We start from the raw sequence: 109,013 nt of genomic DNA on the forward strand, positions 1-109,013 counted from the left end.
TAGTACTCCACCGGCAGCAGATCGGCCTGGCGCGCATCCAGCCAGCGCTTGGCTGCGCTGCTCTGGCACTTCGGACAGTGCCGGTTGCGGCACGAGTTGTATGAAACCTGATCCAGGCCACACCCGTCGCAGCGCAGGACATGGCCACCCAGTGCCGCTGTGCGGCACTGGGTGATGGCCGACATCACCTTGAGCTGCGCCAGGCTCAGGTGGCCGCGCTGGGCCTCACGCCAGGCGGGTCCATGGGCACGGAAGATGTCGGCGACCTCCAGGGCGGGTCGCGCCTGCACGATGGCGTACCACTACAGGGCTGGCGGCTGCGGTGCAGGTTCGGGCGCTGGTTCGCCTGCGGGCTTGGCGGACGTGTGATCCAGAGGGCTGATGACCCGGCGCAGCAGGTCGGTGGCCACGGCAGCGTACAGGGTCGTGGTGTCCAGCCGCTTGTGCCCGAGCAGCACCTGGATGACGCGGATATCGACCTTCTGCTCCAGCAGATGGGTGGCAAAGGCATGGCGCAGGCCGTGCGGCGTGATGCGCTTGTCGATGTCGGCCGTGGCGGCGGCCAGGTGTACGGCGCGGTTGAGCTGGCGCGCGGTCACGTGATCGGTGGGGTCCAGGCCCGGGAACAGCCAACCACCGTGCCGGATCTTGCCCTGGGCATGGCCCAGTCTCCACCAGGCGCGCAGCCGCTCCAGCAGCACGGGGCTGAGCATGGCGTAGCGATCCTTGCGGCCTTTGCCCTGCTCCACGCGCAGGGTCATGCGCTCACCATCGATGTCGCCGACCTTGAGCGAGACGACCTCGCTGACGCGCAGGCCCGCGCCGTAGGCCACCGACATGGCGGCCTGGTGCTTGAGGTTGGGCGCGGCGGCGATCAGGCGACCGACTTCCTCGGGGCTCAGGATCACGGGCAGCTTGCGAGGCACAGCCACATGCGTCATCTTGAGCATGAGCTCGGGCCGGCCCAGCGTGATGTCGAAGAAGAACTTCAGCCCGGTGATGGTGGCGTTGATGGTGACCGGGCCGGTGCCGGTGTCCACCAGGTGCAACTGGAAGCGGCGCAGATCCTCGGCGGTGGCGGTGTGCGGCGAGCGGCCGAGGAAGGTGGCGAGCTTGCGCACGGCGCGGATGTAACCCTCCTGCGTGTGCTCTGCGAACTGGCGCATGCGCATGTCGTCGAGCATGCGTTGGCGCAGCGGCGAGACGGCCGCGGATGGGGTCGGGGTGGAAACGTCCATGATCCTGCTCCTGTCGGTGACCGAGGCGGATTGCCTCGACCGCCAACATCGCAGAATCACAGGCGCAACGAAGGCCACCAACGTAGCCGGAGCGCCTACCGCGCGAGCGGTTTAGTCCCCTGGCCGACACCCGCCCGTCGTAGGCTTCACACGAACAACGTTTCGATGCGCGCATCTGACGGCCCCCTTCAGGCGCTCGGTTCGTCTCCCGCACCAAGGGACCGCGGCTCCCCGCGACGGCCCAAGTAGGGCAACGCGAACAAATACAGCCCCGTCAACAGCAGCAGCCCCAAGGGGAGCAGCGGCGCGTAGGTCACCCAGGGTGGGGGCTCGCCCTGCCCTTGTGCGCGGACGACGAAGTTGGCGATGACCGTCGCCGTAAAGGCCATGGAGACCCAGCGGTGGGTCCGGCGAAACCAGGCACTGCCGTTCATTTCGAGCCCTCCGCCGCCTGGATCATCTTCCAGCCGTTGCCCGCCGGGTCGCGGAAACCGGCGTCGATGCTGCCAAAGCGTTCCACCGGCTCCTGCGTGAATTCCACGCCCAGGGCCTGCAACTGCCCGTAGGTGGCCCGGCAGTCGGCCACGGTCAAGACCAGCGGCGGCATCGCGCCCTTGGCCACCATGGCGCGCAGCGTCTGCGCCGTCGCCTCGTCGTGCATGGGCGGCCCCGGTGTGAACAGGCCAAGCTGGAACGACGGCTGCTGCGGGTGCTGCACCGTCAGCCAGCGGTAGGCGCCATTGCGCACGTCGGTGTGCACGCGAAAACCGAGCTTGCCGACGTAGAACTCCAGCGCTTCGTCTTGGTCGTTCACGTACAAGCCCACCACATTGATACCTTGGCTCATCACATCTCCTTGGTTGAATCCTTGAGGGATGGCCGGTTTGTACCCTTCGCGGCGCGGCGCCGCTTCTCCGAAACTGCTGTGGTGAGGTCTGGCCGCTGCGCGGCTTTCAGCACGCAGGCGGGCACGCGGTCGAGGGGCCCCGCCGCGGCCCTGGCCTGCAGGCGCAGGGCGCTCGGGCTCTGGCCGGTGATGTCGCGGAAGATCCGCCCGAAGGTGCCCAGGCTCTCCCAGCCGGTGGCGAAGGCGATCTCGATGATGGGCAGCTCGGTGTCGCGCAGCAGCGTGGTGGCCTGCTCGATGCGCCGCGTCAACAGGTAGCGGTGCGGCGGGATGCCGAAGGCCTGCTTGAACGAGCGCGCGAAATGGGCTTCGGAAACACCGCTCACCTCGGCCAGCCGCTTCACGGGCCAGGCTTCGTGCGACGCCGCATCCATGCGGTCTTTCGCACGCAGCAGGCGCCGCAGCAGGGCCGGGTCTTGCAAGCCACCCGCTTCCGGCGATGCGATGGGCGATGCGTCAGGGGCTCGGCGGGGCGGCATGCAAGGCAAGGGGGTCGACGGTGGTCCCTTCGCCTTACCGCACCGCCCCAAACCGCTGCTCCATCTCGCGCCGCATGGCCTTGCGCACCTCGGCCGCGGCGTGGCGGCGGCGTTCGTCGGGGGAGAAGGGGCGCAGGGGGGCCACGGGGACGGGTTTGCCGGTGTCGTCCACCGCCACCATGGTGAAGAAGCAGCTGTTGACGTGGCGCTTGGCCTGGGTGCGGATGTTTTCCGCGATCACCTTGATGCCCACTTCCATGGAGGAGCTGCCGGTGTGGTTGACGGAGGCGAGGAAGGTGACGAGTTCGCCCACGTGGATGGGTTGGCGGAACATGACCTGGTCCACGCTGAGGGTGACGACGTAGCTGCCGGCGTAGCGGCTGGCGCAGGCGTAGGCCACCTGGTCGAGCAGTTTGAGGATGGTGCCGCCGTGCACGTTGCCGGAGAAGTTGGCGGTGTCGGGGGTCATCAGCACCGTCATGCTGAGCTGGTGAGCGGGCAGTTCCATGGGGTCTTCGCGGAGGTGTGGGTTGAACGGGCGGCCGCGGTGCGCGGGCGCGAGCAGCCGCGATGGTGCCACGCAGCGCAAGGGCCCGCCAGCGGGCGGGCCATGAGGCCGGCCGTGGCAGGCTCGGCACGGGCCACGGGCCCAACCCCTCTCAGGCGCTCAGACCCCGGCGGTCTGCCAGCCTTGCCAGAGCGTCCACACCCCGCCCACCACCAGCAGCCAGCCCAGGCTCTGCCCGGCCAGCACCTGGGCGCGCCCGCTGCCGCGCAGCCAGGCTTTGACGCGCACGCCGCCCAGCGCCACGGCGCCGTACACGCCGATCTGGGTGGCCGCGATGATGGCACCCAGGGCCACGGCCTGCACGGCCAGCGGGCCGTAGGCCGGGTGCACGAACTGCGGGAACACGGCGACCATGAAGAGGTAGGCCTTGGGGTTGAGCAGGCAGGTGAGCAGGCCGCGCCGGAAGGTGGCGGCGAGCGGGCGCGAGGCCTGCGCGCTCACCTCGCCCAGCGCGGCGGCGCCGCGCACAAGCTGCCAGCCGATCCAGGCGAGGTAGAGCGCGCCGGCGATGAGCATGGCGTTGAACAGCTGGGGCAGCGCCTGCAGGGCCAGGCCCACGCCGAGGCTGGCCATGGCGGTATGCACCACGCCGCCGGCGACCACGCCCGTGAGCGCAGCCAGGCCGCCTTTGAGGCCGTCCACCAGCGAGCTGCCGAGCACGAAGGCCATGTCGAGCCCGGGCAGCGCGATGATGCCGAACACGAGCAGAAAGAAGAGCCAGAGGTGGGCGGTGTGGGCGAGGGGGAAGCTGAGCCAGTCCATGGAGGGTATGGGGTGAAAGTTGCGATGGGCAGAGCTTGCCTGCCATAACATGCCATGTTGTGTCATGTATTAATCACGTCCACCCCTGCCGCGCTTCGCGCGACCCCCTCAAGGGGGCATCACCAGAGGCCCGGCAAAGCCGGTTCCTCGGTGATCGCTGGGATAGGGCGCTTCATGCGTTGTGCATGTCACTCCGGAGCCATGGGAAATTGAGATGAAAGCGAGCCGCCTGCTGTCGATCCTGATGCTGCTGCAGGCGCATGGCCGGCAGACGGCGCCCGCGCTGGCACGCGCGCTGGAGGTGTCGGTGCGCACGATCCTTCGCGACATTGACCAGCTCTCGGCGGCGGGCGTGCCGCTGTGGGGCGAGCGCGGGCGCCAGGGCGGGTTTCAGCTGCGCGAGGGCTGGAGCACACAGCTCACGGGGCTGACGGAGCCGGAGTCGCAGGCGCTGCTGCTGGCCGGGCTGCCGGGCGCGGCGACGGACCTGGGCCTGGGCGCGGCGGCGGCTTCGGCGCGGCTGAAGATGGTGGCGAGCCTGCCGGCCGAATGGCGCGAGCAGGCCGACCGCGTGGGCGCGCGCCTGCACATCGACCCGGTGGACTGGTACCGCGCGCAGGAGACGCCAGCGCATCTGCGCGAGGTGGCCGAGGCGGTGTGGAACGCGCGGCGCGTGGCCGTGCGCTACGAGAGCTGGCGCGGCCAGGCCGAGCGCGAGCTGGAGCCGCTGGGCCTGGTGCTGAAGGCGGGCACCTGGTACATGGCGGCGCGTGCGACGGGGCAGGACGCCGTGCGCACCTACCGGCTCGGCGCCGTGAAGACACTGCGCACGCTGCCCACGAAATTCCGCCGGCCCAAGGCGTTCGACCTCGCGGCCTACTGGCAGGCCTCGGCCGCCCGCTTCGAGGCCGAGTTGCGCACGCTGCAGGCGCGGGTGGCCGTGTCGCCGCGCGCCCTGGGCTGGCTGCACAACGAGCGCATTCCCTTTGCGCCCGACGCGGCGCCGGGCGCTGAGCCGAACCGCGTGGGCTGGACGACGGTGCTCATGCCCATCGAGTCCGTCGAACACGGCGCGCGCCGCTTGCTGTCTTACGGGGCCGAGGTGGAGGTGATCGCGCCGCCCGCGCTGCGGCAGCGGCTGCTCGACGAGCTGGCGGCCACCCGGGCGCGTTACCCTGACGGCGTGTGATGCCGGGTCAGTTCGCCCGCGGTTGCGCCAGGAAGAAGCGCAGCATTTCGGCCGAGGCGTTGGGGCCGGCGCTGTCGGTGTAACTGCCGGCCGCGTCGCCGCCAGACCAGGCGTGGCCCGCGCCGTGCAGCGTCCAGACTTCCACGCGCGGCTGGCCGCTGGCGTCGCTGTGCACGGTGCGGGTGTAGCCGCGACCATCGGGCGCCACGCCTTGCTCGGTGTGGCTGCGCAGGCCGGCCTGGCTCGCCGCTGTGTGGGCGGCGTGGGCACCCAGGGCCTGCTGCTCGATGTGTTCGGCGTTGCTGAGCTTCACGGTGCGGTCGTGGTCGCCGTGAAAGACGATGGTGGGCACGGCCTGCGTGGTCTGGCGGCGCGGGTCGTCTGCGGTGCCGGGAAAGTGGGGCCTGCCCATCACGCTGTGGCCTTTCATGGCGGACAGGGCCGACGAGATGTCGTGCGCGGCGGCGTAGGGCAGGCCCGAGTGGGCGCCCACGGCGGCGAACAGCTCGGGGTAGGTTTCCCCCAGGATCACGGCCATGGCCGCACCGGCCGAGAGACCCGCGACGAAAACGCGCCGAGCGTCCACCGGCTGCTCGGCCACCACGGCCTGCACCATGTCGGCGATCAGCTCGGCCTCGCCACCTTCGCGCGCCTGGCTTTCGGCGCGAAACCAGTTCCAGCAGCGCGAGGCGTTGGCGGCCACGGCCTGCTCGGGGTAGAGCACGAGAAAGCCGTGCTGGTCGGCCAGGCGGTTCATCTGCGTGCCGGCGGCAAAGTCGTCGGCCGACTGGGTGCAGCCGTGCAGCATGACCACCAGCGGCATGGCTTTGGCCTTGGCCTTAGCGACCTGCGGGGGCAGGTAGAGCTTGTAGGCGCGGGTGCCCACGGCGGCGCTGAAGTTGCCGGCGAGGAACTGGCCTTCGGCGGTTTCAGCGGCTTCGACCGTGTGGTCCGGCTCATTGGGAGGGGCCGGCTCGGCGGCGGGCCGCTTGGCGGCCGGGGCCGTGGTTTCGGGCGGCGTGGCCACCTCGCGCGCCACCACGTCGATGGTGTCGGCGTCAGCGGGCGGGCGCCTGGCGGGCGCTGCGCCGGACGGCTGTGCCCCGCCACCCAGGCCCGCCGACGACAGGGCCTTGCGGATCGTCTCGGTCACGCCGCGCATGGGGCCGCTGCCGGTGTTCAGCCCGGCGGCCTTGAGCGCGCGCTCGATGGTGTCTTGGATGTTCATGGCAATGGCACTCGGGATGGGGGTGAGGTGGGCGGGCGGTGAGGTGCGTTGTTTCAAATCGGGAGGGTTCTTTCAGCAAGCGTGGGCATGGGCGGGCGCCTGCGGGTGGGTGGATGTGGTTGAAGAAAAGGCGGCGTCAGAGCATGCGGCCGGCCAGCGCCTGCCGCACGGCGGCACTGGCGTGGAAAGCGCCCAGCACCGACACGGAAGCGATGGCCGCCAGGGCCAGTTCGGGCGACACGTCGTCGGCGATGCGCGCCAACCCGACCACCTGGATGTTCAGCTGCTGCCCGGCGGCCACGGCGCGTTCCAGATCGGTGCGGCTCAGGTGCTGCAGACCCAGCATGAGCATGCGGCGTGCCACCGTCTGGCGCAGCGTGTCCGCGTGCGAGGCGAGCAAGTTGCGCACGGCGGTACGGATCAGGTCGGAGCGGTTGGAATAAAAGCCCTCCTGCACCAGCAAGTCCACCTGCCCGAGGTCCACCACACCGAGGTTGATGGTCATCTTCTCGGTCTCGCCGACCCGGGCTCTGGGGTCGGTCAGTTTGTTCTCGGCCATCTTGGCACCATCCTTATGGATTCCATATGGATGGTATTGAAGCACGTTTGGGGATAAGGCGGGGATCTTTCGGATCGGCGGTCTGGGGTTCGCGGGACTGTTCAGCACGAAACCTCCGACCTATCATCCGCCTGCTTTAGCACCCTTCTTTCACCATCAAGGAGCAGACATGGCAGGCAGCTACGAATTGGGTTCCAACGACAAAGGGCAGTTCTCATTTGTCCTGAAAGCGGGCAACGGGGAGGTGATCCTGCGCAGCGAGCAGTACGCCACCAAGGCCTCGGCGGAGGGTGGCATCCAGTCGGTGCAGGCCAACTGTGGCGACGACGCGCGCTACGAGCGCAAGGACGCGTCCGACGGGCGCTGCTACTTCAACCTCAAGGCCGCCAACCACCAGGTGATCGGCACGAGCCAGATGTACAAGGCGGCGGCGGGCCGCGATGCGGGCATCGAGTCGGTGAAGACCAATGGCAAGACGACGACGGTGAAGGTGGTCTGAGCGGCTGAGGGCTTCAGCGCTTCTGCAAAAAAGCGACCCTCGGGTCGCTTTTTTTCGGCCGCTCACATCACGCGGTAGACCCTGCCGGTCTGCGCGCCTTCCACGCTGCGCTGGTAGGCCAGGCCCACGCGTTGCGACGACACGGTTTCGAAGCCGGGAAAGAACGGGCCGTAGGTGGGCAGCGATTCGGTCAGCAGCGTCGGGCTGACGGCGTTGATGCGGATGCCGCGCGGCAGCTCGATCGCCGCGGCGGCCACAAAACCTTCGATCGCCGCGTTCACCGCCGTGGCGTTGGCGCCGTTGCGGATCGGCTCGATCGCCAGCACGCCGCTGGTCAACGTGATGGAGCCGCCATCGTTCAGGTAGCGGTGGCCGGCCAGGGCCAGTTGCACCTGGCCGAGCAGCTTGTCCTGCAGGCCGAGTTTGAACTGCTCGGCGGTCATCTCGGTCAGCGGGCCGAAGTGCAGGTTGCCGGCGGTGCTGATGATGGCGTCGACGGGGCCCACCGCTTCCAGCAAGGCCACCAGGCTGTCCGGTTGTGACAGATCGGCGCGGTGCTGGCCGCTGCTGCGCCCGGCGCTGACGATTTCGTGGCGCGAACCCAGGGCCTGCACCGCGGCTTGTCCGATGGTGCCGCCGGCACCGATGAGAAGAATCTTCATGGCTGTTTCCTGTTCAGTGGAAGTTGAGAAGCCGCCATTGTTTGCCTAACACTTTATGGCATAAAGTAGCAAACTCTTCTCACACTACAAACCATTGGTTAGGAATACGCATGGACAAGCTGCGCAGCATGGAGGTGATGGTGGCCGTGGTCGACGCGGGCAGTTTCGCGGCTGCAGCGAGCCGGCTGGAGATCTCGGCGGTGATGGTGGGCAAGCACATCCAGCAGCTGGAAGCCCACCTGGGCGCCCGCTTGCTCCAGCGCAGCACGCGCCGCCACAGCCTCACCGAAGTGGGCGCGGCGTTCTACGAAGACTGCAAGCGCGTGCTGGAGCAGGTGCGCTGGGCCGAGTCGGCGGTGGAGCGCAGCCGCGCAGCGCCCCAGGGGCTGTTGCGTGTGAGCGCGCCGGTCACGCTGGGCAGCCACACCATCGCGCCGCTGGTGGCGCAGTTTCTGTTGCGCTATCCAAAGGTGCGTGTGGACCTGCAGCTGACCGACGGCGTGGCCGATCTGGCCGGCGAGGGGATTGACGCTGCCGTGCGCATCGGCCGCGTCGCCGACGAAAGCCTGGTCGCCCGGCCGCTGCGGCCCTACCGCATGATGATCGCCGCCGCGCCGGCTTACTTGCAGCGCCATGGCAGCCCGCAGAGCGCCGCCGATCTGGCGCGGCATGTCTGCCTGAGCCATTCGGTCTGGCAGCGCCGCACCGAGTGGACGCTGCACGAAGGCTCACAGTCGTACCAGTGGCCCGAGCAGGCCCGCCTGACCTGCAACCACGGCGACGGCCTGCGCCGCGCCGCCCTGGCCGGGCTCGGCCTGGTGATGCAACCCGAGGTGCTGCTGGCCGACGACCTGGCCAGCGGCCAGCTGGTGGCAGTGCTGCAGCACTGCTCGCCGCCGGCCCGGCCGGTGCACCTGGTGTACGCGTCCGACCGCCGCCAGTTGCCCAAGCTGAGCCGTTTCGTGACCCACGTGCTGCGCGCGATCGGGCTGCCGCCGCGTTGACGCCCCGGTGCGCGTGCCCTGCGATTCAGGGCCCGAGGGCAGCGAGCTCGCCACACAGCCGCGCCTGCACCGCCACCATGCCGCGGTAGGCCACCACGGCCTCGCTCATTGAGGCCAGCGCTTCGGCCAGCTGCGTGGCGCGCCCGGGCTCGACGCCCAAGGCCTCGGTGAGCGGGCACACCATCACGCGGATGAAGAACACGCCGCGCCGCAGCGCGGGCAGCGGCAGCGTGGTCTGGCGCTCGACGCGGAAGAACACCTGGTCGATCAGGCGGCCCGACGCGCCCGATGCGTCGGCCTGCGCCACCGCGTCTTCCCAGCGCGTGCGGCGGGTCTCGGGGTGCTGGGCCAGATCGCCGTTGGGGGTGAGCAGCCAGACGTGGCGCAGCATGCTGGCCTGGCGAAAGGCCATGTCGATGATGGCCTGGCCGCCGGCCTGCAGCAGCGCGTTGTCGGCGACCGGCGCGTGGATGGCGGCGAAGTCCAGATGGATCTTTTCGGCGGGCGCCCAGTTGGAGGGGAAGCACACCGAGAGGAAGCGCGTTCGCATGCCTTCGCGGTCGTCGTGCAGGATCACGAAGTCTTCCTGCAGGCCCTGCGCCAATGCGTCGGCCTCGGGTGCGATCGCGACGCCGGTCTGCCGCTCGTAGGCCTCAGCGATGGCCTGCAACACGGCCGGGTCGGCCTCGCCGATCTGGCTACGTGCGCGGTGCTGCTGCAGCGACACTCGTTTGTGTTCGGCGTAGGCGGCGGCCTGCGGATCACGCACGAACAGCGGTGGCGCTGCCTCGGGCGCGCCGTGCACCGTGGTCAGGCGCGCGAGACCCGGGCGCATGCGAAACGGGCTGCTCACGGCCCAGGGGACTTGGGTGGCGGGGGTCTGGACGTTCATGAAGTCATTGTGCAAGGCCCCCTGTTCCGCCTTCAGGCCAGACACGACGACTTCCGCAGAACCACGGCCTGCGCGGTGCTGCACCAGTTGGTAACAATTATTGCTTATATCCACATACGATTTAAGGTTATCCAAAGCCGCGGGACCTAGCTTCATTTCACGCAATACGCGTGAAACCAAAGAGAAGGAGAAATCATGAAAGTGACGCAATGGCCCCGAAGTCGGGTGTTGCACACCGGCTTGATCGCCCTGACCGCTGCTTGCGCCCTGGTGGCCTGCGGTGGTGCGACCGACTCGGACAGCAACGCGGGGCTGACCCGCTCTAAAACCGCCCGCACCGATCCCGCTTCCCCCGGCCTTGAAACCCAGGCCAACACCAACAGCGGGACCGCTCTGACCACCACCGAAACCTCCACCGATGTGGCCGACTTGGCATCGCCGCAGGGATTGAGCAAAGACTCGTCGGGCGGCCGCATCGTGCAGCCGAAGAACACCGAAGGGCGCCTTCTTGCTTCCAATTGTTTCCAGTGCCACGGCACGATGGGCAGCGGCGGTTTCGAAAACATCCGCGGTGGGGAGGCTGAAGAGGTGCTGGAGTACATGACCAAGACAGCGAGCCGCGACATCATGGCCGCGCACGCGCAAGGCTACACCACGGCGCAGCTCCAGAAAATCATCACCTACCTCCAACAGTGAACGGAATCACCATGAAAAACAATCCAATCGAAACTGGGCTGTCTCGTCGCCAATGGGTGGGGCTTGCGGCGGGTGGGCTGGCCACAGGGCTGCTGCCGTTTGCGGGCTGGGCCGACAGTGGTGTCACCTCCCTGCGGTCCGTCAAGGGCCGGAAACCCGTCACGGTCGCCAGCGAGCTGGCGACGACCGGCATCTCGGGTCAGCGGGTGGTGGTGGTCGGTGGCGGCATGGCCGGCATGACCGTGGCCAAGTACCTCCGCCTGTGGGGCGGCAGCGGCCTGCAGGTCACGCTGGTGGAGCCCGACGCGCTCTACACCTCCAGCATCATGAGCAACCTGGTGCTCAACGGCAGCCGCAACATTTCAACGCTGCAGTTCACGCGCGACGCGCTGACCACCCGCTACGGCGTGGTCCGCAAGGCGGGCAGCGTGGTGGCGATCGACCGCAACACACGAACCGTCACGCTGTCGGACCAGTCGACGCTGATGTATGACCGCCTGGTGCTCGCGCCCGGGGTCAGCTTCGACGACGCCTACGGCCTGACGCAGGCCGACTACGAGGCGCGCACCCCTCACGCCTGGCGGGCCGGTGCCCAGACCACGCTGTTGCGGCAACAGGTTGTCGCCATGCGCGACAAGGACGTTTTCGTGATGACGATCCCGAAGGCGCCCTACCGCTGCCCACCCGGCCCTTACGAGCGCGCCTGCGTGGTGGCAGATCACCTGAAGACCACCCAGCGCGCGGGATGCCAGGTGATCGTGCTCGACGAAAACCCGTCGATCCAGGCCGAGCGGCACACCTTCGAAACGGCCTTTGGCCAAACCCACGCGGGCGTGATCCGCTACGTTCCCGGTGTCACCGGGATCACCATCGACCCCATGACCAAGGTGGTGTCCTACGTGGACGCCCTGGGGGTGAGTCAGGTAATTCAGGCCAGGGTGGTCAACCCCATCGTGCCGCACCGAGCCACCGGCAGCGAGGCGGGCGGGTGGCTGGCGCAGGCGGGCCTGAACAACGGCACCGCAGGTCGCTGGGCCAATGTCAATGTCCTGAGCTATGAGTCGACGGCGGCGGGCGCGGTCGGCATCCACGTGATCGGCGATGCGTCCAGCTGCGGCATGCCCAAGGCTGGACACGTGGCGAACCAGGAGGCCAAGATCTGCGCCGATGCCATCGTGCGACTGATGACCGGCGGCCAGCCAGACCCACAGCCAGTGGCGAACTCGGCCTGTTATTCGCCGATCACCGCGAAAACCGCCTCGTGGTTGACCGCCGTGTACCAGTACGACAGCGCCGACGGCAAGATGAAGATTGCTTCCAATGGCGGCCAGTTGCTGATCAATGGCGTACCGGCCGTGCCCACCGAGGCCGCAACGGTCAGCCAGGACAACTTCAAGGACATGGGCACCTGGTTCACCACCTTGATGCGGGACACGGCGGCCTGAACGGCCGGTTCCGACAGTCCCCCGGCCACGCTGCCCCGTCTCTGGCGGAGCAGCTTTTTTATTGCCTGGATCACACCGCCGCGAGCAGCTTCTGCACCAACGGGTGCTGCACCTTGCGCGCGGTGCCGATGGCGAAGAAGTGTTCCTGCACGCCTTCGCAGGGCGCGAACCATGTCAGGCCGTGGCCCTGCGAGAGCTGCTCGCGCATGCGTTCGGGCGCGGGGAACACGCCCATGCCCGAGGCGCCGAAGGTGGCCAGCAGGGCGCTGTCTTCGAACTCGCCCACCAGGTGGGGCACCACGCCCTGCTGCTCGAACCAGTGGTCGATGCGCAGGCGCACCGAGGCGTGCGAGCTGGGCAGCAGCACCGGCACCTCGGCCAAGCTGTGCGGGAAGTTGTGGCGGGCCTGGGCCAGCCAGGCCTTGGGCGCGTACCAGCCCAGGGGCGAAGAGCCCATGGCGTGGCTGTAGAGCTTGAGGTTGGGGTTGGCGGGCGCGGGCCGGTCGGACAGCACCACGTCGAGCCGGTGCAGGGCGAGGTCGGCCAGCAGGTCGTCGAAGTCGTCTTCGTGGCACACCAGGCGCAGGCGCGGCTCTTCGAGCGCCGGGGCGAGCAGTTCGCGCACGGCCAGCTTGGCCAGGCCGTCGGAGATGCCGACCACGAGGCGCACGCTGCTCTGGCTGGTGGCGTCGCGCACGGCGGCGGGCAACTGTTCGCCGAGCTGGAAGATCTGCTCGGCCACCTGCAGCGCGGCGTGGCCGGCCTCGGTGAGGGCCAGGCCGCGCCCGGCCGGCTTGAACAGCGCGTGGCCCAGCGACTGCTCCAGCAGCTTGACCTGTGCGCTGATGGTCTGCACCGCCATGCCCAACCGGTCGGCGGCGTGGGACATGCCGCCCTCCTTGGCCGTGACCCAGAAGTAATACAGGTGCTTGTAGTTCAGGTCCTGACTCATGGTTCGTTGTTGACTGAATGATTGTTCGTTATTGTCTGCTTTTTAGGAAGCGAGTGCAGCCCTATCTTCGAGGCTCCCTGTTCACCTCTGGAGAACCCTCATGGAACGCACGACACGCCACCCTTCCCTGCCCGCCCGCCCCTCGCTCGCCCTGGACCGCCCGCAGGTGGCCCGGGTGCTGCGCAACACCTACGCCCTGCTCTCGCTCACGCTGCTGTTCAGCGCGGGCGTGGCCGCGCTGGCGGTGGCCGGCAACTGGCCTGCGCCCGGGCTGGTGATCACGCTGGCGGGCTACTTCGGCCTGCTGTTCGCGGTGCACAAGCTGCAGAACAGCGGCTGGGCGCTGCCCGCCGTGTTCGCGCTCACCGGCTTTATGGGCTACACGCTCGGCCCGCTGCTGACGCACACGCTGGCCCTGCCCGGCGGCGCCGGCACCATCGTGGCCGCGCTCGGCGCCACCGGTGCCACCTTCGTGGCGCTGTCGGCCTATGTGCTGACGACACGGCGTGACTTCAGCTTCATGGGCGGCTTCCTGTTCGCCGGCCTGGTGATTGCGCTGGTACTGGCCGTGGGCGCGTACTTCTTCCAGATGCCGGCGCTGGCGATGGCGGTGTCGGGCCTGGTGGCGCTGCTGTCGGTGGGTCTGATCCTGTTCGAGACCAGCCGCATCGTCAGCGGCGGTGAGACCAACTACGTGCTGGCCACCGTGGGCCTGTTCGTCTCGGCCTTCAACCTGTTCACCAGCCTGCTGAGCCTCATGGGCATCGGCGGGAACGATTGAGCCCGGCAGGACTCCCTTTCAACAGGCACACGCACATATATATAGATAGAGCGCGCCCCATGCAGACCTACCGCACGAACAGCCCGCAGGCCGCGGCCCGCCTGGTGGCGATGGCCCTGGTGGCCGATGGCCAGTACGCCATGAGCGAGCTGCAGGCGCTGGCCCGGCTCGACGCACCGCGCCAACTGGGGCTCAGCGCCGAGGCGTTCCAGGCCGTGATTCAGCGCTTCTGCCAGGACCTGTTGCAGGCCAGCGGCGGCGTCTGGACCGGCGTGGTGGACGACGCAACGCGGGCGCAGCTCATGGCGGAGGTCACCGATCCGGCCCTGCAGGACCAGATCGTGCAGCAGTGCGAGGCGCTGATGCTGGCCGACGGCCATCTGGCCGGTGGTGAGATCGCGCTGATCGACGCGTTCAGCGCCCGTTGGCGCCGGCCGGTGCGGCTGTGATCGCGGTCTGGAACTTGAGCGGTTTTCAGCCGCGTGCGAAGAACAACGCGCTCATCACCAGCCCCACGGCGATCACGCCCACGCGCACCCAGTGCGCCGGCAGCCGCCGCGACCAGCGCGCGCCCACGTAGCCGCCCGCCGTGGCGGCCACCATCATGAGCAGGCCTTCTTTCCAGGCGATGGCGCCGGCCAGCACGAAGGCCGCCACGGACAGCCAGGACAGCACCAGCGAGTTGAGGTTCTTGAGCGCGTTGACGACGTTCAACCGCGACTCGCCGGCCACGGTGTAGAGCGCCATGAGCAGGATGCCCAGGCCGCCGTTGAAATAGCCACCGTAGATGGCCACGCCCAGCAACGCGGGCTCGCGCCAGCGCGCCAGGCCCTGGCCTTCGTGCGAGGCCAAGGCGGCGCGCCGGGCGATGGCGGGGCCGGCCGCGAACAGCACGGTGGCGAACAGCAGCAGCCAGGGCACGATGCCGGCAAACAGCTTGGCCGGCGTGACCAGCAGCAACAGCGCACCAGCCACGCCGCCCGCAGCCGAAATCAGCATCTCACGCCGCAGGCGCCGTGCTGGCAGCGCGCGCAGCTCGGGCCGGAAGCCCAGCGTGCTGCCCAGGTAGCCGGGGCTGACCGCGAGCGCGCTGGTGGCATTGGCCACGATGGGCGGCACGCCGGTGAACACCAGCGCGGGAAACGTGAGGAAACTGCCGCCACCGGCGATGGCGTTGAGCACGCCGGCGGCAAACGCGGCGGCGGCCAGCAGGGGCAAAGCGGTGAGAAAGTCCATGCGCCGATTATTCCGGCCCGCCCACGCTCGATTGCCTTCATGGCGGGCAAAACTGTTCGACGGGTAGCCACGCGACGCGACCGGTGCAAGCGCTTTCTGGAGCGCAATGCCCAAACCCAGAACGCCGCGGAACTGGCTTCGCCAGGCCGCAGGCGTTGCCCCCTTGAGGGGGTCGCGCGCAGCGCGGCGGGGGTGGGGCTACCGTGCGCGGCCCAGCTTGTGCTGCAGGCGGTCGAGCACCTCGCTCACCGCCTGCGACGAACCGCCCGCACCGGCGGCCAGTTCCTGCTCCGCCAGCGACAGGTTGAGCCGCACGAAGGTGCTGTCCAGTGCGTGGCGGGTGGCCAGCAGCTGCTGCGCGATCTTGGCGCAGTCGGCGCCCTCTTCCAGCAGCTTCTGCAGGCCGCGCACCTGGCCCTCGGCCCGGCGCAGCCGGTGCATCAGTTCGGCCTTGCGCTCGCTGGGGAGCGGCTGGGGGCCGGGGGTGGCGGCGGCGTCGCTCATGGTCTCGCGTGTTCGGCCGCTCAGGCCGACGCGGGAATGATGTTGGCCACCGGTTCGGGCGCCAGCAGCGAGCCTTCGCGCAGGCCGCGCACGGTGGCGAAGCTGAGCCAGAGCACGGTCATGGTGGTAGACGCGAGCAGCAGCACGCCGGCGTTCTGCAGCACGCCGTGCCAGACGCTGTCGGGCTGCAGCTCGGCCAGGCGCAGGGTGAGCGTGGTGAAGGCGGCGAACGGGAACGACAGCGCCCAGAACGGCACCGCGAAGGGCTGACCGGCGATGCGGCGCACGACCGGCAGCAGCCACAGCACGAAGAACAGCGCCACGCCCCAGAGCGCCTGCACCGCCGCCACCGGCGCCTGCATCTGGACCAACACCAGGCCGATCACCGCGGGCGGCGCGATGGTGATGAACCAGGCCGGCAGCACACGCTCGGGCAGCGGGCTGTGGGCGAGGCGCCGGACCAGCACCAGGGTCAGCACCACCGGCCAGAAGAACACGCCGATGCCCATCTGCGCGGCCGACCAGCCGTCAATGCCCAGCGGCAGACCCGCCAGCGGCGCGACGACATTGCCCACCACCGGGATCAGCAGTACCGGCGTGACCGACGGCCACAGCCCCGTGTTGCCCGGGCCCTGGCCGGGCTGGGCTGCGGCGGCCGGCGAGATCCAGCGGCTCAGCACCCACAGCGTGGCCCAGAGCTGGGTGAGGCTGCCCGCCCACCAGAGCACGCGCCAGAGCGGGGCCAGGCCGCCCTCGGCGCCCCCCAGCGCCACGCCCACGGTGGCCAGCAGCAGCAGCGACACCGGGAACGCGGCCACGAAGGCGTGGCGCACCGGGTGCTTGAGGTCTTCGGCGAGCGCAGCGGGGTAGCGCGAGATGCGCAGCAGCGAAGCCACCAGCAACACCAGGAACACCAGCAGCGCGAGCGCGCCGATCACCAGCGCGACGCCGCTGGCCATGTCGCCCAGCACGCCGTGCGCGCGGTGCCAGGCCAGCGCCAGGCCGCACAGGCCCATGACCAGTGCGAACCAGCCGGGCATGAGGAATTTCAAGGGGGTGGGGCTGGACATGGCGCTGACTTTCAGGGGTTCAGTGGGTGGTCAATTGCATTTGCCGCCGGAGCATGAGCCGTTGCCCTCGGGCACACCCAGCTTCTTGAACAGGATACCGGGCGGGCAGAAGCCGGTGATGCCGGACTGGAACAGGTTGAAACCGGCGAAGGCGGTCAGCGCGAGGAACCACTCGCTGACAAAAATCGGGCTGCCAGCGTAGCCCAGGGCCAGCGACAACATGACAAAAAAACCGGCCATGACGCGGATGTAACGTTCAACAGTCATTTCAAACTCCTAAAAAGACACAAGGGGGGAACCAAAAATCAGGCCGCGGGTGCTTCGTACTTTTTCCGGTACACCGCGTAGTACAGGACGGGGATCACGACCAGGGTCAGCATCGTCGACACCGCGATGCCGAAGATCAGCGACACGGCCAGGCCGTTGAAGATCGGGTCGTCGAGGATGAAGAAGGCGCCCATCATGGCGGCCAGGCCGGTCAGCGCGATGGGCTGCGCGCGCACCGCGGCGGACTGCACCACGGCCTCGGCAAAGGGCACGCCGCGCTGGGTTTCCAGCTCGATGAAGTCCACCAGCAGGATGGAGTTGCGCACGATGATGCCGGCCAGCGCGATCATGCCGATCATGCTGGTGGCGGTGTACTGCGCGTTCAGCAGCGCGTGGCCCGGCATCACGCCGATGATGGTCAGCGGGATCGGCGCCATGATGATCAGCGGCGTGAGGTAGCTCTTGAACTGCGCCACCACCAGCAGGTAGATCAGGATCAGGCCCACGCCGTAGGCGGCGCCCATGTCGCGGAAAGTCTCGTAGGTGATCTGCCACTCGCCGTCCCATTTCACCGCGTACTGGCGGTACGGGTCCTTGGGCTGGCTGATCCAGTACTCGCCCATCTCGCCGGTGTTGGGCAGCGCGGCTTTGTCCATGGACGAGCGGATGCCGAACAGGCCGTAGAGCGGCGAGTCCAGCGAGCCGGCCATGTCGCCGAACACGTAGGTCACGGGCAGCATGTCCTTGGTGTAGCGCGGCTGGTCGATCACGCCGCGTTCCACCGTGACCAGTTCGGACAGCGGCACCATGGCGCCGTTGGCCGCCTTCAGGGGCAGGGCGAGCAACGCATCCAGGCCGATCTGCTGGTCCAGCGGCAGCTGCAGCCGCACCGGCACGGCGAACTTGGCGTGGCCGTCGTGCAGGTAGGCGGCGTCCGAACCGGACAGCGCGGCGTAGACGGTCTGCGCGATCACCTGCACCGGAATACCGAGCGATTCGGCACGCTGGCGCTGGATGCGCAGGAAGGCGCGCGGTGCGTGTTCCTTGAGCGAGGTGTCCACGCCCACGATGTCGGGCGTGTTTTTGTAGGCCTGGGCCACGCGCTGCGCGAGTTCGGCGCGGCCGGCCTGGTCGGGGCCATAGACCTCGGCCACGATGGGCGACATCACCGGCGGGCCGGGCGGCACTTCCACCACTTTCACGCGGGCGCCGTGGGCGGCCGCGATCTGCTCCAGCGCGGGCCGGTGGCGCTGCGCGATGGCGTGGCTCTGCTCGCTGCGGGCGTGCGCGTCGATCAGGTTGACCTGCAGGTCGCCGCCTTCGGCTTCGGCGCGCAGGTAGTACTGGCGCACCAGGCCGTTGAAGGTGATGGGGCTGGCGGTGCCGGCGTAGCCCTGCACGTTGGCGACTTCGGGCTGTGCGGCGAGGTAGGCCGTCATGTCCTGCAGCGCGGCGGTGGTGCCTTCAAGCGGCGTGCCGGCGGGCATGTCGACCACCACCTGGTACTCGCTCTTGTTGTCGAAGGGCAGCATCTTCAGCACCACGCCCACGAAGGAGTTGGGCACCAGCGCCAGGCTCACCGAGAGCAGCAGCGCGCCAGCGATGCCGGCCGCCAGCAGCCAGCGCTTTTTCGGGCTCTGCAGCAGCGGCGTGAGGATGCGCGTGAACGTGCTTTGCAGCGTGCGCGTGATCTTGCCCGGGCCGTGGGCGGCGTGGCCCTCACCGGTCTTGGTGAGCTTGAGCGCGAGCCAGGGCGTGACGGTGAAGGCGATGGCCAGCGAGATCGCCATGCCCATGCTGGCGTTGATCGGGATGGGGCTCATGTACGGGCCCATCAGGCCGGTCACGAAGGCCATGGGCAGCAGGGCCGCGATGACGGTGAAGGTGGCGAGGATGGTGGGACCGCCCACTTCGTCGACCGCGCGCGGGATGATCACCGTGAGCGGCACGTCGGGCGTGAGCATGCGGTGGCGGTGGATGTTTTCCACCACCACGATGGCGTCGTCCACCAGGATGCCGATGGAGAAGATCAGCGCGAACAGCGAGACGCGGTTGAGCGTGAAGCCCCAGGCCCAGCTGGCGAACAGCGTGGCCGTGAGCGTGAGGATCACGGCCGCGCCGACGATCACCGCCTCGCGCCGGCCCAGCGCCAGCCCCACCAGGATGATCACGCTGCCGGTGGCAAAGATCAGCTTCTGGATCAACTTGTTGGCCTTGGCTGCGGCGGTCTCGCCGTAGTCGCGCGTGATGGCGACTTCCACGTCGTCCGGGATCACGGTGTTCTTCAGGTTGTCCAGCCGCTCGCGCACGCCAGCGGCCACGTCCACCGCGTTTTCACCGGGCTTCTTGGTGACGGTGATGGTGACGGCCGGGTGGTTCTGGCCTTGTTGTCCGGCGTGGGCCGCGTCGGCGGCGCCGGGCGTGAACCACACGTAGCGCTGCGGCAGCTGGGCGCCGGCTTCCACGCGCGCCACTTCGCGCAGATAGATGGGTCGCCCGTTGGAGACACCGACCACGATGTCGCCCACGTCTTTCGCGTTCTGCAGGAATTCGCCGGTTTCCACCGACAGCATGCCGGGCTCGCCCGCCGCAGGGCTGGGGTTGACCACCGAACCCGAGGGCATGGCCTGATTGGCCGAGGCAATCGCGCCCTGCAGCGCCTGCACGCTCACGCCGCGCTCACGCAGCTTGGCGGGCTCCAGCCACACATGCACCGCGCGGCCCGGGCCGCCGATGGTGACCACCTCGCGTGTGCCGGGCACGCGCTTGAGCTCGGTCTCGACCGCGTGCGCCACCCGCTCCAGGTCCATCGCGCTCTGAGCGTCTTTGGTCCACAGCGTGGCGGCGAGCACCGGCACGTCGTCGATGCCCTTGGGCTTGACGATGGGCGTGAGCACACCCAGGCCCTGGGGCAGCCAGTCCTGGTTCGCGTTGAGCACGTCGTACAGGCGCACCAGCGCCTCGGTGCGGGGCACACCCACCTTGAACTGCACCGTGAGCACCGCGACGCCGGGGCGCGCCACCGAGTAGCTGTGTTCGATGCCCTGGATCTGCGAGAGCACGTGTTCGGCCGGCGCCGCGACCATCTTCTCCACGTCGGCGCTCGACGCGCCGGGGAAAGGAATGATCACGTTGGCCATGGTCACGTTGATCTGCGGCTCTTCCTCGCGCGGCGTGACCAGCACGGCGAACAGGCCCAGCAGCAGCGCGACCAGCGCCAGCAGTGGCGTGATGGCGTTGGACTGGAAGGCCCGCGCCACCGAGCCGGAGAAGCCGAGCTTCTCGACAGTAGAGAGTTCTTGAGAGGAGTTCATGTCAAAGGTCCAGAACGCAACGATGGCCCGTGCGCCATCCGGCACGCGCCGCGCAACCGGCTTCGCCGGGGCGCTGGCGCGGTCCCCCCTTCGGGGGGGGAAGACGCGAAGCGGCGCAGGGGGGTCATTCCGGCCTCGCGGCAGGCTGAGCGCCTGAAAGTCCGGCGCGCACCGGATCCAGCGCCACGCGGTCGCCGGCCTTGAGTCCCGCGAGCACCTCCACCCCGTCGCCGTGCGAAGCCCCCGTGCGCACCGCGCGCAGCGCAAAACCAGCGGGCTGGCCTTCGCCGCGGGTGGCGACCACGTAGACCCCGGTGAGTTCACCGCGGCGCAGCAGCGCCGACTCGGGCACCAGCAGGCGCTGGCTGCCCGGCTGGCCCTGGCCACCCACGAAGCGCACCCGCACCTGGCGGCCGGGCGCCTGGTTCGCGCCGTCGGCCGCGCTCAGGTCGAGCCGCCATTCCACGGTCTGCGACACCGGGTCGGCGGCCGGCAGGCTGGTCTTGGCGGCGGGCAGCACCCACTGCCCACTGCCGGGCAGCTGCACCTCGATGCGTTGCGACTGCAGGGCCAGCGCCTGCTGCGAGGCGGGCACGTGCACCACGGCGCGGATCGGCTGCGGCGCGTAGACCGTGAGCACCGGGGTTCCGGGCATCGCCAGCGCACCGGCCTCGGCGTGCGTCTGCAGCACCCAGCCGTCGTAGGGCGCGGTCAGGCGCGTGAAGCCCTGGGCCACGCTGGCCTGGGTCTGGCCGGCGCGGGCGGCTGCGGCGGCGGCCTGGGCCGCCTTGTACTGGGCCTGCGCCGTGTCCAGCGCGGCCTGGGCCAGGAAGCCCTGGGCGCGCAGATCGCGCGAACGCTCGTAGGCCGCCTTGGCGTTGGCCAGGTTCGCATCGGCCTGGGCGAAACCCGCCAGCGCCTGGGCCACACCGGCCTGGGTGGCGCGGTCGTCGATCACGGCCAGCACCTGGCCGGCCTTCACCGGGTCGCCGGCTTTCACCGACAGCGTGGCGATGCGGCCCGAGGCCTGGGCCGAGAGCACGCTCTGGCGCACCGCCTGCAGGTGGCCGTCGAGCAGCAGGCCGGCGTCCACCGCCTGGGCGCCCACCACCACGACCGGCACCTGCGGGCCGGCAAGGGCCGGGGCCTCGCCCGCCGCACGCACACCCGCCGCGCTCAGCAGGGCAGCACCCGCCACCAGGCTGAGCGAGAGCGCGCCCCAGACGATGCGGCGCTGCGCAGGCCGCCAGCGCGCCAGGGTCGGCGCGACGGCGTTGAGGGGCGGAAACAGGGGGCGCGTGGAACGGGCAGGCATGGTTTTCTCCTATACGGCCCGCAGTATACACACATACCCCCAGGGGTACAAGCGAAGGCCCATGGAACGAGAGTACGCCTCGCGCCGCCGGTTCGCGTTGATTTTTCTGGTTTTTGGTTTTTTTTGGCTGACGCCCGCCCTCACCCCAGCCCGCTCCCAGGGGGAGAGGGGGTGATGACCAGCGGTTCAGAAGGGAGAGACAGCGGAGGCGGAGTCGCGCGACCCCGCATCACCTCAGCTGGAGGTCAATTCAGAGGGCAAAGGGCACCCGGGCCGCCACCGCGCACAGCAGCTCGTACGAGATCGTGCCCGCCGCGGCGGCCACCTCGTCCACCGGCAGCGCCGCGCCCGTGGCCGAGACGCCCCACAGCACCACCTCGGCCCCGATGCCGCACGGCACACCGGCCACGTCCAGCGGCGACAGGTCCACCGCGAGCATGTCCATGCTGACGCGGCCCAGCACCCGGGTGCGCACCCCCGCCACCAGCACCGGCGTGCCGGTGGGCGCGTGGCGCGGGTAGCCGTCGGCGTAACCGCAGGCCACCACACCCACCCGCATAGGGGCTTCGGCGGCGAAGGCCGAGCCGTAGCCCACGGTGTCGCCCGGCTGCAGCAGCTGCGTGCCGATGATCCGGCTCGACAGCGTCATGGTCGGCAACAGGTTCCAGCCGGCGGCGGTGTGCTCGGGGTGGTCGGGCGCGCCGCCGTAGAGCGCGATGCCTTCGCGCACCCAGTCGGCCGCCAGCGTGGTCACGCCGTCGCCGCGCAGGGGCGAGCGGGCGTGGCGCAGGATCGCCGCGCTGTTGCACAGCGTGCGCTCACCCGGCAGGTCGGCGGTGGCGGCCTCGAACGCGGCCACCTGGTGCGCGATGCCGCGCGGGCCGTCGGCGTCGCTGAAGTGGGTCATGAGCGAGATTTCTTCCACCTGGGGCAGCGCGTTGAGCCGGGCCCAGGCGGCGCGGAAGGCGCCGGGCGCAAAGCCCAGGCGGTTCATGCCGCTGTTGAGTTTGAGGAAGACGCGGTGCGGCACCTGCGTCTTGTGCGCCGCCAGCCAGTCGATCTGCTCGTTGCAATGCACCGCGTGCCACAGGTGCAGGCGCGAGCACAGCTCCAGGTCGCGCGGCTCGAACACGCCTTCGAGCAGCAGGATGGGGCCGCGCCAGTCCAGCGCGCGCAGGCGCTCGGCCTCGGCCAGGTCCAGCAGGGCAAAACCGTCGGCGCTGCGCAGGGCCTCGAACACGCGCTCGATGCCGTGGCCATAGGCGTTGGCCTTGACCACCGCCCAGACACGGGCGTCTGGCGCGCGCTCGCGGGCCTGGTTCAGGTTGTGGCGCAGGGCCTCGGGGTGGACGGTGGCGAGGATGGGACGGGGCATGGTGCGGAGAACGGATGAGGACAGCGACGACTGTCGCACAAACCGGCCCGCCAGCCAGCGACACGCACCGCGATTCATGCGCCTGCAGCGCAGCTACTACAAGCAGCCAACCCAGGTCATCACCGCAAGACACGCGCCCGAAGCGCGTGCCTTTCCCAGCACACACCGAGGAACCGGCTCTGCCGGGCCAAGGGTGTGGTCCCCTTGGGGGAAGCCGCACAGCGGCGCAGGGGGGGGACCCTATACCGCCTCCAGGCTCACGTACACCAGGGTCTGGTTGAGCAGCTGGTAGGCGATCTCGCCGAAGGTCATGGGCCCGGTGAGCGGGCCGGTGCGCTGCCCCTCCAGGTTCGCGTGCAGGTAGTTGAGGATGCAGTTGCAACTCCAGCCGGCGGCGCGTGCGTCGGCCGGCAGGCCCTGGCCGAAGGCCCGGGCGGCGTCGGGCACGGGCTGGGCCAGCCGGTACTCCACGTCGTCGAACACTGGCGCGTAGAAGTCCACCTGCCCATGGGCCGCGTCCACGCCCTTGAAGGACACGTTGACCAGGGCGCCCGAGTAGTCGGCCACCAGGGGCAGGCGGGTGTCGATGGCGCGCTCGCCCAGGTACTGGGCAAAGTCGCACAACTGGCCGTTGACGTAGGCCTCGCGCGCCGAAAAGCCGGTGGAGGGGAAGCGGATCGTGTCGCCCGGCCCGGGCTGGAACAGGTTGACGATGTCGATGCGCGGGTACACGTTCCCGGGCAGCGGCAGGTGCAGGGCCAGCGCCTGGTCGCTGCGGAATTCCAGCGTCTGGCCATTCGCCACCACAGGCGCGGCGCTGCCCAGATCGTCGAGGTGCACGCCGGCGATCCAGCCCACCAGGGGCTTGAGGTACATGTCTTCGTAGCCCGGCGCCTGGCGCGCGTACAGCGAATGCACGCCGGAGAACGCCGGAATGATCAGCACGCTCAGACCGTGCGCGGGCGCGTCCAGTGCGACCCGATCCAGGTTGTCTTCGCCGTACCAGCGCAGCGTGGGCGCGGCGTCCAGCACCGGCAGCTCGCTCACGAACAGCTTCTGGCGCGAGCTCTCGCCGCCGTCCTGCCCCATGAAATAGGGAATGCTGCCGGCGATCCAGTTGCCGCGCGGCAGCTGGCGCAGCAGGGCCTCGTCGGCGGCCAGGCACAGGAAGGCGCCGCTGCGGATCGCCTGCGTGGCCTGCTCCAGGCTCATCAACACGCCGCTGCCGGCCGGCACGGTGCTGGAAGATGGGGGGGTGATCATGGGGCTCCTCAGCCTTGGCGCAGTTGCGCGAGTTCGTGGGTGAGCACGCGTTCGTTCTTCACGAAATAGCGGTGCAGTTCGCGCAGCTTGAGCAGGCGGACTTCTTCGTCGTTGATGAGTTCGAGCTGGGAGCGCACGCGGGTGAGCATGAGCTTGAGGCTGAGCACCCGGATGTCCAGCCCCATCTCGGCGTTGAGCAGACGCATCCAGACCGGGTCGGTCAGGTCGGGCACGTTCGGGTGCCCGGGCTCGTCGGCCCAGGGCGCGCGGGGTGCCGCCGCCGGCGACGCGGCCACCGGTGCCTCGGCGACCCCGCTGGGCCGGCCGCTGTCGATGGCGTAGCGGTAGCGCCAGACGTCCTGCAGGCTCAGGTCCATCAGCGTGCACACCGACTGCAGCGACACGCCCTGGTTGAACATGGCGAACACGCGCTGCGACAGCGCGCGCGTGAAGGGCATGCCCGGCTCGCCCAGCCACTCCAGGCCGGGGTGGTGCTGCCCCGGCGGCAGCGCGACGTGCAGATGGCACTGGATCGGCCCGATGGACAGGTGGCGCCAGGATCCGGTCAGCGTGGAGGCCGCCGGCTTGCGCTCGCGCCCGAACCAGCCGCGCTCCACCTCGGGCGCCACCCAGACGTCGCAGCGCCGCTTGCGCGGGTCGAACTGGTATTCGCGCACCTCCCAGGGGCGCTCGATCAACAGCAGTTGCCGCAGCAGCGCCTTGTCGATACTGATCATGGGGTTTGTCTCCTCGGTTGTTTGAGTTGGGGTGAGGCCATCCGGGTGTGACACAAACACCCCGGACGCGGCCGGGACCGCAATTGCCGTTCCACGTCCTGCAGCGGGCCGCCGCGGACCCCTGAAGCGGCGGCCCTCCGTGACGCTGTTCACGCCCGGCCCCCGAATGCGCGGGCGCTCCCGGGGTCGGCCCGGCCCGGGGTCGCCCGGCCGGGCACCGGGCCCCGGGCTGGCCCTGCGTTGCAGGGGAACAGCTGCGCCAAACTGGCACAAGCGAAGCGCCCCAGCGGGTACATCGCGGGGCTCAAACGGGGCCGCGCAAGGCCCCGAGCAGTACACACTTGGTATTACAAGCTGTCACATTTGGCGTGCTATAACCAATGCCTCGTTGGAGACCAGAGGTCGCTCGCTCACCCACCCCCACGGCGCCCAGCCTGGGCCGTCACGCCGCACAAGACCACAACAATCCATGAAGCGCGGCTTCTACACCATCATGACGGCGCAGTTCTTCAGCTCCCTGGCTGACAACGCGCTGTTCGTGGCCGCCATCGAACTGCTGCGCAACCGGCATGCGCCCGAGTGGCAGAGCGCGGCTCTGGTGCCGCTGTTCGCGCTGTTCTATGTGGTGCTGGCCCCGTTCGTGGGGGCCTTCGCCGACGCGCGACCCAAGGGCCAGGTCATGTTCATCAGCAACGCCATCAAGGTGGCGGGCTGCCTGCTGATGCTGGTGGGTGTGCACCCACTGCTGGCCTATACCCTGGTGGGCCTGGGGGCCGCCGGCTATTCCCCCGCGAAGTACGGCATCCTCACCGAGCTGCTGCCGCCCTCGCAGCTGGTCAAGGCCAACGGCTGGATCGAGGGCCTGACCATCGCCTCCATCATCCTGGGCGTGCTGCTCGGCGGCCAGCTGGTGGCGCCCTGGGTGTCCTCGCGCCTGCTCGCGATCGATCTGCCGGGCCTGCACACCGGCATCCACCACCCGGCCGAGGCGGCCATCGGCGCGCTCATGGTGGTCTACGCGCTGGCGGCCTGGTTCAACACCCGGATTCCGCTGACCGGCGTGACGCCACGCGCCATGCCGCGCAACCCGCTGGCCCTGCTGCCCGACTTCTGGCGCTGCAACAGCCGGCTCTGGCGCGACCACCTGGGCCAGATCTCGCTGTCCACCACCACCCTGTTCTGGGGCGTCTCGGGCAACCTGCGCTACATCGTGCTGGCCTGGGCCGGCGCTGCGCTGGGCTACAGCACCACCCAGGCGTCCAGCCTGGTGGGCGTGGTGGCACTGGGCACGGCTGTGGGCGCGGTGGTGGCGTCGATGCGCATGCGGCTGGACCAGGCCACGCGGGTGATGCCGCTGGGCATCGCCATGGGGGTGCTGGTGATCCTGATGAACTTCATCGACAACGTCTGGGTGGCCGCGCCCTTCCTGGTGCTGCTGGGCGGCCTCGGCGGTTTCCTGGTGGTGCCGATGAACGCCCTGCTGCAGCACCGGGGCCACAACCTGATGGGCGCGGGCCGCTCGATCGCGGTGCAGAACTTCAACGAACAGGCCTGCATCCTGATCCTGGGCGCGCTCTACAGCTTCTCCACCGCGGCCGGCCTCTCGGCCTTCGCGGCCATCACCATCTTCGGCCTGGTGGTGGCCGGCTTCATGTGGGTGATCATGAAGTGGCACCAGCACAACCTGCGCCACCACCCCCACGAGCTGGAACGCCTGATGGAAATCGCCCGCCGCGACGACCTGCACGGCTAAGCGGCACGGGCCGCCGGGCTCAGAGGCTGGGAGTTTTTCGGGCGTGTCCGAGCAACGCGCCACAACGCGCCCGATCAAGGCGCAAAGCACAGCCATAGCTCGGGCTATGGCGCGCATTTGCAACGCGGAGCGGGTGCGTTTTGGCGTGGTGAGCGGGCATGAGCGAAAGACTCTCAGCCTCTCAGAACCCGATGTTGGTCGGCTGGAAGTCTTTCATGCTCACCAGCCGGTGCCGGGCCAGCACCTTGTACAGATCGGCCTCGTTCACCGCACGGGGCAGATAGGCGTCGCTGCCGGCCAGGCCCGCCTTGATGCGGTCCATGCTGCCCGCCGTGGGCGCGAACATGATCACCACCGGGCTCTGTCCATCGGCCAGCTTGCGCTGCTTGGCGCCCCGGCAGATCTGGTAGGCGTCGGGCTGGCCGTTGAGGCGGTCGATCACCACCACCCGGTAGGTGTTGGCCTGCAGCAGGGCCAGCGCCTGGGGCGCCTCGCGCGACCAGTCGATCGTGAGCCCGTATTTCTTGAAGCGCTTGTGCAGGATGCGGCCTTCGACCAGGCTTTCGGCCACCAGCAGCAGGTCGTTGCGCGGCAGCTCGGGCAGCGCCGCCGGGGTCTTGCCACGGGTGGACTTCGACGCTCGCGCCGTTGCCGCGCGGGGCGCCGAGGACGCCCCGGGCAGCTCTTCCAGGCCGCCGAAGTCGGACAGACCCATCACGCCGGGGCGGGCCGCCCGCGCCGATTCCGCGGCCGTCGGTGCGGCGGGCCGCCGCACCATGACGCGGGTCGGAGGGAACTCGGTGGCGTCCAGGCGGCGGGCCGCCGGTGCCCGGGCCGCGGCGTCGCCGATGCGCACGCCCACCAGGGCGTCGAGCAGGCCCAGCACCGACACCAGCTTGACCGGCTTGCGCTGCAGCGGCCAGCCGGTGCCACCGTCGCTGTGCCCCACCAGCAGCACCTGGCCCGGCAATCGGGCCTGGCGCACCAAGTGCAGGGCCTGCATGTTGTCGGCGTTGACGATCAGCAGCTGCGCGTCCGCCACGTCGGCCTGCACCCGGTACTCGGGCGGGCGCCGCGCCGCGAGCCGGAAAAACGATTCGAAGGTGGTGGACTCGCTGTCCGTGAAACCCACCAGAGCCACTGAGTAACTATTGGCCATGAAGCACCCGAAAACGCATACCTAGGAATTAGATTTTTTGAGGAGTATGCCGGTTTTGGTGAGCCCCCCGGGGTAGTGGAAACGTCATCCCTCGCCAGCGTGACCGATTTCCCCTGTGCGTGGCGGGCCTGCACGATCTGCCATAGTGAAGCCCTTCTTACAGGAGTGCCCACATGTCCAGCATCTACGACTTTGAAGCCCGGTCCATCGACGGCGAGCTGGTTCCGCTGCAACAGTTCAGGGGCAAGCCGCTGCTGATCGTCAACACCGCCAGCGCCTGCGGTTTCACGCCGCAATTCGGCGGCCTGGAACAACTGCACCAGGCTTACGGCCCGCGTGGCCTGGTGGTGCTGGGCTTCCCGTGCAACCAGTTTGGCCAGCAGGACCCCGGCAGCGACGAGGAGATCGCCACCTTCTGCCAGCGCAATTTCGGCGTCACCTTTCCCATGATGAGCAAGATCGACGTCAACGGCCCCGAGGCCCATCCGCTCTACCAGTGGCTCAGCGCCGAGGCGCCCGGCCTGCTGGGCAGCAAGGCCATCAAGTGGAACTTCACCAAGTTCCTGGTGGGCAAGGACGGGCGCGTGCTCAAGCGCTACGCCCCGCAGGACGCGCCGCAGAAGCTGGCCTCGGACATCGAAGCGGCCCTGCTCTGACCCCGCCGCGCAGCCAGGCGCCGCCCGCGCCCTGAGCCTGCCGCGCGCCCCTTTTCAAGCCTCCGGATCCCGTGCGCCCAGCGCGCCGGGAGGGGCAATCCTGCGCGCCAACCACACCGCGAACCCGTCAAGCATTAAAGCTTTATTAAAACACTAGGGATTACAGGCAAAACAACAACGAATTGTTACAGAAACTTAAATTTCCCACAACCTGGCGAAACACCATGATATTTTCCCAATTGCAACCGTTTGTTTTGAGCTTTTCTCCACCACCAGCCCGATTTCCCGCACCGGCCGCGCGCCCCGGTGCATGGCTGGACACCGGAGCCGCCTGAAGCGGCCACGCCACCGCCCCGAGGGTCTGGTGGCCCCGCGCGGGGTCGACGCCTCCCCAGGAGAGCCCAGAAGAGCCGGTCAAAGGCATTGAGGTGGTCCCACCAGACCACCGGTACCCAGGTTGGGACCCGTGTCGCGATCCCCCGTTGCAGGCCCCATCGACAACCACAGCGCAACCGTTCCATGCGACACAGCCGTCTTCTGTCCACCAACGCCACGTCCCAGCTGGGCCCCCAGTTCGCCGTGTTGCGTCTGCGCTCCTGGCCCGATCTGCGCCACGTCTCGGACCGCCTGACCCCCGACGTGATCCGCATCTGCGCCCTGCTGGCGATCCGGCCCACGGGCGCGCCCCTGATCCACCGCCTGCTGGACATGCCGCGCGAACGTGCCCAGCACGTCGTGGACATGCTCTACCTCCACGGGCATCTGAGCGACGGCGCCCCGGCTGCCCCCCTGGAAAAGAAGGAAGAAGCCCCGGCCATCGCGGCGCCCGGGGTCCAAGCGCCCAAAGAGGTTCCCCCTTCGGTGACCGGTTTTCTGGATCGTTTCCGGAAAAAGCTGCTGCCCGCCGGAGCGCACTGAGGTGGAGTGCTCCGTTCTGTTCATGGGCCCGGTGGGCGCCGGCAAGAGCATGGCCGTGCAGACCCTGTCGGACATCGACGTGCTCGACACGGACGAGCGCGCCACCGACGAGACCGCCGCGTACAAACAGAACACCACCGTCTGCATGGATGCCGGGGTGCTGGAGCTGGGTTCCGGCGACAAGGTGCGGCTGATCGGCGCGCCCGGCCAGGACCGCTTCGACTTCATGTGGGACATCCTGCTGCAACAGGCCCGCGCGGTCATCCTGTTGCTGGACCACAGCCGGGTGAGCCGGCTGGAAGACCTCGACCATTTCATGGACCGCCTGGGCGAGCGTCTGGTGGGTCGCAAGCTGCCCCTGGCCGTCGGCATCACGCATGTCGAACTGCTCCCGGAGCTGTCGCTGGGCATCTACCGCCGTCGCCTGCGGGAACGCGAAGACAGCTTCCCGGCCTGCGTGGTGCCGGTGCTCCCGGTCGACGCCCGCGAAAAAAAGGACATGCAGACACTGGTGCTCACCGTGGCGGCCATGCTCGAAATGATGCACCGCTATGGTTAATGTGTCCCTGCGTCTGCGCGGATTCGGTCTGGCCTACGACGACCGCGTGGTCTTGCGCGGCATCGACCTGGATGTGCCCGCGCAAGGCTGCACCGTGCTGCTCGGGCCGGCCGGCACAGGCAAGTCGTCGCTGCTGCGCACCCTGGCCGGGTACAACGACAACAACCCCAGCCTGCGTGTCTGGGGCCAGCTGCAGTACCAGGGTGCCGCCCGCACCCCCGACCACCAGCCGGCGCTGGTGGTGCAGAAGGCCCAGTTGCTGGTGTCCACGGTGCTGGACAACCTGCTGAGCGGCCTGCCCGACCGCTCCCGGCTGACGCGCGCGCAGCAACTGGACCGTTTGCGACAGATAACCGGGGAGTTGCACCAGGCGTGGATCATGGACCGCCTGCACACCTCGGTCCTGGACCTGAGCCTGCCGCAGCAGCGGGTGATCGCCATCCTGCGCGAGTTCCTGGGCCGGCCGGCCCTGCTGATGCTCGACGAGCCCACCACCGGCCTGAGCGACGACGAGGCCGACGGCCTGGCGGACTTCATCGAAGACATCGGCCGCCAGCAGGCCATGCTGCTGGTGCTGCACCACCTGCGGCTGACCCGCCGGCTGGCCCAGCATGTGGTGCTCATCGCGAGCGGCCGGACCCAGGAAAGTGCACCCACCGAGCGCTTCTTCGACCAGCCGCAGAGCGAGGCCGCCTGCCAGTTCATCCGCACCGGTTCCTGCCCGGAGTTTTCGCCTGCGCAGGAGGCGGATGCCCTTCCCGATGAACCCGCGGCGCCACCCCGGACCCCCTGCCTCTCCACGCTGGTCAGCGCGGCGAGCGGCCCACGCGGGTTCGCCTGGCTGCTGCCCGGGCGACTGGCGGGCACGCCATGGCCGGGCCTGATCCGGGAGACCGAAGACGATCTGGGCGCGCTGCGCCACGTGGGCGTCACCCGGCTGGTGAGCCTGACCGAGCAGGCGTTTCCAGAGGCGCTGGCCGCGCGCTTCGGCCTCCAGTGCGCCAGCCTGCCCATCGCCGACATGCAGGCGCCCACCCTGGCCCGCGCGGCCGCCCTGTGCAACGACATCGACCACTGGCTGCGGGCGGGCGAGGTGGTTGCCCTGCACTGCAAGGCCGGCCTGGGCCGCACGGGCACCCTGCTGGCCGCCTATTGGCTCTGGCAGGGCAATGGCCAACGCAGCGCGCTGGAGAGCATCGACCGCATCCGCCGGCTGGACGCCGCCATGATCCAGGCCCCCTCACAGACCGCATTCCTGTCTGGCTTCGCCGACTTCCTCAGCCGGCGACCGTATCCCCCCCTCACGACCTTGGGTAATGGTCGATTCCACAAAAACGATTCCCCTGAAAGGAAATTCCCTCATGAACAAACTTGACGACACCCTGCAACGCGCCATGACCGGCATCCCCGAATGCCTGGCCGCTGGCATGGTGGACCTCGCCTCCGGCATGGTGCTGAGCATCAAGACCGTCGACTCCCACCCCTCCGAGGTGTTCGACATGCTGGCCGCGGCCACGTCCGACCTCTTCCAGGGCCCCAACGTCGTGGCCATCGAGAAGGTGTTCAAGAAGTCGCGCGGCCTGCCCGAGAGCGTGGACCACCACTACTTCCAGGAAATCATCGTCAACAGCGAGAACCTCATCCACGTGTTCCTGCGCAGCAAGCGCCAGCAACAGGTGGTCTGTTTCGTCTGCCGCAAGGGTGCCAACCTGGGCATGGTGCTGACCAAGGCGCGCTCGGCCATGCCGGCCGTCGAAGCCGCGCTCTGATCGGGTCAGGACGGCCCATGAACACCCTGTTGACCCAAGACGCCCTGGCCAGTCGGGCTCGGGGCGTCCTGCGCAGCCTCCACGCCGGCCTCGCCGAGGTGGAGGCCTCGGCGGTGGTAACCCGCGACGGCTTCACCATCGCCTCGCTGCTGTCCACGGGCACCGACCCGGACCGCTTCGGTGCCATGTGCGCATCGCTGCTGGCGCTGGCGGCCCGTGCCAGCAGGGAAGTGGACCGCGGCAATCTGCGCCAGATCATTCTGGACGGCCAGCAAGGCCCGCTGTTGCTGACCCACGGGGGCGACTCGGCCGTGCTGGCCGTGGCCGCCACCCCCCGCGCCAACCTCGGGCGCCTGATTCTCGAGACCCGCCGGGTGGCGACCGATCTGGCGACCCTCTGGGCGCAGGCCTGAGTCCGCTATGAACCCGATCCAGTACCAGGGGCAGTCCCTTCGCTGCCGAGAAGACGAAAGCCTGCTGGACGCCTTCGTGCGCACCGGCGTGGCGATCGACTTCTCGTGCAAGAGCGGCGTCTGCCGCCGCTGCCTTGTCAAGGTGCTGGACGGGGCGGCGCCGGCCGAGGCCGCCCGCTCGCTGCCCACCCATCTTCAGTCGGCAGGCTATGTGCTGGCCTGCCAGTGCAAGCCCTCCGGCCCCCTGAGCCTGGCGCCCAAGTCGCCCGCGGACATGCTGACGCAGTGCATGCTGGTGCGGCGCGAGCACCGGCCCGACGGCAGCTCCGTGCTCGGTTTCGAGGCCGCCACCGAACTGGCCTTCACCGTGGGTCAATCGGCCCAGCTGTTCGACGGCCCGTTCTCTTCCCCGGTCACCGTCCGCCTGACCGGGCGGGACGAGGCCCAGGGACTGATCCAGGCCGAGGTGGCGCACGATGTGCTGCCCCAGGCCGCGTTTTCCGATGACGCGCTATTCGGCGCCGACTTCCAGCTGCGCGGACCGTTCCCGCTGGAGCCCGAAGACGAGGCCCTGTTGCCCGAACCCGATCTGGCGCTGTGGCAGCTGCTGGAGCACGGCCGGCTGGTGCGGCGGGTGCTGGAGGCCTTCTACCAGAAGGTGTACGCCGACCCCCTGCTCCAGCCCTTCTTCGAGCGGGTCTCGATGGAGCGGGTCATCGGCAAACAGTATTCTTTCCTCATGCAGTGCATGACGGGCGACAACGTCTACATCGGCGAGCGCCCGAAAAATGCCCACCACTGGATGGTCATTCCCGACACGCTGTTCGAACACCGCCAGCGCCTGATGGCCCAGGCGCAGCGCGAACAGGGCCTGACGCCGGAGCAGATGGCCGGCTGGAGCCGCTTTGAGGAACACTTCCGCGCCGACATCGTCAAGCACGCGCCCTGGCCCAGGCGCATGGGCGATCAGATCATCGAAACCGAGCGCTACGACAGCGTCACCCTGGACGAGGGCACCGTCTGCGACCACTGCGGCGCCGAGATCGCCGCGGGCAGCACCGTGCGTTTCCACCTCCGGCTCGGGCAGGTCGGCTGCCCGAGCTGCGAGCGCGGCTGAACCGCTTTCACCCATGCCCCTCAGCGCCCGGCGACACCGATGAACCCGCCCGCCCGCCACCTGCACGTCCGGCCCCAGGGCATCACCGAGTGGATGACGCTGGCGCCCGATGCGCGGCGGCCGGATCAGCGCCTGTTCCGGGCCCTGTTGCGGCAGTCTCACGACACCACGGTGGTGGACGTGGGGCGGCTGAGCCAGAGCAGCGGCCTGTCGCGCAGCGAGGTGGCGCGCTCGTTGTTCGGCCTGCATCGGCTCGGCAGCATCCACGTGTCCGTCGACGCACCAGCGGTGCCCCACGCAACGGGCCACCCGGCCGCGGACATCCACCAGCAGTTGCAACGGCTCTGCGGCGACACGGCCGGCGCGGCCGTGCTGGCCGACCCCGATGGCCTGTGCCTGACGAGCCATGGCGTGGCGCACGAGCACGCCCAGGGCCTGGCCGCCGGGTTCGCGCACTTTCGCCATGCCATGGTCCGGGCCATGCCGCTCTACATCGGACGCCGGCCCTGCCGGCTGCACATCACCTCTTCGGCGCTGGTCGCCCACGAGGCCCTCGTGGGCCTGGTGCGAAGCCTGCACACGCTGCTGGCGGACTAGGATGAAACACCCCCCGCGCCGCTTCGCGTCACCCCCCTCAAGGGGGGCGGCACTGGCCGTCCGGCAAAGCCGGCCCGGCGGTGCCTCTGGGTGGCGTTGTTTCATGCGTCGCGGGTGGCGCTCCGGCGCCGTGGAAAACTGACATGCCCGAGATCCAGGACATCCTTGACCAGATCACCGAATGCCCCGGCAACGCCGGCGCGGTGCTGGCCACCGCCGATGGCCTGCTCATGGCGTCCGCGGGCGCCTTGCACGGCGACGTGGCCGCCGCCGCCGCCGCAAGCCTGGCGCTGGCAGGGCAAGAGGCGCTGGCGGCACTGGGGGAGCGACCCTGGGCCGAGCAGTTGATCTGGTCCGACACCCAGGTCTGGTACCAGACCCAGTTGCGCGGCACCCACGTGCTGCTGCTGGTGAGCGACGACCACGGCCACGCCGGCGCGCTGCGCTGGACCGCGCGGCGCATGGCGCAGCAGCTGGAGCCCAGCCTGCTTCAGCTGTGACGCCGCCGCGCTATGGATGCTCGGCCTGGTACTGCCGCAGCAGGTCGGCCAGCGTCTTGCCCGGCTCGTCCGCGTAGCGGCGCGGCAGCGGACGCACGCTCTGGATGCGGTCGGCGCGAAAGCTGCGAAAGGCCTGCCGGGTTTCGCACCAGGCCGCCAGCGTCCACACCTTGCCCCAGAAGAAGCAGCCCAGCGGCCACACGGCGCGGGTGCTGGGCTGCTCGTTCACGTCGCGGTAGTCGAGCTCCAGCACCGTGCGCGTCTGCGCGGCCTCGCGCAGCACCTGCAGCACCCGGGCCACGCCGGGTTTGAGCCCCAGCGGTGGCACCAGCAGCGGCATCTTCTCCACCTCGGTGCGCACCACCCCGGGCAGCACCGACAGCACGCGCGACATGGCGTCGCCCGCGGCCAGCGCCAGCGCCGGGTCCAGCCACTGCTGCGCGATGCGCGTGGCCACGGCCAGCGCACGGGCCTCGTCGGCTGTGAACATGAGCGGTGGCAGATCGAAACCGCGCCCGAACCGGTAACCCACGCCGGCCTCGCCCTCGATGGGCACACCCTGCGCCTGCAGGTCGGCCACGTCGCGGTACACGGTGCGCGGCGACACCTCCAGCCGCCCGGCGAGCCAGGCGGCGGTGGACAGGCGCCGGCCACGGATCAGCTGCACCAGGGCAAAGAGGCGGTCGGCGCGTCGCATGCGGCTCAGCCCAGGCCGGGCGTGGGCCGCAGACGCGCGCGCTCTTCGGCAGAGAGCACCGTGGGCTCGGCCACCGGCGCCCCGGAGGCGGTGAAAAACGGCGTGTCTTTGTAGCGCCCCGACAGCCGGCTGCCCAGCACCATGCCCAGGATGCGCAGCACCGCGCCGGCCATGCCGAAGGCCCGGGGCTTGGGCTCGCCGATCGCGCTCGCGGTGTTGGCGCTCGCGCGCACCGGGCCGAACGCGGCCTCCAGCGGCGCGCTGTCCAGGCACTGCGCCAGCAGGCCGGTGAACGGCATGGCGCGGCTGCTCATGGTGTTGCCCACCGGGGTGCGGCAACACGCGGCGTACCAGCGCAACATGCCTTGGTCGGACAGGCGCATCACCGCCAGCTGCGCCGCGCCCTGGGTGATCCGGATACGGTGCGGCGCGAGCTGCACCACGTCCGAACCGCCTTGCGCGTCGAGCACCTGGTCGGGCGAGCCCAGAAACCGCGCAAAGGCCTGGCAGTCCTGGCAATAACACCGCATGCGGTTGCTGAGGCCGCTCAGTTCGACCTGGCCTTGCAGCGCGCCGCAGCGGCAGCGCAGGGGATGGACGACAGGGGGCATGGGGGCTCCGGGAGTGACGGGTGGCGCTTATTGTGCGGTGGCCTTGAAGCCCCCGGGAGCGTAGCCGCGCCCGCGCAGCGCGTGCTCGGCGCTGGCAACCGCGATCCAGTGGCGGGGCTTGTGCTCATGAGGACCGATACCGTTTTTATTCACAGCGGTATCCGTTTTCATGGTGCCGGAGCGCCACCCCTTCGCATGCAACGGTGCAGCCCAGGGCACCGCCGGGCCGGCTTTGCCGGACGGCCAGTGCCGCCCCCTTTGAGGGGGTCGCGCGCAGCGCGGCGGGGGTGGGCCATGTCATGCCAGGGCATGCAGGCCGACGCGGTTGCCTTCGCTGTCGATGATGTGGGCGAAGACCCCCATGCCGTCGGGCAGCGTCACCTTGGGCTGGGCGATGCTGCCGCCAGCGGCGGGCACCCGCGCCAGCCAGGCGTCGATCGAGGGCGCGGCGTTCAGGTACACCAGGGTGCCGCTCGCGGCGGGCTTGAAGTCCGGGTGTTTCATCAGGGCGCCTTTGACGTCCTGTTCGCCGCCCACGTCAAAAACCCCCAGCTCCTCGCCCGGCCCGCCAAAGGCTTCGCGGCGCAGTGCGCGGCCGGTGAGGGTGGCGTAAAAGCGCAGGGCGCGGTCCATGTCGGACACGGGAATTTCAAACCAGTTCAGGGCATGTGCCATGGCAATCTCCAGAGGGGTTGTTGAACAAGCCCCGCATTCTGTGGACCCCCTGCTGACAGCGCTGTGTCAGCAGGCTGTCATGCCCGGTTGAAAGCGGCTGCCAGCCTCTCAGATCCAGCGCAGCAACCAGCCCGCCACCAGCGGCAGCGCCACCGCGCTGAACAACGCCGTGAGTCCCATGGCCAGACCGGCGAAAGCGCCCGTTTCTTCGCTCACCAGAAAGGCCCGCGCGGTGCCGATGCCGTGTGCCGCGGTGCCCAGCGCGAAGCCCCGCACCGACGGGTCCTGGATGCGCAGCGCGTCCAGCACATGGCGCGCGCTGGCCGCGCCCAGCACGCCGGTGCACACCACCAGCACGGCCGTCAGCGTGGGCAGGCCGCCGATCTTTTCCGAGATGCCCATGGCCACCGGCGCGGTGACCGACTTCGGCGCCAGCGAGGCGATGGTGGCTTTGCTCGCACCGAGCGCCCAGCCCACACCGATGGCGGTGGCCGTGGCGGCCAGCGTGCCCACCACCAGCGCCCCCGCCATGGGCAGCCACAGGCGCTTGACCCGCGCGAGTTGTTCGAACAGCGGCACGGCCAGCGCCACCGTGGCCGGCCCGAGCAGGAAGTGCACGAACTGCGCGCCTTCAAAGTAGGTGGCGTAGGGCGTGGATGTGGCCCACAGCAAGGCGCCCAGCACGATCACCGAGGTCGCCACCGGATTGGCCAGCGGATGAAAGCCGCTGCGCCGGTACAGCAGGAACGCGCCCTGGTACACCAGCAGCGTCACCGTGAGCCCCAGCAGCGGTGTGGCCGAGAGGTACACCCAGACATCGGCCAGCCGCCCCGCCGCCACGCTGGCGAGCGGCAGGCCTTCGTTCACGGAGCCTCCTGGCGGGAGCGCGGTGGCGCCGTGCGCTTCATCAGCCAGGCCATGGTGAGCGCCGCGCTGGCCAGGCCCACCAGCGTGCTGAGCACCAGGGCCACGCCGATGGCCAGCACCTCGTCGCCCAGGCGCTGCAGGTGCAGCATGACGCCCACGCCCGCGGGCACGAACAGCAGCGAGAGGTGTTGCAGCAGGGTCTGTGCGGTGGGCTTCAGGCCCGTGAGCAGCGCAGGCCGCGCCACCAGCGCGAGCAGCAGCAGGGCCATGCCCACCACCGGCCCGGGCACCGGCACCGCCAGCGCGCGCACCAGCGCCTCGCCGAGCAACTGGAACACGAGCAGGGTGGCGAACGCGGGGATCATCCGTGGATCAGAGCAGCTCTTTCGGGATGTTGCCGCCGTTGGCCGCGATGTGGCCCAGCACGTTCTTGTGCAGCCACATGTTCATCTGGGCGGAGTCGGCCATCTTGTCGTCGGGGCAGTAGAGCTCCTTGGCCAGTTCCTTGCGCGCGGCCAGGCTGCTGTCCAGGCCCAGCAGCTTGAGCAGGTCGACGATGGAGGTCTTCCAGTTGAGCTTTTCCGGGTGGTGGGCGGCCTTCTCCGTCAGCAGGGCGACCACGTCCACCATGGCAATGGGGTTGACCACCGGCTCGGCCGGCGCGGACGCTGCCACCGGGGCGGGTGCGGCGGCGGGCGCCGGTGCAGCGGCGGCAGGCGGCGGGGTGATGACGGGTGCTGCGGCCGCTTCTTTCATGCCCAGCTTTTCCAGAATGTTGCTGAAGAATCCCATGATCAATCCTTTGATGGCGTCGTGAACAGAAGGCGCTGTACCGGACGCCGACGGCAACGCGCCCCCAGCTTATAGGCTGCGCGTCCCACCGGCATGACACCCCGGTGAATATTCACGCGCCGCAGCGGCGCCCAGGCGTGCGAAAGTGCCGCCCGGTGTCAGGCCAGCGCGTCGTCCAGCAGCTCGACCCAGTGCCTCACCGGCGTGGCCGTGCCGCTCTGCAGGTGGGTGATGCAGCCGATGTTGGCGCTGGCGATCACCGCCGGTTGCAGCTCGCCGAGGTGGCCGAGCTTGCGGTCGCGCAGCTGGTAGGACAGCGTGGGGTTGAGCACCGAATACGTGCCGGCCGAGCCGCAGCACAGGTGGGCCTCGTTCCTCGCCACCTGCACCGTGAAGCCCAGCGCGGCCAGGTGCTGCTCGACACCGCCCTTCAACTGCTGGCCGTGCTGCAGCGTGCAGGGCGGGTGAAAGGCGATCAGCTTCTGCGCGTCGGGCTGTTGCGCCAGCTTCGGCCGCAACACTGGCACCAGCGCGGGCAGCAGTTCGCTCAGGTCCCGGGTGAGCGCGCTGATGCGCGCGGCCTTGTCCGCGTAGGCCGGGTCGTCGGCCAGGATGTGGCCATATTCCTTGACCGTGACGCCGCAGCCCGAGGCGTTCATGACGATCGCTTCCACACCACGCTCGATGTGCGGCCACCAGGCGTCGATGTTGGCGCGCATCTGGGCTTTGCCGCCGTCCTGGTCGTTCAGGTGGAACTTCACCGCGCCACAGCAGCCCGCCTCGGGCGCGACCACGGTCTGGATGCCGGCGGCGTCGAGCACGCGCGCGGTCGCCGTGTTGATGTTGGGCATCATCGCCGGCTGCACACAGCCCGCCAGCATGAGCACCCGGCGCGCGTGCGTCTGCGTCGGCCAGCGTCCGGCGTCCTGCTTGGCGGGTACCTTGTTTTTCAGTGAGGCGGGCAACAGCTCGCGCACCAGCTGGCCGAGCTTCATGGCCGGGCCGAAGGCGGGCGAGGTCAGGCCCTCTTTCAGCAGCCAGCGCACCGCCGTTTCGCCCGCCGGGCGCGGCACTTTTTCGTCCACGATCTTGCGGCCGATGTCGATCAGGTGGCCGTAGTCCACGCCGCTGGGGCAGGTGGACTCGCAATTGCGGCAGGTGAGGCAGCGGTCCAGGTGCAGCTGCGTCTTGCGCGTGGGCTCGGCGCCTTCGAGCACCTGCTTCATCAGGTAGATGCGGCCCCGCGGGCCGTCCAGCTCGTCGCCGAGCAACTGGTAGGTCGGGCAGGTGGCGGTGCAGAAACCGCAGTGCACACACTTGCGCAGGATGGCCTCGGCCGCGCGGCCATCGGCGCGCTGCTGGTATTCGGGGGAGAGGTTGGTTTGCATGTGAATTCAGCCCATTGAAACCTGGCGCCGGGCCGCCCGAAGCCGGGTCTGCACCCTCTGGGGGAGCAGCGCCCCGCGCAGCGGCGAAGCGTGGGGGCTCATGTTCTTCCGGGGTTGAAGATCCCCGCCGGGTCGAACTCGGCGCGCAGGCGCTGGGTGATCGCCGTGAGGGCCGGGCTTTCGCTGTCGAAACGCGGCACGCCGGGCGCGCCGTCGGCTCCGGCGCGGAACAGGGTGGCGTGGCCGTTCACGGCCGCGGCGGCGCTGCGGATCTCGGCGGCGGCCGAGGCCGGTGCCCACAGCCAGCGCTGCGCGCCTTGCCACTCGATCAGCGGCGCGTACGGCAGCGCGATGACCGGGGCGGTCTGCGGCACGGAGAGCCGCCACAGGCAGAGGTCCGCCGATGGTGCCGTGAAAAACGGCAGGCGCTGGTCGCGGCAGGCGGCCCAGTCGGGTCCGGCCTGGGCGTTGTCCATGCGGGTGCCACCGGCCTCGCGCATCAGGCGCTCGCAGGCGGCTTCCACCGCCGCCACCGCGCCGCGCAGGCGCAGGAACAGCAGCTCGGGTGCGTCGCTGGCTGTTGTGTCACGCACCCAGCAACTGGCATTGAGCGGCAGAGGCTGGCCGCCCCAGCGGTGCAGCTGTTCGAGCGCGTCGTGCTGGCCCATGGCAAACACGAGCGTGGCTTCGGCCGGTGCCACCGGCAGCACCTTGAGGCTGATGTCGGTGATGACGCCGAGCGTGCCCATGGCGCCGGCCATGCCGCGGCTGACGTCGTAGCCGGCCACGTTTTTCATGACCTGGCCACCAAAGGTGAGCCACTCGCCACGGCCGTTGATGAACTGGAGGCCGAGCAGGAAGTCGCGCACGCCGCCGGCCGTGGCGCGGGCCGGGCCGGCCAGGCCCGCCGCCACCACGCCGCCGATGGTGGAGGCGGCGCCGAAGCGCGGTGGATCAAACGGCAGGCACTGGCCTTGTTCGGCCAGCGCGGCTTCCAGTTCGACCAGCGGTGTGCCGGCCCGCACGGTGACCACGAGTTCGCTGGGCTCGTGGCTGACGATGCCGGACCAGCCGGTGGTGGACAGGCGCTCACCGTCGGTGGGCTGGCCGTAAAAGGCCTTGGTATCGCCTCCGGTGATGCGCAGGGGCTGGCGGGCGGCCGCCGCGGCCTGCACCTGCTGGATCAGGTCGCGCGGGGAGTCGGTGGGGCTGGAGGTCATGGCCGCCATGGTAGCGGCCACCCCCTGCGCGGCAGTTGAATTTTTTGCACGCCGCGCTGCAAATGCGCCGCGCCGTGGCAAACAGGCGGTCTACCGCGTGAAGCCCAGGCACGCGCCCGCGTTGGGCCGGCCCTTGCACTCACGCCGCAGGCGCTTTTCCCGTGCGGCGGGGGTTTCGCTGGAGGGCGCGTTGATGAAGCTGACCTTGGCAGGGACCTTTTTGCCCCCGGTGCCCGATGGGCTGGCGCTGGCGGCGAAGGCCGCCGCGCCAGGCAGGGCCAGGGCCCCGAACAGAGCGGCAGCGACGAGCGGGCGCGCCATGGCGCGCGTGAATGGCTGGGACATGGTTTCCTCCTGCATGTTGTGATGAATGTCCGGCGAGGATCATACGCAGCGCGCCATAAAAAAACCCCGCGTGCCGGGCGGCAACGCGGGGTGAACATCCAAAGGAAACTCTCAAAAACGTCGTGGCGGCTTCATCCAGAAGGCATGTTGCGCGCCACGTCGGCCAACCGCGCGAATCAGCGGTTGTAGGCGGTCTCGCCGTGGGAAGAAATGTCCAGACCTTCGCGTTCCTGCTCTTCGGTCACACGCAGACCCACGGTCAGGTCGACGATCTTGAAGGCGATGACGGAGACCACACCCGACCACACGATGGTGATCAGCACGGCCTTGGCTTGCGTCCAGACCTGGCCGGCGATGGTGTACGCATCGGGAGCGACCATGGCCACCGTGGTCCAGTCGGCCACCAGCGAGGGGCCACCCAGATTCGGGGAGTTGAACACGCCGGTCAGCAGGGCACCGATGATGCCGCCCACGCCGTGCACACCGAACACGTCCAGCGAGTCGTCGGCACCCAGGATCTTCTTCAGACCGGTCACACCCCAGAGGCAGGCGAAGCCGGCGATGAAGCCGATGATCAGCGCGCCACCCACACCGACGTTGCCCGCAGCGGGGGTGATGGCCACCAGGCCGGCCACGGCACCGGAAGCGGCACCCAGCATGGAGGCCTTGCCTTTGGCCAGGGCCTCACCGATGCACCAGGCCAGCACCGCGGCGGCCGTGGCGATGAAGGTGTTGATGAAGGCCAGGGCGGCGAAGCCGTTGGCTTCCAGAGCGGAGCCGGCGTTGAAACCGAACCAGCCCACCCACAGCAGCGAGGCACCGACCATGGTCAGCGTCAGGCTGTGAGGCGCCATGGCTTCCTTGCCGTAACCGATGCGCTTGCCAACCATGTAGGCACCGACCAGACCCGCCACGGCGGCGTTGATGTGCACCACGGTGCCGCCGGCGAAGTCCAGCGCGCCCATTTGCCAGATGAAGCCGGCCTTGCCGTTCATCTCATCGGCCACAGCGGCGGCGGAATAAGCGTCCGGACCCATCCAGAACCAGACCATGTGGGCGATCGGGGCGTAGCTGAAGGTGAACCAGATGGCGGTGAACAGCAGCACTGCGCTGAACTTGATGCGCTCGGCAAAGGCACCGACGATCAGCGCGCAGGTGATGCCGGCGAACGTGGCCTGGAAAGCGGCGAACACGATCTCGGGGATCACGACACCCTTGCTGAAGGTGGCCGCGTTGGCGAAGGTGCCGGCGACGTTGTCCCAGGTGCCCTTGAGGAACAGCCGGTCGAAGCCGCCGATGAAGGCGTTGCCTTCGGTGAAGGCCAGGCTGTAGCCGTAGATGGTCCACAGCACAACGATCATCGAGAACGTCACCATGACCTGCATCAGCACGGACAGCATGTTCTTGCTGCGCACCAGGCCGCCGTAGAACAGGGCCAGGCCAGGCACGGTCATGAGGATGACCAGCAGCGTGGCGACCATCATCCAGGCGGTGTCGCCTTTGTTGGGCACAGGTGCCGGTGCGGCTTCGGCAGGAGCGGCTTCAGCGGGCGCTGCAACGGCAGCGGCCGGGGCCTCGGGAGCAGCGGCCGGTGCAGCAGCGTCGGCAGCCGGTGCGGCCGGGGCCGCTGCTGCGTCGGCGGCGGGCGCCGTGGCAGCGGCCGGGGCCTCGGTGGTTTGCGCCAGGGCGTTAAGTCCGCCGAATGCCAGGCCAGCGCCCAGCAACAGGGTTGCAAGTAGTTTTTTCATGTGCGTGATCTTTCTTGTGCTCGGGCGTTGATCAGAGCGCTTCCTTGCCGGTCTCGCCGGTGCGGATGCGAACCACCTGTTCCAGGGAGGTGACGAAAATCTTGCCGTCACCGATCTTGCCGGTGCGTGCGGCGCCTTCGATGGCCTCGATCACGCGGTCCACCAGGTCGTCGGACACGGCGGCCTCGATCTTGACCTTGGGCAGGAAATCGACCACGTATTCCGCGCCGCGGTACAGCTCGGTGTGGCCCTTCTGGCGGCCGAAGCCCTTGACTTCGGTGACGGTGATGCCTTGCACGCCCATGCCGGAGAGCGCTTCGCGCACTTCGTCCAGCTTGAACGGCTTGATGATGGCTGAAACCATTTTCATGCTGTGATTCCTCTACTAGTACAGGGTGCTCAGACCGGGTGGCCGACACCGGGGGTGACACGGGCAATGCCGGCCGGGACGGCTGACACCACTTTGGATGCGGACTGTTTCGTGGGAACTCCACGCCTTTGATTCAATCGCTTACAGCCCCAAGCATGTACCGTGCCAGGCGCAGGGCAGCCCCACCCGGCGGGCTGTCGCGAAAACACCGCGCCCGGACGGCCCTGCGCGGCGGTACGGCGGTGCCTGTGCCATGATGAAAGCGTTGGCTTGCGTGCGATCTGTCACTCGAAAAGCGCAAGCACCAAAGCTGTGCATCACCATCTGCGGGTTTTCCCGGGAAAACCGGGTGTCGAATGCACCGAAAAAGGGAGGAAATATCAATGAGTCTGTCATTGGTGCACAGCCGTGCACTGCTGGGCCTGGAAGCCCGTCCGGTCTGCGTGGAAGTCCATCTGGCCAATGGCCTGCCCAGCTTCACGCTGGTGGGCCTGGCCGATACCGAGGTGAAGGAAGCGCGCGAACGGGTGCGCTCGGCCATCGCCAACGCGGGGCTGGAGTTCCCCTCGACCAAGCGCATCACCGTCAACCTCGCCCCGGCCGACCTGCCCAAGGACTCGGGCCGTTTTGACCTGCCGATCGCGCTGGGCATCCTGGCCGCCAGTGGCCAGATCAGCGCCGCGCGCCTGGCCGGCTGGGAATTCGCCGGCGAACTCTCGCTGGGCGGTGAGTTGCGCCCGGTGCGCGGCGCATTGGCCATGAGCCTGGCGCTCCATGGTGGTGCACACGCCACCGAAGGCCCTCCGGCCCGCCTGGTGCTGCCGCCCGACAGCGCCGAAGAAGCCGCGCTGGTGCCGCAGGCCCAGGTCTACCGGGCGCGCCACCTGCTGGACGTGGTGCGCCAGTTCCTGCCCGAAGGCGCCGCCGCCGCAGAGCCCGCGGACGACGACGGCTGGGCCCGGCTGATGCCGACCCAGGTGGGCCAGGGCCCGTCCTACGCCGACCTGGCGGACGTGAAAGGCCAGGCCGCGGCCAAACGCGCGCTGGAGATCGCCGCCGCCGGGGGCCACAGCGTGCTCATGGTGGGGCCGCCGGGCTCGGGCAAGTCCATGCTGGCGCAACGCTTCGCCGGCCTGCTGCCGCCCATGAGCACCCGCGAAGCCTTGGAATCGGCCGCCGTGGCATCGCTGGCCGGGCGCTTCGCGCTGGCGCGCTGGGGCCAGCGCCCGACCTGTTCGCCCCACCACACGGCCAGCGCGGTGGCGCTGGTGGGCGGGGGCTCACCGCCCAGGCCGGGTGAAATCTCGCTGGCGCACCACGGCGTGCTGTTTCTGGATGAATTGCCGGAATTTCCCCGGGCGGCCCTGGAGGCCCTGCGCGAACCGCTGGAAAGTGGCCACATCCGCATCTCGCGCGCCGCCATGCAAAGCGAGTTCCCGGCGCGCTTCCAGCTCGTGGCCGCCATGAACCCCTGCCCCTGCGGGTTTCTGGGCCACCCCACCCGGGCCTGCCGCGACACGCCCGACCAGATCTCGCGCTACCAGGGCAAGCTCAGCGGCCCGCTGCTCGACCGCATCGACCTGCATGTTGAAGTGCCGGCCCTGCCCAGCGACGACCTGCTGCACGGCGCGCTGGGTGAGAGCAGCGACACGGTGCGTGAACGGGTGCAGACCGCGCGCGACCGCGCCCAGCAGCGCCAGGGCCACACCAACCAGGCCCTGGCCGGCCAGGCGCTGGACGAGCACCTGCAGGCCGACGCCACCGCCCTCAAGTTCCTCAACACCGCCGCCGCCCGGCTGGGCTGGAGCGCCCGCAGCACCCACCGCGCCCTGCGCGTGGCGCGCACCATCGCCGACCTCGCGGGCAGCGATCTGGTGGGGGTCGGCCACGTGGCCGAAGCGGTGCAGTACCGGCGGGCGCTGCGCTCAGGGGGTTGATCCGTCGGCGACGTCCGGCTGAACAGAGGGGGCAGGTGTTTGATCGGACGGGGCCCCATGACGCCGGACAAAGGTGACCTTCGCGCGCTCGGAACGCAGGAGGTAGATGCACCCGACCAGCGCGAGCACCTGCGCTGCCACGTCCAGCGCCAGCTTCTTGGCGTCCACCGAAGCGTCCCCATAGGCGAACGCGGTCAGTGCAATGACCATCGCCACGACGCCGACCACACCTTGCAGCCAGAAAGTCACCCGGGGAACACTGGATCGGCGGCCGAAATACAAAGCCAGCTGCACCACGTAAGGCGTCAGCAGAAGCAAGAAAGCCCCCACCGAAAAAAGATCAGTCCAGGTGGACCCCGGTTGGTAGCCCGGCGCGCCTGCGGACTGAAGAATGGCCCGGACATCGCCCAGAACCACCGACATGAACGGCCACGATTCTTTCAGCGCACTGGCCAGGCTCAGCGCCAGAAAGATGCCGAACGCGAGCGCCCAGCCCCTCAACGGTTGGCCAGAAACGGAAGGCTCCGTCACGACCTGCCGGGGGTTGTAGCGGTACAACTTGCGAGCGATCCCGTAGCAGGCGGCGCTCAACAACAGGAAATAGAGCGCCACGGGCCAGCCGAACGAGTCCAGCCGGACGAACGCTTCGGTGTCGGCCGGTGGGGGCTCGGCAGCCGCTGGCGTGTAGGTGAGCTCCAACCACATGGCCGTGCGCGCGTCCTCCAACTGTTTCACGTAGTCGACCATCTCCTCGGCCTTGACGTGGTCCCTCAACGACACATAACGGCTGACCTGCGTGAGCAGGCGCGGCGTAGTCATCAGCGTGTAGGTGAACTCGAACGCCGGGTGACGGATCTCCGCATGATCGGGTTCCACGCGCCAGTCCTCGGGCAGGAGCACCTCCGTGACGCTGTCAACCTCCACGACGTGACCGATGGCCAACGGCGCGTTGCGCACCCGTTCGCCCGGCTCGCGCAGCTGGCTGAGCATGTCGGGATTCTTGATCCTGGCCTCCAGTTTGCCGGGCTTGTCGCCTTTGGCCCAGAAGTCCGCGATTCGGTACCGTTCCACCACCTGGATGGCATTGGTCTGCTGGTTGTCGTCAACGGTCATCGGGCCTTCGGCCACGAGGCCCGGGTAGTAGCCGGCGTAGAAGTTCACGTACTGGCGCTGCAGCTCTTCCCGATTGCTGCGGGACATGTCATCGCGCATCCGTTCAGCGCTCAGGCCTTGCAACTCGGTGGTGATGGTCACGGTGACAGGCTGGCCAATTCCCTGGGTCGCGTCGAACACCGTGTTGACATTTCGCGTGGATCGCGTCGCGTCGCTGCGCGGCATGGGTTCCAGGTCCTGGGTGGCCGGATCGACGATCAGTGCGTATCCGAAATAGGGTTGGGAGATGGCGTCCAGCCGTCCCGTCTGCGGATACCGCGTCGGGTCGATCCAGTAGCTCTGGCCGTTGACCTGCACCCGCACCAACACGTGGTCAAAAGCGCCCGGTGACGGGATGCGCTGCATCAGCCCCTCCCGAAGGCGGGTGTTGACCAGCGCGGCTCGCGCCTCGATGCCCAGCGCCTTGAGCATCGTCAGCGTCAGCAGCGTCTTGTCTTTGCAATCACCGAAGCGGCGCGCCATCACCGTGCGGGGCTGGCTGGGCGTGTAGGAGCCCACGCCAACGTCCACGCTCAGGTACCGGATGTTCTTCTGCACGTACTGCAGCACTGCGGTCACTTGGTCATCCGGCTCGGAGAACGTCCGCTGGATGCGCTCGACTTCTTCGCGCAATTCGCCGCCGGGCAATGCGGGCGGCGCATACAACGGCACCGCCCAGTGACTCACCTCGGACCAGTCCCGGAACGAGCTCCACTGCACGTAGGGATAAGGATCGAACCACACCGGCGCATCGTCACTCAAGCGCAGGCCCGGCACATCCTTGGCCACCCATTCGTATTGCCGCACGCCGCCCTGCTCGCTCTCGACCGCGGGTTCGCTCAGGTTCATGTTCTTGAACGTGATGGGGCGTTTGGCCGGCCACAGCAGGCGCATGTACAAGGCATGCACGGGGTCTCGCCATTGCATGTCGAAGCCACCAAAGTGGCCACCCTTCATGCTCGGATGCACGCCACGAACGGTATAGGCGTACTCCACGACATCGCCCACCCGCACATCCTGGACCAGAAGGCTCGCGGTCAAGCGGCCATCCAGGATCAGCGCCTCCAGCTCCTTCTCTCGCTGCAGGGTGCGGATCGGCACGGTGGCCAGTTGGGAAATGACCCGGCCATTTCGATGCACCGCGAGGGTGTGCAGCTGCAGTCGCTGGAACGTGGGGTCGAAGTCAATATCGATGCTCGCCGCATGCTCCATGCCTTTGTCGTTCACCACCTTGATCGCAAACCGGTTGAACTGTTGCCGCTCGTTGCCAGCGACCCGGGTCTGCCGATCGACCAACAGGTAGTACACGCCGCTGCGAATCTGCTCCACCGGAGCGGATGCATCCGCCTCCAGCTCGATGGGCTTGACCCAGGCGGGCGTCGGCCCTTTCGATGGTCCGACAAGGGCGGCTGCGTGGCACGAGCCCATCGCCAACAAGGCCACCAGCGAAAGGCCCAGCGGGCGCGTCAGCAACCGGCGCAGGCCGCGCGCATGTGCTGCCAGATTCGACCAACCCATCAAGATGCTCCCTGAATGCTGCGCACCAACACCGGTGCGCAATTTGTAATGAATTGTATTCAGGCGGATTTTCAGACGGCCGGCGCAACGGCAGGACCGTCGACCCAGCCTCTCACGGCCACCGGCCGGAGAACATGCGCGCGAACGTCAGACCGTCATTTCAAGACGGCATGGGGCGGGATCGTCGTCCCGGCCAGCTCCACGCCCGACGCCACCGGCTCGCCGACCGGGGACGCCACCGCCACCCGAGACGCCGTTGACGCGGCTTTCCCGCGGTTCGTGCCGAACCACCAGCCGCCCGCCGCGGCGCTCGCCAGCACAAGGCCCACCAGCACGAGCCGGCCGGCGTTCGACCGCCGGGCCACGGGCGTGGCCTTGCGGCTGGGTGCCGCCAGCGAAGGGAGCAGGGAGGTGCGACAGGTCCGGCAGGCCGTGGCGGCCAGCGGGTTCTTGGACTGGCAGGCCGCGCAGGTCTGGAACAGCCCTTCGGCCTGGGCGGGGGCCTGGGGCTCATGGCGCGGGGCCGCCGTGGGCCTGGCCCCCAGCGAAGTCCCGCAAGCTTGGCAGAACCGCGCCCTCTCCCCGTTTTCCGCCCCACATGCTGCACACACCGCCATGAATCACCTGTCGATTGAGAAATGCTTGCCGGGTTTCTAGCACCGCCCGGCACCCCGACCCGCCGCCAGCCCGCAGGCGGGCGCGGCGCCAGGACGGGCGGTTGAAACGCCCGCGGGCGGCGCCAAAAAGGAGAACCAAAGCGGGATACTCGAAACCCGCACACCACCCCGGAACCCGCCCACCATGAGCATCGAACTCTCCAAAGAAGCCCGGCAACAGGCCACGACCTCCATCGAACGCTATTTCCGCGAACACATGGACGAGCCCATCGGCAACGTGGCCGCGGGCGGGCTGCTGAACTTCTTTCTGAAGGAGATCGGCCCGAGCATCTACAACCGGGCCGTGGCCGACGCCCAGGAGCGCCTACTGGGCCGGGTGCAGGAACTGGACATCGAGGTGCACGAGGACGAGTTCGGCTACTGGAAGACGGCCAGCCGCCCGCCCCGCAGCCGCGGCTGACGCCCAACGGCCGCGCCCGGGCGCTGAGCGGGTGCCCGCGCTGCCCATACTTCAACCCCTGAGACGCTTTCCCCCCAACCACAACCACGGAGACAAACCCATGAAGACCAAGATCCTGAAGATCCCCTCCCCGCTCCAGCTGATACTGGCCACGGCGCTGTTCGCCGCCGCAGGCGCTTCAGGCGCGGCCACCGCCTTTGAAAAGACCAGCTCCCTGGCGGGCACCACGCTGGTGATGAACGGTTCGGGCACGCGCTACAAGGCGATCTTCAAGGTGTACGACATGGCGATGTACCTGCCGGCCACGGCGAAGACCCCCGAGGCGGTGCTGGCGCTGCCCGGCCCGAAGCGGCTGAGCTTCGTGGCGCAGCGCAAGGTGACGGGCACCGACCTGGGCCTGGCTTTCATGCGCGGTCTGAAGGACAACAACCCGCCCGAGCTGATGCGCAAGCACATCCCCGCCACCACGCGGCTGATCGACATCTTTTCGGGCAAGAGCTTTGTGGACGAGGGCCACACCTTTGCCATGGAGTTCGTGCCGGGCAAGGGCACGCAGTTTTTCATCCAGGGCGAGCCCCAGGGCCAGCCCATCGACGACGCGGAGTTCTTCCAGATGATCCTGCGCATCTGGCTGGGCAACGACCCGGTGGACATGCGCCTGAAGGAAAGCCTGCTCGGCGGTTGAGAGGCTGAGCGCCACCCATCGAAGAAACCCATGACGCTCGACGACCTGAACGCCGCACACGCCCTTTCCGATCAGCTGGCCTTCATCGCCGGGCCAGGTGGCCTGCCGCTGATCCAGGTGCGCAACGCGCATGCCCAGGCGCAGGTGTCCATGCACGGCGGCCAGGTGCTGTCCTTCCGGCCACACACCGCCAGCGCCGACCTGCTGTTCGTGAGCGAACGCGCCCGGTACCAGGCGGGCGCGGCCATCCGGGGCGGCGTGCCGGTGTGCTGGCCCTGGTTTGGCGCCGACCCCGAGGGCCTGGGCCGGCCCAACCACGGTTTCGCGCGCACCCGGCCGTGGTCGGTCAGCGGCACCACCGCCCTGCCCGGCGGCGCCACGCGGATCACACTGGCGCTGACGGACAGCCCCGACACCCGGGCGATCTGGCCCCACAGGTTCCGGCTGACGCTGGAGATCACCGTCGGCCCCAGCCTGCGACTGGCGCTGGTGACACACAACACCGGCGACCAGCCTTTCACCCTCACCCAGGCACTGCACAGCTATCTGGCGGTGGGCGAACTGGCGCAGACCAGCGTGACCGGTCTGGACAGCTGCCACTACCTCGACAAGGCCGCTGGCGCCCCGGGCGCGCCGCGCAAACAGCTGGGCGCGGTGGTGTTCACCGCCGAGGTGGACCGCATCTACACCGGGGCCCCCGACACGTTGAGCGTGCAGGACGGTGCCGGGCAACGGGTGCTGCGCATCCGCAGCGAAGGCAGCCGAACCGCCGTGGTGTGGAACCCCGGGGCGGCGCTGGCGGCCGGCATGGCCGACCTGGCAGACGAGGAATACCGGCGCTTCGTCTGCGTGGAAACCGCCAACGTGGCGGACGACGCGGTGGCGCTGCCGCCCGGTGGCGAACACCGGCTGGTGGCCGAGATCGGCTGGCACGGCAGGCCGGGCTGAACGCGGCGGGAGCGCGTTATCCCAACCTCGACCACAAGGCCTCGAACGCTGCGTCGAACTGCCGCAACAGCGCCGGGTCGTTGCAGAGCACCAGGTTTTCTTCGTTCTGCGCGCTGGCGCTGCGGGTCCAGTTGTAGCTGCCGTTGAGCAGCCAGCGCCCGTCGAACAGCGCGAATTTGTGGTGCATGTGGGCGGCGCTCTGGTCCACCCGCACCGGCACGCCCGCGCCCTGCAGAGCGATCACGTCGCTGCCGCGGTCAAAGGCTTTGTCGTTGTCGGTGATCAGGCGCACTGCCACGCCGCGCCGGTGGGCCGTGAGCACCTCGTCGCTGATGCGGTCGTCGGACAGCGTGAACACGCAGAGATCGGCGCGCTGGCGGCAGGCGCGCAACTGGCCGACGATGGCGTTGCGGCAGTCGTCGCCCGGGCTGAACCAGGCCTGGGCGCGGTAGGAGCCACCGGCCGTGCGCGACACGTCCAGCGCGCGCACCACGCCTTCGAGCCAACGCACCAGCGCGCCGGGGTCGTTGTCTTCGACCTCGGCGAGGTGCGCGCGCACCAGCTCAAAGGCCTGGTTGCGCAAGCGCCGCAAGCCCTCTTCGGGCAGTTGTGCCGAACGCAGGGTGTCGGTGAGCGCGCGCTTTTCGTCGTCGGAGAGGCGCACGTCGGCCAGGCTGTCTTCGAGCTGCTGGCGCAGCCGGTGCAGCGCGTCTTCGGTGGTGGCACCCACCTCAGCTTCCCCGGACCTTGAGTTCCGCCTGTCGCGCCTTGACCTCGTCGAGCTGCTGCGCCACCTTCTCCACCTCGGTGCGGATCGAGTGGTCCATCTTCAGGCGGCGCTCGGTGGCCGAGATCAGCGGCAGCAGGATGGTGCGGTAGGTCACCGCGATCTCCAGCACCGCCTCGGCCAGGCGCAGCGCCTCGGAAGCCTGGCCCTCTTTTTCACCCTCGGGCTTCTTCAGGCCATCGACCGCGCGCGCCACATCCAGCAGCCCCGAAGTGATGCGGGTGCCTGCATCGGTGTCGCTGCCACCGAGCTTGCGCTGGCGCACGAATTCGCCGCAGATGTCCACCCAGCGCCGCGCTTCGTCGGCCGTGGGGCTTCCCAGCAGCTGCGCGAGCTTGAGCAGGTTTTCTTCGGCACCGGTGGTGAGCGTCTGGGCCTCGCCGCGGTAGTGGTCGCGCAGCAGGGCGTCGAGCTCGTCGTCGCGCATCTGCGGCGTGATCTGCGCCGCCAGCTTGGTCATGTTGCGGTAGCTGCCCTGCAGCTTGAAGGGCGGCTCGGTGCGGTAGTCGTCTTTCTGCGCCGCCGATTCGATGTAGCTCAGGTTGACCTTGAGCAGCAGGTCGCGCGCGCGGAACAGGCGCTTGAACAGCTCGGTGAGTTCATCCAGCTCGGCCGCGCCGTAGGGGTGCGCGAACGCGGTGGCGGGCACGTCCTGCCCTTCGGCGCGCCGCACGAGCAGGTGCACGTCTTTCGGGTCGCGCGATGAGAGCGGCAGCAGCACCGGGTTGGCGGTCAGCGCGTTCTCCAGGTAGGACAGCGCAAACAGCGCCTCGCGCCCCGAGAGCACATCGCCCAGGTTGTAGATGTCGGCGCGGTTGGCCAGCATGTCGGGGATCTTGAACACGTCGCCCGACTCGGTGTAGGGGTTGCCCGCCATCACCACGGCAAAACGTTTGCCGCGCAGGTCGTAGCTGCGCGACTCGCCGTTCCACACGCCTTCGATGCGGCGCGTGCCGTCGGCCAGGGCGATGAACTTCTGCAGGAACTCGGGGTTGGTGTGCTGGATGTCGTCCAGGTAGAGCATCACATTGTTGCCCATGGCCAGCCCCAGGTTGAGCTTCTCCAGCTCCTGGCGCGCCGCGCTGTGTTCGGCGCTGGCCGGGTCGATGGACACCACGTCGTGGCCCAGCGCCGGGCAGTTGATGCGCACGAACACCATGCCCAGGCGGTCGGCCACGTACTCCATCAGCGTGGTCTTGCCGTAGCCGGGCGGCGAGATCAGCAGCAGCATGCCCATGCGGTCGGTGCGCGAGGCGTCGCCCGCGGCGCCGATCTGCTTGGCCAGGTTGTCGCCGATCAGCGGCAGGTAGAGCTCGTCGATCAGGCGGTTGCGCACGAAGGTGGACAGCGGCTTGGCCTGGAACTGGTGCAGGCGCAGGCGCTGTTTCTCCTGCGTGACCAGCTCGTGGCGCAGGCGGTGCCAGGCTTCGAACGCGGGCACGTTGCGGCTCTGGTGGTGCAGGAAGCGCTGCCAGAAGTGGTTCAGGTTGAGCGCCATGCCGCCTTGCACCACGCGCGGGTGCTCGCTCAGCAGGCCGTCCACTTGGGTCTGCAGCACGGCGTTCACGCGCTCACGCGGCACCGGCAGGCAGAGCACGCCCGCGGCCTCGTCCACCCAGCCCGCCGCGTCGGCGGCCTGCGCGGTGGCGAAGGCGCGCACCCACTCGCGCGCGCGGTGCCAGCGTTCGCCGGGCATGCAGGCGTCCAGATCGTGCTGCCAGTCGGCCCAGCGCCCGCCGCGCTCCAACTCGCGCTTGAAGGCGTCGGCCAGGTCCTGCGCCGGGCCGGACACGGCCCAGGTGGGCGTGGCGGCGTCGTGGGCCGCGAGCTGGCGCACCAGGTAGGCGGCGGCCTGTGCGCAGCGCGTGGCGGCCTGTTCGGGGTCAACGCCCTCGCCGCCCAGCTCGGGCTGGAACTCGTCGGCGAAGCGTTGCAGGGCGGTGGCGGTGTCGGCCTCCACGGCTTCGAGCGCAGCCTGCGTGCCGAACAGCTGCTGCATCTGCAGGGCCGCGCGGGCGCGGCGTTGCAGCGCGTCGCGCTCGTTGACGAAGCGGCCGTGTTGCCAGTAGAGCAGCGCCAGCGTGCGCTCCGACGGGCCCCAGGCCAGCAGGCCCGCGCCGTCCTGCATGCGCACCAGGGCGGCGGCGAGGCGGGCAGCGTCTTCGTCGTGCACGCCCTTCTGGTAGCCCTCCTGGTAGCGCGGCGCGGCGAAGGCGCGCACGCGCTCCAGCAGGGGCGCGGGCTGCTCGGGCGTGGCGGCCTGCACCGCGCCCACCAGCGTGGCCCAGTCCAGCCCCTGCTCGCCGCGCAGCGCGGCCTGCACCAGACAGCCCGCGAGGTACTCGGCGCGGCACAGCTCGGGTGTCTCGGACACCAGCGCCTGGTCCCAGCGCGCACGGTAAGCATCGAGCCGCGTGTCCTGCACCGGGGCCATGTAGTCGGTGCCGGTGATCTGGAAGCTCAACCCGCCCTGGCTGGGCACGAGCGAGAGATCCAGCGGCTGGCGCTGGATGGTGAAGGCGTGGCGGCCGAAGCGCAGCGTGTTGCCGTCGGCGGCGACGAGCTCGCTCTTGTCGCGCACGGCGCGCAGGGCCTGGTCGCGCGCGGTCTTCAGGCGCGTGGCGATGTCGTCGGCCTGCACCTGCGCACCCAGGGCACGCAGGTCGGCCATGAGCTGCTGCAGCTTGGCCAGCAGCGGGTCGCCGGCGAAGTAGCCGTGGATCTGGCCCACGTCGGCGAAACCGGCCACGCGGCGCGGAATGCCGTCGAGGATGCGCCCGGCCGCCTCGCTCACCGCCTGGGCGCGGCGCTGGCGCGCTTCGACCAGGGTCTGGCGGCGCGCAGCGAGCGCGTCCACCACGGCCTCGCGTTTGCTCGCCACGTCGGTGATGAAGACCTCGTGGTCGGCGAAGCGGCCTTCGAGCTCTTCGAGCTGCGCGAGCAGGCGGGTCAGCGCCTCGTCGCATTTCTCGGGCGTGTCGGCGAATTCGAGCGCGTTGTCCACCGCCTGGCCAAACAGCTTGAACTGCGCGCCGAACTCGGCGGCGGCCTCGGTGGCGCCCAGGCTCTTGCGGCGGCTGCGGGCCTCGGCGCGCAGGCGGTTGATGTCGGCGTAGAGGCCGGAGATACGGTCCAGGATCGCGGTGCGCACCACCGCGTCGCCGCCAGGCAGGCTGCCCAGCTGTTCGGTCAGCAGGTCCAGCCCGGAGGCCTGTTCGTCCAGCGTCTCCAGCAGCTTGCCCAGCGCGGGCGAGGTGTTGGCCTGCGCCAGGGCCGCCGTGGTCTGCACCAGGGCCTGCTGGTGGCCGTCGAAAGCGTGTTTGTCGGCCAGGAACGCCATGGCCTTGTGGCCCACCTGCAGCTGCTGCGCCTGCAGCGCCTCGTCCATCGCCTCGATGGCGGCGAGGTCGGCGTAGCGCAGCTCTTTGAGCGGTTGCAGCCGCCCGCGGCGCTCGCGCAGGCGCCCCAGGGCCTGCACGAAGTCTTCGGGGCGGCGCCACAGCGTGCTGGCGATGTCGGTCAGCAGGCTGTGCTGCTCGCCTTCGGCCTGCTGCAGGGCGCGCGCCGTTTCGCGGCGGATGCTGTCCACCTTCTCGAACTCGGCCAGGGTCTGGCGCGCGCCTTCGACGATGGCCTGCAGCTCGGTGCCGAGGCGTTGGGCCTCGGGCTCGCCGAGCCAGAAGTAGGCGTCACCCACGCGGGTGCACTGGCGGATCAGGTCTTCGTAGGCGGTGCGCGTGGGCACCTGCTCGCGCACCGCGCGCGCGATGCCCATGAGGTCGGACACGCCGCGCACCAGCTCGGCGTTGCCCACCTTGGCGAAGAAGCCGGTGCCGCGCGGCAGCGAGGCGGCGTGCTCTTCGCTGGCGAACGGCGTCTGCCACAGCTGCATGGGGTGCACGCGCGTGGGCTCTTCGTTATCGGCCAGGAAGACCAGCATGCGCCCGTCGGGAAAGCGCGCGTAGCCGTGCGCCACGATGGGCGCGGCCAGGGTCTTGTTGATCAGGTGGTAGCTGAACAGCGCGTAGTGGCCACCGCCCGGCTGGTAGAACACATAGAGCACTTCCTCGCCGTGCGGCGAGCGCAGCATGCGCTTGAAACGCAGGCTGCTGCTGAGCTGCGCGGGCAGATCGAAGCGCTTGTACTCGCCCGACTGCAGGTACATGCCGCCGGGAAAAATGATGCCGTGGTCCTCGGGCAGCTGCACGCAGGAGACGCCGATGGCGTCGATGCGTTCGACCTTCTGCGTGCGGGTGTTGAAGACGAGGTAGCGCGTCTCGGACTCGCGGTAGGGCTTGATCCGCAGCAGGATCAGCAGGCCCAGGCGCGCCCAGGCCACCTCGGCGTCCACCAGCGCCTGGTGCTTGTCTTCCACCGGCTCGCTGTAGATGCCCAGGCCGGTTTCGGTGTTGTTCTCGATCTTGACCGTGAGGTCGCCGCCCAGGGTCTCGACGAAGATGGTGTCCAGCACGTTGATGTGCGGGTGCTTGCCGCCCACGTGGTCTTCGCGCGTGGCCACCGTCCACTCGAAGTCGTGCGTGGGCGGCAGCGCCATGTCGCGCTCGCCCCGGTTGTCCACGTAGCGGATCGCGCCGCCGGGCTCGATGCTCCAGCGGAACACGCGCAGGTCGTGCAGTTGCTGACCGATCTGGAAGGCCGCGAGCAGCTTGTCCTGCGTGACGCGCAGCTGCAGCAGCGTGGCCTGCTTGTAGTAGGCGTGCAGCTCGCGGAAGTCGGCCACGAAGCGCGGGTCGTCGAGGAAGCTGCCGGCCAGCGGCACCGCCTCCAGCTCGTCGGCGCCATCGTGCTCGGCCAGGCGGTAGAGCGCGAACACGTCGCCCACCGCCGTCTCCTTCTTCAGGCCGATGAAGACGTTGTAGCCGAACAGCAGCACGTCGCCGATGCGCACCAGGTCGCGCGCAACGCAGTTGTTTTCGGTGCGCGCGCGGGTGCGCAGCAGCAGGCTTTGCTCGGAGCGGCCGAAGGTGCCCAGGCGGGCTTCGTTGAGCGCCTGGGTCTTGTTCTGCAGCGCGTCGCCCTGGGCCTGCAGGCGCTTTTTCAGCAGCTCGTAGCTGCCACCGTCGGCCACCAGGCGTTCAACGGCGTCGGCGCCGGTTTCCCCACCCGGCGCCGCGGGATCTTGTCTGGACATGTCGGACTTTCTGTGGTGCCTGGGGTCACCAGCCGTTGCGGATCAGTTTGAGCACCACCCCGGGTTCGGCCTGCTGCTGCAGCCACTGCCGGATGCGCAGCACCTCGTCGATGCATTCGGCGCCATGGCGCTGGCGCACCTGCGCGTCGCGCCGCTCCTGCGCCTGCGCCTCGCGCAGTTGCCGCTGCCACATGTCGGACAGCACGTCGTCCAGCCGCGCCTGCTGGAACTGCAGGGCCGCCCATTCGCCGCCGTCGAGCCAGACGGCATGGCAATGCACGCAGCGGTCGATGCGGATGTCGGGCTGGCCACCGGTGCGCAGGCGCTCCATGATGCGCTGGCAAGCCGGGCAGGCTCGGGCCGGCGAATCGGCCTCGGGCAGCCAGTGTTCGGCCAGCTCGGGGGCCTCGGCCTGCGGCGCGCCGCTGGCGACCCATTCCCGGTGGTCGTCCAGGCGGACCCAGTGGCCGTTGCATTCGACGCATTCGCGCGTGGGCAGGCCGGGCGAGAGCGATTGTTCGCTCAGGGCAGGTCGGTGGTCACAGGCGCAGCAGTGCCAGGTGTTGGACATGGTGGTGTCTCCGTTCAAAAAGGGATCAGCCTTTGTCCAGGCCATTCATCAGGGTCCGCAGGGCACTCTTCTGGGCCTCGGTGCCGTCGCGCATGACCTTGCTCAGCAGGCCCGCCACGCTGAGGTTCTGGATCTCGCTGGACGAGCCACCGAGCGCACCCAGCAGGCTCTGCAGATCGGGCACCACGTCGCGTTCGCCCGCGAGCTGGTCCTTGAACGCCACCTGCAGCGTCTTGCTCTTGTTCACCACTCCGTCGATGCCCTTGCCCACGGCCAGCGCGCCGACGAAGCGGTCGAAGTAATCGCCCTGCCCGCCCACGATGTCGATCTTGGCGTTGGCCATGGCGGCACCCAGCACCTCGGCCTGTTCGCGCGCGATGGCGGTCTGCGCGTCGATGCCCTTGACGGTTTCCACGTGCGCCTTCTCCAGCTGCATGCGGAACTCTTCGTGGGCGCGGGTCTGGCCGCTCATCGCGCTCATGGCCTCGAACTTCTCGCGCAGGCCCTTGGCCTCAGCCTGGAAGCGCGCCTCGATGGTGGCGGCGTCGGCCTGGCCGGCCTTGACCACGGCGTCGGCATCGGCCAGGCGCACCTGCACCTCGGCCAGACCCAGCTTTTCCTTGCCGCTGGCTTCGGCTTCCATCTTGGCGCGCACGCCCACGGCCTCGGCCTGCGAGCGCAGCTCGATCACCTGGGCCTCGGCCTGGCCTTCCTTCAGCATGGCCTCGGCACCGGCGGCGCGCACATGCACCTCGGCCATGCCCTGTTTCTCCACCGCGTCGGCGTTGACCATGGTGACCTTGGCCGCGGCCAGGCCCGGCGCGGCGGTGAGCGCTTCCAGGCCTTCGGCTTCGCGCTTCTTGGCCTCGGACTCCTTCTCGGCCACCTTCAGGCGCGCCTCGGCCAGCGTGGTCTCTTCGGTGGCCTTGTGGCGCGCCTTGCGCTCCTGCGCCTCGGCGGCCTTCACCTCGATGATCAGTTTTTCTTCGGCCTGGCCCTCGGCCATGATCACGGTGGACTGCTTGGTGCGGTCGGCCTCGGCCACCACACGCAGTTCCTTGATGGCTTCCTCCTGCTCGGCCACCGTGCGCTCGACCACGATGCGCTCGCGGATCACGTCGGCGATCGCTTTCTTCTGCACCTCGACCGCCTTGTCCTTCTCGATCTTCTGCAGGGTCACTTCCTTCTCGCGGTCCACCACCTCCAGCTCGCGGGCGCGGATCACTTTTTCTTCCTCGATGGCCACCGCACGCTTGCGGTTGTTCTCTGCCACTTCCTTCTCGCGCAGCACGTTCTCCTGCTGCACCGAGACCGCTTGCTCGGCCTGCAGGCGGGCCAGCTCGGACTTGGTTTTTTCCTCGGACTGGATCTTCAACGTTTCGGCCTCTTCGCGGGCCTTGACCGTGGCCACCTCGCGCGACTGGCGGGCCTGGGCATCGGCGGCCTGGCGCTCCAGCTCCAGCAGGGCCTCCTGCGTTTCCACGTTCTTCTTCTTGATCTGCATCTCTTCGTTGCGGCGCAGCTCGTTGGTGCGCACGTGCTCCACCGCCGTCAGCTCGGTGATCTTCTTGATGCCCTGTGCGTCCAGGATGTTGTTGGCGTCGAGCTTGGAGAGCGGGGTCTGCTCCAGGAAGTCGATCGCCGCGTCGTCGAGCACGTAGCCCGAGAGGTCGTTGCCGATCTGGGCAATGATCTCGTCGCGGAAGCGGTCGCGTGCCTGGTACAGGTCCACGAAGTCCATCGCCTTGCCCACGGTCTTGAGCGCTTCGGAGAACTTGGCCGAGAACAGCTCTTCCAGCGTGTCCTGGTTGGAGGCGCGCTCGCAGCCAATGGCCTGCGCCACCTTGAGCACGTCGTCGGCGGTCTTGTTCACGCGCACGAAGAACTTGACCTTGATGTCGGCGCGGATGTTGTCGCGGCAGATCAGGCCTTCATTGCCCGAACGGTCGATGTCGATGGTCTTGACCGAGATCTCCATCAGCTCGGCCTTGTGGATGATGGGGTAGACCATGCGGCCGGTGAAGGTCACCTCGGGCTCGGCGCGCAGGGTGTTGATGATCAGCGCGTGGCCCTGTTCGATCTTGCGATAGAACTTGGCGAACATCACGATGAAGCACAGCAGGAAGAAGGCTGCGATGCCGGATGAAATGAGGATCGGCTCCATGAATGTCCCTTGTGGTGTGGGTGGGGTGAGATGAAGAAAGAAGACGTTGGGGCGGTGTGTGCGGCGAGCGCCGCTCAGGGTTCGCCCCGGATGAGGTAACGGTTCGCGGCGGCGTCGTATTCCAGGATGTAGGCCGGCATGCCCTTGGTCAGGGTGTTGGGGGTCTCGGCGTGCACCTGAATCTGCAGGTTGGCGCCGCGCTGGGCCACCTCGGCATGGCCGTGGCGCTCGTCCACGCGCTGGCTCATCACGGTGCAGGTCTGGCCGACCAGGCTGGCGTTGCCCATGGCTTGGTGGGTGACGAACAGGCCGCGCAGGGGCCGCACCAGCAGCGCGGTGACGAAGATCGCCAGCGCCACGCTCAGCAGCAGCACGCCGGTGCCGACCACGACGTGCAACAGCAGCGTGGGCACCCAGGGCATCAGCCACTCGCCAGCCAGGCAACTGAGCGTCCAGGCCACCAGCACCAGCAGGCTCACCACGATGGAGAAGGGCACGCCGCTCAGGCCCAGCGCCATCACGTAGCCGGCCAGCGTGGAGAGCTCGCCCGCGTCGCCCTCGGTCTGTGGCGCGAGTTCCAGGTCAATGCCCGTGGACTCGAAGTCCACCCAGCCGACCAGGGCCAGCAGCCAGTACACCAGCACCACGAGCAGCAGGGCCGTGAGCACGGCGGTGGGGTACCCGATGGCAGCGTCTATGAAGCGGTCCATTCCGCTCCTCCCTCGTAGTTGATGGTTGTGAAACGCCGGCGCTGGGCCTGGCGATGGGTTTTTGTGAAAGCTATGGGTGTGGGTCCGGTGACTGGGCGAAACGGATCAGCTCCTGCGTCACCCGCTCCTTGATCGCCAGCCGGTCGTCCGCCGGCAGGCCGTAGCGCCCGGCCAGCAGTTCGTAGTCCTGGCTGGTCAGCGACACCGTCAGGCGGGGCCGTTTGGGCCGGGTGGCGCTGGACAGCTTCAGCAGCTGGCGGATCTGGTCGGAGGTGGACAGGTTGTTGTGGAAGGCGGCGGTGCGCACGGCGTCGAGCACGGCCTGCTCCACGTCGAAAGCCACTTGCACCGCGCGCAGGGCATCGTCGGAACCGCTCCAGCGAGCGGGCTTGCGCGCCACCATCAGTCGGCCGCCTGCGCCGGATCGTTGCCGGGCGTGCCCTGGGCACCCTGGGCGCGGCGGGCGCGAATGCGGTCCATCACCTGTTGCTGGCGCTTCGCTGCCTCGCCGATGCCGGCGGCCGCCAGCTTCTGGTCCAGCGCGTCGCCGCCCAAGGCCTGTTCGAGCTGCTCGGCGGCGCTCATGCGGTCGGCCAGCTCTTCGTGCCGCTGCCGGATGCGCTCCAGCGACTCGCGCGCGCTCACCAGGCGCGAGCCGCCCTGCGTGATGTTTTCCGAGATGGAGCGCGTGGCGCGGTAGACGCTTTCGGTGGTCCTGGCCACGCCGATCTCGCGCTCGTGCTCCCGAATGCGGGCCTCGGCGGACTTGATCAACTCCTTCAGGCGCGTCACCTGCGCCTCGCCGGCCGCGTGGGCACGGGTCTGCGCCTGCAGCTCCTGCTCGACCGCGCCGACCTTGCCGGCCACCTCTTCGGCGAGCGCCTCCTGGGCCTTGTCCAGCGCCTCGACGGCCAGCGCCTCGTAGCGGTCGATGTCGGCTTGCAGGCGCTCGATCTGGCGCGCGCTCTGCATCTGCCGGGCCATCACACCGGCCAGCTCGTCCCTGGCCTGGGCAACGCTGTGTCTGGCGTCCAGGATTTCCTGTTCGTAGATGCGGGTGGCGTTGGCATCGACCACGCTCTCGCCGATTTCCCGCACGCTGCCGTGCAGCAGGGTCATGACTTTCTTGATCACGGACATGGCGTTTTCCTCCCGGGGTATGGCGTTACTTCAGGTACTCGGACAAGGCGCTGAGCGCGTCGAGTGCGTTGTCGCTGAGCACGGCCACCTCTTTGGCGATGTCTTCCACCCGGGCATCGCGGCCCAGCGCCCCCAGCAGCACATAGCGGTCACCCACCCGGCCGAACGACGACAGCGGCACCGAGGGGTTGAGGTCGAGCAGGGTCTGCAGCAGCTCCATGCGCCGCTCCGGCAGCACCTCGTCGTCGGCCCAGAGGTAACACAGGCAGAGCATCTGCGCGTCCGAGCAGGTGATGTAGATCGGCAGCTCCTGCCGGTCTTCGATGCTGACCTGCACCACCGGCACGTCGCCGGGAATGGGCTGCAGGTCCACCACCAGGCCGCCCATCGCGTCGGCGGTCAGCGTGTCCAGCCCCTTCAATTGCGCCAGCAGTGTTTTCATGGCCCCCTCACCTCATCGGCGGTGTTTTTGATGAATGGGCGCAAGGATAGGTGGGCCGACATATCATGTCAACACACTTTTTTACATTCGTGTCAAACGCGCACCAGGGGACCGGCCTGGTGCGTCAGTGTGTGGGGGGTGACCGCTGGACCGACGCGGTTTCGGGCACCGTCGGGGCGGTCGCGGGCAGGGGTGGCGGGCTCGCAGCCCCTCAGTTCAGCCCGTCCAGGGCCTTGTTGAGATCGGTGCTGATGTCGAGCCGGGCCGGCCACCACTGGCCGTCGCTGCTCTTGTAGAAATAGGCGCTCCAGATCAGCGGCGTCTGCGGGTATTTGCCCAGGTACATCAGGCGCGTGAGGGACGGGGCGACGCTCCATTCCCGCACCTTCTCGAAACCGCTCGTGCTGCCCAGCGTGGGCAGCACGGTCTTGAGCTGCTGCTGCATCATGAGGATCTGCGGCATGGCCACGCCGGCCCCCGGACTGGGCCGGAAAAACGCCTGCACCGCCGGCTCTACCCCCTGTTGCTCCAGCTGGAGCAGGAAACCCTCCATCTGCTCCGTGGGTGTGGCCGCGCGGGCCACGGCCGTGAGGCCCCACAAGGCGAACCCGATCACCATGCTCTTTTTCATCGCTGGACCTCCCTGGTCGTGTCCGTGTTGGACGCCCCCATGGTAGCGATTCGGACCCGCGGGACAAGCCTGCCCCTTCCTTGACCCTTCCCCTGCCCGGGCACGATGCCGCCGGCCCGCGCCAGGCAGCCCGCGAAGGGGCTCAGTTGGCCAGCTTGCGGCGGGTCGCTTCTTCCATTTCGCGGAACCGGACGCAGATCGGGTCGCTGGCGAAAGAGGGCTTGCGGCACTCGCGGATGCGGCACAGGTCGCGGGCGAAGAAGTTGGTGCTGCCGGCGCAGGCGGCCTCCACCGTGGCGGCAGACGCCGCCAGAGGTGGGGCGGTTTCCGTTTTCGCTTCCGCTGGTGTCGCTGCCGTCGACGGCTGTGACGACGATGACGCGGAGGCCGAGTGGGAGGCAGCGGCCGCCGCAGCCGCCGCGGCGGCTTCGGCACGGCGGCGGGCCAGCTCGGCGCGCCGCTGCTGCTCCGCCGCCATGGCCACACGCCGCTGCTCCAGCGCGGCGGTGCGCTCCTTGTCCTCGCGCTCCAGGCGCTCCAGCGACAGGCGCAGACGCTCGGCCTCCGAGAGGTGGGTCGCGTCGCCGGGTGCTGGGGAAGTGGCGGCGGCGTCCGGAGCGACGGCGCTGGCGGGTGTGGCCTGGGCAGGGGCCGGTGTCGCGGGCCCGTTGGGCGACGTCGATGCCGGTACGGGCGCCGTGGCCTCAGCCGTGGCGGCCAGCGATGGCGACCCGTTGCTGTGGCTCAGCTTCCACCAGGTTCCGAGGCCCGCCAACACCAGCACCAGCCCCGCCAGCAGGACACCGACGCGTTGCCGGGACCCACCCCCCGGCAGCTCGGGCATGGGATGAAAAGCCACCGACGGCGGAACCAGGGGCACGCCGCAGGCCTGGCAGAAAAGGGCTTTGGCCGAGTTGCGCACCTTGCAGGTCGGGCAGATGTGTTCTGGCAGCACGCCACCGCGCGCCGAAGCCGGTTCTGGCGGCAATGGCGCAGCGCAGCCCCTGCAGAACTTCGCCTTGTTTCTGTTCTCTGTTCCGCAAGCCTTGCACACCGCCATGATCTACCCGTCACTTGAAGTCTGGGCACTTTCTAGCACAGTGCGCCCACGCTGTGGACCCGCAGGTGTTCGAGCGGAAGGATCACCCACACAAACGGTTACAGATTGGGCCCGAGCCAGCGCCGCAGCTCGCTGGCGGCCACGCCGCTGCGCTCGGCCAGGTCCTCCACTTGGTCCTCGCCGATCTTGCCGACGTTGAAGTAGCTGCTGTCGGGGTGGCCCAGGTAGAAGCCGCTCACGCTGGCCGCAGGCGTCATGGCCAGGCTGTCCGTCAGCGCCATGCCGATCTCCTCAGCCTGCAGCAGCGCGAACATGGCGCGCTTGACCGAATGGTCGGGGCAGGCCGGGTAGCCCGGCGCGGGGCGGATGCCCTGGTACTTTTCCTTGATCAACTCGTCGTTCGCGAGCTGCTCGTCGGCCGCGTAGCCCCAGAGGTCGGTGCGCACGCGCTGGTGCAGGCACTCGGCAAAGGCTTCGGCCAGCCGGTCGGCGAGCGACTTGAACAGGATGGCGTTGTAGTCGTCGTGGGCGTCCAGGAACTGCTGCTCTTTCTTGTCGATGCCCAGGCCGGCGGTGACGGCGAACAGGCCCACGTAGTCGTCGGCCACGCCCTTGGGCGCCACGAAATCGGCCAGGCAGCGGCTGGGGCGCAGCACGCCATCCACTTCCTGCTTTTCCGTTTGCTGGCGCAGGCCGTGCCAGGTGAGCGCGACCTGGCTGCGGCTCTCGTCGGTGTAGAGCTGGATGTCGTCATCGTTCACCGTGTTCGCCGGGTACAGGCCGATCACGCCGTTGGCCTGCAGCCAGCGGCCTTCGATGATCTTCTTGAGCATGGCCTGCCCGTCGGCAAACACCTTGCTGGCCTGCTCACCCACCACCTCGTCCGTGAGGATGGCGGGGTAGGGGCCGGCCAGGTCCCAGGTCTGGAAGAACGGGCCCCAGTCGATGTATTTCGCGATCTCGGCGAGGTCGAAGTTCTTGAACTGGCGCTTGCCGATGACCTTGGGTTTCATCGGCTTGAAACCGGCCCAGTCGATGGGCGTCTTGTTGGCACGCGCCTGGGCCAGCGGCCACAGCGGCACCTGCTTCTTGTTGGCATGCTGCGTGCGCACGCGGTGGTAGTCGGCGTTGAGCTCGGCGATGTATTTCACCCGGCTGTCGCCGATCAGGCTCTGCGCCACGCTCACGCTGCGCGAGGCGTCGGGCACGTAGACCACCGGGCCTTCGTAGTGCGGCGAAATCTTCACCGCGGTGTGCACGCGGCTGGTGGTGGCGCCGCCGATCAGCAGGGGGATGCCCTTCTCGCGGAAATGCGCGTCCTTCTGCATCTCGCCGGCCACGTACTGCATCTCTTCCAGGCTGGGCGTGATCAGGCCCGACAGGCCCACGATGTCGGCGCCCTCTTCCTTGGCCTTGGCCAGGATCTCGTGGCACGGGACCATCACGCCCATGTTCACCACCTCGAAGTTGTTGCACTGGAGCACGACGGTGACGATGTTCTTGCCGATGTCGTGCACGTCGCCCTTCACGGTGGCGATCACGATCTTGCCCTTGGGCTTCACGTCCGCGCCCGCGGCCTGCTGCGCCAGCTTCTCGGCTTCGATGTAGGGCAGCAGGTGGGCCACGGCCTGCTTCATCACGCGCGCGCTCTTCACCACCTGGGGCAGGAACATCTTGCCCTGGCCGAACAGGTCGCCCACGACGTTCATGCCGTCCATCAGCGGGCCTTCGATCACGTTGAGCGGGCGGCCGCCCTCGGCTTCGATCTCGCGCCACATCTCTTCGGTGTCTTCGCTGATGAACTCGTTCATGCCGCGCACCAGCGCGTGGGCGAGGCGCTCACGGATCGGCAGCGCGCGCCACTCGTTCTTCTTGCTGTCGTCCTTGGCCGCGCCCTTGGCGTTCTCCGCCACTTCCACCAGGCGCTCACCGGCGTCGGGCCGGCGGTTCAGCACCACGTCTTCCACGCGTTCGCGCAGCTCGGGCTCCAGCTCGTCGTACACGCCGACCATGCCCGCGTTGACGATGCCCATGTCCATGCCGGCTTTGATGGCGTGGTACAGGAACACGGTGTGGATGGCTTCGCGCACCGGGTCGTTGCCGCGGAAGCTGAACGACACGTTGGACACGCCACCACTCACCTTGGCGCCCGGCAGGTGCTGCTTGATCCAGCGCGTGGCGTTGATGAAGTCGACCGCGTAGTTGTTGTGTTCTTCGATGCCGGTGGCGATGGCGAAGATGTTGGGGTCGAAGATGATGTCTTCGGGCGGGAAGCCCACCTCGTCCACCAGGATGCGGTAGGCGCGTTCGCAGATCTCGACCTTGCGTTCGTAGGTGTCGGCCTGGCCCTTTTCGTCGAAGGCCATCACCACGGCGGCGGCGCCGTAGCGCTTCACCAGCCGCGCCTGGCGCTTGAACTCGTCCACGCCCTCTTTCATGCTGATCGAGTTGACGACGCCCTTGCCCTGCACGCAGCGCAGGCCGGCCTCGATCACCTCCCACTTGGAGCTGTCCACCATCACCGGCACACGCGCGATGTCGGGCTCGCCCGCGATCAGGTTCAGGAACTTCACCATGGCGGCCTTGCTGTCGAGCATGGCCTCGTCCATGTTGATGTCGATCACCTGCGCGCCGTTCTCCACCTGTTGGCGCGCCACGGCCAGCGCCTGCTCGTACTCGCCGTTCAGGATCATGCGGGCGAAGGCCTTGGAGCCGGTCACGTTGGTGCGCTCGCCCACGTTCACGAACAGGCTGTCGTCACCGATGCGCAGCGGCTCCAGGCCGGACAGCAGCATGGGCGGCACGGCGGCGGACGAAGAGGGAGAAACGGCGGAGTCGGAAACTGCGGACATGGGGCTCACCAGGGTTGCGGACAAAAACTGGTGAGCGCCGTTGGGGGTCTGTGTGACCGGCCGGGACCATGTGACCCCGACGCCTCAAGCCTGACACCGGGTGCGGGCATCGGGACGATGCCCCCGGCGCTGCAGCGCTCCTTGAGAGGGGGTGATTTTAGCCGCCAACGGCGCCAGGCATGACGCTGGTGCGATGTTTGCTTGTGCTCCCGCCAACCACCCCACGCCCATGCCACCGCCCCACCGCACCGACCCCGACACCCCCGCCACCGACTGGCACGCCCAGGAGCTGCTGCTCATGCGCGAGGTGATGAAGCTGGTGGGCCGCAGCCTGGCGCCGGCTTTTGTGCTGCGCGAGATGCTGCACCTGATGAGCGAGCTGCTGGGCCTGAACCGCGGGCGCATGGTGCTGGCCGACGAGGCCACGCCCGGCACATCGGGCGCCGAGCGCACCGCCTCGGTCCGCCACGCCTACGGCCTCACCGCCGAGGAAGCGGCGCGCGGTGTGTTCCGCTGGGGCGAAGGCATCACCGGCCGGGTGCTGGCCAGCGGGCTGCCCGCCATCGTGCAGGACGTGGACGCCGAGCCCTTGTTTCTCTTTCGCACCGTGGCCCGCGCCCAGCTGCCGCCGCAGACCGTGGCCTTCATCGCGCTACCGATCGAGGTGAACGGCGCCACCGTGGGCGTGCTGGCCTGCCACCGCATCCGCAGCCGCCAGCGCCACCTGAACGACGACCTGGCGCTGCTGCGCATCCTCGCCACTCTGGCCGGCCAGCTGCTGCAGCTGGAGCAGCTGGTGGCCGAAGAGCGGCGCCAGCTGGCCGCGCGCAACCAGGCGCTGGAGCACGCGCTCGACGTGGGCAGCGCGCGCTACGGGCTGATCGGCCGCTCGCCCGCGCTGCTGCGGGCGCTGGGCGAGCTGGAGCGCGTGTCGCAGTCGCAGGCCACGGTGCTGCTGCTGGGCGAGTCGGGCACCGGCAAGGAGCTGTTTGCGCGCGCGGTGCACCTGGCCAGCGGCCGGCGCGACCAGCCCTTCATCAAGGTCAACTGCTCGGCCATTCCGGACACGTTGTTCGAATCCGAGCTGTTCGGCTACGAGCGCGGCGCCTTCACCGGCGCGAGCACGGCGCGCGCCGGCTGGTTCGAGCAGGCCAACAGCGGCACGATTTTTCTGGACGAGATCGGCGAGCTGCCGCTGGCCATGCAGAGCAAGCTGCTGCGCACCCTGCAGGAAGGCACGCTGGTGCGCCTGGGCGGCACGCGCGAGATCCGCGTCGACGTGCGGCTGGTCGCGGCCACCAACCGTGATCTGGCGCGCGAGGTGCAGGCCGGCGGCTTCCGGCAGGATTTGTATTACCGCCTCAACGTGATCCCGATCCGCCTGCCCAGCCTGCGCGAGCGGCGCGAAGACGTGCGCGCGCTGGCCCTGCATTTTGTGAGCCGCGCCAACCAGGCGCACCAGCGCAACGTGAACCTCGCGCCCGACGCGCTGGCGCGGCTGGAGGCGCACGACTGGCCCGGCAACATCCGCGAGCTGGGCAACCTGATCGAACGCCTGGTGCTGCTGGCCGACCACACGCTGGTGACCGCCGCGGCGCTGGAGCGCTTCATGCCCACCGCCCTGGACCGCGCGCCCCCGGCGCCCGCCTCGGCCCCGATCCCGCCCGCCCTGCCCGCAGCTGGTGGCCTGGTGCGCGACTACCTGAGCGCCACGTCACACGACGCGCAGACCTTGCAGGACGCGCTGACCCGCCACCAGGGCAACCAGTCGCGCGCGGCGCAGAGCCTGGGGCTCACGCTGCGGCAGTTCGGCTACCGGCTGCGCAAGGCGGGTTTGCGGTGAAGGCCAGGGTTGAAGGGTTGGGCTGAAAGCCGACGCAACGGATCTGTGACAGCATCAGGGCCATTGACCAAGACTTGCGAGAAGCCGCCATGAAAACCATCGACGAAATGCTGAACCTGGCCTTGCTGACCCCCGATCAGCACCAACAAATCAGCCGCTGGATTGCGCAGGCCGCCTCGCCCGACGAGATTCTGAAGATGCCGCCCTTGCTGTGGCGGGCCGTCGAACGGGCCAGCGCGGTCATGGGCATCGACGAAGACCTGATGCGCCCGCCTGCGCTGGATGCTGATGATTTGGTTTGCGGATAGGCGGCGCACCGGACGGGTCGCGGGGCGCTTCACCGGACAAGACGGTCGGGGCGAGCATGGCACTCATTGCCAGGAACGGTCATCCGTCCATCCATAAGCCGATGAACCCGTCGCACAACGTTCGAGCTACGCGGGCGAGAGCGGTAGGACGCCAGACCAAGCTGGTGGCCTACCGACGGGCGCCGGAGTTAGGCATCACCCCCATCCCAGTGCTTGCGTCCGCCTCTCCATGTTTGTGTTTGAAGAACCACGGTCCTAACAATCATCAACCTTGCACATAGTGGGCGAAAGAGACTCTCTTCAACTTTCTTTTGCACAGCCTTAAGTTTCTTGTCAATTACATATTTCTTAAGCGCATATATGCCAACCAGAACGACTGAACCTAACCAAGGCAACGAAGAATAGGTAGCAGTTAGCCCTTCTATTGCGCCTTTGGAAATAGCCGAGTACCCAATGCCAAGAACGAGAATCGGCACAAGAAATATGAAGGAGTGAAACTGAAGAAACACTCTCACACGGGCTCGAAGGTACTGTGCATAGATCGCGAATATCTTCGAGTCGACCCACAGCCCGGCCCAAGACATACCGCGCCAGACTGGTGACATATCAAGGCTGATCGCTTCCAAGTCAAGAAGCTCCCCGTAGATGTCTTCTGCCGCCACGGCAAGTGGCGATTTGTCAACCCGAAGTCTGGCGATACTTGCGGCAAGTTCCCTCTGATGGATCTCGTCGACTTGCCTTCGGTCGCGCTCCCACTTTGCGCTCTGCGTCGCGAGAGTGCGATACCGCCAGAAGTCTTTCCATGACCATTTGACGCTGAGAACAATGTCGCGCCGCACAAGTGCAAATTCCTTCTTCAGCACGTCGAGCGCCACCTCATGTTGCAGCGTCCCGAGACATTGCTGTACTTTTAAGAAGGCGTCAGTGATGCTCTTGAACTTCTTGAGCGGCTCAGAGCTACCAAGACGCTTTGACTCTTGGCCGAAATGCTCAATCTGCTCGTGAATGTATCGTTCCAGCGGATTGCAAGAGGAAATCATGGCAGTTATAAAGCCAGTCTAGGTTGTACGGCTAAATGAATGAAAGGGCCTTTCCCGTCCCCAACGATCCGCGCAGTTGCGGGGTATTGCATCCAGGTGCCACGATGAGAAGTGCGAGCCCTCATCAACTCATTCGCTTTTTGGAAGGGGGTGGTCCATCGCAATGGTATCTCTTGGCGTCGATCTGGCAAAGAACGTCTTTGCTGTTCGCTGCGTTGACTTTCGGGGGAAGCCTTTGCAACTTTGCAAGATCCGGGATTGAAGCGCAAGAAATATACCGATCCCTATTGGAGCACCTGTTTAATCATCTACCGGCTTGCCATAAGAAATAAAAGTCATTTTTTCTTGCCTCTTGTTTTTCCTTGAGAGTTTGATTGAACTCCAAAAGAGGACCAACAACGGCCGAGGTGCCACCCAAGGCAGCAACAATATCACCTATATTCGAAGGCAATACGCCTCCATACAACCCAAAAGACGCAGTTGCAACTCCAAATAGCACCTTTTCGGCAATTGATGTGCGAGAGTTTTCTTTCCAGTCCTTGATCTTCTTGTCAATTATATTGATTTCAGGAAGAATTTCGTCGCGAAATATTTTTGAAACTTCTTCTTCATTCCATTGACGAGTTTCCCTCATTAATTTATTTAACTTATCTCGATAAACTGCAAAAGCTTCTTCCTCTTTTTTACGCAGATCAAGAATAGAAGAAACCTGCGCGAAATGAACGGTAGGCAAATAATGCTTCATCGCATTCTCAAATGCCGCCGAGTTTGCAATATAAGCCTTCGAGTTAATCTTGGATGCAACTTTTAAGCTGGTTCTATTGTCGCAAAGATATGAAGTCCCGTTAAGAGCGGAATGCCATTCTTGAATTGATAGATCATGCACAATCGGCCCAACTATTTGATGCAGGATGTTGCACTCTTGTACTTCATCTTTTTCAAGGCTATATGGCGCTGATTTCTCCATAAATGGCAAGAACAAACTGGATATGGGCGCGTGAGCGTGAAAATATATTGCTCCGTGCTCGATGATTTCCTCAGGGCCAGTAACTTCGAAAAATGGTTTGGCTTTGTTTCCGCCCACGAAGTCAAATGTTACCTTGCATCGCTCGAGCATAAAACCTTCTAAAGCCTGATATAGCTTTTCCTCTTTTTTGGCGATGGAAGCTGAAAGAGGCTTGGCAATCTTCTCGGCGTGCAGGTCGCAAAAACTAGCGTTTACAGAAGCATACTTAATTAAGCCAATATCAATCAAAGGCTTAAGATATAAATAGTTGGATATACCAGATAGAACCTCTTCACGTTCAATCTCCCGAATAGGTCGATCGCCTCGCAGGTATACGGATTCAAATGGACTCTGAATATACACCTCATCCGCATAAAGGGACGCAAACGAAACGAGCTGATCCAACTTTCTCTTTCTACACTCGCGTGCCGAGCAAGGATGCGGCCCTCCACTTAATGCGGAATTAGCGATAAAGGAGAAGTTTTCGTTAGACGATCCACCAGAGCCAAAATGATGCCTTGATATTAGGGATGCGACTTCAACAAACTCGAAAAGATCTTCCTCCGCACTATTGAATACGGCATCTCTTATATTACCCTCACCCCAGAGAGCAATAGCCTCATCCATTTCTTTTATAAATTCCATAAGATCTCCGAATATTCAACTTTAATTCAATCGGCAACACGTCGAATAGCAACAATAGCCGTAGCTAGAAAAAGCCCCATGAAAGTCAAAAATATTATGAACTCAATTCCATACAACATCGTGCCGTATGCATACGCAGACTTAATAGATTAAAAAAGCCTGACAAGGACTGCTGCTCGCCCCCGCGTTGACAAGTCCGGGTCGCTATTCGTTAGCAGTCTACCGGGGGGAAAGGCATTGAGGGTGCTGCGGCTGACGATATTGAACAATAGATAAAGATTTGCGACGCTTTGCTGACGCCCTCACTCGGGAACGAACTCTTCCCGCACGGTCGCGAGCTAAGACGTCAGTCATCCACCATCGCCACTGTGTTCACATTGTGTCAACACAGTGGCGATTTCTCGCGGCGAAATCCCTCAGCGTACTTCTGTGCAAATCTCCATAAACCTATTGAAATCAACGGCTTCCGCGCGTTGACCTAACTACGCGCCGCCTTGGCACGACCGTTGCAAAAGAGCACCCAGGCCATCCTGCCTTTGCCCTTTTCAAGAGGTCCCCATGAGCATTGAAGCCACCCTGATCGCTCCCGATCAACTCGCCTCCCTGCAAGCCGCCGAACCGGTGGTGATCATCGACACGCGCGACGCCGACACCTTTACCGCCGGCCACATTCCCGGCGCGGTGAACCTGCGCGAGGTGTTCACCTTTCTCGCCACCTCCACGCCCGAGGGCCTGCAGGCGCTCAAGGCCACCTTTGCCGACGCGCTGGGCAAGGCCGGCCTCTCGGGCGCCGAGACCGCCGTGTTTTACGAAGACGCGATGAACAGCGGCTACGGCCAGTCGTGCCGCGGCTACTACCTGCTCACCTGGCTGGGCTACCCCAAGATCAAGGTGCTCAACGGCGGCTTCAGCGCCTGGAAGGCCGCCGGCCTGCCGGTGTCCACCGAAGCGGCCACGCCCACGCCCGCCACCTTCCCCGAGCTGCCGATGAGCGACGTGATGCTGACGCAGGCCGATGTGCAGGCCGCGCTGGGCACCGACACGGTGTTGCTCGACGTGCGCGATGTGGACGAGTGGATCGGCGACAGCTCCAGCCCCTACGGCAAGGACTTCGCGCCGCGCAAGGGCCGCCTGCCGGGCGCCAAGTGGATCGAGTGGTACCGCTTCATGAAGCCCTCGGCCCAGGGCCCGGTGTTCAAGACACCCGACGAGGTGAAGGCCGAGTGCGCCACCGCCGGCATCGCGCCGGACGACACGGTCTACCTGTATTGCTTCAAGGGCGCGCGCGCGTCCAACAGCTTCCTGGCGCTCAAGCAAGCCGGCTTCTCGGACGTGCGCATGTACTTCGGCTCGTGGAACGAGTGGTCGCGCGACGAGAGCCTGCCCATCGAGACCGGCCTGCCGGTCGCCAAGTCCAGCAAGCCCGCCAGTCTGGCGATGGCGGCTTGAGCCGTTTTCTTTTCAACCCCCTTCTTTTCACCCTTCAGGAAATTTCATGTCTTCCACCGACACCCTCGAACCCACCGCCCCGGTCACCACCGTCAAGACCTACCTGCGCCCCATCGACGCCAACGGCCTGGCCGACTTCGCCGCGGGCGGCAAGGCCAACCCGGCGCGGCGGGGCACCAACAAGGTCCACACCGTGATGGAGGGGCAGTACCGCTCGCTGTCGCACGTGGGCGAGAAGCACTTGGTGGTGGTGGACGAGCCGTTGCACCTGTTCGGCGAAGACACGGCGCCCGCGCCCGGCGAGATCGTGCTCTCGGGCCTGGGCGGCTGCATCGCCGTGGGCGTCACGGCCGTGGCCACCTGGAAGGGCGTGAAGCTGAGCAAGCTGGAAGTGTTTCTGGAAGGCGACATCGGCAACCCGGCGGCCTGGGGCGCGGGCGGCGCGCTGGAGAAGACGCCGCTGGAGATGGGCTTTCAGGCGATCCGCGTGAAGGTGCTGGTGGAGGGCGACGCGAGCCGCGAGGTGCTGGACGAAATCGTGCAGCACGCGAACTTCTACTCGCCCGTGGCCAACACCATGCGCAACCCGATCCCGTTCGAGATCTCGATGGCTTGAAAGCACGGACATGAACCCCGCCGACCTGCCCCCCGAACTGGCTGCCCAGCCCGCCCACCTCATCGACGCCGTGCGCGCCATCGCCCAGGGCCCGCTGGCCGAACAGGCCTACGCCATCGACCGCGGCGCCTACCCGGTGGACGTGATGAAGCAGCTGGCCGCGGCCGGCGCCATGAGCGCGCACCTCACGCGCGCCGACGGCACGCCGGGTGACTACGGCCAGGCCATCCTGGCCATGGCGGAAGCGGCCAAGGTCTGCGGCGCCACGGGCTTCATGATGTGGTGCCAGTGCGTGGCCGGGCTGTACATGCAGGCCTCGGGCAACCCGGCGCTGACGGGTGAACGGCTGGCGCGCCATGTGCGCGGCGAGACGCTGGGCGGCACCGGCCTGTCGAACCCGATGAAGAGCTTTGCGCAGATCGAAAGCCTGCTGCTCAAGGCCACGCCGGTCGAAGGCGGCTACCTGGTGAACGGCACCCTGCCCTGGGTCAGCAACCTCGGGCCCGACCACTACTTCGGCGCCATTGCCAGCGTGCAAGTGGACGGCGCCTGCGCGGGCCGCGAGATGATGTTCATGCTGCGCTGCGACGCGCCGGGCGTGGCGCTCAAGACCTGCCCCGAGTTCTCGGGCATGGAAGGCACGGGAACCTACAGCGTGCACTGCAAAGACCTGTTCGTCGGCACCGACGACGTGGTGGCCGACCCGGCCAAACCATACATCGCGCGCATCCGCGGCGGCTTCGTTCTGCTGCAGTGCGGCATCGCGGCCGGCATCATCCAAGGCGCGATCGACAGCATGTGGGCGGTGGAGGGCCAGCTGGGCCATGTGAACCAGTACCTGGAAGACCGGCCCGCCGAGCTGCAGGCCGAGTTCGACGCGCTGGTGGGCCGCATCATGAAGCTGGCCGAGACGCCGTTCGACACGTCCACCGACTACTTCATCGACGTGCTCGACGCGCGCGCTCACGGCGCCGAGCTCTGCCTGCGTGCCGCCAACTCCGCGCTGATGCACCAGGGCGCGCGCGGCTACCTGATGAGCAGCGAGGTGCAGCGCCGCGTGCGCGAGGCGCAGTTCGTCGCCATCGTCACACCGGCCATCAAACACCTGCGCAAGGAGATTGCGCGGCTGAGTGCCGAGGAGATGCCGGCATGACACCCGCCGCCCAGCCCACTCCGGTGGCCCAGGTCGTCGCAACCCTGGGGGCACCTGCATTCAAGCAGTACATCTGTCACGCCTGCGGCTACATCTACGACGAGGCCGCAGGTGACCCCGACAGCGGCCTGGCCGCCGGCACGCGCTTCGAAGACATCCCCGACGACTGGGCCTGCCCACTCTGTGGCGTGACCAAGGGCGACTTCGAGCCCTACAGCGCGGCCAGCCTGGACGAGCTGCGCGCGCGCGCCGGCAGCGCGGCCCCGTTGGCGAAACGCGGCGGCACGCCGGGCGTGGTCATCGTGGGCGGCGGCCGCGCCGGCTGGCAGATGGCCGAAGCCCTGCGCGCACTCAACGCCGCGCTGCCCATCACCCTGGTGAGCGCCTGCGCCGCCGACGTGTACGACAAACCCCTGCTCTCAGTGGCCGTGGCGCGCCAGATGGACCCCGGCAAGCTCGTCAAGGAAACCGGCGCCGACGCTGCGAAACGCCTGGGCGTGCGCCTGCTCGCCCACACCGACGCCGTGCGCATCTGCCCCGATACGCGAAGCCTGCGCACCACGCGCGGCACGCTGCGCTACGACCAGCTGGTGCTGGCCCACGGCGCGCAGGCCGCGCTGCCGCCCGCCCTGCCCGCTGCCCACTGCTGGCGCATCAACCACCTGGGCGCTTACCAGCGCCTGCGCGCGGCGCTCGGCACCGTGGAACAGTCCGGGGCGAAAGACGTGGTCATCGTCGGCGCTGGTCTGATCGGCAGCGAACTCGCCAACGACCTCGCGCTCGGCGGTCACCGCATCACCCTGCTCGACGTGATGGCCGAGCCGCTCGCGCGCTGGCAAGCCGAGCAGGCCGGCACGCAACTGCTGGCCGCCTGGAAGGATCTGCCGATCCGCTTCATCGGCGGCGTGCAGGTGGTCAGCGTGGAGAAGCTGGGCGACAGCTACCGTATCACCACCGCCTGCGGCCAGAAGTTCGTGGCACACCAGGTGATCGCCGCCGCCGGCCTGATGACCCCGCCGCGCCTGGCGCAAAGCGCCGCGCTGGACTGGAACAACGGCATCGCCGTGGACGCGGCCACGCTGCGCACCAGCAACGATCGCATCCACGCCCTGGGCGACTGCATCACCATCGCCGGCCAGGCCAGCCGCTACATCGAGCCGATTGCGCGGCAGGCGCGGGCGATTGCGGCGCACATCTGCAACCGCGATCCGGTGCCTTACGAGGCGAAACCGGTGGTGGTGCGGGTGAAGACCACGTCGCACCCGATGACGCTGCATTGAAGTGAGACACTCCCGCCCCGCCACAGCGGCAAGCCATATTCAAGCAAGGTTGAATGTGAGGCCAGCGTTTTAAAGCCGGCTTTAAAACACGCGCTCAAGACTCCGGCGCCGCATGCGCCTTCGCGAACGCCAGGATCACCTCGCGCACGATCTTGCGTTGCGGGGCCGGCAGCTTCAGGAAGGCTTCGAAGGCCTCGCGCTCCTGGTAGCCCACGCCCTCGTCCCAGCGCTGGCGGCGCTCCTGCACCGAGTGGCGCACGGCCACGCCAAAGCGCAGCACTTCGGGCTCCACCCCGAGCCAGTCGGCCAGCACCTGCAGCTTTTCCTGCGACGGTATGGCCTCGCCGCGCAGCCAGCGGCGCACCCCCTGCAGCGTGACCGAACGCCCCCAGTAGCGCGTGTTGAATTCGCGTTCCAGCACCACCGGGCGCAACTCGTAGCCCGCCTGGGTCATGGCATCGCGCAGGCGCTGGGCAAACTCCGCTTTTTCATTCATGAACAGGAAAGTAAGTTTCGGGCACCCTCCTGAACACCTTTTGGTTGTTGTTTTGTTAAACTTTTTGTTCACACCAGGGGGAACAAAAAGCCATGAAGAAGTCACTGCTCCTGCGGCTGCCCGACATCGTTGCCCACGGGCACCGGCAGGCCAGCCACTTTCTGGCCAGTCTGGAAGACCGGCAGCGCATCGCATGGCACCCGCGGCAGCGGGCATTGTCCGCCCATGGCGCCGCGCACACCCCCGACCACTCGGACCACCCCAGCAGCGACCACCGCGATCACCTGGTGTGTGGCGACGATCTGGCGGTGCTGGCCGCGCTGCTGGCCGGTCACCCCGGCCTGCCCCGGCTGCGTGGCCGGGTGGGTCTGATCTGTTTTGACCCTGGCCCGGACGCCCCGGCGGCGCGCGCCGGCAGCGCGGCACAGGCCGACAAGGAGCGCCTGACCGGGCTCACGCTGCGGCTGCTGCTCATGCGCGCGCTGCTGGCGGACACCGGCTTCATCCGCGTGCGGCTCGGGCAAGACCCGGCGGGCTGCGCCCGGCTCGTGGTGGACACGGTGTTCGGCTCGGAAAACTGCGCGCAGGACATCCTCTGGCACACCCCGCCCTCGCCGCGCATGGCCAGCGCCGCCCTGCGCCACGGCATGGTGCATGTCTACGCCAAACACCGGCGCCGCGTCGAGCCCGTCCTGCCCGGCCCGACGGTGCCCTGGGGCCCGTCGTCCAGCCCGGCCGAGGCCATGCTGCGCCACCTGCTGGCCGTGTCCACCGCGCCGGGCGACACCGTGGTGGCGTTCAACGCCGGGGCCGAGATCGCCGCGGTGGCCGCGCCCTCGGCGCGCCAGTGGGTCATCACCGCGCCGGACACGCCGGCTTGCGACACCCTGCACCAGCGCCTGAGCGCCCGGGGCGCGCGGCCTTTTCTGCGGCAGGCCGTGTAGTGAAGCCCCCCGGCGGCGCTCAAGGCGGTCTGGAACCTGGAGACGCTCAGGGCGCTGATGCCACAGGGCCCATCCCGTACCGGGTCGTCAGCAGCACCTGGATCCTTGCGGCAATGGCCGCACATTCACCGGGCTCCAGAGCACTGAACTGCGCGCACCAAGCCTCCGACTGGGCAAACGCCGGAAACCGGGGCGGCTCGCCCCATTGCCAATCGGGATGCATCGCCTGCGGGCTTCTGCCAAACACATGCAGGTGCATCTTGCGGTGCAGCCGAGGGGTTTTGGGCCCCACAGGCTGGGCCAGCGCATTGAGCGCGTTGTTGCCGGCCTCCCAATAGTTCAGGCACCCGCCATCGAGCTGCGGCAAGGTGTCCAGCATGGCCTTTCCGGTGGCCGCCACCAGACAGGCCCAACGAACCAGCTCATCGGGTGTCAGCTCGCTTCTTTCCCAGACCGGTCGGGGCGGGTTGACCAGCAGGTGCCCGCCGTCCCTGCCATGGTTCATCGGCCGATTCGGCAGACCCACGGTGCCGCCGGCACAAACAACGAGGGTGTGATGCATGTCCAATTCGAGGTCTCCAAAACAAATGGGGTAAAAAAAGCCGGTACCGGTTTTCCATGGCGGCGGAGGTGTTTCACTTCAATCGCGGCGCCGCTTCACGCAGGCCAGCGCCGTGCCAGCCAGCAGCAGTGCCGCGCCGCCATAGATCCACGGCGCCGGCGCGATGGGCAACAGCAGACCCGCCAGCACGGGGCCGCCGCCCGCCCCCATGTCCCGCCAGACCGACCGCGTGGCCAAGGCCTGTATGCGGCCGGGCCCCGGTGTGCGAAGCGCGACCAGCGGTGGCAGCAGCGGCAGCAACAGGGCGCGCAGGATCACGATGGCCAGTGCGCTGGTCCACAACCAGCCGAAACCAAAGCCCACGAGGGCGACGGAGGTCAGCACCGAGAAGACCAGCAGCAGGACCTCCGGGCCATGCCTTTCGGCCATGTGTCCGCCCGCCGAACTCAGCACGATTTCCGCCAGGTAACGGACCGACAGCAACAGGCCCGCCACGATGACCGGTTGGCCCGGCAGCAGGTCACGGCCCAGGTACGACAGGCCGATGATGAACAGGCCGTCCAGCACCAGGCCTTCAACAAAAGAAAAGCGGTCCAGGCTGCTCGGGCGCCTGGCCCCTTTTTTTCCGGACGGCGGCTCGGCGTGGGGGGCGGTGGGCAGCTGGCGCGCGACCCGCACCGCCGCCAGCGCGGCGATCACGAACAGGAAAAAGATCGCTTTGGGGCCCAGCCACAGCGCACACACACCGCCCAAGGGCAGCGCCAGCATCGGCCCCAGGGCCGTCACCGCGCGGGAGCGCCCGGCCCGGCGCGCGGCGCCCGCCGGTTCGGCCGTGGCCAGGGCCTGCGTGGCCAGGTTCAGCGCGGCGAAGGCCAGCCCCCACAGCAGCCGAAGACACAACAAGGCGACGAAGCCGGTGACGGTGGCGTAGCCCAGCGCGCACACCGCAGCGGCCAGCGCCGCCAGCGTGCAGGTGAGCCGCTCACCGTGGCGGGCGTAGAACCGTGCCACCGCGCCGTACCCGGCGATGCGCACCAGGCGGTTCGCGGCCAGCAACATCCCCGCTTCGGGCAGGCTGACGCCAAACGCGGGCGCGAACATGGGCAAGAGCAGGTGGAGCACCGTGTCTCCCGGCAGTGACAGCCCGAGCACCCAGGCCGCCAGGCGCGCATCGCGGTCGGAAGCTGAGGCAGAAGGGGTGGTGGGCGCGGGCATGGGTGCATGGTGCGCAACGCCGCCACGCTCGACAAACGGTATTCCTGCGCGGTACGCGTGAGAAAATCGCACGCATGTTGCCCCGCCTGCCTCCGTTGAACGCGGTCCGTGCTTTTGCGGCGGCCGCGCGCCATCTGAGCTTCACCCGGGCCGCGCTGGAACTGCACGTCACGCACAGCGCGATCAGCCGCCAGATCCAGGCGTTGGAGGCCCACCTGGGCGTGGCCCTGTTCGAGCGCAAAACCCGGCAGGTGCTTCTCACGGCCGCCGGCCACCAGTTTTATGCGCAGGTCGGCCCCGCCCTGGAGCAGATCGGCGCGGCCGCCGAATCGCTCAGGGGCGGTGCGCCACCGCGCACCGTGAAGATCAACGTCCGGCCGACGTTCGCGGTGCGTTGGCTGATCCCGAGGTTGCCGGGGTTTGTGGCCCAGCACCCGGACATCGAGCCGCAAGTGATGACCAGCACCCTGCCGCCAGACAAGGCGCCGGATCCATTCGACCTGGCCATCCGGCGCGGCACCCGGGGATGGCCGGCCGCGATGCAGGTCCACCCGTGCCTGGAAGACGAGGTCCTTGTCGTGGGATCGCCCGTGCTGTTTGCCCGGTCTCCGGTCAATGGCCCCGCGTCGCTGGCGTCCCATGTGCTGCTGCTGTCCAGATCGCGCAGCAACGACTGGGTGCACTGGACACAGCGGGCGAACGTGCCCGCGTTGAAGCCCGCCGGTTGCCTGCAGTTCGAGCACCTGCACTTTGTGCTTCAGGCCGCCGTGGATGGACTGGGCTTCGCCTTGGCGCCGACATCCCTGATCGCCCATGACGTGGCGTCGGGGCGCCTGGTCTGCCCTTTGCCCGATGTGCGGATGGCACTGAGCAGCCACTGCGTCGGTGTGGCCCCGAACGCGAGCCCGCAGACCCAGCAGTTTGTCCAGTGGCTCCTGGCCGAGATGAAGACCCCATCGGCATGAGCTGAGAGGCTGAGCGCCTTTCGGGCGCGTCCAGCCACCCGCCGCAGCCCTGGCCCGGGCGGCGGCTCAGCTTCCGACGGGAACGATGGAAATGTTCCGGCGCACGACCGGCATCGAAGCCCGCGCACGCAGCTGGCCACACCCACCGTCCACGTCCTGCCCGGCGGACTGGCGCAGCTTGGTGAGGATGCCGCGGCGGTGCAGGCGGCGCGCGATGTCGGCCGCCTTTTCCCAGCTCGGGCGCTGGTAGGGCATGCCTTCGACGCTGTTGAACGGGATCATGTTGAGGATGGCGTACTTGCCCGTGAGCAGGCGCACGATGCCGTCGAGTTCTTCGTCGCTGTCGTTGATGCCGTCGAGCAGCGTCCACTGGTATTGAATGGGGTAGTCGGTGGCGCGGGCATAGATCTCGCCCGCTTCCACCAGCGCTTCGGGCGACAGACGCGGCGCGCGCGGCAGCAGTTGTTCGCGCAGATCGGCCCGGGTGGTGTGCAGCGAGAGCGCCAGCGCCGGCTTCACGCGGCCCAACGGCAAGGCCTCGAACACGCGCGGATCGCCCACGGTGGAGAACACCAGGTTCTTGTGGGCGATGTTGCCCACCGTGCCCAGCAGGTCGATGGCTTCGAGCACGTTGTCCAGGTTGTGCGCGGGCTCGCCCATGCCCATGAACACCACCTTCTTCACCGGGCGCAGGCTGCGCGCCAGCGCCACCTGCGCCACGATCTCGGCGCTGCCCACCTGGCGGATCAGGCCGGTGGTGCCGGTCATGCAGAACACGCAGCCCACCGCGCAACCGATCTGCGTAGAGACGCAGACCCCGTCGCGCGGCAGCAGCACGGTCTCCACCATCTGGCCGTCGCCCAGCTTCACCAGCAGACGCGCCGAGCCGTCTTCGCCCGGGTGTTGCGATTCGAGTCGCGCCAGCGCGGCCAGCTCGTCGGCAATGGCCGGCAGCTCGGCCACCAACGCGGACGGCAGGAAATGTTCGATCTGGCGCCGGCCACTGGTCTGCGGCAGTGCCTGACTCCACAGGCGCAGCACGCGCTGCTCGTGGCGGGGGTTGGCGCCGAGCGCGCGCAGGCGCTCGCGCAGGGTGTGAATACGCATGAACGCGATTGTCCCAGCAAGTACCACAAGCACCATGTCCACGTCGGTGGAAGAATCCGCCACTGCGGCGGACAATGCGCTTCCTTAGGAGACCCCACGATGAAATCCGTGTCCCACATCCAGCGCAACCCGCACGGCCATTGGGTCGGCGACGGCTTTCCGGTGCGCAGCATCTTTTCGTACAACGACAACCCGGCCGCGTTCTCGCCCTTTCTGATGCTCGACTTCGGCGGCCCCACCACCTTCGACCCAACCACGAAGCGCCGGGGCGTCGGCGCCCACCCGCACCGCGGTTTCGAGACCGTGACCATCGTCTACGACGGCGAGGTCTCGCACCGCGACTCCACCGGCGCGGGCGGCACCATCGGCCCGGGCGACGTGCAGTGGATGACGGCCGCCGCCGGCATCGTGCACGAGGAGTTCCACAGCGAGGCCTACGGCCGCAGCGGCGGGCCATTCCAGATGGTGCAGCTCTGGGTGAACCTGCCCGCGCGCCACAAGATGGCAGCGCCCGGCTACCAGGGCATCACCGCCGCGCAGACGCCCACGGTGGACTTGCCCGATGGCGCCGGCACGGTGCGCCTGATCGCCGGTGAATTCATGGGCACCAAAGCCCCGGCCAAAACCTTCACGCCCATGCAGGTCTGGGATGTGCGGATCAAGGCCGGCCACACCGTGACCCTGCCCGCGCCCGAAGGCCACACCACCGTGCCGCTGGTGCTCAAGGGCCGGGTGAAGACGCAAGGCGGCGCCGAAGCCACCGACGCCGAGATGATCGTCTACGAGCACGCGGGTGAGGGCGTGACGCTCACCGCGATGACCGACACCACCTTGCTCTGGCTGGCCGGTGAACCGATCGACGAACCCGTGGTGGGTTACGGGCCGTTCGTGATGAACACGCCGCAGGAAATTCAACAAGCCTTCGTCGACTTCCAGAGTGGACGAATGGGCAGGCTCTGAGCAACCACAGACCGGAGAACACGATGCTCGAAATGGTGATCAATGCCCGCGCCGCCGACCTCGGTCATGGCCTCAAGGTGCGGCGCGTGCTGCCGTTCGCGAAGCGCCGCAACGTCGGCCCCTTCGTGTTCCTGGACCACGCCGGCCCGGTGCCGCTGCCACCGCAGTACGACCGCGCCGCCGACGTGCGCCCGCACCCGCATATCGGCCTGTCCACAGTGAGCTATTTGCTCAGTGGACAGATCACACACCGCGACAGCCTGGGCACGCTGCAGATCATCCGACCCGGCGAGGTGAACTGGATGACGGCCGGGCGCGGCATCTCGCACAGCGAGCGCTTCACCCACCCCGACTCCTACGCCGGTGGCGGGCTGGAGCTGATGCAGCTCTGGGTGGCGCTGCCCGAGGCCGACGAAGAAACCGAGCCCGCCTTCACCCACTACGCCGCAGACGCCTTGCCCGTGATGGAAGCGGAGGGTGTGTGGATGCGCCTGGTGGCTGGCAGCGCCTACGGCAAGACCAGCCCGGTGCGCACGCATTCACCGCTGTTCTACCTGCACACCGAGTGGCAGGCCGGCGCCAGCAAGGCCCTGCCGGGCGGCCACAAGGAGCAGGCGGTGTACGTGGCCAAAGGCGAAATCGAATACGCGGGCGAACTCTATCAACCGGGCCAGCTGCTGGTGTTCGGCGACGACGCGGACGCCGTCCTCACCGCGCGCACGCCGGCCACGCTGATGCTCTTCGGCGGCGAGCCGCTGGGCGAACGCCACCTCTTCTGGAACTTCGTGTCCTCGCGCAAGGAGCGCATCGAACAGGCCAAGGCCGACTGGGCGTCCGGCCGCATCCCGCTGCCACCAGACGACAAGGACGAGTGGATTCCGTTGCCGGGATAAGACCGCTCAGAGACCCAGCTCGGTCAACCCGGGATGGTCGTCGGGCCGCCGCCCCAGCGGCCAGTGGAACAGGCGCTCGCTTTCAGGGATCGGCCGGTCGTTGATGCTGGCGTGGCGTTGCTCCATATAGCCCAGCGGATTGAACTGCCAGTTCTCGTTGCCGTGCGAACGGAACCATTGCCCCGAATCGTCGCGCCATTCGTAGACAAAGCGCACCGCGATGCGGTGACCGTCAAAGGCCCACAGTTCCTTGATGAGCCGGTAGTCCAGTTCCTTGGACCATTTGCGCACCAGAAACGCGTGCACCTCGGCCCGGCCCACCGGGAACTCCGCGCGGTTGCGCCAGCGCGTGTCCTCGGTGTAGACCTTGACCACCCGGTCCGGGTCGCGTGAATTCCACGCGTCCTCGGCCCCGCGCACCTTTTGCGCGGCGGTCTCAGCGGTGAAGGGCGGCAGCGGTGGGCGCGGTTCCATCAGTACTGCTTGTAAGGGAGGAACTTGCCCGACATGACGATGTTCACGCGGTCACCGTTCGGGTCGGCCTGGCGCTGCATGTCCATCTTGAAATCGATCGCGCTCATGATGCCGTCGCCGAACTCTTCGTGGATCAGTTCCTTGAAGGTGGTGCCGTACACGTTGACCAGTTCGTAGAAGCGGTAGATCAGCGGGTCGGTGGGCACGGTGGTGGGCAGCGAGCCTTTGTAGGGCACGACCATCAGCCACTTCTGCTCTTCCACGCTCAGGCCGAAGAGTTTGCCCAGCGCCTTGGCCTGGGCTGGCGTGGCCGTCATCTGGCCCAGGCACAGGGCCGTGGTCCATTCCTTGGACTGGCCCACTTTCTTGGCCACGTCGGCCCAGCTCAGGCCTTTGCTGACTTTGGTGGAGATGATTTTTTCGGTGACGTCGAGTCGGCTCATGGTGTTGCCTCTTGGTGGTGATGAAGAAAAGGTTCAGTGCGCTTTTGCGCGGGAAACGAGGAAATCAACAATGTGATTTCTGAGGTCGTAATAGCCGTCCAGGTGGTGCAACTGCGCCCGCGTGCGGCTGCGTGGCAGCGGGTTGACCACCACCTCGGCCATGCCACCGGGGCGGTAGCCCTGCTCGGTCTCCTGGCCGTTGGTCATGAGCAGGATGCGGTCGGCCAGAAGGATGGCTTCGTCCACGTCGTGCGTGATCATGAAAACGGTCTGGTGTGTCTCGCGCACGATGGCCATCAGCTCGTCCTGGATGGTGCCGCGTGTGAGCGCGTCCAGCGCGCCGAAGGGCTCGTCGAGCAGCAGCATCTTGGGACTGATGGCAAACGCGCGCGCGATGCCCACGCGCTGCTTCATGCCGCCCGAGAGCTGGCTCGGCTTCTTGTCGATGGCGGGCAGCAGCCCCACCATGGCCACGTGTTTTTCGACCTGCTGGTTGATCTGCGCCTTGCTCCATTCGGGCCAGCGCGACTTGACGGCGAAGGCGATGTTCTGCCGCACCGTGAGCCAGGGCATGAGCGCGTGGCTCTGGAACACCACGCCGCGCTCCAGGCTGGGGCCGCTGATCTCGCGACCGTCCATGAAACAGTTACCGCTGGTCGCGGTGTCGAGCCCCGCGAGCACGTTGAGGATGGTGGTCTTGCCGCAGCCGCTGTGGCCGATGATGCAGACGAACTCGCCCTGGTCGATGGCGAAGGAGACATCGGCGAACACGGGCTTGTCCGCCTGGTAGGCCTTGGCGAGCTGTTCGACTTTGAGGAAACCGGACATCGGGGAGGCCTTTTCGGTTGCAGCGGCCACCGGGGCCGCGTGGGCTGCGAGCGCCGTGCTCTGACGCACGCTGGTGTCACTCCACATAGGTCACCGCCTTCTGCAGTTGCGCAAACATCAGGTCGAGCAACATGCCGACCACGCCGATCACCAGCACGGCAAAGATCACGTTGGTCAGCGAGAGGTTGTTCCACTCGTTCCACACGAAGTAGCCGATGCCCGTGCCACCCACCAGCATCTCGGCCGCCACGATCACCAGCCAGGCGATGCCCATGCTGATGCGCATGCCCGTCAGGATGGTGGGCGCCGCGGCCGGCAGGATCACCTGGAAGGCCTTGCGCAGCGGGTTCACTTCCAGCGTGCTGGCCACGTTGAGCCAGTCGCGCTTGACCGCCGCCACGCCGAAGGCGGTGTTGATCAGCATCGGCCAGATCGAGCAGATGAAGATGACGAAGATGCCGCTCACGTCGGAGTCTTTCAGCGCGTAGAGCGCCAGCGGCATCCAGGCCAGCGGGCTGATGGGCTTCAACACCTGCACGAAGGGGTCGAGCGCCTTGCGCATCAGCGGCGACATGCCGATCAGGAAGCCCAGCGGGATCGCCACCACCATGGCCAGCAGGTAGCCCGCCGCCACGCGCGCCAGCGAATGCCCGAGCTGGATGCCGATGCCCTTGTCGTTCGGGCCCTTGTCGTAGAACGGGTCGGACAGGTGCACCCAGCTCGCCTGCGCCACGGCCAGCGGCCCCGGCACACCGGCGGTCTTTTCGGCGCCCGGGTCCTTGCCCATCATCTGCAGGTATTCGATCTCTTCGGCCGTCATGCCGGCCGACGAAGCACCGACCGACGGGCCGCTGGTCGCCAGCTCCCAGACGCCGAGAAAGCAGACCAGCAGCAGCAGCGAGACCACCGCCGCGCGTGCGTTGAGGCTGATGCGTTTCATGTCAGGCTTTCGAGATCGCGAAGCTCTTGGCGTACGCCGAGGCCTTGGCAGGATCGAACTCCTTGCCCATGATCTGGTGCTTGGTGTAGGTCGGGCCGGCCTTGAACTCGTGCCCCAGGTCCTTCATGTGCTTGCGCGCGTCGGTGATCAGGAACACCTTCTCGGCGATCGCCTTGTAGTCGACGTCGCCCTTCACGTAGCCCCAGCGCTGCATCTGCGTGAGCATCCACACGGCCATGCTCTGCCAGGGCATGGGGTCGAAGTCGGCGCGGTCGGGCACCTTCTGGATCTTGCCCAGGCCGTCGGCGTAGGTGCCGGTGAGCACCTGCCTGACCACGATCTCGGGCTGGTTCAGGTACTGCGCAGGCGCGATCACCTTGGCGATGAGTTCGCGGTTCTTCGGCTGGCGCGCCATGGCCGCAGCGGTGAGCACGGCGCGGTAGAGCGCGGCGAAAGTGTTCGGGTTCTTCTGGATGAACTCGGTCGTGGTGCCAAAGGCGCAGCAGGGGTGGCCGTGCCACAGGTCTTTGGTGAGCGTGTGCAGGTAGCCGACCTCTTCGTAGACCGCGCGCTGGTTGAAAGGGTCGGGGCCGAGGAAGCCGTCGATGTTGCCGGCGCGCAGGTTGGCCACCATCTCGGGTGGCGCGATCACGCGCAGCTGCACGTCGGTGTCGGGGTTGATGCCGTGCTCGGCCAGGAAGTAGCGCAGCAGGAAGTTGTGCATCGAGTAATCGAACGGGATGCCGAACTTCATGCCCTTCCAGTTCTTCGGATCGCGGTTGTCCTTGTGGCGGATCGACATCGTGATGGCCTGGCCATTGATGTTCTGGATCGTCGCCACGTTGGTGGGTATGGCGCTGGAGCCCAGGCCCATGCTCATGGCCAGCGGCATGGGGGAAAGGAAGTGCGAGGCGTCGTATTCCTTGTTGATCACCTTGTCGCGGATCAACGCCCAGCCCGCCGTCTTGGTGACTTCAACCTTGAGGCCCTGCTTCTCGTAGAAGCCCAGCGGGTGCGCCATGATCAGCGGCGTGGCGCAGGTGATCGGGATGAAGCCGATCTTGAGGCTGGTTTTTTCCAGCGCGCCCTTGTCCTGCGCCATGGCCTGCAGGCTCGCCACCGGCAGCACGCTGGCAATCGCCGCCATGGCGGTGCCCTTGCCGACCGCGCGCAGGAACAGGCGGCGCTGCTCGTCGTGCGGAAACAGCGCCTTCACGAGCGTGGCTTCGATGAACTGATTGCTGTAGGCCTCGAACTCGGCGCTCTCGCTGCGGCGGCGCAGCTCGGTGGCCGCGCTGTCGGCCGCGACCTCGGCGTGGTGGTCGGCCACGGTGTGGTCGCGCCCGCAGCTGCACTTCATCATGAGCGGACGGTCGGCGTTGTAGGGATCGAAGAATTCGGACATGGCGCACCTCGTGAGTTGATGACGGGGTGTGCATTGCAAGCGACGGGCCAGAACGCATGCCAGGCGGGGCCGATGGCGGGCCCTTGCCGCATTTCGCAGACGCCGCACCGACCCCGTGTAGGGCCAGCCCTACACGGGGGGCCGTTTCAGGGCGTTCTGGGCGCGCGCGCGTGGCGCTCGGCGTACAGCGCGAGCTCCACGTCGTTCTTGGTGCCGGTCTTTTCCAGGATGCGCGCACGGTAAGTGCTCACCGTGTTGGGCGCCAGCCCCAGCTGCGCACCAATTTCGCTCACGGTCTGGCCCTGGGTGAGCAGGCGGTAGACCTGGTGCTCGCGGTGCGACAGGGCTTCGGGCCCGGCCTGGGCGCCGGTCTGGCCCACGGCGGCGGCCAGGGCTTCGGCCGTGGCCTGCGTGAGGAACACCCCGCCCGCGGCCACCTTGCGCACCGCGGCGAGCATGTCGTCGGGGTCGGCGCTTTTGTTGAGGTAGCCCGAGGCGCCCAGGCGGATGCAGCGCACCGCGTACTGCTTCTCGGGGTAGGTGCTGAGCATGAGCACCGGCAGCCTGGGGTGCTCGCGCTTGAGCGCCTGCAGCACGTCCAGCCCGTCCAGCCCGGGCATGGCGATGTCGAGCAGCACCAGGTCGAGCCCGTCGCGCCCCCGCAGCGCGGCCACCTGGCTCAGCACCTCGGGGCCGCTCTGCGCCTCGGACACCACCAGCACATCGGGCGCCTCGGCCAGCACCTGCTTGAGGCCTTCGCGCACGATGCGGTGGTCGTCGCCGATCAGCACACGGATGGTGTCGACGATCACGGCGGGTTCTGCGTTCATTCGGTGGCCTTCGTGTGGTGTGCCGCGGTTCGATCTGGCCTGGGACGGCCCGGTGCGGTGTTCATGGCGTGTCTTGTGTGGGCAGCGCGAGCGTGAGGCACATGCGCGTGCCCCGCCCTGGTGCGCTGTGGATGTCGATGCGGCCGCCGAAGTGCCGCGCGCGCTCGCGCATGCCCATCACGCCGTAGGCGTTGGCCGCCTCGAAGGCCTGGGCGGGCGCGCCCACGCCGTCGTCCTGCACCGCCAGGCTCAGTTCCGCGCCGCTCAGCGCGATGGCCACGCCCAGGTGCCGCGCCCGCGCGTGGCGCCCCACATTGCTGAGCATTTCCTGGAAGATGCGGAACACCGCCATGGCCAGCGGCTCGGGCAGCTCCAGGCTTTCGTCCACCGCCATGCGCCAGTCCAGCGCCAGCTCGGCCGAGGCCACGAACTCCTGCGCCTGCCACTCCAGCGCCGCCCACAGGCCCTGGTGGTCCAGGATGCTGGGGCGCAGATCGGTGATGATGCGACCCACGTTGTCCACCGCGTTCTCGATCAGGCGGCTCATGTTCTGGCACTTGCAACGCATGCGGCTTCGCATGTCTTCGGCCGCGTCGGCGCTGCGCTGCTGCTGCTCGGACAGGCGCTTGTCCATCCAGTTCACGTCCATCTTCAGCGCCACCAGCAGGCTGCCGAGTTCGTCGTGCACCTCGCGCGCGATGCGCGTGCGCTCGTCCTCGCGCACGGTTTCGGACCAGGCCGCGAGCTCGCGCACCTGGCGCAGCGCGGTCTCCAGCGCGCCGGTGCGCTCGCGCACACGCTCTTCCAGCTCGTCCTTGGCGCGCCGCAGCGCGTCGGCCGCGCGCTTGCGCTCGGTGATGTCGACGAAGGTGATCACCGCGCCGCGCACCCGCCCGTCTTCCACGATGGGGTGGCTGGAGTACTCCACCGGAAAGGCCGTGCCGTCGCGGCGCCAGAACACCTCGCTGTCGATGCGGCAGGGCAGGCCCTGGCGAAAGGCGTTGAAGATCGGGCACTCGGCCTCGGGGTAGTGGCCGCCCCCGGCGCGCGAGTGGTGGGTCAGCTCGTGCATGTTGCGCCCCAGCAGCTCCTGGGGTTCGTAGCCGATCATGCGCGCGCCCGCTTCGTTGATGAAGACACAGGCGCCGTCCAGGTCCACGCCGTAGATGCCCTCGCCGGTGGACGCCAGCAGCAGGGCCAGCGGGTCGCGCCAGGCGTCGGCGGCGACCGGGCGCTGGTGCAGGAAGGGGGCATCGACGGTCATGGCGAAGACCTAGCAATCGATGTGCCACACGTGCGCAGCGGCCGCGAGGCGTTCACAATAGGCGCCTTTGCGCTTTGGCGCCTTTCCTCTTCGCGGCCCCACCGCCGCTCCCCATGGCCCTGTTCGACAAACTGTTTGCTGCCCGTCGCAAGTTCGACGCCCCCGAATCGCGGCTGCCCGAAGAGCGGCAGGCGATCGTGGCGGGGTCGGACATCGCGCACGAGGCCGCGCACATGCTGCGCGCCCCCACGGCGCTGATGCAGCTCAGCGAAGCCGAGGCCCTGACGGTGGTGGGCTTCATGCGCCCGCGCCTTTTTCACAACGGCACCACCTTCATCCACCAGGGCGACGCCCGAGACACCGGCTTCATGGTGCTGGTGCTTGACGGCGAGGTGACGGTGGAGTCGATCTCGGTCAGCCGCACCGAGGCGGTGACGCTGCGGGTGCTGGGGCCGGGCAGCCTGATCGGCGAAATGGCGCTGGTCGACGGCGCCGCGCGCTCCGCCTCGTGCACCGCCAGCACCGACGTTCGCTGCGCCGTGCTCACGCGCGACGCGCTCGAAACCCTCATCCGGGAACAGCCCGCCACCGGCGCCAAGCTCATGACCGCCGTGGCCCAGCGCCTGAGCGAGCGCCTGCGCGAAAGTGGCGACAAGCTCCGGCTCTACATCCAGATGGTGCAGGCCATGCAAGAGGAAATCGACCGGCTCCTGCCGGAGGACTGATCCACGCCAGGGCCTGCGCTGGGCCTCAGGTGTTCGGCGCCGTCTTGTGGCTCCAGACCATGGTGATCGCCAGGATGCCCAGCACCACACCGAGCGACACCGCCACCGGGATCTTGAAGACGTCGATCAGCAGCATCTTGCTGCCGATGAAGACCAGGATCACCGCCAGCCCGTAGTTCAGCAGGTGGAAGCGGCTGGCCGCCGCCTGCAGCAGGAAGAACATCGCGCGCAGGCCCAGGATGGCGAACACATTGCTGGTCAGCACGATGAACGGGTCTTTGGTGATGGCGAAGATGGCGGGAATGGAGTCCACCGCGAAGATCACGTCGGTGAGGCCCACGAGCGCGATCACCATCAGCAGCGGCGTGGCGATCCTGCGGCCGTTCTCCAGCGTCCAGAACTTCTCGCCGTCGTACCGCTGGCTCACCGGCAACACCCGGCGCAGCAGCTTCAAGGCAGGGTTGTCGCCCAGGTCGGGCTCCTGGCCGGCGGCCAGCCACATCTTCACGCCCGTGAGCACCAGGAAAGCGCCGAACAGGTAGAGCAGCCAGTGGAACTGCGCCAGCAGCCAGCCGCCCACCAGGATCATCACCGTGCGCAGCACGATGGCGCCCACGATGCCGATCATCAGCACCCGCTTCTGGTAGGCCGCGGGCACGGCGAAGTAGCTGAAGATCAGCAGGAAGACAAAGATGTTGTCCACCGCCAGGCTCTTCTCGATCAGATAGCCGGTCAGGAACTCCAGCGACTTTTCATTCGCCAGCGCGGTCGAGCCCGTGCCGTCCTTCACCGCCCACCAGAGCAGGCCGTTGAACAGAAAGCTCAGGCCCACCCAGATCAGCGACCAGTTGACCGCTTCCTGGATGCCCACGGCGTGGGCGCCCTGCTTCTTGAGCACGACGAAATCGACGAACAGCGCCGCCAGCACGAAGCCGACGAACACCAGCCAGAGCCACAGGGGCGCGATGGTTTCCATGGATGACAAGACCTTTTCAGAACGGACGGTGTTGATGAACAAACACCCTCCAAGGTCTGGCCGAAGCCGGGCATGGCGCCCGACCCGGGGTATCCGGCGGCCGTTTCCAGCTGGATCGGGCCGCGTACTGACGGAAACCCCACCCGCCGGGGCCGGGCTGTGCGTCCGGTGGCGGGCTGGTTACTCCCCTTGATGGGAAGCCGCGATTGTGCAGGCCCGGCCAAAGTCCGTCACCGGGAAGGTTCTTCTGGAAAAAGCAGAAAGTGGTTGCCCGTCACATCCGGTTTCGATTGCTGACAACTTGCCGCTTCATTCCCCTGCGCCCCGGGCGATACAGCCAGAGACCCACCCACGGAAAAGGAGGCGTCAGATGATGTTCACCAACAGCACGGACGAATGGCTGCAGAGGTCGATCTCTGGAACCGCCGGGAAACCGAAGACCTGCTCGCGGCACTGGAGCAACGGCAATCGGTCGGCATGTTCGAGTTTGCGTCCAGCGACGACCGCGAGCGCAGCTTCGTGATGGCCCCCCATACCAACTGCGTTCTGGTCCTGGCCTCGGACACGGCGCGCCTGGCGCTGGCAGAGCGGCTACGCCGCTCCCTGCACGGGGAGTGGGACAGCTGCCTGATGGTCTACATGAACGCGGCCCCGACCTCCGGGGCTGCCGGCACGACCCGGTCCCGCCTGATGTAGCTCAGGCGGCTTCGCGGTAGAAGCCTGCGTTGCGCCCCACCGCCCGCGGCGTCTGGCTCGCCACCGCCTCGTGGATCGCCCCGATGTGCTGCGGCGTGGTCCCGCAGCAGCCGCCCACGATGTTCACCAGGCCCTCGGCGGCGAACTCGCGCAGCAGGCGACTGGTCACGTCCGGCGTTTCGTCGAAGCCGGTGTCGCTCATGGGGTTGGGCAGGCCGGCGTTGGGGTAGCAGCTGATGAAGGTGTCGCCCGCGACCTTGGCCAGCTCCTGGATGTAGGGGCGCATCAGCGTGGCGCCGAGCGCGCAGTTCAGGCCCACGGCCAGCGGCTGGATGTGGCGCACACTGGCCCAGAAGGCGGTGACGGTCTGGCCGCTGAGGATGCGGCCCGAGGCGTCGGTCACGGTGCCGCTGATGATGACGGGCAGGCGTTCGCCGCTGTTCTCGAAATACTCGTCGATGGCGAACAGCGCGGCCTTGGCGTTGAGCGTGTCGAAGATGGTTTCGACCAGCAGCAGGTCGGCACCACCTTCCACCAGCGCTTCCATCTGCTCGTAGTACGCGGCGCGCAGCTGCTCGAAGGTCACGTTGCGGGCGCCAGCGTCGTTCACGTCGGGGCTGATGCTGGCGGTCTTGGGCGTGGGGCCCAGGGCGCCGGCGACGAAGCGGGGCTTGTCGGGTGTGCTGAATTTGTCGCAGGCTTCGCGGGCGATGCGGGCCGAGGCCAGGTTCATCTCACGCGCCAGCGAGGCCATGTCGTAGTCTTCCTGCGCAATCGTCGTGGCGCCGAAGGTGTTGGTTTCGATGATGTCGGCGCCGGCGGCGAGGTAGCCCTCGTGGATGTCGCGGATCACGTCCGGGCGCGTCAGACTCAGCAGCTCGTTGTTGCCCTTCACGTCCTTGTGGAAGTCCTTGAAACGCTCGCCGCGGTACTGCGCCTCGCCCAGCTTGAAGCGCTGAATCATGGTGCCCATGGCACCGTCGAGGATGGCGATGCGTTGCGAGAGGATGGCGGGCAGCGCCTGGGCGCGGGTGTAGACGGGCGTTTTCATGCCCCGATTGTAGGAAGGCACCGGCGCACCCACGAGGCCTGCGGGCTTTGGCTGTGGCGTCAGGGCCCGGCCAGCGCGCCGAGGCGGTAGGTGGCGAGCAGCTGGGTCGCCTCGGGCGAATGGGGCCGGCCCTTGGTTTTGGTCCTGTAGGCCTCCGATGCTTCCTTGCCGCACCAGGGCACGATGACGCTGGGCCGGGTCGGGTGCTCGGGCAGGTAGGCGGTGAGGTCGTAGACCGAGCCGTCGATGGCCATCCAGCAGTCCGTCTCCACCGCATGCCGGGCCACGTCGGCGAGCGTGTAGCGCTTCTCGGTCACCACGGGGGTTTTGGCGGGCGCGGGCGCGGTGGACGTGCCCGTGGCGGCAAACACCGCGACGGCGAGCCAGAAGAGAGCCGTGGCCACCAGAACCAGTTTGCGCATGATGATTCACCTGAAGTCAAAGCATTCGAAATGGATGTGGGATGCGGCCACGCCGCGCTCGCGCAACCGCTGGACGGCCGCCTCCAGCAGGCCGGGGGGGCCGCACAGGTGGCAATGCCGCCCGCGCAGCTCGCCCGCATCGGGCAAGAGCTGGCCGAGATCCGGCGCCGTGTCGCCGGTGTCGACGACCTGCAGGCGTAGCAGGGGCTGCGCCGTGGCCAGCGCGGCAAGCTCGGCCGCGTAGGGCGCGCCCGCGTGGTCGCGGTGCAGGTAGATCAGGTGCACCGGGTGCGCCAGGGGGCCGTTGCGCAGCGCGGCGACAAATGGCGTGATGCCGATGCCCCCCGCCAGCCACAGGCTGGGCCCAGCGCCTTCGGCCAGGAAGCGGCCAAACGGCCCCTGCACGCGGGCTTCGGTGCCGGGCTGGGCCTGCTGCAGCTGCTGGGTGCAGTCGCCCAGGGCTTTGATGCCCAGCACCATGCGGCCGTCGGCGCCCATGGCGCTGATGGTGAAGGGGTGGTATTCGCCGCAGCCCTGGAAGCGCGGGCCGGCCAAAAAGGCGGCCAACACGAACTGCCCGGGCTGTGCGCCCAAGGGACGGGCTAATGGCTGGAGCGTCACCTCGACGGTCGCCGGCGAGAGGTGTTCGACGCCCTGCACCACGTAGGGCTGCGCACCCAGCCCCTGGTCGGCACGGAACACCCGCCACAGCAGCAGCGCCAGTACCAGCGCCGGCACCGCCAGCAGCACGCCGTCCAGCCCCAGCAGCACCAGATGCGCGGCGCCCACGACGACGGACAGCGAGAGCAGGTGGTGCAGCTTGCGCCAGGCGGCGTACGACAGGCGAGGCCACAGCGCGATCAGCAGGCCGGCCATCAGGCACAGCAGCGAAACCCACCCCGACCAGACCGGCCAACCCTGTTGCCACGGCGCGAGCGTGGCCCACGCCAGCGCGGGCGATTCGCCCCAGGCGCTCGCCGCCAGGGCCAGCGGGTGCACCAGCAGCGCCAGGTAGGCCCAGACGCCCAGCCGGTGGTGCCAGCGGTACATGGGCTCCAGGCCACCCAGCCACCGCGCCAGCCACGGTTCGCGAACCATGAGCAGCAGGCTGGTGAGCAACAGGCCACAGCCCACCCAACCCGAGACGATGCCGCCAGCGCGCAGCGGCGGTACATCGGACGGAAAGGCCCAGAACACCAGCGTGCCGACCACCGCCACCCCGATCAGGGGGTTCCACAGGGAGGAAGGGCGAACCGGGCTGCGCATCGGTGGGCCTTAGGGTTGGGCAGCCGGCGGGCGCAGGTGTTCGCAGATATCGCGGCGGCCCGGCTGCAGCGCCTGTCCGCTGGCGCGGGCCCGGGCCTCCATCTGCGCGTGGTGGCGCAACTGGTAGGCGCGGCACTCGGCGAGGTTCGTGAAGGCGCGCACCGTGGCCTGGTGTTCGAGCCGTTCTTTGGGGGTCATGAGCGCCCACCCACGGGTGTTGCGCTCGCTCGCACGCCACGGCCCGGCGGCGCTGGCCGTGCCGACACAGATCAGGAGCAGGAAGAAGAGCGGGCGCATGGTTCCACTTTCAACGAAGCCAGCATCGCAGACGCCTGGATTCTGATCTTGACGCGGCGCAAGAAGACGGCAGATGCCGCCCGGGTTCCGGCTCCGCGGCCGATCCGCTTCCACCCGGTAGGCCCCGGGGATGGCGCACGGAGCATGCCCGACAATAGCCGCCTATGAAACACCTGCTCCCGAAGGAAGCCTGGGCCTGGCTGCAAGCCGAGACCGAGCGCCGCACCGCGCTGGGCCAGGAACCGCCGCTGTTCCTGGACGTGCGCATGGAGATCGAGTCGCTTTACGTGGGCCGCCCGCCCGGCGTGGAGAACATTCCCTGGTACGAATACCCCGACCTCACACCCGACCCGGTGCGCTTCGCCGCCGCCGTGCAGGCCGAAGCGGGCGCCAAGGACCGGCCGATCCTGCTGATCTGCCGCAGCGGCAAGCGCACACAGGACGCGGGCGCCGCGCTGGAAGCGGCCGGCTTCAACGACGTGTCGCACGTGGTGCACGGCTTCGAGGGTGACCTGAACGACGCTTTCAAGCGCTCCAGCCTGAACGGCTGGCGGTACGACGGCCTGCCCTGGGAACAGATGTGAACGGGCTGATCGACATTTCTCCCGACGGCGAAACCCTCGAAGCCTGCGCCGGTGTGCTGCAGGAGGTGTTTGGCTACGACGCCTTCCGGGGCCCGCAGGCCGACATCGTGCGCCACGTGAGCGAGGGCGGCGACGCGCTGGTGCTCATGCCCACGGGCGGCGGCAAGTCGCTGTGTTACCAGATTCCGGCGATCGCGCGCGCGCGCGCCGGCCACGGGCTCACGGTGGTGGTCTCGCCGCTGATCGCGCTGATGCACGACCAGGTGGGCGCCTTGATCGAGGCCGGCGTGTCCGCCGCCTTCCTCAACTCCAGCCTCACGGGCGAGCAGGCCCAGCAGATCGAAAAGCAGATGCTGCGTGGCGAGCTGACCCTGCTCTACGCCGCGCCCGAACGCCTGACCACGCCGCGCTTCCTGGCGCTGCTCGATTCGCTGCACGAGCGCGGCAAGCTCAGCCTGTTCGCCATCGACGAGGCGCACTGCGTGAGCCAGTGGGGCCACGACTTCCGGCCCGAGTACCGCGCGCTGGTGGTGCTGCACGAGCGCTTCGCCGGCGTGCCCCGCGTGGCGCTCACCGCCACCGCCGACGACCTGACGCGCGAAGACATCGTGACGCACCTGCAGCTGCAGGACGCGCGCCGCTTCGTCAGCAGCTTCGACCGACCCAACATCCGCTACACCATCGTCGAGAAGAAGGACGGCTCTGCGCAACTGATGCGCTTCATCCGCGACGAACACACCGGCGCGCAGGGGCACGACGCGGGCATCGTCTACTGCCAGTCGCGCAAGCGGGTGGAGGAAGTGGCGGGCATGCTGAACGACGCGGGCTTCAACGCCCTGCCCTACCACGCCGGCCTGGACGCGGCCCTGCGGCAACGCCACCAGGACCGTTTCCTGCGCGAAGAGGGCCTGATCATGGTGGCCACCATCGCCTTCGGCATGGGCATCGATAAGCCCGACGTGCGCTTCGTGGCCCACCTGGACATGCCCAAGAACATCGAGGGCTACTACCAGGAAACCGGCCGCGCCGGGCGCGACGGCGAGGCCGCCAACGCCTGGATGGTCTATGGCCTGCAGGACGTGGTGAACCAGCGCCGCATGATCGACGAGAGCCCCGCGGCCGACGAGTTCAAGCAGGTGTTGCGCGGCAAGCTCGACGCGCTGCTCACACTCGCCGAGGCCAGCGACTGCCGGCGCATGCGCCTGCTGTCCTACTTCGGCGAAGCCAGCACGCCCTGCGGCAACTGCGACAACTGCATTTCACCGCCCGCGCTGGACGACGCCACCGAGTCCGCGCGCAAGCTGCTCTCGTGCATCTACCGCGTGCAGCAGTCCAGCGGCATGGCGTTTGGCGCCGGCCACCTCATGGATATCCTGCGCGGCAAGGTGACGGAGAAGGTCACGCAGTACGGCCACGACAAGCTCAGCACCTTCGGCATCGGCGCCGACCTGAGCGAGACGCAGTGGCGCGCGCTGATGCGTCAGCTGATCGCGCGCGAGGCCATCCACGTGGACTCGGCCCACTTCAACACCCTGCACCTGGCCGACGCGGCGCGCGCCATCCTCAAGGGCGAGAGCCAGGTCTGGCTGCGCCAGCTGAGCGAGAAGAAGGCCTCGTCGCGCAGCAAGAGCGGGCGCGCCAGCCAGACCGCGCGGGCGCCGGACGGCCAGCCGCTCAGCCTGTCCGAACGCGACTGCCTGGACGCGCTCAAGGCCTGGCGTGGCGAGGTGGCGCGCGAACACAACCTGCCGGCCTTCGTGATCTTCCACGACAGCACGCTGCGCGCCATCGCCGCACAGAAGCCCCGCACGCTGGCCGATCTGGACGGCATTGCCGGTCTGGGCCAGAAAAAGCGCGAAGCCTACGGCGCGGACGTGCTGCGGGTGGTGAGTGCTTTCGATTGAGCGGCAACGGCCCGCAGCGGCCGTTGTGTCAACCATCGTCTGAAGCCCGGGAAGCGACCCGACCACTCGTCGGGCGCGGCCGTGTTTTCGGGCAGCGCGAGCTCAAGGCGGGGCGCCGTTTGCCGATGTTTACGGTGAGCCCGGAAATATCACGTCGGGCAACCGAACACCCTGCGATGGAGCCCACCATGTTTTTCAAACTGCCCTGGTTCAACAGCCACAAGGCCCGACGCGACGAGAAGTACCACGACACGCAAGTGCTCGAAATGGACTTTCTCGTGGACGAGTTTCACGATGCGATGGCGGACATCCAGGACCCGATGCGCACCCGACTGCACGCCGCGCTGATCTCGTGCGAGAACCCCAAGGACCTGTGGTTCCTGCGCGGCAAGCTGTTCAACCTGATCTCCAAGCACCACTGCGAGTTCGTGGCGAACGAGCGCGTGGCCCGCCTCGACCAGAAGCTGCGCTTTTTCGTGGGCCACCACCCGGACCATTCGCCGGAAGAGCTGCCGTCGGGGCCCATGGCGCTGATGCACTGAGCCGGCGCACCGCCCCGGCCTTCGTGAGTCTCCCGCCGCCCGGTTTTCCGGGCGGTTTTTTTTGGCCCTAGAGATCCAGCACCAGCCGGGCGCTGCGTGCGCGGGAACAGCAGGGCAGGAACTGGTCGTTGGCGGCCTGTTCTTCGGGGGTGAGGTAGTGGTCGCGGTGGTCGGGCTGCCCGCTCTTGACCCGCGTGAGGCAGGTGCCGCACACGCCCTGCTCGCAGGACATGGGAATGTCCAGACCGGCGTCGAGCAGGGCCTGCAGGGCGGTGGTGTCGGCCCGCACCGGGATCACCCGCCCGCTGCTGGCGATTTCGATGTCAAAGGCGGCGTCCTGGTCGCTCGCCACGGGCGCGGCGCCGAAGAACTCGTAGTGCAGGCGCTCCTCGGGCCAGCCCCCGGCGCGCGCCGCGCCCAGCACCGCGTCCATGAAACCTTGCGGCCCGCACACATAGAGGTGGGTGCCGGCGTCGCAGGTGCCCAGCAGGGCCGGGATGTCCAGCTTCTGCGCGGCGTCGCCATCGTCGTGGTGCAGCCGCACCCGGCTGGCATAGGCCGCCGCGCCCAGGCGCTCGACGAACGCGGTGCGCTCGCGCGAGCGGGTGCAGTAGTGCAGTTCGAAGGCCGCACCCTGCGCGCTCAGGGCCTCGGCCATGGCCAGCATGGGGGTGACGCCGATGCCGCCGGCCAGCAGCAAATGCCGCTGCGCCTGGGGGGCCAGCGGGAAGTGGTTCTTCGGCGCGCTGATGGTCAGCACGTCGCCCTCGTGCACGGCCGCGTGCACGGCCTGCGAGCCACCGCGCGACTGGGCGTCGCGCAGCACCGCGATCTGGTAGCGCTGCGTCTGGCCCGGCGCGTTGCACAGCGAGTACTGACGCACCAGCCCGCCGGGCAGGTGCACGTCGAGGTGCGCGCCCGCGGTGAACGCCGGCAGGGGCTGGCCCTGGGGGTGCTCGAGTTCGAGGCTGCAGATGTCCTGGGCTTCCTGGCGCTTGCGCGCCACGCGCACCGCGAGCGTGTCGCCGGAAGTGGTCACTGGACTACCCTCCGCGCTGCGCACTGCGGGGCTGAGCGCCTTCGGATCGGCCGGGCGGTGCTCATGGGGTTTGCGCCGCTGGCGCGGCGCCCTCCCGTTCGGCCGCGATCACCCGGTCGATCACGCGGCGCGACTGCACGCCACCGGCGTCGATGTTGAGCTTGAGCAGCCCGCGCTGCGGCCAGGTCAGCAGGTTGGCCTGCTGGCGCTCCAGCATCTCCAGGTCTTCCGCGAAGATCTTGCCCTGCCCCTCGCGGATCTGCGCGGTGAGCGCCTTGTCCTGCGGGTTGAACTGGCGCGCCATGCCCCAGAAGTAGTGCATCGAGGTGTCGGTCTCGGGCGTGATGAAGTCCACCACCACGCTGTAGACCTTGTGCTCCTTGGGCGCGTTGTAGCCACCGTGGCCGGCGTGGGCCACGCCCACTTCGATCATCACGTGGCTGGGCGGCGTGAAGCGGCAGATCTGCCAGCGGTCCACCGGCACGTCGTCGGCCAAGTGGTTGGCGCGCAGGGCCATCTTCCAGAACGGCGGCGCCATGATGTTTTCCATGTAGCGGCTGGTGATCACGGTGTCGCCCTCGACCACGGTCTTGCACGGCGTCTCGTCGATTTCTTTCTGGCCGATGCTGGTGGAGTGCACATAGGTCTCGTGCGTCAGGTCCATCAGGTTGTCGACCATCAGCCGGTAGTCGGCCTTGACGTGGTACAGACCACCGCCATAGGCCCACTCGGGGTTGTCGTACCAGGCCATGTGGGGGATCAGGGCCGGGTCGGCGAGCGCGGCGTCGCCGGGCCAGACCCAGATGAAGCCGTAGCGCTCCTGCACCGGGTAGCTCTTGATGGCCGGGAAGCCGCCCACGCGCTGGCCGGGCATGGCCACGGTCTTGCCGTTGCAGCCCATTTCCAGGCCGTGGTAGCCGCAGACCAGCTTGCCTTCGCTGACATAGCCCAGCGAGAGCGGCGCGCCCCGGTGCGGGCAGAAGTCTTCCACCGCCGCCACTTCGTTGGCGGCCACGCGGTAGAACGCGATGCGCTCGTTGCAGATGGTGCGGCCCAGCGGCTTCACGTCGATCTCGTCGGGCGTGCAGGCCACGTACCAGGTGTTTTTCGGGAACATGAGGGTGTCTCCTTGTTCAGTATGCTGAATGTGATTCATTGTACTGAATGAATGGCCGCGGACACAAGCGATCCGGGCTCGGGTTAACCCTGAGCGGTGTCGCCGTCCGTCGGGTCGTTGAGCTGCACGAACTTGCGCAGCAGGCGCAGGAATTCGGCCTGTTCACCCGGCGTGAGCGAGCCCAGCAACTGGCTGTACATGGGGTTGACCTTGGGCAGCATGGCGTCGAGCACCGCCTGGCCCTCGGGCGTGAGCAGCAGGCGGCGCTGGCGCCGCGCCATCAGCTCGCGCACGATCCAGCCCTTGCCTTCGAGGCGCGCGGCGATGTCGGCGGTGGTGGAGGTGTCGAGGGCCACGCGCTGCGCCAGCGTGACCTGGTCGATACCCGGCTCGTCCTGCAGGGCGCGCAGGATGGCGTATTGCACGGGCGTGATCTGGCGCCCGTGCGTTTCGTGAAAGGTGGACACCGCGATCTGGTGCGCGCGGCGCATCAGGTGACCGGGCTCGTTGAAGAGTTCGATGACCTCGGTGGGTGTTCTGGCATTCATGGCGAGGGCGGGCGGGTCGAAACGGGTCGGCGGACTATAAACCGCGCGCTGCGCGGCACCCCTGTTGTCGCCTGGATGGCGAGTCCGTATCAGCTGTCGAGGAAGCCGATGCCACGCGCCTCCCGCACCTCGGGTTTGATGCGGTGCTCGGCTTCGAGCTGGGCCATGAACTCGTCCGCGCCAAGCTCGGCCGCCAGGATCTCCATCTGGCGTTTGACGGCCGCGAAATCGCCCGGGCAGAGCTGGTCGAGCCGGGCCAGCCGCGCGGCCAGCGCCGCGTCCAGCCGCGACGCATCGCCCCCCAGCGCTTCGACCACGAACATGGTCTCGCGCTGCGCCGCGGTGAGCGGCTTGAAGCGGATCTTGAAAGTGAAGCGCCGCAGCGCCGCCTGATCGATGCTGTCCATCAGGTTGGTGGTGCAGATGAAAACACCCGCGAAGCGCTCCATGCCCTGCAGCATCTCGTTGACCTCGGTCACCTCGTAGGTGCGCTGGGCGCCGCGGCGGTCCTGCAGGAAGCTGTCGGCCTCGTCGAGCAGCAGCACAGCTTTTTCGGCCTCGGCTTCGCGGAACATCGCGGCCATCTGCTGCTCGGTCTCGCCCACGAACTTGCTCACCAGATCGCTGGCGCGGCGGATCATGAGCGGGCGCTCCAGCTGCTGGGCGATGTACTCGGCCAGAGCGGTCTTGCCGGTGCCGGGCGCGCCGTGGAAACACAGGCAACCATGGCCCCGCGCCTTGAGCGCGCCGATGATGCGCGCGGGCTCGTAGCGCGACTCGACGTTGAGCATGTCCAGGCTGTACTGCGTCACGCTGGGGCGCTGCACCGTATCGGGGGCGCGGCCCAGCGCGAGGTCGGCATTCTTGAGCTGGCGCTCGATCAGGTCGTCGAGCAGGGCCGGGCCCGCGCCTTTCGCCGGGGCTTTGGCCAAACGCCGGGCCGCCGCCTTGGCCGGGTGCACCGCCAGCTGGGCGAAGCGCACCGCGGTGCGGATCTGCGCGGGCGTGAGGCCCTTGCGCTCGGCGAGCCGGCCCACCAGGGCGTCGGACACCGGCACGTCTTCCAGCGTCTTGCGCACCAGCTGTTCGCGTGCGCCGGGCGGCGGGCTCTTGAGCTCCAGGTGGTAGGCGAAGCGGCGGCGGAACGCCGGGTCGATCTGCTCGATGCGGTTGGTGACCCACAGCGTGGGCACGGCGTTGGTCTCCAGGATCTGGTTCACCCAGGCCTTGCCGCTGACGCTGCCGGTGTGGGGCGCGCTCACGTGTTCGGCGCGCGCCATGAGCTGCGCCGCCTCGCTGGAGATGGGCGGGAACACGTCTTCCACCTCGTCGAACAGCAGCGCCGAGTGCGCCGTGCCCTTGAGGAACACCTGGGCGATCTGCAGCGAGCGGTAGCGGTCGCGGCCCGAGAGCGCGTTGCCGTCGCGGTCGGCGTACTCCACCTCGAACAGCTCCAGCCCGGCGGCCTGCGCCACCACGCGCGCCAGCTCGGTCTTGCCGGTGCCGGGCGGCCCGTAGAGCAGGACGTTGACGCCCGGCTCCTTGCGCGCCACGGCCTCGCGCAGCAGGCCCGAGAGCAGGCGCACGTCCTCGCCCACGAATTCGAAGTCCTTTTCGCTGAGCGCCGAGCGCGCGGCCGGCCGGGTGAACACCGCCATGAGCTCGCTTTGCGTGCGGTACTCGCGCATCAGCACCGGGGGCAGCTTCTCGCTGACCTTCATGAGGTCGGCCAGGTCGGTGATGTTGTGCTCGGAGATCAGGTTTTCCACCATGCCGATGCGCTCCAGCCGCGAGCCCGCGCGCAGCGCCTCGCCGACTTCGCTGGCTTTCACGCCGGCCACGTCGGCAATGGCCGCATAGGCCTCGGGTGCGTTGTTCACCTTGAACTCGACCAGGATGGAGCGCAGGTCGCGCTGGTAGCGCGCCAGCGTGCCATACAGCAGCAGCGCGCGCTCGGCGCGGTTGAGCTGCAGCAGGCCGGCCAGGGCGTCGATGTTCTTTTCCACCAGGGTGGACTGTTTCTTGAGCGACTGGCTCAGCCAGTCACCGGTCACGGCGAGCACCGCCAGCAGGTCCTTGGGCGACTCCTTGGCGTATTCGTCGAGGTAGAAGAACAGCGTGCCCTCTTCGTAGGGGCCGCGCCAGACGCCGTAGCGCTCCATGAACGCGCCCATGGCCAGGCGGTCGTGCCCGCTCCAGAGCTCATTGTCCTTGCAGCGGCGTTCCAGGAACTCGCGCAGGCGCGCCAGCACGGTCAGCGGCCAGACCAGGTGCCGCCCCGCCAGCGACAGCAGGGTGTTGAGGTCGCGGCGCACGTTGAAGCGCGGTCCCTGGCGCGCGGCCAGGGTGAGCACGAAATGCGAACACATGAGGTCGAGCACCGGCGCCTGGCGCAAGCCATGCGGCACGAACACGCGCCCTTCGCGGGCGTCGGGCACGCCGCGCACCATCGGCGCCGCGTGCTCCCCCGTGCGTTTGTTCATCCGGTCACCTCCAGACGGCGTTCCATTCCAGCGATGCGATACCGGGGACCCCCGGCATTCAAGCGGACCATAACCCAGCTTGATCTTTCATGGAAGAGCGTGATGGAGCGCGTTCGTGCAATTTATCGGGCTTTCCCCAAAGCCATTTAGTGCTAACGACAGGCCACAATCGCCCCATGCTGGAACGACACGATATTGAAGCCGCCGCGCAACGGCTGACCGGGCAGGTGCTGGACACCCCCTGCGTCGAATCGCGCACCCTTTCGCAGCTCACCGGCTGTCAGGTGTTCCTCAAGTTCGAGAACCTGCAGTACACCGCCTCGTTCAAGGAACGCGGCGCCTGCAACAAGCTCGTGCAGCTGACGCCCGAGGAGCGCGCGCGCGGCGTGGTCGCCATGAGCGCGGGCAACCACGCCCAGGGCGTGGCCTACCACGCGCAGCGCCTGGGCCTGCGCGCGGTCATCGTCATGCCCCGCTTCACGCCCGGCGTGAAGGTCGAGCGCACGCGCGGCTTCGGCGCCGAGGTGGTGCTGCACGGCGACACGCTCGACGAAGCCCGCGCCCACGCCCGGGAGCTCTCCGCCAACGAGGGCCTGGTGTTCGTGCACCCCTACGACGACGAGGCCATCATCGCCGGCCAGGGCACGGTGGCGCTGGAGATGCTGCGCGTGCAGCCCGATCTGGACTGCCTGGTGGTGGCGATCGGCGGCGGCGGGCTGATCGCGGGCATGGCCACGGCCGCCAAGGCGATCCGGCCCGGCATCGAGGTCATCGGCGTGCAGACCGAACGTTTCCCCTCCATGTACAACGCCATCAAGGGCACGCACCTGCCCATGGGCGTGAGCACGATCGCCGAGGGCATCGCCGTGGCCTCACCCGGCCAGATCACCCAGGCCATCGTGCGGAACCAGGTGGACGACCTGCTGCTGGTCGACGAGGGCGACATCGAGCAGGCAATCGTGATGCTGCTCGAAATTGAAAAGACCCTGGTCGAGGGCGCGGGTTCGGCCGGACTGGCCGCGCTCCTCAAACACCCGCAACGCTTCGCGGGCAAGAAGGTGGGCCTGGTGCTCAGCGGCGGCAACATCGACCCGCTGCTGCTGGCCTCCATCATCGAACGTGGCATGGTGCGCGCCGGCCGGCTCGCGCGCATCCAGGTCAATGCACGCGACGTGCCGGGCAACCTGGCGCGCATCACCGCCATCGTGGCCGAGGCCGGCGCCAACATCGACGAGGTGCACCACCAGCGCGCCTTCACCCTGCTGGCGGCTCAGAACGTGGCGGTTGAACTGGTGCTGCAGACCCGCGGGCGCGAGCACATCGCCGAGGTGATCCGGCAGTTGCAGGCGCACGGCTTCGAGGCGGCGCTGGTCTGACGCAGCGGCCCCCAGACAAGCGGAATTGAACATCACCAGAAGCGATGCCGCACCGGCCATCGGCGGCCAGCGCTTCGCGGTTCGTGCGTCCGTCGCCATCGGTGCTCCACATCCGCCGCCGATCGTGTAACGAGATGTGGAGCCGCCCTCCAGAGGTTGACGCTGGGCCTTGCTCACTTGCATCATGGGTGCCCGACAGTGGTCAACCAACGGAGGAGCTGCATGAACATGAATGCCTTGTGGGATTCGCTGCAAAGCGCGCTCGGGACGCACATCCCTCAATTGCTGGGTGCGCTGGCCATCTTCATTCTGGGCTGGCTGATCGCAGTGGTGGTGCGCGCGGCGGTGCGCAAGAGCCTGGGCTTCGTCGGTGTGAACCACCGCTTCGGCAAGCTCACCGGCACCGGCGTGGACATCGAAGGCGCGGTCGCGCTGGGTCTGTTCTGGATCGTGATCCTGCTCACGCTGGTGGCGGTGTTCAATTCGCTGAACCTCGCGATCGTCTCCGGCCCCTTCTCGGCCTTCACCACCCAGCTCTTCGAATACGCGCCGCGCGTGCTCGGTGGCCTGGTGCTGGCCCTGGTGGGCTGGCTGGTGGCGAGCGTGGTGCGCGCCGTGACGCAGAAGCTGCTCGACAAGACCTCGCTGGACGAATCACTGTCCGAACACGCCGACATGTCGCCCATGAGCGAGAGCCTGGCGGGTGCGCTGTTCTGGCTGGTGATCCTGCTGTTCGTGCCCGCCATCCTGGGCGCGCTGCAGATGGACGGCCTGCTCGACCCGTTGCGCGCCATGGTGACCAAGACGCTGGACATGCTGCCCAACGCGGTGGCCGCCTTTGTCATTGGTGGCGTGGGCTGGATCCTGGCCACGGTGCTGCGCAACCTCACCACCAACCTCTCACGCACCGCCGGGGTGGACAAGCTGGGCGGCCGGGCCGGGCTGGCCGACACCGTGCGGCTCTCCAGCGTGATCGGTCTGCTGGTGTTTGTGGCGGTGTTCCTGCCCTCGCTGATCGCGGCGCTGGACGCCCTCAAGATCGAGGCCATCTCCCGGCCCGCCACCAACATGCTGGGGCTGATCATGGACGCGGTGCCCCACATCATCGCGGCCGGCCTGATCCTGGTCGTCACCTGGCTGGTGGCGTCCTTCGCCAGCAAGCTGCTCGCCAGCCTGCTGGCCACGCTGGGCTTTGACACCCTGCCCGCGCGCGTCGGCCTGGCGCACGCCTTCGTGAACACCAGCGCCTCCACCGCCGTGGGCCGTGTCGCGCTGTTTTTCGCTATGCTGTTCGCCACCGTCGAGGCGGCCGCGCAGCTCGGCTTCGTGCAGGTCAGCGACATCGTGTCCACCTTCATCCGTTTCGGCGGCGACGTGCTGCTGGGCTCGGCCGTGCTGGTCATCGGCTTCTGGCTGGCCAATCTGGCCCACGACGCGATCGACCGCGCCAGCGGCCCCGACACCAAGGGCCTGGCCCGCGTCGGCCGCTTCGCCATCCTGGCGCTGGTGATCGCCATGGGGCTGCGCGCCATGGGCATCGCCGACGACATCGTGAACCTGGCCTTTGGCCTCACGCTCGGCGCGGTGGCGGTCGCGGTGGCGCTCTCCTTCGGCCTGGGCGGGCGCGAGGCCGCCGGCAAGCTGATGGAGCACTGGCTGGCCCGCTTCCGGCGTGGAGAATGAGGGCATGACCGAACCCGACACTCCCGCGCTCACCACCGATGCCCTGCAACAGCTCCTGTCCGACTGGTTCGCGCCCTGGGTCCAGGCGCTGGGCCTGCGGGTCGAGTCCTTCGCCGACGGCGAGGTGACGCTTCGCCTGCCGCAGAACGAACAGCTCAGCCGCGTGGGCGGCATGTTGTGCGGGCAGGCCATGATGTCGGCCGCCGACACCGCCATGGTGCTGGCCATCGTCACGCAACTGGGCCCACAGCGCCCCATGACCACGGTGCAGCAAAACACCAGCTTTCTCAAGCCCCTGTCGGGGCAGGACGCGCGGGTCACGGCGCGCGTGGTCCGCGCGGGCAAGAGCCTGGTGTTCGGTGAAATCGACATCTGCGGCGCCACCGATGGCCGCAGCGTGTGCCGCGCCAGCACCACCTATGCCCTGCTGTAGGCCCCCGGATCAACCCTGAGGACGGGCTGAACGCCGCCCCTCGGCGGCATCTGCCTATAAAATCGGCCTTGATTTAGATCAAACCTTCCGGAGATTCCATGTCGCACACCGATCACGCCAGCCCCACCGACCAGCCGCAGGATGTGGTCGAGTCCATCGTTCCCCTGATGCCGCTCGTGCTGCCCGTGGCCGGCGCGGTGCTGATCTTCCTGCTGGCTTTCATTGCCGTCTTCATGGCCTGAGCCCCTGGCCAGCCCATCAGGCCGAACGCCCCCCGGGCCTTCGGCCTTTTTCTTGCCCGCACGGCACAGATCCGGCCCCAGATGTGCCGCCACGGCACATCAATCCATGCATCAGGTTATGCAGGTTTTGCATGTAACTTGCCGGTAACTGACCGGGTGCTTTCATAAAATTGAGGCACAGGCCGACACGCGGAACAAACACTGGGTCCACAGACCCCCTTTTTGCCCTTCGCGCTGCACCCGCAATCCGCACGCAGCCCCGAGCGCCGACCGCCCTTCTCGCACCAGAGACCTTCTACAGCCGCCCGCCTACTTCGCTGTGGCCCGCGGCTGTTGCCGTCTCTTGTGCCCGCCGATTGACAAACTTCTGGAGCCATTCCCATGAACTCTCCCGCGATGCAGGGCCTCAACCTCAACCAGCCCGCCTACGTCAAGAACGCCCGGCTGGTCGCCTGGGTGGCCGACATGGCCGCCCTGTGCAAACCCGATGCCATCTACTGGTGCGACGGCAGCGAAGCCGAATACCAGCGCCTGTGCCAGCAACTGGTGGACGCCGGTACCTTCAAGAAACTCAACCCCGCCAAGCGCCCCAACAGCTTCCTGGCCTGCTCCGACCCCTCGGACGTGGCGCGCGTGGAAGACCGCACCTACATCTGCTCCGAAAAGAAGGAAGACGCGGGCCCGACCAACAACTGGATGGCCCCGGCCGAGATGCGCCAGACGCTGCAGCCGCTGTTTGACGGCTGCATGAAGGGTCGCACCATGTACGTGGTGCCGTTCAGCATGGGCCCCCTGGGTTCGCACATCGCCCACATCGGCGTGGAGCTGACCGACAGCCCCTACGTGGTGGTGAACCAGAAGCTCATGACCCGCATGGGCAAGGCCGTGTACGACGTGCTCGGCACCGACGGCGAGTTCGTGCCCTGCATGCACACCGTGGGCGCCCCGCTGGCCGAGGGCCAGAAGGACACCACCAGTTGGCCCTGCAACCCCACCGTCAAGTACATCGTCCACTACCCCGAGACGCGTGAGATCTGGTCGTATGGCTCGGGCTACGGCGGCAACGCCCTGCTGGGCAAGAAGTGCCTGGCCCTGCGCATCGCCTCCAACATGGGTCGCGACCAGGGCTGGCTGGCCGAGCACATGCTGATCCTGGGCGTGACGAATCCGCAAGGCAAGAAGTACCACGTCGCCGCCGCTTTCCCCAGCGCCTGCGGCAAGACCAACTTCTCCATGCTGGTGCCGCCCGAGGCTGGTTTCGCGGGCTGGAAGGTCACCACCATCGGCGACGACATCGCCTGGATCAAGCCCCACGCCGACGGCAAGATGTACGCCATCAACCCCGAAGCGGGCTACTTCGGCGTGGCGCCCGGCACCAACATGCACACCAACCCGAACTGCATGCGCTCGCTGGACAAGGACGTGATCTTCACCAACGTGGCGCTGACCGACGATGGTGACGTGTGGTGGGAAGGCATGGAGAAGGACACCGGCACGCTGCCCGATCACCTGATCGACTGGCAGGGCAAGGACTGGACGCCCGCCATTGCCAAGGAAACCGGCGCCAAGGCCGCGCACCCCAACTCGCGCTTCACCGTGGCCGCCACCAACAACCCGGCACTCGACCCGCAGTGGGACGACGCCAACGGCGTGGCGATCGACGCCTTCATCTTCGGCGGGCGCCGCTCCACCACCGTGCCGCTGGTGACCGAGGCCCGCACCTGGATGGAAGGTGTGTACATGGCCGCCACCATGGGTTCCGAAACCACCGCCGCCGCCTTCGGTGCCCAAGGCGTGGTGCGCCGCGACCCGTTCGCCATGCTGCCCTTCTGCGGCTACAACATGAGCGACTACTTTCAGCACTGGCTCGACATGGAGCACAAGCTGGAGGAATCGGGCCACACGCTGCCCAAGATCTTCTGCGTGAACTGGTTCCGCAAGAACGCCGAAGGCAAGTTCGTCTGGCCGGGTTATGGCGACAACATGCGCGTGCTCAAGTGGATGATCGACCGCCTCGAAGGCCAGGCCCAGGGGACGGACACCATGTTCGGCATTGCCCCGAACTACGCCGAACTGAACTGGACCGGCCTGGATTTCAGCGCCGAACAGTTCAAGACCGTGACCAGCATCGACAAGGCCGCCTGGGTGGAAGAGCTCAAGCTGCACGACGCGCACTTCGAGCAGTTGGCCTACCACCTGCCCCAGGCGCTGGTGGACACCAAGGTGGAACTGCAAAAGCGCCTGGCTTCGCTCGCCTGATCGGCTCCCCCGCAGCGCTTCGCGTCCCCCCAAGGGGGGACGCATGCCACGGGCCAACAAAAAAGCCACCGGAACCCGGTGGCTTTTTTGTTGCGGTCGATGCCCGGGCCGGCGGCTCGCCGGCTGGAGCGTCAGACGTAATACAGATGGATGTTGCGGCTGCGCTGCTCGATCAGGCGGCTCACGAAGCGGTCCCAGACCCCGCCTTGCGTGGCGGCAGGCGTGGCCTCGGCCTCCATGCCCAGTGGCGCCAGGGCTTCGCTGAAACCGGCGGGCTCGGCCACCACCTCGGCGCTGGCCTCTTCGGCGCGCATGCGGGCACACAGCAGATCGTTCATCACACGCGGGTCCTGGCGAGCAATTTCCCACATGCGGGCCTCGGCGCGGGCTTCGGCCAGTGCCTGGGACCAGCCGTCGAGCGAGCGCAGGGCGCTGCGCGCCAGGTTGCGGGCGGCGCCGGCGAACAGGGCCAGCCCGGCAAAGACCACCACCCACAGGAACACCCAGGCCAGCAACAGGTGGCCGTCGGCCCAGGTGCTGATCAGCCGGTCAGCCAACACCACCATCGCCGCCACGGCGGCGGCGAGCAAGAGGGCGGCGAGACCGCGCGAACCGTCGAAGTTGCGGCGGGCCTGGTAGGTACCCGTGTTGGCGCCGGCACCGGATGAAGGCAGGCCCAGGGGGGAGACAGAAGAAGAAGTTGCAATGCTGCTCATGGAAGACTCCTTGGAAAGGAAAGTGTCTTGTGGACAGGGGGAATATAGGGTAAACCCCCATATGGC

At 68.0% G+C, this 109,013-nt stretch carries 111 protein-coding genes and 1 riboswitch (1 of these 112 only partly in view); of the genes, 41 read left to right on the top strand and 70 right to left on the bottom strand.

Features of this window, described 5'->3' with window-relative positions; translation table 11 throughout:
• The 7 genes from HTA01S_RS09545 to HTA01S_RS09575 form a co-directional block, all read right to left on the bottom strand.
• Positions 1–290, bottom strand: the 5' portion of a protein-coding gene (locus HTA01S_RS09545) for an IS91 family transposase (protein WP_068169975.1). Its footprint begins 904 nt before the window's first position; 290 of the gene's 1,194 nt are visible here — the first part of the coding sequence; it begins with the start codon at positions 288–290; its stop codon lies off the left edge, out of view.
• Between the two features lie 12 nt (positions 291–302).
• Positions 303–1,238 (bottom strand): tyrosine-type recombinase/integrase, encoded by a 936-nt coding sequence (locus HTA01S_RS09550; protein WP_068169979.1) that lies wholly within the window; start codon positions 1,236–1,238, stop codon positions 303–305.
• A 188-nt stretch (positions 1,239–1,426) separates the two neighbouring features.
• Complete coding sequence (locus tag HTA01S_RS09555; protein ID WP_068169982.1) at positions 1,427–1,672, bottom strand: hypothetical protein; 246 nt, start codon at positions 1,670–1,672, stop codon at positions 1,427–1,429.
• Positions 1,669–2,085 carry a VOC family protein gene (locus HTA01S_RS09560; RefSeq protein ID WP_068169985.1) on the bottom strand — a complete coding sequence of 139 codons (417 nt, stop codon included), beginning with the start codon at positions 2,083–2,085 and terminating at the stop codon, positions 1,669–1,671. Before HTA01S_RS09560 ends, HTA01S_RS09555 begins: the two co-directional genes overlap by 4 nt.
• Positions 2,085–2,624, bottom strand: a complete 540-nt coding sequence (locus HTA01S_RS09565; RefSeq protein WP_068169988.1) for a helix-turn-helix domain-containing protein — start codon at positions 2,622–2,624, stop codon at positions 2,085–2,087. Before HTA01S_RS09565 ends, HTA01S_RS09560 begins: the two co-directional genes overlap by 1 nt.
• Before the next feature lie 34 nt (positions 2,625–2,658).
• Positions 2,659–3,132 (bottom strand): acyl-CoA thioesterase, encoded by a 474-nt coding sequence (locus HTA01S_RS09570; RefSeq protein ID WP_068170750.1) that lies wholly within the window; start codon positions 3,130–3,132, stop codon positions 2,659–2,661.
• A gap of 159 nt (positions 3,133–3,291) precedes the next feature.
• Positions 3,292–3,954 carry a LysE family translocator gene (locus tag HTA01S_RS09575; protein WP_068169992.1) on the bottom strand — a complete coding sequence of 221 codons (663 nt, stop codon included), beginning with the start codon at positions 3,952–3,954 and terminating at the stop codon, positions 3,292–3,294.
• Between the two features lie 214 nt (positions 3,955–4,168).
• Between HTA01S_RS09575 and HTA01S_RS09580 the strand changes: the two genes are divergently transcribed.
• Positions 4,169–5,143: a helix-turn-helix transcriptional regulator gene (locus tag HTA01S_RS09580; RefSeq protein WP_068169995.1), complete on the top strand. Its 975-nt coding sequence runs from the start codon at positions 4,169–4,171 to the stop codon at positions 5,141–5,143.
• A gap of 7 nt (positions 5,144–5,150) precedes the next feature.
• On the opposite strand, the gene HTA01S_RS09585 is transcribed toward HTA01S_RS09580, so the two are convergent.
• Together HTA01S_RS09585 and HTA01S_RS09590 are read right to left on the bottom strand one after the other, a co-directional pair.
• Positions 5,151–6,371: an extracellular catalytic domain type 1 short-chain-length polyhydroxyalkanoate depolymerase gene (locus HTA01S_RS09585; protein WP_068170751.1), complete on the bottom strand. Its 1,221-nt coding sequence runs from the start codon at positions 6,369–6,371 to the stop codon at positions 5,151–5,153.
• Positions 6,372–6,507: 136 nt separating this feature from the next.
• On the bottom strand, positions 6,508–6,930 hold the full coding sequence (locus HTA01S_RS09590) for a CopG family transcriptional regulator (protein WP_068169998.1): 423 nt from the start codon (positions 6,928–6,930) through the stop codon (positions 6,508–6,510).
• A 169-nt stretch (positions 6,931–7,099) separates the two neighbouring features.
• Between HTA01S_RS09590 and HTA01S_RS09595 the strand changes: the two genes are divergently transcribed.
• Entirely contained in the window at positions 7,100–7,429 is a 330-nt protein-coding gene (locus HTA01S_RS09595; protein ID WP_068170001.1) for a YegP family protein, read from the top strand.
• Between the two features lie 62 nt (positions 7,430–7,491).
• Here HTA01S_RS09595 and HTA01S_RS09600 read toward each other — a convergent pair whose 3' ends face one another.
• Entirely contained in the window at positions 7,492–8,091 is a 600-nt protein-coding gene (locus tag HTA01S_RS09600; RefSeq protein ID WP_068170004.1) for a short chain dehydrogenase, read from the bottom strand.
• A gap of 110 nt (positions 8,092–8,201) precedes the next feature.
• On the opposite strand from HTA01S_RS09600, the gene HTA01S_RS09605 reads away from it, so the two are divergent.
• Positions 8,202–9,095, top strand: a complete 894-nt coding sequence (locus HTA01S_RS09605) for a LysR family transcriptional regulator (protein ID WP_068170007.1) — start codon at positions 8,202–8,204, stop codon at positions 9,093–9,095.
• Positions 9,096–9,120: 25 nt separating this feature from the next.
• Here HTA01S_RS09605 and HTA01S_RS09610 read toward each other — a convergent pair whose 3' ends face one another.
• Positions 9,121–9,987, bottom strand: coding sequence for a heme-dependent oxidative N-demethylase subunit alpha family protein (locus HTA01S_RS09610; RefSeq protein ID WP_169804760.1), 867 nt, complete (start codon positions 9,985–9,987; stop codon positions 9,121–9,123).
• A gap of 240 nt (positions 9,988–10,227) precedes the next feature.
• Between HTA01S_RS09610 and HTA01S_RS09615 the strand changes: the two genes are divergently transcribed.
• Together HTA01S_RS09615 and HTA01S_RS09620 are read left to right on the top strand one after the other, a co-directional pair.
• Positions 10,228–10,683, top strand: coding sequence for a c-type cytochrome (locus HTA01S_RS09615; RefSeq protein ID WP_157572040.1), 456 nt, complete (start codon positions 10,228–10,230; stop codon positions 10,681–10,683).
• 11 nt (positions 10,684–10,694) lie between these two features.
• Positions 10,695–12,128 carry an FAD-dependent oxidoreductase gene (locus tag HTA01S_RS09620; protein ID WP_084235990.1) on the top strand — a complete coding sequence of 478 codons (1,434 nt, stop codon included), beginning with the start codon at positions 10,695–10,697 and terminating at the stop codon, positions 12,126–12,128.
• A 70-nt stretch (positions 12,129–12,198) separates the two neighbouring features.
• Here the strand turns inward: HTA01S_RS09620 and HTA01S_RS09625 are convergent, their stop codons facing one another.
• A complete protein-coding gene (locus HTA01S_RS09625; RefSeq protein ID WP_068170017.1) occupies positions 12,199–13,080 on the bottom strand; it encodes a LysR substrate-binding domain-containing protein in 882 nt (293 codons plus the stop codon).
• 100 nt (positions 13,081–13,180) lie between these two features.
• On the opposite strand from HTA01S_RS09625, the gene HTA01S_RS09630 reads away from it, so the two are divergent.
• The gene (locus HTA01S_RS09630; RefSeq protein ID WP_084235991.1) at positions 13,181–13,861 is read left to right on the top strand and encodes a Bax inhibitor-1/YccA family protein; all 681 of its coding nucleotides are present in this window, start codon (positions 13,181–13,183) and stop codon (positions 13,859–13,861) included.
• A 59-nt stretch (positions 13,862–13,920) separates the two neighbouring features.
• Positions 13,921–14,310: a TerB family tellurite resistance protein gene (locus HTA01S_RS09635; protein WP_068170018.1), complete on the top strand. Its 390-nt coding sequence runs from the start codon at positions 13,921–13,923 to the stop codon at positions 14,308–14,310.
• A 25-nt stretch (positions 14,311–14,335) separates the two neighbouring features.
• Here HTA01S_RS09635 and HTA01S_RS09640 read toward each other — a convergent pair whose 3' ends face one another.
• From HTA01S_RS09640 to HTA01S_RS25205, 9 genes are all read right to left on the bottom strand, one after another.
• Positions 14,336–15,097, bottom strand: a complete 762-nt coding sequence (locus tag HTA01S_RS09640; protein WP_068170021.1) for a sulfite exporter TauE/SafE family protein — start codon at positions 15,095–15,097, stop codon at positions 14,336–14,338.
• 198 nt (positions 15,098–15,295) lie between these two features.
• Positions 15,296–15,601 (bottom strand): metal-sensing transcriptional repressor, encoded by a 306-nt coding sequence (locus HTA01S_RS09645; RefSeq protein WP_068170024.1) that lies wholly within the window; start codon positions 15,599–15,601, stop codon positions 15,296–15,298.
• A gap of 20 nt (positions 15,602–15,621) precedes the next feature.
• Positions 15,622–16,671 carry an SLAC1 anion channel family protein gene (locus tag HTA01S_RS09650; RefSeq protein ID WP_068170026.1) on the bottom strand — a complete coding sequence of 350 codons (1,050 nt, stop codon included), beginning with the start codon at positions 16,669–16,671 and terminating at the stop codon, positions 15,622–15,624.
• Between the two features lie 30 nt (positions 16,672–16,701).
• Positions 16,702–16,938 carry a YgaP family membrane protein gene (locus HTA01S_RS09655; protein ID WP_068170029.1) on the bottom strand — a complete coding sequence of 79 codons (237 nt, stop codon included), beginning with the start codon at positions 16,936–16,938 and terminating at the stop codon, positions 16,702–16,704.
• Positions 16,939–16,976: 38 nt separating this feature from the next.
• A complete protein-coding gene (locus tag HTA01S_RS09660; protein ID WP_068170032.1) occupies positions 16,977–20,252 on the bottom strand; it encodes an efflux RND transporter permease subunit in 3,276 nt (1,091 codons plus the stop codon).
• A 124-nt stretch (positions 20,253–20,376) separates the two neighbouring features.
• Positions 20,377–21,567: an efflux RND transporter periplasmic adaptor subunit gene (locus HTA01S_RS09665; protein ID WP_084235992.1), complete on the bottom strand. Its 1,191-nt coding sequence runs from the start codon at positions 21,565–21,567 to the stop codon at positions 20,377–20,379.
• A 250-nt stretch (positions 21,568–21,817) separates the two neighbouring features.
• Positions 21,818–22,942, bottom strand: a complete 1,125-nt coding sequence (alr, locus tag HTA01S_RS09670) for an alanine racemase (protein ID WP_068170035.1) — start codon at positions 22,940–22,942, stop codon at positions 21,818–21,820.
• 240 nt (positions 22,943–23,182) lie between these two features.
• The gene (locus tag HTA01S_RS09675; RefSeq protein ID WP_068170037.1) at positions 23,183–24,205 is read right to left on the bottom strand and encodes a DUF6976 family protein; all 1,023 of its coding nucleotides are present in this window, start codon (positions 24,203–24,205) and stop codon (positions 23,183–23,185) included.
• An 8-nt stretch (positions 24,206–24,213) separates the two neighbouring features.
• A complete protein-coding gene (locus HTA01S_RS25205) occupies positions 24,214–24,942 on the bottom strand; it encodes a hypothetical protein (protein WP_068170043.1) in 729 nt (242 codons plus the stop codon).
• 469 nt (positions 24,943–25,411) lie between these two features.
• Between HTA01S_RS25205 and lplT the strand changes: the two genes are divergently transcribed.
• Complete coding sequence (gene lplT, locus HTA01S_RS09685; RefSeq protein ID WP_068170046.1) at positions 25,412–26,695, top strand: lysophospholipid transporter LplT; 1,284 nt, start codon at positions 25,412–25,414, stop codon at positions 26,693–26,695.
• Between the two features lie 181 nt (positions 26,696–26,876).
• Here the strand turns inward: lplT and HTA01S_RS09690 are convergent, their stop codons facing one another.
• Positions 26,877–27,854, bottom strand: coding sequence for a response regulator (locus tag HTA01S_RS09690; RefSeq protein WP_157572041.1), 978 nt, complete (start codon positions 27,852–27,854; stop codon positions 26,877–26,879).
• Between the two features lie 173 nt (positions 27,855–28,027).
• Here HTA01S_RS09690 and HTA01S_RS09695 point away from each other — a divergent pair, with 173 nt between their 5' ends.
• From HTA01S_RS09695 to HTA01S_RS09735, 9 genes are all read left to right on the top strand, one after another.
• The gene (locus tag HTA01S_RS09695; protein WP_068170053.1) at positions 28,028–28,510 is read left to right on the top strand and encodes a glutathione peroxidase; all 483 of its coding nucleotides are present in this window, start codon (positions 28,028–28,030) and stop codon (positions 28,508–28,510) included.
• Positions 28,511–29,029: 519 nt separating this feature from the next.
• Complete coding sequence (locus tag HTA01S_RS09700) at positions 29,030–29,428, top strand: hypothetical protein (RefSeq protein ID WP_068170055.1); 399 nt, start codon at positions 29,030–29,032, stop codon at positions 29,426–29,428.
• A 1-nt stretch (position 29,429) separates the two neighbouring features.
• Positions 29,430–29,987 carry a GTP-binding protein gene (locus tag HTA01S_RS09705; RefSeq protein WP_068170058.1) on the top strand — a complete coding sequence of 186 codons (558 nt, stop codon included), beginning with the start codon at positions 29,430–29,432 and terminating at the stop codon, positions 29,985–29,987.
• Complete coding sequence (locus HTA01S_RS24665; RefSeq protein ID WP_084235994.1) at positions 29,980–31,362, top strand: phosphatase domain-containing putative toxin; 1,383 nt, start codon at positions 29,980–29,982, stop codon at positions 31,360–31,362. The genes HTA01S_RS09705 and HTA01S_RS24665 overlap by 8 nt, the downstream gene beginning before the upstream one ends.
• Positions 31,349–31,756, top strand: coding sequence for a hypothetical protein (locus HTA01S_RS09715; RefSeq protein WP_068170060.1), 408 nt, complete (start codon positions 31,349–31,351; stop codon positions 31,754–31,756). The genes HTA01S_RS24665 and HTA01S_RS09715 overlap by 14 nt, the downstream gene beginning before the upstream one ends.
• Positions 31,757–31,773: 17 nt before the next feature.
• On the top strand, positions 31,774–32,169 hold the full coding sequence (locus tag HTA01S_RS09720; RefSeq protein ID WP_068170063.1) for a roadblock/LC7 domain-containing protein: 396 nt from the start codon (positions 31,774–31,776) through the stop codon (positions 32,167–32,169).
• 7 nt (positions 32,170–32,176) lie between these two features.
• A complete protein-coding gene (locus HTA01S_RS09725) occupies positions 32,177–33,286 on the top strand; it encodes a 2Fe-2S iron-sulfur cluster-binding protein (protein ID WP_068170066.1) in 1,110 nt (369 codons plus the stop codon).
• A gap of 39 nt (positions 33,287–33,325) precedes the next feature.
• A complete protein-coding gene (locus tag HTA01S_RS09730; RefSeq protein WP_068170069.1) occupies positions 33,326–33,883 on the top strand; it encodes a hypothetical protein in 558 nt (185 codons plus the stop codon).
• Positions 33,884–34,026: 143 nt separating this feature from the next.
• The gene (locus HTA01S_RS09735) at positions 34,027–34,383 is read left to right on the top strand and encodes a roadblock/LC7 domain-containing protein (RefSeq protein ID WP_068170071.1); all 357 of its coding nucleotides are present in this window, start codon (positions 34,027–34,029) and stop codon (positions 34,381–34,383) included.
• A 10-nt stretch (positions 34,384–34,393) separates the two neighbouring features.
• Here HTA01S_RS09735 and HTA01S_RS09740 read toward each other — a convergent pair whose 3' ends face one another.
• From HTA01S_RS09740 to glnK, 12 genes are all read right to left on the bottom strand, one after another.
• Positions 34,394–35,080 (bottom strand): helix-turn-helix transcriptional regulator, encoded by a 687-nt coding sequence (locus tag HTA01S_RS09740; RefSeq protein ID WP_068170074.1) that lies wholly within the window; start codon positions 35,078–35,080, stop codon positions 34,394–34,396.
• Between the two features lie 5 nt (positions 35,081–35,085).
• Positions 35,086–35,691, bottom strand: a complete 606-nt coding sequence (locus tag HTA01S_RS09745; protein WP_218017332.1) for a DUF6151 family protein — start codon at positions 35,689–35,691, stop codon at positions 35,086–35,088.
• Between the two features lie 27 nt (positions 35,692–35,718).
• Entirely contained in the window at positions 35,719–35,862 is a 144-nt protein-coding gene (locus tag HTA01S_RS25210) for a hypothetical protein (RefSeq protein ID WP_157572042.1), read from the bottom strand.
• Positions 35,863–35,988: 126 nt separating this feature from the next.
• Positions 35,989–36,366: a VOC family protein gene (locus HTA01S_RS09750; RefSeq protein WP_068170077.1), complete on the bottom strand. Its 378-nt coding sequence runs from the start codon at positions 36,364–36,366 to the stop codon at positions 35,989–35,991.
• 108 nt (positions 36,367–36,474) lie between these two features.
• Positions 36,475–37,233 carry an LrgB family protein gene (locus HTA01S_RS09755; RefSeq protein ID WP_245638047.1) on the bottom strand — a complete coding sequence of 253 codons (759 nt, stop codon included), beginning with the start codon at positions 37,231–37,233 and terminating at the stop codon, positions 36,475–36,477.
• On the bottom strand, positions 37,230–37,598 hold the full coding sequence (locus HTA01S_RS09760; protein WP_068170080.1) for a CidA/LrgA family protein: 369 nt from the start codon (positions 37,596–37,598) through the stop codon (positions 37,230–37,232). Before HTA01S_RS09760 ends, HTA01S_RS09755 begins: the two co-directional genes overlap by 4 nt.
• Positions 37,599–37,605: 7 nt before the next feature.
• A complete protein-coding gene (locus tag HTA01S_RS09765) occupies positions 37,606–38,025 on the bottom strand; it encodes a DUF3597 domain-containing protein (protein ID WP_068170766.1) in 420 nt (139 codons plus the stop codon).
• A gap of 158 nt (positions 38,026–38,183) precedes the next feature.
• Entirely contained in the window at positions 38,184–39,413 is a 1,230-nt protein-coding gene (glcF, locus tag HTA01S_RS09770) for a glycolate oxidase subunit GlcF (protein WP_068170082.1), read from the bottom strand.
• Positions 39,414–39,511: 98 nt separating this feature from the next.
• Entirely contained in the window at positions 39,512–40,642 is a 1,131-nt protein-coding gene (gene glcE / locus HTA01S_RS09775; protein WP_068170085.1) for a glycolate oxidase subunit GlcE, read from the bottom strand.
• An 81-nt stretch (positions 40,643–40,723) separates the two neighbouring features.
• Positions 40,724–40,978, bottom strand: coding sequence for a hypothetical protein (locus HTA01S_RS09780; protein WP_245638048.1), 255 nt, complete (start codon positions 40,976–40,978; stop codon positions 40,724–40,726).
• Positions 40,979–41,154: 176 nt separating this feature from the next.
• Complete coding sequence (amt, locus tag HTA01S_RS09785) at positions 41,155–42,726, bottom strand: ammonium transporter (RefSeq protein ID WP_068170087.1); 1,572 nt, start codon at positions 42,724–42,726, stop codon at positions 41,155–41,157.
• 31 nt (positions 42,727–42,757) lie between these two features.
• Entirely contained in the window at positions 42,758–43,096 is a 339-nt protein-coding gene (gene glnK, locus HTA01S_RS09790) for a P-II family nitrogen regulator (RefSeq protein ID WP_056264790.1), read from the bottom strand.
• A gap of 383 nt (positions 43,097–43,479) precedes the next feature.
• Here glnK and HTA01S_RS09795 point away from each other — a divergent pair, with 383 nt between their 5' ends.
• Positions 43,480–45,033, top strand: a complete 1,554-nt coding sequence (locus HTA01S_RS09795; protein ID WP_068170090.1) for a YifB family Mg chelatase-like AAA ATPase — start codon at positions 43,480–43,482, stop codon at positions 45,031–45,033.
• Here HTA01S_RS09795 and HTA01S_RS09800 read toward each other — a convergent pair.
• Together HTA01S_RS09800 and HTA01S_RS26260 are read right to left on the bottom strand one after the other, a co-directional pair.
• Entirely contained in the window at positions 45,022–47,703 is a 2,682-nt protein-coding gene (locus HTA01S_RS09800; protein ID WP_068170093.1) for a DUF3857 domain-containing protein, read from the bottom strand. The two genes, HTA01S_RS09795 and HTA01S_RS09800, sit on opposite strands and share 12 nt — an antisense overlap.
• A gap of 155 nt (positions 47,704–47,858) precedes the next feature.
• Positions 47,859–48,320, bottom strand: coding sequence for a double zinc ribbon domain-containing protein (locus HTA01S_RS26260; RefSeq protein WP_084235995.1), 462 nt, complete (start codon positions 48,318–48,320; stop codon positions 47,859–47,861).
• 184 nt (positions 48,321–48,504) lie between these two features.
• On the opposite strand from HTA01S_RS26260, the gene HTA01S_RS09810 reads away from it, so the two are divergent.
• From HTA01S_RS09810 to HTA01S_RS09820, 3 genes are all read left to right on the top strand, one after another.
• On the top strand, positions 48,505–48,780 hold the full coding sequence (locus HTA01S_RS09810) for a DUF2164 domain-containing protein (RefSeq protein ID WP_068170098.1): 276 nt from the start codon (positions 48,505–48,507) through the stop codon (positions 48,778–48,780).
• 100 nt (positions 48,781–48,880) lie between these two features.
• Positions 48,881–49,465: a chalcone isomerase family protein gene (locus HTA01S_RS09815; RefSeq protein WP_068170101.1), complete on the top strand. Its 585-nt coding sequence runs from the start codon at positions 48,881–48,883 to the stop codon at positions 49,463–49,465.
• Positions 49,466–49,495: 30 nt separating this feature from the next.
• Complete coding sequence (locus tag HTA01S_RS09820) at positions 49,496–50,413, top strand: D-hexose-6-phosphate mutarotase (RefSeq protein WP_068170104.1); 918 nt, start codon at positions 49,496–49,498, stop codon at positions 50,411–50,413.
• Positions 50,414–50,429: 16 nt separating this feature from the next.
• Here HTA01S_RS09820 and HTA01S_RS09825 read toward each other — a convergent pair whose 3' ends face one another.
• The 11 genes from HTA01S_RS09825 to metH all read right to left on the bottom strand — a co-directional run bounded on the left by HTA01S_RS09825 (position 50,430) and on the right by metH (position 65,922).
• Positions 50,430–51,143 (bottom strand): phospholipase D-like domain-containing protein, encoded by a 714-nt coding sequence (locus tag HTA01S_RS09825; RefSeq protein WP_245638050.1) that lies wholly within the window; start codon positions 51,141–51,143, stop codon positions 50,430–50,432.
• A gap of 1 nt (position 51,144) precedes the next feature.
• Entirely contained in the window at positions 51,145–56,352 is a 5,208-nt protein-coding gene (locus HTA01S_RS09830) for a DNA repair ATPase (RefSeq protein WP_068170105.1), read from the bottom strand.
• Between the two features lie 25 nt (positions 56,353–56,377).
• On the bottom strand, positions 56,378–56,923 hold the full coding sequence (locus HTA01S_RS09835; protein ID WP_169804762.1) for a TFIIB-type zinc ribbon-containing protein: 546 nt from the start codon (positions 56,921–56,923) through the stop codon (positions 56,378–56,380).
• A 25-nt stretch (positions 56,924–56,948) separates the two neighbouring features.
• Positions 56,949–59,087: a hypothetical protein gene (locus HTA01S_RS09840; RefSeq protein WP_068170114.1), complete on the bottom strand. Its 2,139-nt coding sequence runs from the start codon at positions 59,085–59,087 to the stop codon at positions 56,949–56,951.
• Between the two features lie 74 nt (positions 59,088–59,161).
• On the bottom strand, positions 59,162–59,797 hold the full coding sequence (locus HTA01S_RS09845) for a ubiquinone biosynthesis protein (RefSeq protein WP_068170116.1): 636 nt from the start codon (positions 59,795–59,797) through the stop codon (positions 59,162–59,164).
• 70 nt (positions 59,798–59,867) lie between these two features.
• Positions 59,868–60,200, bottom strand: coding sequence for a hypothetical protein (locus HTA01S_RS09850; protein ID WP_068170118.1), 333 nt, complete (start codon positions 60,198–60,200; stop codon positions 59,868–59,870).
• Positions 60,200–60,937 carry a PspA/IM30 family protein gene (locus HTA01S_RS09855; protein WP_068170122.1) on the bottom strand — a complete coding sequence of 246 codons (738 nt, stop codon included), beginning with the start codon at positions 60,935–60,937 and terminating at the stop codon, positions 60,200–60,202. Before HTA01S_RS09855 ends, HTA01S_RS09850 begins: the two co-directional genes overlap by 1 nt.
• A 25-nt stretch (positions 60,938–60,962) precedes the next feature.
• Positions 60,963–61,379: a YjfI family protein gene (locus tag HTA01S_RS09860; RefSeq protein WP_068170124.1), complete on the bottom strand. Its 417-nt coding sequence runs from the start codon at positions 61,377–61,379 to the stop codon at positions 60,963–60,965.
• A 211-nt stretch (positions 61,380–61,590) separates the two neighbouring features.
• On the bottom strand, positions 61,591–62,010 hold the full coding sequence (locus HTA01S_RS09865) for a hypothetical protein (RefSeq protein ID WP_157572043.1): 420 nt from the start codon (positions 62,008–62,010) through the stop codon (positions 61,591–61,593).
• Positions 62,011–62,152: 142 nt separating this feature from the next.
• On the bottom strand, positions 62,153–63,070 hold the full coding sequence (locus HTA01S_RS26155; protein ID WP_084235997.1) for a zinc ribbon domain-containing protein: 918 nt from the start codon (positions 63,068–63,070) through the stop codon (positions 62,153–62,155).
• A 98-nt stretch (positions 63,071–63,168) separates the two neighbouring features.
• A complete protein-coding gene (gene metH, locus HTA01S_RS09875) occupies positions 63,169–65,922 on the bottom strand; it encodes a methionine synthase (RefSeq protein WP_084235998.1) in 2,754 nt (917 codons plus the stop codon).
• Between the two features lie 25 nt (positions 65,923–65,947).
• Positions 65,948–66,071: riboswitch (S-adenosyl-L-homocysteine riboswitch) on the bottom strand.
• A gap of 80 nt (positions 66,072–66,151) precedes the next feature.
• Between metH and HTA01S_RS09880 the strand changes: the two genes are divergently transcribed.
• Together HTA01S_RS09880 and HTA01S_RS09885 are read left to right on the top strand one after the other, a co-directional pair.
• Complete coding sequence (locus tag HTA01S_RS09880; protein ID WP_068170773.1) at positions 66,152–67,765, top strand: sigma-54-dependent Fis family transcriptional regulator; 1,614 nt, start codon at positions 66,152–66,154, stop codon at positions 67,763–67,765.
• Positions 67,766–67,854: 89 nt separating this feature from the next.
• The gene (locus tag HTA01S_RS09885; protein WP_068170134.1) at positions 67,855–68,073 is read left to right on the top strand and encodes a hypothetical protein; all 219 of its coding nucleotides are present in this window, start codon (positions 67,855–67,857) and stop codon (positions 68,071–68,073) included.
• A gap of 188 nt (positions 68,074–68,261) precedes the next feature.
• On the opposite strand, the gene HTA01S_RS09890 is transcribed toward HTA01S_RS09885, so the two are convergent.
• Complete coding sequence (locus HTA01S_RS09890) at positions 68,262–69,113, bottom strand: hypothetical protein (protein WP_068170137.1); 852 nt, start codon at positions 69,111–69,113, stop codon at positions 68,262–68,264.
• Positions 69,114–69,417: 304 nt separating this feature from the next.
• Complete coding sequence (locus HTA01S_RS25215; protein ID WP_157572044.1) at positions 69,418–70,764, bottom strand: hypothetical protein; 1,347 nt, start codon at positions 70,762–70,764, stop codon at positions 69,418–69,420.
• Between the two features lie 558 nt (positions 70,765–71,322).
• On the opposite strand from HTA01S_RS25215, the gene HTA01S_RS09895 reads away from it, so the two are divergent.
• From HTA01S_RS09895 to rd, 4 genes are read left to right on the top strand one after another with little or no spacing between them, the layout of a single operon-like run.
• Positions 71,323–72,213 (top strand): sulfurtransferase, encoded by an 891-nt coding sequence (locus HTA01S_RS09895; RefSeq protein ID WP_068170139.1) that lies wholly within the window; start codon positions 71,323–71,325, stop codon positions 72,211–72,213.
• A gap of 46 nt (positions 72,214–72,259) precedes the next feature.
• On the top strand, positions 72,260–72,829 hold the full coding sequence (locus HTA01S_RS09900; RefSeq protein WP_068170143.1) for an OsmC family protein: 570 nt from the start codon (positions 72,260–72,262) through the stop codon (positions 72,827–72,829).
• A 10-nt stretch (positions 72,830–72,839) separates the two neighbouring features.
• Positions 72,840–73,982 (top strand): acyl-CoA dehydrogenase family protein, encoded by a 1,143-nt coding sequence (locus HTA01S_RS09905; RefSeq protein ID WP_068170146.1) that lies wholly within the window; start codon positions 72,840–72,842, stop codon positions 73,980–73,982.
• The gene (rd, locus tag HTA01S_RS09910) at positions 73,979–75,262 is read left to right on the top strand and encodes a rubredoxin (RefSeq protein WP_068170149.1); all 1,284 of its coding nucleotides are present in this window, start codon (positions 73,979–73,981) and stop codon (positions 75,260–75,262) included. The genes HTA01S_RS09905 and rd overlap by 4 nt, the downstream gene beginning before the upstream one ends.
• A 94-nt stretch (positions 75,263–75,356) precedes the next feature.
• On the opposite strand, the gene HTA01S_RS09915 is transcribed toward rd, so the two are convergent.
• On the bottom strand, positions 75,357–75,758 hold the full coding sequence (locus tag HTA01S_RS09915) for a transcriptional regulator (RefSeq protein ID WP_068170153.1): 402 nt from the start codon (positions 75,756–75,758) through the stop codon (positions 75,357–75,359).
• 92 nt (positions 75,759–75,850) lie between these two features.
• On the opposite strand from HTA01S_RS09915, the gene HTA01S_RS09920 reads away from it, so the two are divergent.
• Positions 75,851–76,702, top strand: coding sequence for a hypothetical protein (locus tag HTA01S_RS09920; RefSeq protein ID WP_068170156.1), 852 nt, complete (start codon positions 75,851–75,853; stop codon positions 76,700–76,702).
• Between the two features lie 46 nt (positions 76,703–76,748).
• On the opposite strand, the gene HTA01S_RS09925 is transcribed toward HTA01S_RS09920, so the two are convergent.
• A complete protein-coding gene (locus HTA01S_RS09925; protein ID WP_157572045.1) occupies positions 76,749–77,264 on the bottom strand; it encodes a hypothetical protein in 516 nt (171 codons plus the stop codon).
• A gap of 78 nt (positions 77,265–77,342) precedes the next feature.
• Positions 77,343–78,479: an MFS transporter gene (locus HTA01S_RS09930; RefSeq protein ID WP_068170163.1), complete on the bottom strand. Its 1,137-nt coding sequence runs from the start codon at positions 78,477–78,479 to the stop codon at positions 77,343–77,345.
• Between the two features lie 74 nt (positions 78,480–78,553).
• On the opposite strand from HTA01S_RS09930, the gene gcvA reads away from it, so the two are divergent.
• Positions 78,554–79,444 carry a transcriptional regulator GcvA gene (gene gcvA, locus HTA01S_RS09935; protein WP_068170165.1) on the top strand — a complete coding sequence of 297 codons (891 nt, stop codon included), beginning with the start codon at positions 78,554–78,556 and terminating at the stop codon, positions 79,442–79,444.
• A 66-nt stretch (positions 79,445–79,510) separates the two neighbouring features.
• On the opposite strand, the gene HTA01S_RS09940 is transcribed toward gcvA, so the two are convergent.
• The gene (locus HTA01S_RS09940; RefSeq protein WP_068170168.1) at positions 79,511–80,551 is read right to left on the bottom strand and encodes an RNA methyltransferase; all 1,041 of its coding nucleotides are present in this window, start codon (positions 80,549–80,551) and stop codon (positions 79,511–79,513) included.
• Positions 80,552–80,650: 99 nt separating this feature from the next.
• Between HTA01S_RS09940 and HTA01S_RS09945 the strand changes: the two genes are divergently transcribed.
• Both HTA01S_RS09945 and HTA01S_RS09950 read left to right on the top strand, forming a co-directional pair.
• Entirely contained in the window at positions 80,651–81,511 is an 861-nt protein-coding gene (locus HTA01S_RS09945; RefSeq protein ID WP_068170170.1) for a pirin family protein, read from the top strand.
• 23 nt (positions 81,512–81,534) lie between these two features.
• Positions 81,535–82,404 (top strand): pirin family protein, encoded by an 870-nt coding sequence (locus tag HTA01S_RS09950; protein ID WP_068170174.1) that lies wholly within the window; start codon positions 81,535–81,537, stop codon positions 82,402–82,404.
• A gap of 6 nt (positions 82,405–82,410) precedes the next feature.
• On the opposite strand, the gene HTA01S_RS09955 is transcribed toward HTA01S_RS09950, so the two are convergent.
• The 7 genes from HTA01S_RS09955 to HTA01S_RS09985 all read right to left on the bottom strand — a co-directional run bounded on the left by HTA01S_RS09955 (position 82,411) and on the right by HTA01S_RS09985 (position 88,588).
• Positions 82,411–82,878, bottom strand: coding sequence for a nuclear transport factor 2 family protein (locus tag HTA01S_RS09955; RefSeq protein WP_068170177.1), 468 nt, complete (start codon positions 82,876–82,878; stop codon positions 82,411–82,413).
• Positions 82,878–83,321, bottom strand: a complete 444-nt coding sequence (gene cynS, locus HTA01S_RS09960) for a cyanase (protein WP_068170181.1) — start codon at positions 83,319–83,321, stop codon at positions 82,878–82,880. The genes HTA01S_RS09955 and cynS overlap by 1 nt, the downstream gene beginning before the upstream one ends.
• Before the next feature lie 33 nt (positions 83,322–83,354).
• Positions 83,355–84,236 carry an ABC transporter ATP-binding protein gene (locus HTA01S_RS09965; protein WP_068170187.1) on the bottom strand — a complete coding sequence of 294 codons (882 nt, stop codon included), beginning with the start codon at positions 84,234–84,236 and terminating at the stop codon, positions 83,355–83,357.
• Positions 84,226–85,089, bottom strand: a complete 864-nt coding sequence (gene ntrB / locus HTA01S_RS09970) for a nitrate ABC transporter permease (RefSeq protein ID WP_068170190.1) — start codon at positions 85,087–85,089, stop codon at positions 84,226–84,228. The genes HTA01S_RS09965 and ntrB overlap by 11 nt, the downstream gene beginning before the upstream one ends.
• 1 nt (position 85,090) lies before the next feature.
• Entirely contained in the window at positions 85,091–86,494 is a 1,404-nt protein-coding gene (locus tag HTA01S_RS09975; protein WP_068170192.1) for a CmpA/NrtA family ABC transporter substrate-binding protein, read from the bottom strand.
• 146 nt (positions 86,495–86,640) lie between these two features.
• Positions 86,641–87,324 carry a response regulator transcription factor gene (locus HTA01S_RS09980; protein WP_068170194.1) on the bottom strand — a complete coding sequence of 228 codons (684 nt, stop codon included), beginning with the start codon at positions 87,322–87,324 and terminating at the stop codon, positions 86,641–86,643.
• Between the two features lie 61 nt (positions 87,325–87,385).
• The gene (locus tag HTA01S_RS09985) at positions 87,386–88,588 is read right to left on the bottom strand and encodes a sensor histidine kinase (RefSeq protein ID WP_068170197.1); all 1,203 of its coding nucleotides are present in this window, start codon (positions 88,586–88,588) and stop codon (positions 87,386–87,388) included.
• A 113-nt stretch (positions 88,589–88,701) separates the two neighbouring features.
• On the opposite strand from HTA01S_RS09985, the gene HTA01S_RS09990 reads away from it, so the two are divergent.
• Positions 88,702–89,313, top strand: a complete 612-nt coding sequence (locus HTA01S_RS09990) for a cyclic nucleotide-binding domain-containing protein (protein ID WP_068170199.1) — start codon at positions 88,702–88,704, stop codon at positions 89,311–89,313.
• A 25-nt stretch (positions 89,314–89,338) separates the two neighbouring features.
• On the opposite strand, the gene HTA01S_RS09995 is transcribed toward HTA01S_RS09990, so the two are convergent.
• Positions 89,339–90,289 carry a TerC family protein gene (locus HTA01S_RS09995; RefSeq protein WP_068170202.1) on the bottom strand — a complete coding sequence of 317 codons (951 nt, stop codon included), beginning with the start codon at positions 90,287–90,289 and terminating at the stop codon, positions 89,339–89,341.
• A gap of 396 nt (positions 90,290–90,685) precedes the next feature.
• Between HTA01S_RS09995 and HTA01S_RS10000 the strand changes: the two genes are divergently transcribed.
• Entirely contained in the window at positions 90,686–90,985 is a 300-nt protein-coding gene (locus HTA01S_RS10000; RefSeq protein ID WP_068170207.1) for a hypothetical protein, read from the top strand.
• 1 nt (position 90,986) lies between these two features.
• On the opposite strand, the gene HTA01S_RS10005 is transcribed toward HTA01S_RS10000, so the two are convergent.
• From HTA01S_RS10005 to HTA01S_RS10020, 4 genes are read right to left on the bottom strand one after another with little or no spacing between them, the layout of a single operon-like run.
• Positions 90,987–92,036: a homocysteine S-methyltransferase family protein gene (locus HTA01S_RS10005; RefSeq protein WP_068170213.1), complete on the bottom strand. Its 1,050-nt coding sequence runs from the start codon at positions 92,034–92,036 to the stop codon at positions 90,987–90,989.
• 59 nt (positions 92,037–92,095) lie between these two features.
• On the bottom strand, positions 92,096–92,458 hold the full coding sequence (locus tag HTA01S_RS10010; protein ID WP_245638051.1) for a cytochrome b5 domain-containing protein: 363 nt from the start codon (positions 92,456–92,458) through the stop codon (positions 92,096–92,098).
• Positions 92,459–92,464: 6 nt separating this feature from the next.
• Complete coding sequence (locus HTA01S_RS10015) at positions 92,465–93,724, bottom strand: ferric reductase-like transmembrane domain-containing protein (protein ID WP_068170218.1); 1,260 nt, start codon at positions 93,722–93,724, stop codon at positions 92,465–92,467.
• Positions 93,725–93,733: 9 nt separating this feature from the next.
• On the bottom strand, positions 93,734–94,021 hold the full coding sequence (locus HTA01S_RS10020) for a hypothetical protein (RefSeq protein WP_068170221.1): 288 nt from the start codon (positions 94,019–94,021) through the stop codon (positions 93,734–93,736).
• 164 nt (positions 94,022–94,185) lie between these two features.
• Between HTA01S_RS10020 and HTA01S_RS10025 the strand changes: the two genes are divergently transcribed.
• From HTA01S_RS10025 to HTA01S_RS10035, 3 genes are all read left to right on the top strand, one after another.
• Positions 94,186–94,605: a rhodanese-like domain-containing protein gene (locus tag HTA01S_RS10025; protein WP_084235999.1), complete on the top strand. Its 420-nt coding sequence runs from the start codon at positions 94,186–94,188 to the stop codon at positions 94,603–94,605.
• On the top strand, positions 94,602–96,509 hold the full coding sequence (recQ, locus tag HTA01S_RS10030) for a DNA helicase RecQ (protein ID WP_407656100.1): 1,908 nt from the start codon (positions 94,602–94,604) through the stop codon (positions 96,507–96,509). The genes HTA01S_RS10025 and recQ overlap by 4 nt, the downstream gene beginning before the upstream one ends.
• Before the next feature lie 188 nt (positions 96,510–96,697).
• Complete coding sequence (locus HTA01S_RS10035) at positions 96,698–97,051, top strand: hypothetical protein (RefSeq protein WP_157572046.1); 354 nt, start codon at positions 96,698–96,700, stop codon at positions 97,049–97,051.
• 67 nt (positions 97,052–97,118) lie between these two features.
• Here HTA01S_RS10035 and HTA01S_RS10040 read toward each other — a convergent pair whose 3' ends face one another.
• The 4 genes from HTA01S_RS10040 to HTA01S_RS10055 form a co-directional block, all read right to left on the bottom strand.
• Positions 97,119–98,090 carry a PDR/VanB family oxidoreductase gene (locus tag HTA01S_RS10040; RefSeq protein ID WP_068170227.1) on the bottom strand — a complete coding sequence of 324 codons (972 nt, stop codon included), beginning with the start codon at positions 98,088–98,090 and terminating at the stop codon, positions 97,119–97,121.
• A 61-nt stretch (positions 98,091–98,151) separates the two neighbouring features.
• A complete protein-coding gene (locus HTA01S_RS10045; protein ID WP_068170231.1) occupies positions 98,152–99,207 on the bottom strand; it encodes an aromatic ring-hydroxylating oxygenase subunit alpha in 1,056 nt (351 codons plus the stop codon).
• A gap of 83 nt (positions 99,208–99,290) precedes the next feature.
• Positions 99,291–99,755: a MarR family winged helix-turn-helix transcriptional regulator gene (locus HTA01S_RS10050; protein WP_068170233.1), complete on the bottom strand. Its 465-nt coding sequence runs from the start codon at positions 99,753–99,755 to the stop codon at positions 99,291–99,293.
• Positions 99,756–99,844: 89 nt separating this feature from the next.
• On the bottom strand, positions 99,845–102,238 hold the full coding sequence (locus HTA01S_RS10055; RefSeq protein ID WP_407656101.1) for an ATP-binding protein: 2,394 nt from the start codon (positions 102,236–102,238) through the stop codon (positions 99,845–99,847).
• Positions 102,239–102,414: 176 nt separating this feature from the next.
• Here HTA01S_RS10055 and HTA01S_RS10060 point away from each other — a divergent pair, with 176 nt between their 5' ends.
• The 5 genes from HTA01S_RS10060 (at position 102,415) to HTA01S_RS10075 (ending at position 108,231) form a co-directional block, all read left to right on the top strand.
• Entirely contained in the window at positions 102,415–103,614 is a 1,200-nt protein-coding gene (locus HTA01S_RS10060) for a threonine ammonia-lyase (RefSeq protein WP_068170236.1), read from the top strand.
• A 222-nt stretch (positions 103,615–103,836) separates the two neighbouring features.
• Positions 103,837–105,297 (top strand): mechanosensitive ion channel, encoded by a 1,461-nt coding sequence (locus HTA01S_RS10065; protein WP_068170239.1) that lies wholly within the window; start codon positions 103,837–103,839, stop codon positions 105,295–105,297.
• A gap of 4 nt (positions 105,298–105,301) precedes the next feature.
• Positions 105,302–105,730, top strand: a complete 429-nt coding sequence (locus HTA01S_RS10070; RefSeq protein WP_068170242.1) for a PaaI family thioesterase — start codon at positions 105,302–105,304, stop codon at positions 105,728–105,730.
• Positions 105,731–105,828: 98 nt separating this feature from the next.
• Positions 105,829–105,972, top strand: coding sequence for a hypothetical protein (locus HTA01S_RS25525; RefSeq protein ID WP_169804763.1), 144 nt, complete (start codon positions 105,829–105,831; stop codon positions 105,970–105,972).
• Between the two features lie 381 nt (positions 105,973–106,353).
• Positions 106,354–108,231, top strand: a complete 1,878-nt coding sequence (locus tag HTA01S_RS10075; protein ID WP_068170250.1) for a phosphoenolpyruvate carboxykinase (GTP) — start codon at positions 106,354–106,356, stop codon at positions 108,229–108,231.
• Positions 108,232–108,362: 131 nt separating this feature from the next.
• Here HTA01S_RS10075 and HTA01S_RS10080 read toward each other — a convergent pair whose 3' ends face one another.
• On the bottom strand, positions 108,363–108,947 hold the full coding sequence (locus tag HTA01S_RS10080) for a hypothetical protein (protein WP_068170252.1): 585 nt from the start codon (positions 108,945–108,947) through the stop codon (positions 108,363–108,365).
• Positions 108,948–109,013: the final 66 nt, after the last annotated feature.

Origin of the sequence: Hydrogenophaga taeniospiralis CCUG 15921, from assembly GCF_001592305.1 — a bacterium.
Taxonomy (GTDB): Bacteria; Pseudomonadota; Gammaproteobacteria; order Burkholderiales; family Burkholderiaceae_C; genus Hydrogenophaga; species Hydrogenophaga taeniospiralis.

Excerpts from the sequence above, each read along its gene's own strand:
- HTA01S_RS09550 (WP_068169979.1), bottom strand. The coding sequence starts at position 1,238 with ATGGACGTTTCCACCCCGACCCCATCCGCGGCCGTCTCGCCGCTGCGC.
- HTA01S_RS09555 (WP_068169982.1), bottom strand. The coding sequence starts at position 1,672 with ATGAACGGCAGTGCCTGGTTTCGCCGGACCCACCGCTGGGTCTCCATG.
- HTA01S_RS09560 (WP_068169985.1), bottom strand. The coding sequence starts at position 2,085 with ATGAGCCAAGGTATCAATGTGGTGGGCTTGTACGTGAACGACCAAGAC.
- HTA01S_RS09565 (WP_068169988.1), bottom strand. The coding sequence starts at position 2,624 with ATGCCGCCCCGCCGAGCCCCTGACGCATCGCCCATCGCATCGCCGGAA.
- HTA01S_RS09570 (WP_068170750.1), bottom strand. The coding sequence starts at position 3,132 with ATGGAACTGCCCGCTCACCAGCTCAGCATGACGGTGCTGATGACCCCC.
- HTA01S_RS09575 (WP_068169992.1), bottom strand. The coding sequence starts at position 3,954 with ATGGACTGGCTCAGCTTCCCCCTCGCCCACACCGCCCACCTCTGGCTC.
- HTA01S_RS09580 (WP_068169995.1), top strand. The coding sequence starts at position 4,169 with ATGAAAGCGAGCCGCCTGCTGTCGATCCTGATGCTGCTGCAGGCGCAT.
- HTA01S_RS09585 (WP_068170751.1), bottom strand. The coding sequence starts at position 6,371 with ATGAACATCCAAGACACCATCGAGCGCGCGCTCAAGGCCGCCGGGCTG.
- HTA01S_RS09590 (WP_068169998.1), bottom strand. The coding sequence starts at position 6,930 with ATGGCCGAGAACAAACTGACCGACCCCAGAGCCCGGGTCGGCGAGACC.
- HTA01S_RS09595 (WP_068170001.1), top strand. The coding sequence starts at position 7,100 with ATGGCAGGCAGCTACGAATTGGGTTCCAACGACAAAGGGCAGTTCTCA.
- HTA01S_RS09600 (WP_068170004.1), bottom strand. The coding sequence starts at position 8,091 with ATGAAGATTCTTCTCATCGGTGCCGGCGGCACCATCGGACAAGCCGCG.
- HTA01S_RS09605 (WP_068170007.1), top strand. The coding sequence starts at position 8,202 with ATGGACAAGCTGCGCAGCATGGAGGTGATGGTGGCCGTGGTCGACGCG.
- HTA01S_RS09610 (WP_169804760.1), bottom strand. The coding sequence starts at position 9,987 with ATGAACGTCCAGACCCCCGCCACCCAAGTCCCCTGGGCCGTGAGCAGC.
- HTA01S_RS09620 (WP_084235990.1), top strand. The coding sequence starts at position 10,695 with ATGAAAAACAATCCAATCGAAACTGGGCTGTCTCGTCGCCAATGGGTG.
- HTA01S_RS09625 (WP_068170017.1), bottom strand. The coding sequence starts at position 13,080 with ATGAGTCAGGACCTGAACTACAAGCACCTGTATTACTTCTGGGTCACG.
- HTA01S_RS09630 (WP_084235991.1), top strand. The coding sequence starts at position 13,181 with ATGGAACGCACGACACGCCACCCTTCCCTGCCCGCCCGCCCCTCGCTC.
- HTA01S_RS09635 (WP_068170018.1), top strand. The coding sequence starts at position 13,921 with ATGCAGACCTACCGCACGAACAGCCCGCAGGCCGCGGCCCGCCTGGTG.
- HTA01S_RS09640 (WP_068170021.1), bottom strand. The coding sequence starts at position 15,097 with ATGGACTTTCTCACCGCTTTGCCCCTGCTGGCCGCCGCCGCGTTTGCC.
- HTA01S_RS09645 (WP_068170024.1), bottom strand. The coding sequence starts at position 15,601 with ATGAGCGACGCCGCCGCCACCCCCGGCCCCCAGCCGCTCCCCAGCGAG.
- HTA01S_RS09650 (WP_068170026.1), bottom strand. The coding sequence starts at position 16,671 with ATGTCCAGCCCCACCCCCTTGAAATTCCTCATGCCCGGCTGGTTCGCA.
- HTA01S_RS09655 (WP_068170029.1), bottom strand. The coding sequence starts at position 16,938 with ATGACTGTTGAACGTTACATCCGCGTCATGGCCGGTTTTTTTGTCATG.
- HTA01S_RS09660 (WP_068170032.1), bottom strand. The coding sequence starts at position 20,252 with ATGAACTCCTCTCAAGAACTCTCTACTGTCGAGAAGCTCGGCTTCTCC.
- HTA01S_RS09665 (WP_084235992.1), bottom strand. The coding sequence starts at position 21,567 with ATGCCTGCCCGTTCCACGCGCCCCCTGTTTCCGCCCCTCAACGCCGTC.
- alr (WP_068170035.1), bottom strand. The coding sequence starts at position 22,942 with ATGCCCCGTCCCATCCTCGCCACCGTCCACCCCGAGGCCCTGCGCCAC.
- HTA01S_RS09675 (WP_068170037.1), bottom strand. The coding sequence starts at position 24,205 with ATGATCACCCCCCCATCTTCCAGCACCGTGCCGGCCGGCAGCGGCGTG.
- HTA01S_RS25205 (WP_068170043.1), bottom strand. The coding sequence starts at position 24,942 with ATGATCAGTATCGACAAGGCGCTGCTGCGGCAACTGCTGTTGATCGAG.
- lplT (WP_068170046.1), top strand. The coding sequence starts at position 25,412 with ATGAAGCGCGGCTTCTACACCATCATGACGGCGCAGTTCTTCAGCTCC.
- HTA01S_RS09690 (WP_157572041.1), bottom strand. The coding sequence starts at position 27,854 with ATGGCCAATAGTTACTCAGTGGCTCTGGTGGGTTTCACGGACAGCGAG.
- HTA01S_RS09695 (WP_068170053.1), top strand. The coding sequence starts at position 28,028 with ATGTCCAGCATCTACGACTTTGAAGCCCGGTCCATCGACGGCGAGCTG.
- HTA01S_RS09700 (WP_068170055.1), top strand. The coding sequence starts at position 29,030 with ATGCGACACAGCCGTCTTCTGTCCACCAACGCCACGTCCCAGCTGGGC.
- HTA01S_RS24665 (WP_084235994.1), top strand. The coding sequence starts at position 29,980 with ATGGTTAATGTGTCCCTGCGTCTGCGCGGATTCGGTCTGGCCTACGAC.
- HTA01S_RS09715 (WP_068170060.1), top strand. The coding sequence starts at position 31,349 with ATGAACAAACTTGACGACACCCTGCAACGCGCCATGACCGGCATCCCC.
- HTA01S_RS09720 (WP_068170063.1), top strand. The coding sequence starts at position 31,774 with ATGAACACCCTGTTGACCCAAGACGCCCTGGCCAGTCGGGCTCGGGGC.
- HTA01S_RS09725 (WP_068170066.1), top strand. The coding sequence starts at position 32,177 with ATGAACCCGATCCAGTACCAGGGGCAGTCCCTTCGCTGCCGAGAAGAC.
- HTA01S_RS09730 (WP_068170069.1), top strand. The coding sequence starts at position 33,326 with ATGAACCCGCCCGCCCGCCACCTGCACGTCCGGCCCCAGGGCATCACC.
- HTA01S_RS09735 (WP_068170071.1), top strand. The coding sequence starts at position 34,027 with ATGCCCGAGATCCAGGACATCCTTGACCAGATCACCGAATGCCCCGGC.
- HTA01S_RS09740 (WP_068170074.1), bottom strand. The coding sequence starts at position 35,080 with ATGCGACGCGCCGACCGCCTCTTTGCCCTGGTGCAGCTGATCCGTGGC.
- HTA01S_RS09745 (WP_218017332.1), bottom strand. The coding sequence starts at position 35,691 with ATGCCCCCTGTCGTCCATCCCCTGCGCTGCCGCTGCGGCGCGCTGCAA.
- HTA01S_RS25210 (WP_157572042.1), bottom strand. The coding sequence starts at position 35,862 with ATGAAAACGGATACCGCTGTGAATAAAAACGGTATCGGTCCTCATGAG.
- HTA01S_RS09750 (WP_068170077.1), bottom strand. The coding sequence starts at position 36,366 with ATGGCACATGCCCTGAACTGGTTTGAAATTCCCGTGTCCGACATGGAC.
- HTA01S_RS09760 (WP_068170080.1), bottom strand. The coding sequence starts at position 37,598 with ATGATCCCCGCGTTCGCCACCCTGCTCGTGTTCCAGTTGCTCGGCGAG.
- HTA01S_RS09765 (WP_068170766.1), bottom strand. The coding sequence starts at position 38,025 with ATGGGATTCTTCAGCAACATTCTGGAAAAGCTGGGCATGAAAGAAGCG.
- glcF (WP_068170082.1), bottom strand. The coding sequence starts at position 39,413 with ATGCAAACCAACCTCTCCCCCGAATACCAGCAGCGCGCCGATGGCCGC.
- glcE (WP_068170085.1), bottom strand. The coding sequence starts at position 40,642 with ATGGCGGCCATGACCTCCAGCCCCACCGACTCCCCGCGCGACCTGATC.
- HTA01S_RS09780 (WP_245638048.1), bottom strand. The coding sequence starts at position 40,978 with ATGTCCCAGCCATTCACGCGCGCCATGGCGCGCCCGCTCGTCGCTGCC.
- amt (WP_068170087.1), bottom strand. The coding sequence starts at position 42,726 with ATGAAAAAACTACTTGCAACCCTGTTGCTGGGCGCTGGCCTGGCATTC.
- glnK (WP_056264790.1), bottom strand. The coding sequence starts at position 43,096 with ATGAAAATGGTTTCAGCCATCATCAAGCCGTTCAAGCTGGACGAAGTG.
- HTA01S_RS09795 (WP_068170090.1), top strand. The coding sequence starts at position 43,480 with ATGAGTCTGTCATTGGTGCACAGCCGTGCACTGCTGGGCCTGGAAGCC.
- HTA01S_RS09800 (WP_068170093.1), bottom strand. The coding sequence starts at position 47,703 with ATGGGTTGGTCGAATCTGGCAGCACATGCGCGCGGCCTGCGCCGGTTG.
- HTA01S_RS26260 (WP_084235995.1), bottom strand. The coding sequence starts at position 48,320 with ATGGCGGTGTGTGCAGCATGTGGGGCGGAAAACGGGGAGAGGGCGCGG.
- HTA01S_RS09810 (WP_068170098.1), top strand. The coding sequence starts at position 48,505 with ATGAGCATCGAACTCTCCAAAGAAGCCCGGCAACAGGCCACGACCTCC.
- HTA01S_RS09815 (WP_068170101.1), top strand. The coding sequence starts at position 48,881 with ATGAAGACCAAGATCCTGAAGATCCCCTCCCCGCTCCAGCTGATACTG.
- HTA01S_RS09820 (WP_068170104.1), top strand. The coding sequence starts at position 49,496 with ATGACGCTCGACGACCTGAACGCCGCACACGCCCTTTCCGATCAGCTG.
- HTA01S_RS09830 (WP_068170105.1), bottom strand. The coding sequence starts at position 56,352 with ATGTCCAGACAAGATCCCGCGGCGCCGGGTGGGGAAACCGGCGCCGAC.
- HTA01S_RS09835 (WP_169804762.1), bottom strand. The coding sequence starts at position 56,923 with ATGTCCAACACCTGGCACTGCTGCGCCTGTGACCACCGACCTGCCCTG.
- HTA01S_RS09840 (WP_068170114.1), bottom strand. The coding sequence starts at position 59,087 with ATGGAGCCGATCCTCATTTCATCCGGCATCGCAGCCTTCTTCCTGCTG.
- HTA01S_RS09845 (WP_068170116.1), bottom strand. The coding sequence starts at position 59,797 with ATGGACCGCTTCATAGACGCTGCCATCGGGTACCCCACCGCCGTGCTC.
- HTA01S_RS09850 (WP_068170118.1), bottom strand. The coding sequence starts at position 60,200 with ATGGTGGCGCGCAAGCCCGCTCGCTGGAGCGGTTCCGACGATGCCCTG.
- HTA01S_RS09855 (WP_068170122.1), bottom strand. The coding sequence starts at position 60,937 with ATGTCCGTGATCAAGAAAGTCATGACCCTGCTGCACGGCAGCGTGCGG.
- HTA01S_RS09860 (WP_068170124.1), bottom strand. The coding sequence starts at position 61,379 with ATGAAAACACTGCTGGCGCAATTGAAGGGGCTGGACACGCTGACCGCC.
- HTA01S_RS09865 (WP_157572043.1), bottom strand. The coding sequence starts at position 62,010 with ATGAAAAAGAGCATGGTGATCGGGTTCGCCTTGTGGGGCCTCACGGCC.
- HTA01S_RS26155 (WP_084235997.1), bottom strand. The coding sequence starts at position 63,070 with ATGGCGGTGTGCAAGGCTTGCGGAACAGAGAACAGAAACAAGGCGAAG.
- metH (WP_084235998.1), bottom strand. The coding sequence starts at position 65,922 with ATGTCCGCAGTTTCCGACTCCGCCGTTTCTCCCTCTTCGTCCGCCGCC.
- HTA01S_RS09880 (WP_068170773.1), top strand. The coding sequence starts at position 66,152 with ATGCCACCGCCCCACCGCACCGACCCCGACACCCCCGCCACCGACTGG.
- HTA01S_RS09885 (WP_068170134.1), top strand. The coding sequence starts at position 67,855 with ATGAAAACCATCGACGAAATGCTGAACCTGGCCTTGCTGACCCCCGAT.
- HTA01S_RS09890 (WP_068170137.1), bottom strand. The coding sequence starts at position 69,113 with ATGATTTCCTCTTGCAATCCGCTGGAACGATACATTCACGAGCAGATT.
- HTA01S_RS25215 (WP_157572044.1), bottom strand. The coding sequence starts at position 70,764 with ATGGAATTTATAAAAGAAATGGATGAGGCTATTGCTCTCTGGGGTGAG.
- HTA01S_RS09895 (WP_068170139.1), top strand. The coding sequence starts at position 71,323 with ATGAGCATTGAAGCCACCCTGATCGCTCCCGATCAACTCGCCTCCCTG.
- HTA01S_RS09900 (WP_068170143.1), top strand. The coding sequence starts at position 72,260 with ATGTCTTCCACCGACACCCTCGAACCCACCGCCCCGGTCACCACCGTC.
- HTA01S_RS09905 (WP_068170146.1), top strand. The coding sequence starts at position 72,840 with ATGAACCCCGCCGACCTGCCCCCCGAACTGGCTGCCCAGCCCGCCCAC.
- rd (WP_068170149.1), top strand. The coding sequence starts at position 73,979 with ATGACACCCGCCGCCCAGCCCACTCCGGTGGCCCAGGTCGTCGCAACC.
- HTA01S_RS09915 (WP_068170153.1), bottom strand. The coding sequence starts at position 75,758 with ATGAATGAAAAAGCGGAGTTTGCCCAGCGCCTGCGCGATGCCATGACC.
- HTA01S_RS09920 (WP_068170156.1), top strand. The coding sequence starts at position 75,851 with ATGAAGAAGTCACTGCTCCTGCGGCTGCCCGACATCGTTGCCCACGGG.
- HTA01S_RS09925 (WP_157572045.1), bottom strand. The coding sequence starts at position 77,264 with ATGCATCACACCCTCGTTGTTTGTGCCGGCGGCACCGTGGGTCTGCCG.
- HTA01S_RS09930 (WP_068170163.1), bottom strand. The coding sequence starts at position 78,479 with ATGCCCGCGCCCACCACCCCTTCTGCCTCAGCTTCCGACCGCGATGCG.
- gcvA (WP_068170165.1), top strand. The coding sequence starts at position 78,554 with ATGTTGCCCCGCCTGCCTCCGTTGAACGCGGTCCGTGCTTTTGCGGCG.
- HTA01S_RS09940 (WP_068170168.1), bottom strand. The coding sequence starts at position 80,551 with ATGCGTATTCACACCCTGCGCGAGCGCCTGCGCGCGCTCGGCGCCAAC.
- HTA01S_RS09945 (WP_068170170.1), top strand. The coding sequence starts at position 80,651 with ATGAAATCCGTGTCCCACATCCAGCGCAACCCGCACGGCCATTGGGTC.
- HTA01S_RS09950 (WP_068170174.1), top strand. The coding sequence starts at position 81,535 with ATGCTCGAAATGGTGATCAATGCCCGCGCCGCCGACCTCGGTCATGGC.
- HTA01S_RS09955 (WP_068170177.1), bottom strand. The coding sequence starts at position 82,878 with ATGGAACCGCGCCCACCGCTGCCGCCCTTCACCGCTGAGACCGCCGCG.
- cynS (WP_068170181.1), bottom strand. The coding sequence starts at position 83,321 with ATGAGCCGACTCGACGTCACCGAAAAAATCATCTCCACCAAAGTCAGC.
- HTA01S_RS09965 (WP_068170187.1), bottom strand. The coding sequence starts at position 84,236 with ATGTGGAGTGACACCAGCGTGCGTCAGAGCACGGCGCTCGCAGCCCAC.
- ntrB (WP_068170190.1), bottom strand. The coding sequence starts at position 85,089 with ATGAAACGCATCAGCCTCAACGCACGCGCGGCGGTGGTCTCGCTGCTG.
- HTA01S_RS09975 (WP_068170192.1), bottom strand. The coding sequence starts at position 86,494 with ATGTCCGAATTCTTCGATCCCTACAACGCCGACCGTCCGCTCATGATG.
- HTA01S_RS09980 (WP_068170194.1), bottom strand. The coding sequence starts at position 87,324 with ATGAACGCAGAACCCGCCGTGATCGTCGACACCATCCGTGTGCTGATC.
- HTA01S_RS09985 (WP_068170197.1), bottom strand. The coding sequence starts at position 88,588 with ATGACCGTCGATGCCCCCTTCCTGCACCAGCGCCCGGTCGCCGCCGAC.
- HTA01S_RS09990 (WP_068170199.1), top strand. The coding sequence starts at position 88,702 with ATGGCCCTGTTCGACAAACTGTTTGCTGCCCGTCGCAAGTTCGACGCC.
- HTA01S_RS09995 (WP_068170202.1), bottom strand. The coding sequence starts at position 90,289 with ATGGAAACCATCGCGCCCCTGTGGCTCTGGCTGGTGTTCGTCGGCTTC.
- HTA01S_RS10000 (WP_068170207.1), top strand. The coding sequence starts at position 90,686 with ATGGCTGCAGAGGTCGATCTCTGGAACCGCCGGGAAACCGAAGACCTG.
- HTA01S_RS10005 (WP_068170213.1), bottom strand. The coding sequence starts at position 92,036 with ATGAAAACGCCCGTCTACACCCGCGCCCAGGCGCTGCCCGCCATCCTC.
- HTA01S_RS10010 (WP_245638051.1), bottom strand. The coding sequence starts at position 92,458 with ATGCGCAAACTGGTTCTGGTGGCCACGGCTCTCTTCTGGCTCGCCGTC.
- HTA01S_RS10015 (WP_068170218.1), bottom strand. The coding sequence starts at position 93,724 with ATGCGCAGCCCGGTTCGCCCTTCCTCCCTGTGGAACCCCCTGATCGGG.
- HTA01S_RS10020 (WP_068170221.1), bottom strand. The coding sequence starts at position 94,021 with ATGCGCCCGCTCTTCTTCCTGCTCCTGATCTGTGTCGGCACGGCCAGC.
- HTA01S_RS10025 (WP_084235999.1), top strand. The coding sequence starts at position 94,186 with ATGAAACACCTGCTCCCGAAGGAAGCCTGGGCCTGGCTGCAAGCCGAG.
- HTA01S_RS10035 (WP_157572046.1), top strand. The coding sequence starts at position 96,698 with ATGTTTTTCAAACTGCCCTGGTTCAACAGCCACAAGGCCCGACGCGAC.
- HTA01S_RS10045 (WP_068170231.1), bottom strand. The coding sequence starts at position 99,207 with ATGTTCCCGAAAAACACCTGGTACGTGGCCTGCACGCCCGACGAGATC.
- HTA01S_RS10050 (WP_068170233.1), bottom strand. The coding sequence starts at position 99,755 with ATGAATGCCAGAACACCCACCGAGGTCATCGAACTCTTCAACGAGCCC.
- HTA01S_RS10055 (WP_407656101.1), bottom strand. The coding sequence starts at position 102,238 with ATGAACAAACGCACGGGGGAGCACGCGGCGCCGATGGTGCGCGGCGTG.
- HTA01S_RS10060 (WP_068170236.1), top strand. The coding sequence starts at position 102,415 with ATGCTGGAACGACACGATATTGAAGCCGCCGCGCAACGGCTGACCGGG.
- HTA01S_RS10065 (WP_068170239.1), top strand. The coding sequence starts at position 103,837 with ATGAACATGAATGCCTTGTGGGATTCGCTGCAAAGCGCGCTCGGGACG.
- HTA01S_RS10070 (WP_068170242.1), top strand. The coding sequence starts at position 105,302 with ATGACCGAACCCGACACTCCCGCGCTCACCACCGATGCCCTGCAACAG.
- HTA01S_RS25525 (WP_169804763.1), top strand. The coding sequence starts at position 105,829 with ATGTCGCACACCGATCACGCCAGCCCCACCGACCAGCCGCAGGATGTG.
- HTA01S_RS10075 (WP_068170250.1), top strand. The coding sequence starts at position 106,354 with ATGAACTCTCCCGCGATGCAGGGCCTCAACCTCAACCAGCCCGCCTAC.
- HTA01S_RS10080 (WP_068170252.1), bottom strand. The coding sequence starts at position 108,947 with ATGAGCAGCATTGCAACTTCTTCTTCTGTCTCCCCCCTGGGCCTGCCT.